We start from the raw sequence: 110,267 nt of genomic DNA, 5'->3' as shown, positions 1-110,267 counted from the left end.
GTCTTAATTTTCATAGACTTGTCGCAAGTAGGAAAAAGTTTAGTTAAAAAACAATAGCTTAATAAAGTGCCTATTTTTTGTGCAGATCAACGAATAGGCAAGGATTCAAGGGAAAACCGCCATGCGTCAAAAGTTATCTGCACAGTTATCCACAGAAATCGTGGATTTGTTTTCTCTTGATCTGAGGGGCACAAGATTGCAGCCATGGTCAGAGAATCATATCTCAGTCCCATGACCGCCAGCACCGAACCAAACTCATCGACACAATCCACCGGATACGCCTGTGTCCAGCGTTATGTAAAAACGCTGGACAATTCGCCCGGCGTATATCGGATGCTGGATGGGGACAGCCGGGTTCTGTATGTGGGCAAGGCACGTAACCTCAAGGCGCGGGTGTCCAACTATGCGCGCCCCGGCCATTCGGGGCGGATCGAACGCATGATCGCCGCAACTGCCTCGATGATGTTCCTGACCACGCGGACCGAAACCGAGGCGTTATTGCTTGAGCAGAACCTGATCAAGCAGCTCAAGCCCAAGTACAATGTTCTGCTGCGTGACGACAAAAGCTTTCCAAACATTCTGGTTGCCAAGGATCATGCCTTTCCGCAGATCAAAAAGCATCGCGGCGCTAAGAAAGAAAAGGGCGCCTATTTCGGCCCATTCGCCAGCGCGGGTGCGGTGAATCGGACGCTGAACCAATTGCAGAAAGCATTCTTGCTGAGGAATTGTTCGGATTCGATGTTCGACGGCCGAACACGGCCCTGTCTGCTCTATCAAATCAAGCGTTGCTCCGGGCCGTGTGTCGGTTTGATTTCCGAGGCGGACTACTGCGAAAGCGTTAAGGATGCCGAACGGTTCCTGTCAGGCCGATCCACCAAGGTGCAGGAAGATCTGGCAGCGCAGATGATGGCCGCGTCTGAGGCGATGGAGTTCGAGCGCGCCGCCGGTCTGCGCGATCGTATCCGGGCGCTGACGCAGGTGCAGACCTCGCAGGGCATCAATCCCCGCAGCGTGGCCGAGGCGGATGTGATCGGTCTTTATATGGATAGTGGGCAGGCCTGCGTGCAGGTGTTCTTCATCCGGGCCAACCAGAACTGGGGGAACAAGGACTTCTTTCCACGGGTGGGGCCTGATGTGTCCCCGGCCGAGGTGATGGAGGCGTTCCTGGGCCAATTCTACGACAACAAGGAACCACCCCGACAATTGATCCTGTCTGATGCGATCGAAAATGCTGATCTGATGCAACAGGCGCTGTCGGAAAAGGCCGGGCGCAAGGTGGAAATCCTGGTGCCCCAGCGTGGGGAAAAGCAGGAACTGATTGCAGGCGCCTTGCGCAATGCACGTGAATCGCTGGCCCGGCGGATGTCAGAAAGCGCCACACAGGCCAAGCTGCTGCGCGGCGTGGCAGAGGCCTTCGATCTGGAGAATCCGCCAACCCGGATCGAGGTCTATGACAATTCACATATTCAGGGCACCAACGCGGTGGGCGGTATGATCGTCGCGGGCCCCGAAGGGTTCATGAAGAATGCTTATCGCAAGTTCAACATCCGGGGAGGCGACCTGACCCCCGGCGATGATTTCGGCATGATGAAAGAGGTCCTGAGCCGCCGCTTTACTCGCTTGCAAAAGGAAGACCCTGATCGTGTTATAGGCCTGTGGCCGGATCTGCTGTTGATCGATGGTGGGGCCGGGCAGGTGAGTGCAGTGCATGAGATCATGCTGGCCCACGGGGTCGAGGATATCCCGATGGTTGGTGTCGCCAAAGGTGTGGATCGCGACCACGGCAAGGAAGAGTTCCACCGCGTCGGCCAGCGCCCCTTCGCGTTAAAACGTAACGACCCGGTGCTGTACTTCATCCAGCGTCTGCGGGATGAAGCGCACCGTTTTGCCATCGGCACCCATCGCGCCAAGCGCGCTAAAGCGGTTGGCGCAACTCCGCTAGATGAAATCCCGGGGGTCGGGGCCGCGCGCAAACGGGCCTTGTTGGCTCATTTTGGCAGCGCCAAGGCCGTGAGCCGCGCCAATCTCGCAGACCTGAAAGCTGTCGAGGGGATTTCAGCCGGGTTGGCGCAGAAGGTCTATGACTTCTTTCACGACAAGAGCTAGGCCATCCGCCCCCGCCAGAGGATATAAAGCCCCGAGGCCACGATCAATGCGCTGCCGATCCACATGGTCTGATCCAGTTGCTCTCCGAACAGGAAAACGCCAAGCCCGATTCCGAACAGCAGTCTGGAATAGCGAAACGGCGTCACTGACGAAACTTCACCCGTCCGCATGGCCTTCATCAGGGAGGTATAAGCCAATGTCCCAAGGACGACAGCAGCGGCGATCAGCATAACGCTCTGGGTGGTCAGCGCCGCCATTGGCGCACCTTCCCATGATCGGTACAATAATCCCGCAACGATGATTGACAGAAAGCCGTAAAACCCAAGCACGTCGCTGCCCAATGTCGCCGGTGCCGCACGGCTGGCCAGATCGCGACCCGCAAATCCCAACATTCCCAGCACGGCCAGAATAGACAGCGCTGAAAAGCTCTGACCCGTAGGGCGAATGATGATGACCACACCGATCAATCCGATCAGAATCGCGCTCCAGCGTCGCCAACCGACAGTTTCGCCAAAGAACAGCGCCGCTCCGGCGACCACGACCAGCGGCGTGGCTTGCAGAATTACAGTCGCTGATGACAGCGGGGTCAGGGCGATCGCAACCAGATAGAACATTCGCCCGAATACTTCGAAAACCACACGGACCTTCATCGGACGGGACAGGACGTCGGGGTGAAACAAGCGCCCGCCGCGCAAGGCTACGACAGAGGCAAAGATCACCGCGCCGCCTGTGCCGAACAAAATCAATACCTGCCAAACGGGCAAAGCGGCAGAGGCGCCTTTCAGCAATGCATCCTCAAGCGCGAACAAGGCCATGGCAGCGATCATCCAACCGCTGCCGACGAGGTTCGACCGGGAATCTGTGTGAATGTTCGTTGTCATGTCTGTGCTGGCGCTTTCTGACTGGGCCGCTCGACAATCTGAAGGCAAAGCCTGCCGGCGCCAAGACGTATCTGGTTGCGGGGTTGCGATTGCGACGCTTTGACCCGAAGCGCACCAAATGCCCGTATCCGGTCAGTTTTTTGCGACCCCGCCTTTTCTGTCCCGGACGGGCGATGTAGGGTCCGGGCCATGAACTGGAACCTGCCGAATATACTGACCGTTCTGCGCCTTGTGGCTGCACCCGGTCTTGCCGTGATGTTTCTGTATTTCACGCGACCCTACGCGGATTGGTTTGCGCTGATCCTGTTTCTGTCTGCGGCCATAACTGATTGGTTCGACGGCTATCTGGCACGGGCTTGGTCGCAAGAAACCAAGATCGGTGCCATGCTGGACCCGATCGCGGACAAGGCGATGGTGGTGATCGCGCTCATGATTCTGGTCGGGTACTCGGCCGAGCACTGGACGCCCTGGCTGGTGCTGCCTGCCACCGTGATCCTGTTTCGCGAAGTTTTTGTGTCGGGCCTGCGGGAATATCTGGGCGATGTGGCCGGCACTTTGAAAGTGACGAAGCTGGCCAAGTGGAAAACCACGGCGCAGATGGTCGCGATCGCGGTCCTGTTCTCGCAGGGGATATTTGAACATTACTTCGTGATGGCTACGTTTGGCATGGATGCCACGACAATTGATCAGGTACTGACGGGTCAGGTGGAAGATCTGAACCACATGCGTTGGCAACTTGAAGGCATGTTCTGGTCGGGCCGTATCGGGCTGTGGCTGCTCTGGATCGCAGCCACACTGACATTGATCACCGGCTATGACTATCTGCGGAAAGCCATGCCTCATTTGAAGGAGAGCTAACGGATGGATGTGCTGTATTTTGCCTGGGTCCGCGAACGCATCGGCCTGCCGAAAGAAAAGGTTGAGACGCAAGCAGCAACCGTCTCTGATCTGGTCGCAGAACTGAGTGCGCGTGAGGATCGCTATGCTGCGGCATTCGCCGATCTGTCCGCCCTGCGCGTCGCGCTGGATCAGGAGCTTTCGGACTTTGACGCTCCGTTGGTGGGGGTGCGCGAGGTTGCGTTTTTTCCGCCCATGACCGGTGGCTAAAATGCGTATCCTGGTGCAGGAGGCTCCGTTCGATCTGGGTGCCGAGGCAAATGCGTTTGCCGCAGGTGATGGTGCAAATGGCGCCATCGTGACCTTCACCGGTGTCGTGCGCGACCTGACAACCGGCGATCTGGACGTCATGGAGATCGAACACTATCCCGGCATGACCGAACGTGCGCTGACCAAGATTGCGCAAGAAGCAATGGATCGCTGGGCGTTGGGGGACGTTCTGGTGATCCACCGCCACGGGCGCCTTGCTGCGGGTGATCGGATCATGATGGTTGCCACCGCTGCACCCCATCGCAAGGACGCGTTTGAGGCGGCGGAGTATCTGATGGACTACCTCAAATCCCGCGCGCCGTTCTGGAAGAAAGAAATCACCAAATCCGGCGAGGAATGGGTCGCGGCCAAGGACGAGGACGAGGACGCGCTGACTCGGTGGTAGGTCAATCAGTCGGCGTTGTTGATCCGACCGCGCAATTCCTCGGCTTCCTGCCGCGCTGCGCGTAATCCATCCATTGCCGCATTCAGTTCAGCCTCGGTCTGCGTTAGCTGATTGGTCAGCTCTGCTTCGCGCTGTTGCAGATAGGTGATCGCCTGATCACGGGTTTCCTCGGCCTCGTGCAACTCCTGACTCATCCGATCCAGATCAGCCACGTCGCTTTGACGGACGCGGGACAGACGATGAGCCAGCCAGTTGGCAAACCAGCCCATGCAGAATGCTGCGAACAGGATGATTGCGGTGGCGATTACGAATTCGATTCTGTTCACTTTACTGGTCCTCTGTGCCCGCATCTGGGGCATCGGCGTTCGGTGTTTCTGTTTCTGCTTCCAAGGCCTCAAGCCCGGTCTCGGTATTGGCCGTTGGTTCAGGCCGGATCAGGTGAAAGTCGATCCTGCGGTTTTCTTCGCGACCTTCCTCGGTTTCATTGTTTGCGATGGGTTGTGTTTCACCGTAGCCGACGGCTGAAAAGCTCGAGGTCGGCACGCGCCGACCGCGCAGCTCGTTCAGAATCGACTGCGCGCGCGCTTGGCTGAGCTGCTGGTTCATCTCCTCGCGGCCCTGACTGTCGGTATGGCCCTGAATCTCTAACCGGATTGGGCCGCATTCACGCAGGATGTCGGCGATCTGGTTCAGCGCCTCGCGCGAATCGGAGGCCACGGTTGCTGATCCAGGCTCGAATGCAATTTTGCCGCTTTTCTGAATTTCGGCGATCCGCTCTTCGCAGACCTCCGGATCAGGGGAGGCATCCTGGGGTGCAGGGGGGTCTACATAGGTGATCGACAGGCTGAATTCCTGCGCATCCCCCAGCTTGTCCGACAGCAGCCCGGCAATCCGTGCCTTTGCTTCAGGGTCATGACTGATGCCCGTCAGCGAAACGTCGTCCGGAGTGACCGTCAATGCACCGTTGTGCAGATGTGCCAAAGCATCCAGCCCGGCCAGAACACGCACCGGCCAATCGGCAGGTAGGTCCTGAACCACCCGAGTGGCGGTGTAGACCTGTGCTGAGCCAAAGGCAGCGCGGGCGAAACTGTCGGTCATATCGCGCAGGGTTTCGTCACTTACCCGGCCACGCAGTTGCACCAGACCCTCGGGGCTGAGCGTGGCGCTGAATTCGACGGGTCCTGCAGCGTCATCCGGTTCCGCTTCGGGCAGAACGGCATGCAGGACAAATACATCGGGAAGAGAGTTCTCTAACTCTCCTACGATGCGATCGAACAGCAATGGGTTTGCATCCTGAGCAGCGACCAAAGTTATGTCGGCATCCGACATGGTGATCGACCCCTGCCCAAGTTCGGACAGCGCGCGGATGCTCAGCTGAGCCGCGTTGGGCCAGCGGGGCGAAGGGACGCCCAGCCCGATCGTGCAGGAATAGGGTCCGGTCAGACCAGCCTCGCGCGCGGATGCAATGATGAGATCGCGGGCCTCTTCGCTCTGGGCCGAACATGCGTCGAACTGGCCGCCATCCTCGTTTATCAGATAGCGCAGGGTAAACGGAGTGATCACCGGGCGGGGCGCCGAGATTGAAAGACCGATTCGCAGGCCCGGCGGTGCGGCGCGGCTCAGGCGCTGCTCCAACCGGTCCTTTTCCTGCTGGCTGTCCGCGATGGCCGTGATGCGCACCAACCCCGGGCTGGCCGAAATCTTGGCGCGCGGCAGGTCAAACAGTGCCTTGATCGCATAGTCGATGGCCTGATCCCAGCCCTTGGGTTTGGGGTAGTCGGCGCTTTCCATCAGGTCCGATACGGGTGAGTCCCGATCAAGCCGTTGCAGTCTGTCCTTCAGGTCTTCACGATCCAGGCTAGCGGGCACCAGCCCGATGATTGAAATGCCGCTGTCATTGCGCAAAATCTCGGCTGAAAAGCGCGGCGGGGTCAGGTCGGCTGTTGGGGCGACCTCCATCTCGTCGATCACGCGCGAGGTGTCGACTTCGGTCCCCGCGGCGGTAAGGGCGTTGAACCGAGTGGCCTCATCGGGTGCGATGCCGGTCAGGACAACGCGCAGCCCGTCGGATTCGACCTCGGCCCAATCGTGCCCTTTCAGATTCAGTGCCCGCCGCACTGCCAATTCTGAGGCATCTTCGATCTTGCTGACGGAAAACCCTGCGGCCACCAGCGACAACACGGCAGAGACTGCAAAAATCAACGCAACGGCGATGGGGTAGGGCAGGCGCATGGGCGGGATCGAGACTCCTCGGGCGGTTGGTTCCGGACTCATACAGAGCCCGGCTCAGAGGTGCAATCAGAGCAACAGGGCGACGCAAAGGAAGATCAGCGGAATCAGGCCGGTGTCCCGGTTGGCGCGGAAAAGCTGCAGCAATTTGGTGTTGTCCTCGGTGTCCAGTCCGCGCAGTTGCCAGGTCATGTGCCAGCCCATTGCCCAGGGTCCGCCAAGGGCAACGACCAAAGCGAGAACTGAAGCTTCGGGCAATGCAGCATCGACAATCGCAAAACCCATCAGACTGACCGTGCCAACCAGAAAATACTTGAGCCACCGGGCCGTATCGGTACCAAACAGCCGGGCAGTGGATTTGATGCCGATCAGTTCGTCATCCTCGGCGTCCTGATGGGCATAGATGGTGTCATAGAACAGCGTCCAGGCAATCCCTGACAGGTAGAGAGTTATCGCAGGCCATCCCACGGTGCCGGTATGGGCTGTCCAGGCCAGCAACGCACCCCAGTTGAAGGCCAACCCAAGAAATGCCTGCGGCCACCATGTGAAACGTTTTGCAAACGGATAGATCGTAACCGGCAACAGCGACAGGACCCCCATTGCGATGGCGGCGCGATTGAATGTCAGGAGAATCACCAATGCCAACAGGCATTGCAGCACCATCCAGAACACGGCCTGACGCACGCTGACCTGACCGGATGGAATCGGGCGCGACCGGGTGCGCTCAACTTTTCCGTCAAACTCACGATCTGTGATGTCGTTCCAGGTACATCCGGCGCCGCGCATCAGGAACGCACCGATGGCGCAGCCAATTGCGATCCAAAGATCCTCCCACCGGGGCGTGCCATCGCTGAGCATAGCCAGTGCCAGGCCCCACCAGCAGGGAATCAGCAGCAGCCATGTGCCAATGGGTCGATCAGCCCGGCTGAGCCGCAGGTAGGGGCGGGCAAAGGCAGGCGCGTAAGTGTCGACCCAGTTGCCGCTTACGGCATCGGCGACTTGACCGTCTGGTGTTGGGGCATTGCCTTGCATATGTAAGGTCTCATGAATGCGAAGATCAGACTGTATGTAGAGCACCCTTTGGGTTCGGGGCAATCGGTTCCTTTGACGCGTGAGCAGGCGCATTATCTGTTTGGTGTCATGCGCCTCTCGGTTGGGGGGCGTATCGCTCTGTTCAATGGCAGCGATGGCGAATGGATTGCCGAGGTGGCTGAGGCAGGCAAGCGGGGCGGTGCTCTGTCCTGCGTTGTGCAATCGAAGCCCTTGCAGCTACCGCCTGATCTGTGGCTGCTTTTTGCTCCGATCAAAAAGGCCCGTACCGATTTCATCGTTGAAAAAGCAGCCGAAATGGGCGCGGCGCGGATCATGCCTGTCCAGACCGAGTTCACGAATTCCGAACGTATCCGGCAGGATCGCCTGCAGGCCCATGCGGTCGAAGCGGCGGAGCAATGCGGCGGCACCTTTGTGCCCGAAGTCACCGATCTGCAGCGTCTGGATCGCGTTCTTGCCGCTTGGCCCGAATATCGCCAGTTAATGTTCTGTGACGAGGCTGAGGTTGGTGCAGCACTGAAGTTGGCCGAGAACGAGAAGGGTCGGCCTTGGGCGATTCTGATTGGCCCGGAAGGCGGGTTTTCCGAGCCGGAGCGCAAGCGTCTGAAAGCCTTACCCTATGCTCATGTGGTCAGTCTCGGGCCGCGTGTACTGCGTGCCGATACGGCTGCGGTTGCCGCGATGACAATGTGGCAGCAGGCGCTGGGGGACTGGTTGTGACGTGGCGACCGGCTACGCAGTCAGACCTGCCGCAGATCGACGCGTTTTTGTTCTGGCACATTCAGACTTCGATGTTTCCATTGGCCAATCTGCGCGACTATGGCTTGTGCGGCAACGATCTGCGGGCGTTGAATGTCTGGGTATTGGGTGACAGGCCGCGCGCTGTCTTTTCCATCACAAACGAGGGCATGGTGTTGCCGCAATGCCCGCAATGTTCCGACGAAGAGCTCAGGGATGCGATTGCGCTCATCCAGGGGCGCGCACTGTTTGGCATTGCCGCCGAGGCCACTCAGGCCCGCCGGATCATGCATCTTGCGGGTTGGGAGGATCGGCCGGCCACCCTGAACAGCGACGAGCCGGGGTTCTCGCTGTCGTTGGACCATCTTCAAGTACCGGATCTACCCGGGGCACAGCTGGTGCCACTTGCCGATGCCGACCGCTCGGTAACCGAAGGGTGGCGGGAAAGTTATCTGATCGAAGCCATGGATTTCGATCCGGCCCGTGCGCAGCATCAGGCGGTAAAAGACGTAACGGCCTATTTTGAGCGTGGGTCACACAGAGCTCTGTTGATAGATGGTGAACCGGTCAGCATGACCGGATTCAACGCGCGCCTGCCTGATGTGGTGCAGATTGGCGGTGTTTATACGCCACCAGAATTGCGCGGGCGGGGCTATGCGCGTTTGGCCGTTGCCCTGCACTTGGCCGAGGCGCGCGCCTCTGGTGTCTCGCGCGCTGTTCTCTTTGCGGCTTCCGATGCTGCGGCACGTGCCTATATATCGATTGGGTTCAGGCCCGCAGGTCGGTATTCGCTGGTCCTGTTCACAAATCCGGAGGACGCAGCATGAGTTTCTTTCGACCCGAAGCAAAACTGGCCCTTTGGCGCTGGCGCGAAGTGATGGTGGCAGGATTTGTCCTGATCCTCGGGCTCAGTTGGATCAGCGGCCCCGGCGGTTTGCTGGGCTGGTTGGGTTGGGTGTTGGTTGCGGTGTCAGCTGCGCTGGCGATCATCGGCATACAGCGCGGGCGGTTTCGTACCGGCGCAGGTGGCCCGGGTGTTGTCACCATAGACGAAGGGCAAATAACATATCTTGGCCCCCTCGATGGCGGAATGATCGCCGCCCGTGAGATTGAGCGCCTAGCGCTCGACCCGACTTCTCGCCCGGCGCTTTGGGTTCTGGACCAGCCGGGGCAGCCGACTCTTCACATTCCGGTGAATGCAGAAGGCGCCGAGGCGCTGTTTGATGTTTTTTCCAGCCTTCCGGGATTGAAAACCGAACAAATGCTCTCGGAACTTAACAGCGGCACGGGTCATCCGGTGGTGATCTGGGAACGAACACCTTCGCGCCCGACGCATCTGCGGCTGCATTGACACTGGCGCGGTTTGCGCTCAGGACTGACCATCTAGACAGACACATCAGGATCGGAGCACGGTTCATGTCCATCCCCCAGTCCGGCGGCGGGCCGATCGAACGCCATGAGCAATTGGCCGAATATCTGGAATCGGGCTGTAAGCCCAAGGAAGATTGGCGCATCGGAACCGAGCATGAAAAGTTTGGCTACTGCAAGGATACGCTGAAACCCCTGCCGTTCGAAGGCACGCGTTCCATTGTGGCCGTGTTGGAGGGCTTGCGCGACCGTCATGGCTGGGCCGAGGTGCGCGAATCCGGGCATCTGATCGGGCTTGAGAAAGACGGGGCCAATGTCAGCCTCGAACCCGGCGGCGCGCTGGAACTTTCCGGTGCTCCGCTGGAGACGATCCATGAGACCTGCGATGAGGTGAACGTGCACCTGCGCGAGGTGAAGGATATCGCCGATGAGATCGGTGTCGGCTTCATCGGTCTGGGCGCCGCTCCGATCTGGACCCATGACGAGATGCCGTTGATGCCAAAAGGCCGCTATCGGCTGATGAACGACTATATGGAAAAGGTCGGCACCATGGGCCGCGCAATGATGCGGCGCACCTGCACGGTTCAGGTCAATATCGACTTTGGGTCCGAGGCCGACATGGTGCAGAAACTGCGCGTCGCTCTGGCTCTGCAACCTGTCGCCACGGCGCTGTTCGCGAATTCCCCGTTCCTCGAGGGCAAGGTCAACGGTCAGAAAAGCTGGCGCAGCTATATCTGGCGGCATCTGGATGATGCGCGCACGGGTATGCTGCCCTTCGTGTTCGATGAAGGCTTCGGGTTCGAAGCATATGTGCAATACGCGCTCGATGTGCCGATGTATTTTGTTTACCGCAACGGTGAGTACATCAACGCGCTGGGCATGTCGTTCCGCGACTTCCTGCAAGGCAAGCTGCCTGCGTTGCCCGGTGAAACACCTACCCTATCCGATTGGGCCGATCACCTGACCACAGCCTTCCCCGAAGCGCGGATCAAGAAATTCATGGAAATGCGCGGTGCCGATGGTGGCCCTTGGCGCCGCCTGTGCGCGCTGCCCGCCTTTTGGGTCGGTCTGACTTATGACCAAACCGCACTGGATGCCGCTTGGGATCTGGTCAAGGGCTGGGATGCCGAGACACGCGAAGCGCTGCGGGTCGAGGCTGCCAAGGATGGCCTGCAAGCGCAGGTTGGCAACCTCAATATGCATGATTTGGCGCGTGAAGTGGTCTCGATTGCCGAGGCCGGTCTAGCGTCCCGCGCACGTCCCGGCGCTGGTGGTCTGGTGCAGGATGAGACGCATTTCCTGAATGCGCTCAAGGACAGTATCGATACGGGCAAGATTCCGGCGGATGAGTTGCTGGATCACTACAATGGTGACTGGAATGGCGACTTGACCCGGATTTATCCCGAATACAGCTATTGATCCCGACCGTCCTGCTTGCATTCGCGGGGCGGGGCCGATAGCAGGTTGGCGACCAAATTCAGAGGGCGTCATGGACGATCTTAAGGCAAAATATCTGGGGCAGATCGCTGAAGCGGGCGACGAAAATGCGCTTGAGGCGATCCGCGTCTCTGCCGTCGGTAAAAAGGGCGAGGTCGCGCTGAAGATGCGCGAGTTGGGCAAGATGACCCCCGAGGAACGTCAAGTCGCGGGCCCCGCGCTGAATGCCCTGAAGGATGAAATCAACTCGGCGCTTTCCGCCAAGAAAGCAGCCCTTGCCGATGTCGCGCTGGATGAGCGTTTGCGCACTGAATGGCTGGACGTCACCCTGCCAACGCGCCCGCGTCGTCAAGGCTCGATCCACCCGGTCAGCCAGGCGACCGAGGAACTGACCGCGATCTTTGCCGAACTGGGATTCTCCGTCGCTGAAGGGCCTCGGATCGAAACCGACTGGCACAACTTTGACGCTCTGAACATTCCCGGCCACCACCCGGCGCGGGCCGAGATGGACACGTTCTATATGCACCGTGCCGAGGGCGACGAGCGCCCGCCGCATGTGCTGCGCACCCATACTTCGCCCGTTCAGATCCGCTCGATGGAGAAACAGGGCGCGCCGATCCGTATCATTTGTCCGGGCGGCGTCTACCGCGCCGATTATGACCAGACCCACACGCCGATGTTCCATCAGGTCGAAGGGCTGGCCATCGACAAGGACATCTCGATGGCGAACCTGAAATGGGTTCTGGAAGAGTTTGTGAAAGCGTTCTTCGAAGTCGACGATGTCGAACTGCGATTCCGCGCCTCGCACTTCCCGTTCACTGAGCCATCGGCCGAGGTCGATATCCGCTGTTCCTGGGATAACGGTCAGCTGAAGATCGGCGAGGGCGACGACTGGATGGAGATTCTGGGCTCGGGCATGGTCCACCCCAAGGTGATCGCCGCCGGTGGGATTGACCCGGATGTCTATCAGGGCTTTGCCTTTGGCATCGGCATCGACCGTCTGGCGATGTTGAAATACGGCATTCCGGATTTGCGGGCGTTCTTTGACAGCGATCTGCGCTGGCTGCGGCACTATGGGTTTGCGGCGTTGGATATGCCGAACCTGCATGGTGGTTTGTCGCGGTGACTATAACCTCTTCGGAAATTTTCGAAGGGGTTAATGCTGTTGCGCAGCTCGGAATGGCTGTGGTGGTGGGGCTTGGAGTCTGGATCGCATATAAGCAGCTCCATTCCTGGAAAGATCAAGTCGCGTATCAAAAGCGTTCGGAAGCTGCGGAGAACCTGTTATCCAAAGCCATCTATGTGTCCGATGAAATTCGGGCCTTGCGATCTCCTTACGACCAGATTCCCATAGATAAGGTGGATGACAAGACGTTCGCATTGGAACGTCGCTATAATCGCTTCGTTGAAAAGAATGATTTATTTGAAAATTTGCGAAAAGCTCAGGTTAAAGCTGAAGCTGTCTTGGGAAACGACGAAGTTGGCAAGAAAATCGACGTTCTGTTCCAAGTCAGAAATGAAGTGTTAACGGCTATTGATATGCTCATTTCTGAAGCTCAATCACCATCAACAGGTCCGCGAGATAGAACATTTGAGCAAGAGTTGCGGTGGACGGTTCACGGTACATACTCAGAAAAATATGATCCGCTCGGTATGAGGCAGTTGGAGACCCTGGGCGAACTAAAACAATTACTGAGAAGTGAGATTTCACCCAACTAAGCGCGGAGCAAAGGCCGATAGGCCGCCGCGCTATCGCAAGACCGCTCGTACGGGCTGGCGATTTGTATCCGTAAGCGCCACGCTTGAACGGCACACGGATTTGGCTGGCATAAAGTGACCAGCACAGACCTTTGATCGCCATCCCTCGGTCTGGCGACAACGCGGCTTGTTGAGTTGATCAGACGGGCGCCGGGTGTAGGGTGGGCTTCAGCCCACCATCCGCCGGGTGCCGGGCTGAAGCCCGGCCTACACCAATAAGTTACGTGACAGTGCGGCGCAGGTCGCTAGGCTCCGGCCTATGATCTATCGACTGCTTTTTCTTCTGATGATTGCGACTCCGGCCCTTGCGATGGGGCCGTGGAAATCTGACTGCCACGGCGATACCGCCTGCGAAATCGGTGACCGCTCGTACCATGTGCTGGAACCGGAGGGTTGGGATGGCGAAACGCCTCTGCCTGTGCTCCTGCATTTCCACGGCTGGGCGCGGCAGGGCGATGTGGTGGTGAACCATGAACGCATCGCCGGGGCGACTAAACTGCGCAATGTGCTGTTGGTGGCCCCGAACGGGTTGGGCAAAAGCTGGAACTTCTGGACCGCTGACACCGCAGACGTGCCGTTCGCTGATCGAGTGCTACAGGACGTGGCCAAACGCTATCCCATTGATCCTGAGCGTATCTATGTCTCGGGCTATTCTTATGGCGGCGCGATGGCGTGGCGCTTTGTTTGCCAGTCGGGCAATGACATCGCGGCGCTGCTGGCTGTTGCGGGATCAATCCGCCAGACCGAGGATTGCCCGGAAGCCCCGCGCGAGGTGCGGCACGTGCATGGGCTGGACGATACGGTGATGGATTTTCCCATCGGCCCGGATGGGGATGCGACTTATCCTGTGGCACTGTGGAAAACCAAGTTCAACTGTAACGGTGCAACCCCGCGCGGAGATTGGAGTGTGAAGCCATTCCTGACGCTCAGCCGTGTGGAATGGACCGATTGTGCGCAGGGGCAGGTTGTGCTGGATACGCATCCGGGCGGCCATTTCATCCCCCATGGCTGGATCGGGCGGCAGTTGGATGAACTTTTGGGCCGCACACCTACCTATCCGTGATGCGCAGAGCTTGCACCTCGGTCCATTCTTTGCCATTGCCTGTGCCGACTGGATGTTTGCCGAAAAAGGCCCGCTGCAATGAAATTCACTCTTTCCTGGCTGAAAGACCACCTCGACACCGACGCTTCGGTTGAGGAAATCGCTGAGACCCTGACCGATCTCGGGCTCGAGGTCGAAGAGATCATCAATCCGGCGGACCGGTTGGCGGATTTTACGTTGGGCCAAGTGAAACACGCGGAAAAGCATCCCGATGCCGACAAGCTGCGTGTCTGTACGGTTGAGACCGACGAGGGCGATCTGCAGATCATCTGTGGTGCTCCTAATGCCCGCGAAGGGATCACCGTGGTGGTCTGCAAGCCGGGTATGTATATCCCGGGTCTGGACCTGACAATCAGCGTCGGCAAGATCCGCGGCGTCGAAAGCTTTGGCATGATGGCATCGGAACGCGAGCTGGAACTGTCTGACGAGCATGACGGCATTATCGAGCTGCCCTCGGGTGAAGTGGGCGACCGGTTCGTGGACTGGCTGGCCGAGAATGAACCCTCAAAGGTTGACCCGATGATCGAGATTGCGATCACGCCGAACCGTCCGGATGCGTTGGGCGTCGCAGGGATTGCGCGCGATCTGGCGGCGCGCGGATTGGGCACATTGAAGGTTCGTGATTATGTACCTGTGCCGGGAGATTTCGAAAGCCCGATTAAGGTGACGATTGACGAGGACACGCTGGACGGTGCGCCGCACTTCACTGGGCGTCTGATCAAAGGCGTCAAGAATGGCCCAAGCCCGCAATGGCTGCAGGATCAGTTGAAGGCGATTGGTCTGCGTCCGATCTCGGCCTTGGTGGATATCACCAACTATATGACCTTCGATCACAACCGCCCGCTGCACGTCTTTGATGCGGACAAGGTGCAGGGTAACCTGCGGGTCCATCGTGCGAAGGGCGGCGAAAAGCTCGTTGCACTGGACGAAAAGGAATACACCCTGCAGCCCGGCATGATGGTGATTTCGGACGACAAAGGGCCAGAATCCATCGCTGGCATAATGGGTGGCGAAGAGACCGGTTGTACCGAAGAGACGGTGAACGTCTTCCTCGAAAGCGCGTTCTGGGATCATGTGCAGATTGCTCTGACCGGGCGTGCTTTGAAAATCAATTCGGACGCGCGGTATCGGTTCGAACGCGGTGTTGATCCGGAATACACTCTGGAAGGATTGGAGCACGCGACGCAGATGATCCTGGATATCTGTGGTGGCGAAGCCTCGAATGTGGTTGAGGCGGGCAAAGCGCCGAACCATTCGCGCGCATACAAGCTGGATGCGGCTCGGGTGCAGTCTCTGGTCGGGATGGATATCCCAGAAAGCGAACAGCGGCAAACCCTGACCCGTCTGGGCTTTCGTCTGGATGGTGAGATGGCGCATGTCCCTAGTTGGCGCCCGGACATCATGGGTGAGGCCGATCTGGTGGAAGAAGTCGCCCGGATCGCATCCCTGACGAAGCTGCAGGGTATCCCTCTGCCGCGCACGACGGCGGGTATCCCCAAGCCAGTCATGACGCCGACACAGCGCCGCCAGTCGATGGCGCGTCGCACCTGTGCAGCGCTGGGATACAATGAATGCGTTTCCTATACCTTCATTGATCAGGCGTCAGCGGCTTTGTTCGGTGGCGGTGACGAAGCCACACAGCTGGAAAACCCGATCTCATCCGAGATGAGCCATATGCGCCCCGATCTGCTGCCCGGTCTACTGCAGGCGGCGGCGCGCAATCAGGCGCGGGGTTATGCTGATTTGGCTTTGTTTGAGGTCGGTCCGGTGTTCAACGATGGCGAGCCGGGGGATCAGCAGACGCAGATCACCGGCCTGTTGGTGGGTCGCAGTGGTCCCAAGGATGTGCATGGCGCATCCCGCCCGGTAGACCTGTTCGACGCGAAGGTCGACGCTGAGGCGGTATTGGCTGCCATCGGTGCGCCCGCCAAGGTTCAGATTCTACGTGGTGGCGATGCCTGGTGGCACCCCGGTCGGCACGGCAAAATTTGCCTGGGTCCCAAAAAGGTTCTGGGTGTCTTTGGCGAATTGCACCCGCGCGTGTTGCAGGCGATTGATATCAAGGGCCCGGCGATGGCATTCACTATCTGGCCTGATCAGGTGCCTTTGCCACGTAAGTCGGGGGCAACCCGTTCGGCACTGGAATTGCGTGACCTGCAAGCGGTTGAACGGGACTTTGCCTTCGTCGTCGATGCCGATGTTGAGGCTCTGACGCTGGTGAATGCAGCGGCGGGTGCTGACAAGGCGCTGATCGAGGATGTACGCGTTTTTGACGAATTCATCGGCGGCACCGTAGGTGAGGGTAAGAAATCGCTGGCCATCACGGTTCGTCTGCAGCCCTCGGATCAGACGCTGAAAGAAAAAGACATCGAGGTTGTGGCTGAAAAGATCATCGCCAAGGTCACCAAAGCGACTGGTGGCACGCTGCGCGGATAGCACCTGTTCACAGGTATCTGAACAACGCGCCTGTGGGCGCGTTGTTCATTTCGACAGAAACGCGGCCAACAGATCAAAAACCAAGCGAATGCGCCGACTGGTATGTAGCTCTCGATGCGTTGTAAGCCAGATCGGGAATGTGATCGGCTCCATTTCGGGTATCACACGTTCGACACCAGGTGTGGCATCCCCAACAACCTGAGACATGGGGGCGATTCCAAAGCCTTGCTTTGCGTATTCCCAGGCGACAATTCCGTTTTGCGAACCAAGACGGAAATTTTCATCAGACAGGTTAATGCATAGCGGTTTCAGGTAGGCGATCATCTGGGCGGTGTCGCCGAAGCTGATGAACTCGTGCTGGGAAAGCTCGCCTTTGCAAGTAGGGCGTCCCGCGCGGTTCAGGTATTCGGTAGTGGCGTAAAAATGCCCTGAAGCTTCCTGTACAAGCTTTGCGATGAGATCGGGCTGGTCCGGGCGCACATGCCGGATTGCGATATCCGCCTCGCGCCGCATCAGATCACGGATGTCGTTCGAGGCGATCACATCGATCCGCAGGCGTGGGGCCTGTGTGCGGATCTCACGCAACAGGTCCGGCAGGATGTAGGCGGCCATCACGTCACTGGCCGTGATGCGAACGCTCCCCTCTATCGATTGTGCCTGTCCTGATGCAGCAAGCGAAATGCGGTTGGCGGCCTCACCCATTGTCCGTGTGTGATCCAGCAATTCGACACCGGCTTGGGTGATTTCCAGTGATCGTCCGACGCGCTCGAACAGCATTACACCCAGATCGGCCTCAAGCGCCGCAATCTGACGGCTGAGGGTGGGTTGCGTTTGTCCCAACTGACGCGCTGCGGCAGACAATGAGCCTGTTTCAGCCGTGGTGAGAAATGCCCTGATATGATTCCAGTCAAAATCACTGAGATAAGTCATGCAAATATGTATAAGAAGATTGCAAAAATTGGCAATTCCTATTCGATCTGCGCATGACTAGGGTTCGCGGCAAAGGAGACCCCTATGACGACCGCAGTAAAATTTTGGGATGGCGTGGCTGCAAAATATGCACGCTCGCCCATCAAGGATATGGCCTCGTATGAGCAGACGCTTGAACGTACCGCGTCTTATCTGAAGAAAACGGATGATGTGCTGGAACTTGGTTGCGGCACCGGGATGACCGCATTGCGCCTGTCAGAGTTCGCCGAGTCAATCACGGCAACTGATGTTTCTCAGGCCATGTTGGAGGTCGGGCGAAAACATGCTGCCCAGCAGGACGTCACGAATGTCACTTTTGTTCAGGCCGCGGCAAATACGCCTCCGACCGGGCCATTTGATGTGGCGTTGGCATTTAATCTGCTGCATCTGCTTGAAGATCTCGAAGGGGGGCTCAGGCAGATAAACTCGGCTCTGAAGCCGGGCGGCCTGTTCATCTCAAAGACCTTTTGTGCCCCGTCGCGCGGTGCAAGCCTGCGATTCCGGGCCATTCGACTTGTGCTTCCGGTCATGCAGTTTCTGGGAAAGGCCCCATATGTGCGTTTCCTGTCCCAACCTGAACTGGACCGCGTAGTTCAACAGGCAGGGTTTGAGCTTGTGGAACAGGACAGATTTCCCGCCAATGATGCCCGCCGGTTTCTGGTTGCACGCAAGATTTGACAAACGCGGCAAATTGCGAATTTTCCGATTGGGCTTTGCTCGATTGGGCCTTAACTTGCCTCTCAGTCAACTACGGAGGGTGCAATGGATCTGAAGGTATATCTCTCAGGTGAAATCCACACTGACTGGCGCGAGCAGATTATCGACGGGGCACAAGGAATGGATGTGACATTCAGTAGCCCGGTCATTGATCACGCGGCTTCGGACGATTGTGGCGTTGCGATTTTGGGCGCCGAGCCAAACAAGTACTGGCACGATCACAAGGGTGCCATGGTCAACGCGATCAGGACGCGTAAGGGGATTTCGGACGCGGATGTCGTGGTCGTGCGCTTTGGTGACAAATACAAACAGTGGAATGCAGCCTTTGATGCCGGCTATGCTGCGGCATTGGGGAAATCAATCATCGTTCTGCATGGACCGGATCATCAACATGCGTTGAAAGAGGTGGATGCTGCAGCCCTTGCCGTGGCGGAAGAGCCCGCTCAGGTGGTTGAGATCTTGCGCTATGTTCTGACCGGTGCATTGTCGTGAAAAACAGACGATCGGTGGCGTTGTGTTTCAACATCGCCACCTGTGGGTGTTGGCCTAGTCCCGTGACGGCGTGTTCAGGCCCTTTTGCACGGCAGGCCGGTCGAGGAACCGGTCGAGATAGCCGGTGACATTGCTGTAGCTGTCCCAACCGATAACATCCTTAACGCCATAATAATCCAGCCCACGCAGCCAAGGCGCGATGGCGATATCGGCGATCGAGTAGTCTCCGGCAATCCAATCCTGCCCGTCCAGCTGCGTGTTCAAAACACTCAACAGCCTTTTCGCCTCCGATGCGTATCGTTCGCGCGGGCGCGGGTCTTCAATCTCGCTGCCCGCGAATTTGTGAAAATACCCCAACTGACCAAACATCGGCCCGATACCCCCCATCTGAAACATGACCCATTGGGTGACCCGATGCTTGTCGGCTTTGCTCTGTCCCAGAAGTTTGCCGCTTTTCTCAGCCAGATACAGCAGGATAGCGCCGCTTTCAAACAAGGCCAGCGGAGCATTGTCAGGCCCATTGGGGTCGATGATCGCCGGAATCTTGTTATTGGGGTTCAGTGAAAGAAACTCGGGGCTTTTGACATCTGCATCCGCCAGGGTCACCCGGTGTGCCTCGTAGGGCAGGCCTGTTTCTTCCAGCATGATCGACGCTTTGACGCCGTTGGGCGTGGGGAAAGAGTACAGCTGAATCCGCTCTGGAAACTGCGGGGACCATTTGTTCATGATTGGGAATTGGGATGTGTCCAGCATGGTGGGCTCCTGTAATCGCATGTGTCGCTGCCAATCTTGCAATTTGTGGCGCTGATGTCAGGTGTTTGACTGTGCGTGATCGGTCAGCGGCTGTTTGCTGGGGAACAGCAGGGGGAAAACTTGGGAATCCCGCACCTAGACCTGAGCGCAAAATTAGCCCAAAGTTTTCGACAACCCCGCGCCAAAGGCGCGGGTTTGCTGTTGGTACAAAGGAGAAACGCGTGGAAGATATCACAACACAGGTGGGCGCATTTGGTCCGCTGATCATGAGCGCGGTCAAAGCGTTGATCGTTCTGGTTCTGGGTTGGATAGTGGCCGGGGCCATCGCGGGTCTGGTACGCCGCCGGATCAATGCAACGCCGCATATCGACCCGACATTGGGGAACTTCGTTGCCAGTCTGGTCAAATGGGTCATCCTGGCGATGGTCGTGGTGGCCATACTGGGGATTTTCGGGATCGAGGCGACCAGTGTTGTTGCGATTCTGGGTGCCGCGTCGCTGGCCATCGGTCTGGCTTTGCAGGGGACACTCAGCGATCTGGCTGCCGGGGTGATGCTGGTTGTTTTCCGGCCGTACAAACTGGGCCAGTATGTCGATATCGGGGGCACGTCCGGCACAGTGAAAGATCTGAATCTGTTCACGACAGAGCTGGTCACACCGGACAATGTTCAGATTATCGTTCCGAACGGTCAGGCTTGGGGCTCGGTTATTACCAACTATTCCGCCCATGACACGCGCCGGGTTGATCTAGTGTTTGGCATTGATTACGGCGACAGCGCGGATGAGGCGATGGGAATCATCCTGGATGTGGCCAAATCCGACAACAGGGTTATGGCTGATCCCGAGCCTTGGGTGCGCGTGACAAATCTGGGTGACAGCTCGGTTGATCTGACGGCGCGCCTATGGTGCGCGGCTGCCGATTATTGGGATGTGAAATTCGAGCTCACCAAGTCGATCAAAGAGGCATTTGACGCCAAGGGTGTATCGATTCCCTATCCGCATTCGGTGGAAATCCACAAAGAGGGCTAGTTCCTCCCGCCCGTCGATCGGGCATTGAAAATGCACTCCTCCGGTTGGGCCAAGCGCCGCGCAGATTGCGCGGCGCCTGTGATTCTTGCAGCGCCGCCATTCAGTGCCACCGCGCCGCGCCTTTGGCGCGGCGCTCGGCCCAACACTGTAAAGCGCACTCGTCAGAATGCGCCTTCAGAGGCGGGAGCAATTACGAGTTTACGATCTCGGTCGGAGAGACAACGTCGATACCCAGTGCAACGCCAACAGCGTCATAGGTCAATTGACCTGCGTGTACGTTGAGACCGGCCAGAAGATGTGGATCATCGGCACATGCCTGTTTCCAGCCTTTGCTGGCCAGCGACAGCATGAACGGCAATGTGGCATTGCCCAACGCGATCGTCGAAGTGCGTGCCACGGCACCGGGCATGTTGGCGACGCAGTAGTGCATGACGCCATCTACTTCGTAGATCGGATCGGCATGGGTGGTTGCTTTCGAGGTCTCGAAACAGCCGCCTTGGTCGATGGCCACGTCCACCAGAACCGCGCCGGGCTTCATGGTTGAGAGTTGCTCACGCGTGATCAGCTTGGGGGCAGCAGCACCGGGAATCAGAACCGCACCGATGACCATGTCAGCATCCTGGATCAGCTCGGCTGTTGCACCTGCTGTCGAGTACTGGCTTTTGAAGGTGCCACCGAACACGTCGTCCAGATAGCGCAGACGCGGCAGCGAACGGTCCAGAACAGTGACATCCGCGCCCATTCCCGCTGCGATCTTGGCCGCATGGGTGCCAACGACGCCACCGCCGATGACGATCACCTTGGCCGGTCCAACACCCGGGACACCGCCCATCAGAACACCGCGGCCACCGTTGGCTTTTTGCAAAGTCCAGGAACCAACCTGCGGCGCCAGACGACCGGCAACCTCTGACATCGGTGCCAGCAGGGGCAGGCCCCCATTCGCATCGGTTACAGTTTCGTAGGCAATCGCGGTACAGCCGGATGCCAACAGGTCATGTGTCTGGTCTGGATCGGGTGCCAGATGCAGGTAGGTGAACAACAGCTGCCCTTCGCGCAGCATCTTGCGTTCAACGGCCTGCGGTTCCTTGACCTTTACGATCATGTCAGCGGTGGCAAAAACTTCTTCTGCGGTATCAACGATGCGCGCACCTGCGGCGACATAGGCGTCATTGTCAAAGCCCGAGCCCATCCCGGCACCGGTTTCGATGATAACCTCGTGACCGCGGGCCACAGCTTCGCCAGCAGCGTTCGGGGTCATCCCGACGCGAAACTCCTGGGGTTTGATTTCCTTGGGGCAGCCGATTTTCATGTGAGACTCCATTTATGAACTGCCTAAATTATGGGCACAATGCGGCGCAATTTTTGTGAAACCCCACTTGCTAATCAGGGAAACTGTGGGAAAAAATTCTAGAAATTAACTCTGATACGCAATAGATGTGCGCATATGACGATTGATGCAACAGATCGGAAGATTCTGGCCGCCCTGCAGCGCAAAGGGCGGATGTCCAATTCGGAACTGTCCGAACAGGCGAACCTGTCGCCTTCGGCCTGTCATCGGCGTGTGCAGCGACTTGAGGCCGAGGGTTATATCAAGGACTACGTTGCGCTGCTGGATGCGCGGAAAATGAATGTTCCGACGACCGTGTTTGTCGAAATCACTTTGCAAGGTCAGGCAGAAGAAGTGCTGGAGGCATTTGAGAAGGCCGTCGCGCGGATACCGGATGTGCTTGAATGCCACCTGATGGCGGGTACGGCGGATTATATTCTGAAGGTCGTCGCAGAAAACACCGAAGATTTTGCCCGCATCCATCGGCAATACCTGTCGCGTCTGCCAGGTGTAGCGCAGATGCAAAGTTCATTCGCTCTGCGTACGGTTTTCAAAACCACCGCTTTGCCGGTTTGATGCGGTCCCGAAAACGACTGGTCTGCTGCTTGTAACTTGTGCGCGTGCGGGTCAAACTCCATGCTCCAGACTTTGTGTGCGACCCCAGCAATACGCGCTGACACCCGATGGTTACACAAGCCCTGTACGGTCCGAACCCGGTGAATGAGAAGGAGCAGACTTTGGCTTACGAAAATGACAGCACCCCCAAAGACTGGCTGGAAGCCGAACTGGAAGACACGCTGGATGAGGATTTCGAAATCGAGTTCAGCGAGCCCATGCTCTCGATGGAGGTGCGCAAGATCTACAAAGATCAGCATCCCGACATGCTGGATCGCAAGGTCTATTTTCGCAATCTGTTGCGCCTGCAGGCCGAGCTTATCAGGGTTCAGGACTGGGTGGTGCATACCGGAGCCAAGGTCTGCATCCTGTTCGAAGGGCGTGACAGCGCTGGCAAGGGTGGGGTGATCAAGCGGATCACGCAGCGCCTGAACCCTCGCGTTGCGCGGGTGGTGGCTCTGCCTGCGCCCAGCCGTCGGGAACAAAGCCAGTGGTACTTTCAGCGCTATGTGCCGCATCTGCCCGCGGCTGGCGAAATCGTGCTGTTCGACCGATCCTGGTACAATCGCGCCGGTGTTGAACGGGTGATGGGGTTTGCCAACGAAGATCAGGTGGAACAGTTCTTTCAGGACGTTCCCGAATTTGAACGGATGCTGGTGCGATCGGGGATCATCCTGCTGAAATACTGGTTCTCGATTACTGACGAAGAACAACAGCTACGATTCCTGATGCGTATTCACGATCCGATGAAGCAGTGGAAGCTGTCGCCGATGGATCTGGAATCCCGCATCCGCTGGGAGGCCTACACCAAGGCCAAGGAGGACATGTTCTTTCGCACCAATATATCTGAGGCACCTTGGTACATCGTCGAGGGCAATGACAAGAAACGTGAACGGCTCAATTGTATCGAGCATCTGCTGACCAGAATCCCTTATGAGGACGTGCCGCAGGAAAAGGTGAACCTGCCGGACCGGCGCTACAATCCCGAATATGAGCGGCGAATTCTGCCCGATGATCTCTACGTGCCCAAAGTGTATTGACCGGGGAATATGGTGCGGGGAAATTACTCCCCCCGCACCGGTATTTTGTAATCAACCGAAGTCGAATGCGCAGTTCATTTCGAAGACAAATGCGTTGCAGAAGTTGTCGCTCACGTCCTCGACGATGTTCTCGGCAGTGTCGACCATGTCGTCTGCTGCATCATTGTCGAACACCAGATCGAAATCATCCATCTCGGGTGCCGAATCGGCACGTTCGACCGGGGCCCACTCGAACTGGTCGAAATGGGCCTGCAGCGCATTGACGAATGCTTCGATGCCGGCAAGGAATGCCTGAACGTCAAAGCAGTCCGCACCCGGTTCACCAGTGTCAACAACAACCTCGGGTGTCTCGTCTGCCGGTTCCTCGGTTTCGGTGACGTCCGTATCCGGTGTTTCGTCTGCCGGTTCCTCGGTTTCGGTAACATCCGTATCCGGTGTTTCGTCTGCCGGTTCCTCGGTTTCGGTAACATCCGTATCCGGTGTTTCGTCTGCCGGTTCCTCGGTTTCATTGACATCCGTATATGGTGTCTCGTCCACTGGTTCCTCAGTTTCGGTGACATCCGTATCCGGGACTTCGGGTTCGGTTGGGTCGGTAACCTCCTCTTCCGGTTCTGCAACCTCATCGACCGGAGGTGTTACCGGCGGAGTGGTGCCGCCGTTATCAAGGATGACCTCACCCTGGGTCGCCGCAAAGTTCTGCGTAACCATAACCGCGTCGAACCCTTGCATGTCGCCGGCCTCAACACCGATACCAATGTATTTGAAATCGGGGTTCAGGATGTTGGCGCGATGACCGGGGCTGTTCATCAGGTTCTGGTGCAACTGGGCGACATCGTCGCTGACACCGGGTGCGCCGCGCTCGGATTGCCAGGCGATGTTTTCACCGGTGCGCCAGCTACCGGACAAGTCAAACCCTGCGGCTTGCATCCGTTGGGTCGCGGATGAGCCGCCCTGACCGGTGTGACTGAACCGGTCGGTGCCCAGCATCCAGGTGCTGTGGTCTTCGGACGAGTCGTTCAGTCGGGTTTCAAGTTGTAGGGGGTCAAGACCGCGGGATGTGCGTTCTTGGTTGATTAGCGCCAGCATTTCGCGCTCGACCGTACTTGCTGTCGACATCAGTGCCTCCGTTTTTGTTGTGTCTGAGTGGACGGCATCACTTACAGACGATCAAAGAAGGCTGAACAGGGGAGCAGCCGCACCGAGCGTTTTTCGGCGGCGGAATGCAACCAACCGGCGATTCGCTGCGCTGTAAAATGCCGACCGGGCTGGTCACATCAAAATCGGCAAGTTGCCGCGTTGGCAAAATCGGGAATGGGCAAGAATACCCGCCCTAAAAAACGACAAACCCCCGGGCGAGGCCTCGGGGGTCGTCAAATAGTGTCATCCAAAGCTGGACAAGACTCAGGCAGCTCTTAGAGCAAACCTTCGCGCTGTGCTTTCTTACGTGCCAGTTTACGGGCACGGCGGATCGCTTCAGCTTTCTCGCGCGCTTTTTTCTCGGACGGTTTCTCGAAATGTTGCTTGAGCTTCATTTCGCGGAACACGCCTTCGCGCTGCAGCTTTTTCTTCAGGGCACGAAGCGCCTGATCGACGTTATTGTCGCGAACACTAACCTGCATGTGGTTGTCACCACCTTTCTAGATAGAGTTGCAAGGAAATTGCAGGAATTGGCCGTATAGCAAAGCGCGCATAACTTGTCTAGTACTGGACACACAGACCGGAGGCACAACATGACCGCCACATATGAAGACACCAAAGAACAGCTTTTGGACGCGATTCTGGGCCATGTGCCCTTTGATGGCTGGTCTGAAACCAGCTTTCTCGCCGCTATTGCCGATTGTGATCTGGATACCGGGTTGGCCCGTGCCATCTGCCCGCGCGGCGCGGTTGATCTGGCGTTGGCCTTTCACGTGCGTGGTGACGAGTCGATGCTGGAACGGATCAAGACCGAGGATCTGAGCGGGCTGAAATTCCGCGACAAGATCGCTGCCGCCGTGCGCTTCCGCCTTCAGGCAGTCGAGGACAAAGAAGCTGTGCGCCGGGGCGTGACCCTGTTTGCTTTGCCGATCCATGCCGCAGATGGCGCCAAGGCAGTTTGGGGTACTTGCAATCTGATCTGGACTGCTTTGGGCGACAGTTCGGAGGATGTGAACTGGTACACCAAACGCGCGACGCTATCTGGGGTGTATTCTTCGACGTTGTTGTACTGGCTGGGCGATGACAGCCCGGACTATCAGGCGACCTGGGAATTCCTCGACCGCCGGATTGATGGTGTGATGCAGTTCGAAAAGCTCAAGGCGCAGGTGAATGGAAATCCGCTGCTTAAACCGTTTCTGGCCGTACCCAATTGGCTGGCCGGTCAGGTGAAAGCTCCGGCAAAGACGTCCGATAATCTGCCCGGTTCACTGTCATCCGGAAAATAGTCGCAGCACTTTAACTTGCTGCTGGGCCTCTGTGTTACTCACTGCTAGGCAGAAGGCAAAGGAGATATGCCCATGACCCAGACGATGCGCGCTGTCGAGATTACCCAGCCGGGCGGCCCGGATGTGTTGCAACTGACTGAACGCCCGATGCCGGAACCCGCCGAGGGTCAGGTGGTTCTGAAGGTGGCCTATGCCGGAGTGAACCGCCCGGATGCATTGCAACGCGCCGGGGCGTATGATCCGCCGCCGGGGGCGAGCGATCTACCGGGGCTTGAAGCCTCGGGTGAAGTTGTCGCCATCGGTTCGGGCGTTGAAGGTCTGGTTGTGGGCGATCAGGTCTGCGCTTTGCTGCCGGGCGGTGGCTATGCCGAATACGTCGCCACACCTGCCGTGCATTGCCTGCCGGTGCCTGCAGGACTGGACATGAAGCAAGCCGCCTGCCTGCCCGAGACCTTCTTTACCGTCTGGTCCAACGTTTTCACCCGTGGCGGTCTGCAAGCGGGGGAACGGTTTCTGGTCCATGGTGGGTCCAGCGGCATCGGGACGACGGCAATCCAATTGGCCAATGCTTTTGGCGCCCGGGTCTTTGCCACCGCAGGGTCGGCCGAGAAATGCGAGGCTTGCATCAAGTTGGGGGCTGAAAAGGCGATCAACTACCGTGATGAGGATTTCGTGGCTGCGATGCGCGCAGAAGGGGGCGCGAACCTGATCCTTGACATGGTGGGGGGCGAATACATTCCCCGCAACGTCAAGGCTCTGGCCGAAGATGGGCGTTTGGTTCAGATCGCCTTTCTTCAAGGCCCGGTGGTCGAACTGAATTTTGCCTTGATGATGGTCAAACGTCTGACACTGACCGGTAGCACCCTGCGGCCACAAAGCGATCTGGCCAAGGCCCGCATCGCGCAAGACCTGCGCGAAGCCGTCTGGCCTCTGATCGCGGGGGGGAAGGTTGCGCCGGTGATGGATTCCGAGTTTGATCTGGCCGATGCGGCCGCCGCCCACGCACGGATGGAGAGCTCGGGCCATATCGGCAAGATCGTTCTCAAGGTCGCCGGTTAAGCTTACGCCGTGCGGTCAGGCAACCGCCCGGCGATACAGATGCCACGTGGCGTGGCCCAGAATGGGCATGACCACAATCAACCCCAGCAGCATCGGGATGGTGCCCAGTACCAGTAGCGTTGCCACGATGGCGCCCCAGGTCAGGATGACACGCGGGTTATGGCGCAGGACCCGAACCGAAGTCACAACGGCCACCGGCACGCCCACCTTGCGATCCAGCAGAAGTGGGAAGCTAACCACACTCAGCGCCAGTGCGATCAGCGCAAATAGGAATCCGGTTGCGGTGCCAATGATGATCATGCTCCAACCTGCTCCGGTGGTGAACATTTCGGTCAAAAATGTCATGGCCGAGGCCGGAGGCTCAGGCCCCAAAGTCTGAGCATAAATCCCCTGCGCCACCATCAGCCAGACCAACAGCAACATGACCAGATAGAAGCCCAACGCCAGAATTGCACCAAAGGAAGGTGAGCGGAACACGCCGAACGCGTCCAGCCAGTGAACCTCTCCGTCCTGTTCCCGCTTGCGGCTGATCTCATAAAGCCCAACGGCTGCGACAGGCCCGATCAGAGCAAAGCCCATGATAAGCGGCGCCAGTAACGGCACCATGTCCATGTTCAACCCGATCCCGAACATTAACAAACCTGCAATCGGGTAGATCAGAACGATAAAAATCGCATCTGCCCGAGTCTCGAGAAAATCCGTGTAGCCTGCCTTCAGGCAGGCGCGCAGATCCTGCATTGTCAGGGTGTGCACTGCCGGCAAGGCGCGGACATCCGCGCTGCCGATCTCGGTCACCGCTTCCGTGACATGATCGCTGGTCGCCCGCAGATTCCGGGTGATCCAGGTGATTGGGTTACCGATTGTCTTGTCCATTTTCATCCCCTTTCTGGCGTGGGTGCGCCGCGGGGTGTATCCGGCATGGGAATTGCCCGTGACCGGATCAGCCGGCAACGTCTGTTTGCATCATAGCATATTCTGCGGAAATTTGCCCGATCACCCTTTCGGGATCGCGATGATTGCCCTGCTGATCAGGCGTGTTAGCTTTGTTTCAACAGGCAACGGAGGCATTCATGCAGCAAACAGCACGCACAGTCGTCATCCATGAAAATGGTGGACCAGAGGTTCTGCGGATCGAGGATCGTCCAATAGGGGATCCCGGGCCGGGTGAGGTACGAATTCGCCACCACGCCTGCGGATTGAACTTTATCGATGTGTATCAGCGCAGCGGGCTCTATCCGATGGACCTGCCTCATGCGCTGGGAATGGAAGCCGCGGGCGTTATTGAGGCTGTGGGCGAAGGGGTCACGCATCTTACCTCTGGCCAACGCGCCGCCTACGCTGCGGGGCCATCAGGTGCATATTCCGAAGCGCGTGTGATGCCGGCGGCACAGGTCTGCCCGCTACCCGAAAGTATTTCGTTCCGCATGGCTGCTGCGATGATGCTTAAGGGGATGACAGTTGAATATCTGTTTAACCGTACAACACCGCTGCGGCGCGGGGATACCGTTCTGTTCCACGCCGCCGCCGGAGGCGTTGGCCTGATTGCCTGCCAATGGGCCAAATCCGAAGGCATCACCCTGATCGGCACCGCCGGAACGGATGAGAAATGCAGCCTGGCGCAGTTCAATGGCGCAACACATTGCATCAACTATCGAACCGAGGATTTCGTTCAGCGTGTGGCTGAGATCACCGGCGGAAAGGGGGTCGATGTAGTTATGGACTCAATTGGTGCGGACACCTTCGAGGGATCACTGAACTGTCTGAAGCCGCTGGGGATGATGATTTCATTCGGCAATGCCTCGGGGCCAGTGCCGCCTGTTGATCTGGGAATGCTGGCGCAACGTGGGTCATTGAAAATCACGCGGCCCACCTTGTTCACCCATATTTCGGATCACGCGGTCTGTCAGGCAATGGCGCGCCGTCTCTTTGGCAAAGTAGAGGGGCGCGAGGTCAAGATTCATGTTGATCAGGAATTCCCATTGGATCAGGTGGCGGATGCCCATCGCGCACTGGAGGCGCGGCAGACAACGGGCAGCACAATTCTGCTGCCGTGACAGGTCCGGCCCGGCAGCTGATGCCGGGCCCACAGCTTTTCGTTAGAACCGATAAGCGACGCGAAGCTGAAGGGTCGTTGCATCAACATCGACGCCAGAAGAGTTGAAGTCATCAAACTCATGATACAGAAGCTCGCCGCCAACACTGATATTGGGGGCCACGATCTGTTCATAGCCAGCACCGATGAACCAGCCGTTGTCGCTGCCTAGATTGTCTGTATCCGCGTCGGCATACCCTGCGGTTCCATACAGCAGCCCTTGCGGGTTCACCTTGTAACCGGCACGGGCCTTGATCCGCCAGACCTTCTCGACCGTGGCGGCGCTGCCCAGGTCAATGTCGCTCCAGTCATAGTCGAATCCGCCACCGACAACCCAATCGCCCAGATCGTAGTCGTAGCCAAGGATGATACCGCCAATCGCGCCATCTCCGTCTACGCCTGACACATTGGAGTCGATATCCGCATACCCAAGCTGTCCACCGCCGTAGAACCCAGTCCAATTGCCCGAAGATTGAGCCATCACGGACCCTGCGGCCATTGTCGCGACAGTGGTGAGCAGTGCCAATTTTCCTGTCATCTTATTGTTTCCTTTCGCTCGAAGTTTACTGCCAGGCCAATCTGCAGGCAGCCATATCCTTGACTCTACGGCCAGGCGCGAAAGCCGGATCAGTGATGCTTTGTCTATTCTGAACCGTCTATTGCGCGGCCAGATACTCTGGCGATGGCCCTATCAAGTTGAGTACTTGTCTTTAAAACCACATAGGTCGCGATACGGCATCTTCAAACGACGATCGGCGGCAGATACGATCTGCCGCCGATCTGGCAGGAATCTTCGGCGAATTACTGCTGCAGTTCAGCCGGATCTTTATCAGCAATGTCTTCCCAGTTTACGGTTGCCTGTTCGACAAAGCCTGGAATGTCGCCTTCCCAACGTTGCTGAATGTCCTGCGACAGGTTCAGGTACAGTTTGTTGTCGACAATTTTCCAGTAGTTCGGATCGCCATCGAATTTGAAGCCCATCGCGGTGCCGAAGGCGCAGTAGCCACCGTATGCGGGCAGATATGCCTCTGGGTTTGCCTCAAACGCCACTTTGTTTTCTTCCGAGGCGAAACGGTACAGCGCATCATTGTGCAGCGTGGTGATTTTGTAGTCACCCTTAGTAGCTTCTCCAACGGTGAAATAGGCCACCGGGTCATAGCCCTGCATCGCCAGACCAGTCGAGCTTGCGTTGATCTCTACGCCAGCGGCCATGGCCGAGCTTGCAATGGCAACGGACAGCGCGACGCCGCTGATGATGGATTTGAACTTGTTCATAACTTCACCTTTCGTGAATAGGCTCGCTTAAGAGCACCGTAATTTTGCCCGGGCGAACCGGATTTGATTGTCGCAACGCCAGTAATTGGTCGTCACAAAATCCCAGTTGGGGAATGGCCCGATCACGTTCAAAGCAATCAATTGTGATTGTGCGATCACAAATATCTGCTGTTCATTCCTGCACGTCAGGTGCAAGCGTCAGAACAAAGGTCACAACCTTTTCAGCGGGCATTTCACAGGGTCGCAGCAATGCACCGCTTTTCCGGGTCATATACAGATTCAAGCTGATATAGTCTGGGCCGCCCAATTGATGTGCCACCAGCTTGTGTGACTTGCCACACGCCATAATCTGGTGCGAAACCACATATTGATTGGTGCCTGCGGTGCCGGTGAATGTGCCGATCGGCAATTCAAACATGGCATCCATGAAGGCGCCGGGCGCGGTCACGATTTGCCGATTTTCGGCTCTGTCCCTGCCTTGATCCGCGCCAAATTGGCGCTGTGCCGCCAGTAGACCAGAAGGGTCAGCGCGATCCCGAGGATGAATGTACTACCATTCGTCAGGACCATGATCCAAGTGGTTGACAAAGCGGCCGCAGCCAGCGCGCCAACGGATGAGATACGCCAGATCAGCGCGGCCACCAGCCAAGTCAGACAGCAGGCCACGCCGACCCGCCAATCCAGCGCCAGCCAGAGGCCAAGGAAAGTCGCTACGCCTTTACCACCCTTAAAGCCCAGCCAGATCGGAAAGCAATGCCCCAGAAAAGCGGTCAGTGCCGCGATCTGGGCGGCATCTTCTCCGGCGAGTACACGTGCAAGCAGGACCGCCACAGCGCCCTTGCCGGCATCAAACAGCAATGTCAGCGCCGCCGCTGGCTTGTTCCCGGTACGCAACACGTTGGTTGCGCCGATATTGCCCGATCCGATCTGCCGCAGATTGCCCAGCCCCATGACCCGCGCGACAATCATGCCGAACGGAATCGACCCGATCAGATATCCCAGTACCGCCCACAGGATGAGCAGGGTCATTGTGCTGTCGATCAGGGGCATCAGGCTCTCCGGTACACTTCTTGTCCAGCGACATAGGTCGCGGTGACCTTACCTTGCATCCGCTGCCCGTCAAACGGAGTATTCTGCGATTTCGATTTCAGGGTGAAACGGTCCAGAACAAAGGGTGCATCGGGGTCGAACAGAACCAGGTCAGCCGGTGCTCCGTGGGACAGGCGACCTGCCTCAAGCCCCAGACGTTTGGCCGGGTTCAGGGCCATCGCCCGGAACAAGTTGGGCAGGTCCAACTGTCCCGCATGATAGAGCCGCAAAGCCGCAGGCAACAGCGTTTCCAGCGCTACTGCGCCCGAGGCCGCTTCTTCAAACGGCAGACGTTTGCTTTCTTCGTCCTGTGGGGTGTGCATTGAACTGATCGTATCGATCAGTCCGGTACGAACGGCCTCGATCACCGCTTGCCGGTCGTCTTCTGAACGCAGCGGCGGCTTGACCTTGAAAAAGGTGCGATAATTAGCGACGTCCAATTCGTTCAGCGTCAGGTGATGGATCGAGGTCCCGGCGGTGATATCCAGCCCGTTCCGCTTGGCCCGTTCCAGTGCGGGCAGGGCACGGGCAGTGGTGATCTGATCGGCGTGATAAGCCGCACCGGTCATTTCCAGCAGCGCGATGTCACGGTCCAGACCCATGCGTTCGGCCATTGGTGACACAGCTGGCAGGCCGCGCAGGGCTGCGAACTTGCCACTGGTTGCGGCCGCCCCACTGCTGAGGCCCGGTTCCTGTGGATGTGCGATGACCAGTGCATCGCAGGATTTTGCATAGGTCAGAGCGCGGGAAAACACTTTGGTATTGGTGATGACATGATCGCAATCGGTGAAGGCCACGGCGCCTGCATCCTGAAGGAATCCGATCTCGGTCATCTCGCGCCCGTCGCGTCCTTTGGTCAGCGCAGCCATTGGCAGTACATTGACCGGAGCATCCGCCTGCGCGCGCCGGGTGGCGAATTCCAGTGTTTCAGGCGTGTCCACAGCAGGCAGCGTATCCGGACGGGTGACGATGGTGGTCACGCCTCCGGCCGCTGCTGCCAGACCGGCAGACTTATAGCTTTCCTTATGTCGCTCGCCCGGTTCGCACACCTTGACGCCAATATCGACGATGCCAGGGGCCAGGCACTGCCCGTTGCAATCAATCGCCTTCGCGTCCGAGTTGGGTGCGTCCCCTTCACCACATGAGGCGATCCGACCATCTGCGATCTGCAGCCATCCCAGTGCGTCCGTACCGTTTTCCGGATCAATCAGGCGGGCGTTTGTGAAGATCAGGTTGCTCATGCCATGGCCCTTTCGATAGCGGCTTTGGTCGCGGCTGGGTCCGCTTGGTATTTGATAAGATGCTTGTCGCCGGATTTTGTAACGATCTGAACAAAACTACCCATGATGTTGACCGCCTCGATCTGATTCAACGAAACATCTCGCCCGCCAGGACCGGACACAGAGGTGTCGGACATTTTCCACGTGGCGGTCAGTTCCTCTGATGCCAGATACCACGCGCGAATACCGACGGCGGCAAGGCCAGCAGGTGCCCCGGTCCAGACGTATGGATTGCCGATGATCCAAAGAACAATCATCGCGCCTGCCATGGCAGCTGCCGCCAGCCATGTGTTCGTGCGCAGATAAGCGCTTTTGTCGGGCTTGAATGTCACAGGATCAGCCACAGCGCGCCTCCGACAACAATCAGGATCAGTATTACAATGAGGGACGAGCCGAAGCGGCGTGGCCTGTCATCTTCTGTTGGGGGCAGCGGGGCCGAGAATGGTTTGGCGCTTTGGGTCTTAATCACGCCACCGGTCCAGTTCGTGGCCTCTTCGGTATAAAGACCAATCAGGCGTAGTCTCGGGTCAGGTGTCAGCTTGGTCGCGCGGCCACCGAACGCTGCGCTGCGCACAACCATTACCCAGCCTTCGATTCTGTCCAGCTTGTCCCTGTCCAATTGATCTTCTGAAACGCCGCAGCCTTCGTTGAGATAGCCGAAAAGTCCAAGCTCTTCGAGGTCGGATACAGGGAATATGTCGATGTGTTTGAGGTCCAACCCGTCAACGCCCAGCACCTGATCGGCAGCACCCGGTTCACGCAGGAACTTTGCCTCTTGCGGGCGCATGTTCAGCGTGAACAGTCGGATCACGCCGTGTTCATGGGGGGCGATGGTTAGATCACTCATGCGGCGTCCCGTGCGTTTCGGGCCAGCAGATCCATCGCGGCCATGCGGATAGCAACGCCCATCTCGACCTGTTCCTGAATGACAGAGCGGTTGATGTCATCGGCCAGGGTGCCGTCAATCTCGACCCCTCGGTTCATGGGGCCGGGATGCATGATGATGGCGTCGGACTTGGCCAGTGCCAGTTTCGCGCCGTCAAGCCCATAGCGGTGATAATATTCGCGTTCCGAGGGGATGAAGCCGCCATCCATTCGCTCTTTTTGCAGGCGTAGCATCATCACGACATCGACGTCTTTCAGACCCTCGTTCATGTCGTCGTAAATCTCGGCTCCGAACTCCGAGAACTGAGAAGGCACCAGCGTCGGCGGGCCGATAAGGCGGATGCGGTTCTCCATCTTGCCCAACAAGATCAGGTTCGAGCGCGCGACACGCGAATGCGCGACGTCCCCGCAGATTGCGATGTTCAGACGGTGCAGGCGGCCTTTGGCGCGACGGATGGTCAGCGCATCCAACAGGGCCTGTGTCGGATGCTCGTGCCGCCCGTCGCCCGCGTTCAGCACCGCGCAGTTTACCTTCTGGGCGAGCAAATCCACAGCGCCGGAATGCGGGTGGCGCACCACCAGCAGATCGGGGTGCATCGCATTCAGTGTCATGGCGGTGTCGATCAGCGTCTCACCCTTTTTGATCGAACTCGCCTGCATCGCCATATTCATCACATCCGCGCCCAGCCGTTTGCCCGCCAGTTCAAAACTGGCCTGCGTGCGGGTGGAATTTTCAAAGAACATGTTGATCTGCGTCAGCCCCGAAAGCACATCGGAATGCTTGGTCGATTGCCGATTCAGATCGACATAGGTCTCGGCCAGATCAAGGATGGCGGTGATATCGGATTGTGACAGATGCTCGATGCCAAGAAGGTGACGGTGGGCGAAACGCATGGGCGGGCTCCTGTCTGACAATCGGGCTGCTTATAAGAAGGCGCGTGGCTTGTGGCAACCTAAGGTTCCGTGCCCTCGGGCAATTTCTCGCACCCGCCTTCGGGCAAACACTGTTCACCCGGTTTGCACCATTTGCCGTAACCGCAATCGATGGCCTTGATGGGCACGCATCCCTGATGCGCCGAGCATTTGAAACCAGGGCGGCATTGAGAATCGGTTTCCTCGCATAAAAACCAACCGGGCCGCGAGCATCCACCGCCCGGCAGGCAGGATGATCCGGGGCCGCAGGTTAGGCCATCGTCGCATGTAATGGCTGGCCCGGGCACGAATTCCGGTGTGTTGCGTTCACATTCCCCGCGTCCGTTGCAGAAGCTGTCACCGGGGCAATCCAAACGCGAGGTGCATTTGTTCAGCCCTGCAGGGGCACAGCGCGTGCCGCCTGCCACGCAGCGTTCAAACGGGCCACAGGTGCGCCCGCCGCCGCAATATGTGTGCCCCAGAGGGATACAGCGCCCATCAAAGCTGCATCGCTGACCAGCAGGGCAGCATCCGCGGCCGCATTGCAATTGACCGGGGCGGCACTGTCCGTTTCGGTCAAGAACGCTCGCCCAAATTGGATCGCTGATGAAGGTCAGCGCCAGTCCGATCAGAAGGATTCGCAGGATCAACAGCATGAATATCGTCATGGTCGACCTGTGAAGGGGCTGTGGCAAGGTCTATTCGCTTTCCCTCGGTCAAAAGCTGGTTAGATTGAGAACTATGGAATCGGGCTTGGACTATCACACCGCGCGGGCGCTGCTGGAATGGCAGATCGAGCTGGGCGCAACAGAGGCGATCGCGGATGCGCCTCTCGACCGCTATGCGCTGCCGGACAAGACGCCGAAGGCGAAGAAGCCCGCTGTCGCAGAGCCGATGAAGAAAGCTGAGCCTGTCGAAGCTGCGGTCGTTGCGCAACAAGTGGCAAAGTCTGCTGGATCACTGACCGATTTGCGGGCCGCGATGGAAACGTTCGACCTTTGCGAACTGAAACGCGGTGCGCGACAACTGGTGTTTGCCGATGGTACGCCCGGAGCGCGGGTGATGATCATCGGCGAAGCACCCGGACGTGATGAAGATCGCGAGGGCAAGCCTTTCGTCGGGCGCGCCGGGCAGTTGCTGGACCGGATGCTGGCAGCGATTGATCTGGATCGGCGCGAGAATGTCTATATCACCAATGTTCTGCCGTGGCGGCCTCCGCAAAACCGCGATCCCAAGCCGGAAGAAATCGGCATGATGAAGCCGTTTTTGGAACGCCACGTGGCGTTGGCCAAGCCCGAGGTACTGGTAATCATGGGCAACATAAGTTGTCAGGCGGTGCTGGGCAAACGCGGCATTACTCGGTTGCGCGGGCGATGGGATCAGGCGCTGGATCTGCCGGTTATACCGATGTTCCACCCCGCCTATCTGTTGCGGCAACCGCAGATGAAGCGGCAAGCTTGGGCCGATCTGCTTGAGCTTAAGGCACGATTGGAGGCTGGGGCATGAAGGTTCTTGCATTCTCGGACCTGCACATGGCACGTAACCGTGCTGCTGATGTGGTTGCTGCCAGCACCGAAGCCGATTTGGTGATCGGAGCCGGAGATTTCTGCAACATGCGGCAGGGCCTGGACGAGGCAATTCAAATGCTTGCAGGTATCGCCGCGCCGCTGGTTCTGGTGCCGGGCAATGCCGAAAGTGTGGGCGAACTGACCGACGCCGCGCCGGATGGTGTGCATGTGTTGCACGGATCAGGAATGACGCTGGATGGCCTCCGCCTTTTTGGGCTGGGTTACGGCGTTCCGCCGACGCCGTTCGGCGCCTGGTCCTGTGATCTGACCGAAGCCGAGGCCGCTGAATTGCTGGATCGATGCGAGGGCGCAGATATTCTGATCACGCATTCACCCCCTAAAGGCTATGGCGATGTGACGTCGCAAGGCGTATCCGTCGGCTCGACAGCCGTCCGGGATGCGGTTGAGCGGATACAACCCGAATTCGTCTTTTGCGGCCATATCCACGACAGTTGGGGTTATCGCGGCTCGATGGGGCGTACGCAGATCGCCAATCTGGGTCCCAAAGTGCATTGGTTCGAGGTGAACACATGATCGATACCGTAACGCTTTTGGCTTTTGTCCCCGCGGCAATGGTGCTGAATTTCACGCCTGGCGCCGATATGATGTTCTGTTTCGGGCAGGGTTTGCGTGCGGGTGCCAGATCTGCCCTTTTGGCCAGCCTCGGCGTCTCGGTCGGGTTGATGGTCCATGTGTTGCTGGCCGGGTTGGGGCTTGGTGCTGTGGTATCGACCATCCCATGGTTGTTCGATGTGATCCGGTGGCTGGGTGTCGTCTACCTGCTTTACTTGGCCTGGGGCGCGATCCGGAATGGGGCGGTCTCGGACGATGCGCCAGTCAAACCTGCACATTTCGCGTTCCGCGAAGGTTTGTTGGTGAATCTGACCAACCCCAAGGTCATTCTCTTTGTGCTGGCCTTTATCCCGCAGTTCGTGAACCCCGCGCAGGGTTCGGTGTTGCTGCAGTTTCTAACGCTCGGGTTGATCATTGCGTCTGGCAGTATTCTGGTGAACGGGATGGTCGGCATCTTCGCAGGTGGAGCAGGGCGTTTTCTGGTCTCGAACCCGCGTGCTTCACGCATCATGGGCTGGATTACCGGCGGTATCTTTACCGCTCTTGCCGTCCGGCTGGCCATCATGGAAAGGGCCTGACACCGTATGTCGCGCATTGACGAAAGCATGGAGTTCATTCCCGTGCGTATTGCCATCCTGACCGTTTCGGACACCAGATCTCTGGATGAAGACCGCTCGGGCCAAACCCTTGCCGAGCGGATCAAGAAAGCCGGGCATTCAGTGGCGGATCGTAAGATCATCAGGGATGAGCGCATCCAGATCTCGGATCAATTGCGTGTTTGGATTGCCGATCCCGAGATTGACGTCGTGATTTCCACTGGCGGCACTGGTCTGACAGGCCGCGATGTGACCGTTGAGGCGCATCGCGATGTCTATGAAAAAGAGATCGAGGCCTTTGGTACCGTCTTCACCATCGTGTCGATGGAAAAAATCGGCACATCAGCCGTGCAATCCCGCGCCACGGGCGGAGTGGCGGGTGGCACCTATCTGTTTGCTTTGCCGGGCAGTCCCGGGGCCTGCAAGGACGCATGGGACGCGATTTTGGAGAAACAGTTCGATTATCGCCACCGGCCCTGCAATTTCGTGGAAATAATGCCTAGATTGGACGAACATCTGCGACGGAAGTAGACTGGCCCTGCGTTTAACGCATCATAACCGCTTTGTGGCTTGGCATTTTTTGCGACCCGGCTACCTTTGCGGAAGGCAGCATGTGCGACCTGAGGTGAATGACTGATGCGATTTCTGCGGCAAAGCCTTGTTGGCGTGTTCCTGGCGTTTCTGACGCTGGGCTTGTTGCTGGTTGCCGTACAGATGATCACGGGCGCCGTGCAGGATGTGCTGACGCGTGACAGCCAGCCACCCGAGGTGCGGGAACGAATCTTTGCGGTGAGCGTTCGAACCGCCAAGCCCGAGACAATTACGCCCTATCTTGAAGCCTTTGGACAGGTGCAAAGCCGGCGCCGGCTGGAACTGCGTGCGGCGTTGGGCGGGCGTGTTATCTTTCTGGCGGAGGATTTTGAGGATGGCGGCACGGTAACAGCAGGTGAATTGCTGGTCGAGCTCGATCCCGCCGACATGCAATCTGCACTGGATCGCGCAAAATCTGATCTATTGGACGCCCAATTCGAGGAGCGTGACGCAGAACGCTCGTTGCTGCTGGCGCAGGATGAGTTGAAATCGGCCGAGGCGCAGGCCGAGCTGCGGGATCGGGCGTTACAACGGCAGCAGGATCTGCAAACCCGCGGTGTTGGCGCGGCTGCCAGCGTGGAAGAAGCCGAGCTGGCAGCAACCTCGTCGCATCAGGCGGTTCTGGCGCGCCGGATCGCGCTGGCTCAGGCAGAATCCCGTGTGGACCAGGCCACTACTCTGTTCGCTCGTGCCCGAATTGCGCTTGAAGGGGCTGAGCGTGATCTTGAAGACATGACGATCCATGCCGCTTTTGACGGAACTTTGACCGGAGTCACGCTGGTCGAAGGACGATTGGTCTCGGCCAACGAAAAGCTGGCTGAGCTGGTCGACCCAAATATGCTTGAAGTGGCCTTTCGTGTTTCAACAGCGCAATACGTGCGTCTGCTCGACGCGCAAGGCGATCTTGTCACTGCACCAGTAACCATCTCGCTTGAAGTGACAGGGGCCGATCTGACGGCCACCGGTATTATCAGCCGCGACAGTGGCTCGGCAGGAGAGGGTCAGACGGGGCGTCTGATCTACGCCCGTCTGGATGATGCACCGGGTTTCAAGCCGGGCGATTTCGTCACCGTTTCAATTGAAGAACAGCCGCTAGAGAATGTGGTGCGGATGCCATCATCGGCGCTGGATGCCTCGGGCAACGTTTTGGTACTGGGCCCCGATGACCGGTTGGAGCCGATACCGGTTCAACTGGTGCGCCGCCAGGGTGACGAGGTTCTGTTACGCGGTGCCGGGCTTGCGGGTCGCGAGGTGGTAATTGGTCGTACACCGCTGCTGGGCTCGGGCGTGCGCGTGCGCCCCTTGCGGATTGAGGCGAGCATCGAAAGCGATCCGGACATGGTAGAGCTATCAGACGCAAAGCGTGCTCAGCTTGTGGCGCAGGTCGAGGCCAGCCAGCGCATGACGCAGGATGTCAAGAATCAGGTTCTTGGACAGCTGCGCGATACGAAAGTGCCTGCGTCATTGCTGCGCCGACTCGATGAAAATCGGGCCGGAGGCTAGGCGCCATGATCCGCGATATTCCCAATGCGGCGGGTGGTATCCTCAGTTACTTTACCCGGCATCGCACGGCAGCAAATCTGTTGCTTCTGGTCATGCTGGTTCTGGGGGCAGCAGCCATTCCCAACATGCGGGCGCAGTTCTTTCCGGATGTGATCCTTGAACGCGTCGATGTCACGGTTGAGTGGGACGGCGCGGGTCCCGAGGATGTCGATGACGGTATCATACAGCTTCTTGAACCGGCGCTACTGGGAGTCGAAGGCGTCGCCAGCACCGAATCCACCTCGCGTGAAGGCTCGGCCCGTGTCCGGCTGGAGTTCGAGCCGAACTGGGATATGGCCCGCGCTGTCGAAGAGGTCAGGACTGCCGTCGATGGTGTAACCAACCTGCCCGATGACGCGGAAGAGCCCACCATCCGCCGTGGCGCCTGGCGGGATCGGGTGACCGATGTGGTCATAACCGGGCCGATTGAGGCGGAACAGCTCGCCAAATTCACGGATGAACTGATCAATCGTCTTTTTGCGGTGGGGGTTACGCGCACGACGATCCGGGGCCTTGCAGCGCCGCGCGTGGTGGTCGAGGTACCCACTGCGCAATTGATCGCCAATGACATTGCAATGTCTGACATCGCGTCGGCGATCGCGGCCGAGGTCACCACGAACCCGGCAGGCGATGTCTCGGGGGCAAATGCGCGTATTCGGACGGGCGTGGAAAAACGCACTCCGGAAGAGATCGAAGGCATCGCCCTGCGTACCTTTGCAGACGGATCAAAGCTGGTTGTGGGAGATGTGGCGCAAATCCGGGTCGAGGGCGTCACGCGCAATCGCAGCTACTATGTTGGCGACAATCCGGCCATGTCGATCCGCGTCGACCGGTCCAATCTGGGCGATGCAATCGGCATCCAGCGTTCGGTCGAAGATGTGGTGCTGAATATGCAGGCCAGTGTGCCCGAGGGCATCACCATCGAGCTGATCCGCACCCGCGCACAGGCCATCACTGACCGTCTCGATATACTTGTGGATAATGGCCTGGTGGGCCTCGGGCTGGTGGTTTGTCTTCTCTTCCTGTTTCTCAACGCTCGTATCGCCTTCTGGGTGGCGGCTGGTATCCCTGTGGCAATGTCGGCGGCGATTGCGCTGATGTATCTGGGCGGTTTGTCAATCAATATGGTGTCGCTGTTCGGCTTGATCATCACGCTGGGTATCGTCGTCGATGATGCCATCGTGGTCGGCGAACACGCTGATTTTCGTGCCCGGCGCCTTGGCGAAGCGCCGATGGTGGCGGCGGAACGCGCTGCGCGCCGCATGGCGATGCCGGTTTTCGCAGCCACCATAACCACGGTCATTGCCTTTTTCGGCCTGACCGCCATCGGTGGCCGGTTCGGGGAGCTGATCCGAGATATTCCGTTCACTGTTATCGCGGTTCTGATCGCCTCGCTGATCGAATGCTTTTTGATCCTACCGAACCACATGGCCCACGCCATCGCACATTCGGCCAAGGAACATTGGTATGATTGGCCCAACCGGGTCGTGAACAGGGGCTTTCGTTGGGTTCGCGACCACCTGTTCCGTCCGTTGGTCGCATGGGTGGTTTGGGCACGCTATGTGGTTGTTGCCCTGATGGTGGTCATTCTGGCCAGTCAACTCGCGCTGTTTATCCGGGGCGACGTAAACTGGCGGTTCTTCAACGCGCCCGAACGCGGTTCGGTCACGGGTAACTTCATCATGGTCGAAGGTGCTACGCGCACCGAGACGCTGGAAATGATGCATATGGTGCAGCAGGCCACTGAAGAGCTGGGTCAGATTTATGAGGAACGCCATGGCCGAAATCCCATTGAATATGTGCTGGCCGAAATTGGCGGCTCGGCAGGGTGGGGGCTGCGTGCGGCAGATGGGAAGGATAGCGATCTGCTGGGCGGCATCTCTATTGAACTGATCGACGCCGATCTGCGCCCCTATTCCAGTTTCGAGTTTGTGGGTGAATTGCAGGATTTCGTTCCGCGCCACCCGAAGGTCGAATTGCTCAGCTTCCGTGGCTGGCGGTCCGGGCCCGGTGGTGATGCGATCGACGTTGAATTTTACGGTGCGGATGTGAACACGCTGAAATCTGCATCCGAAGATCTGCAGGCGGCGCTGTCGAAGTATTCGGAAGTGTCTGCGCTTGAGGATAATCTGGCTTATGACAAGGAAGAGTTCATTCTGGACCTGACCGCGCAGGGTCAGGCGCTGGGCTTTCGCATTGAAGCGCTGGGTCGCGTGCTGCGAAACCGGCTGAATGGGATCGAGGCGGCCACTTTCCCGGACGGCCCGCGCAGCGCGGAAATCCGGGTTGAATTGCCCGAGGGTGAACTGACCGCTGATTTTCTGGAACGCACGCTGATGCGCTCACCGGATGGTGTTTATGTTCCACTGGCCGATATCGTTTCAGTCGAGCGCGAGTCGGGTTTCTCGACCGTCCGACGCGAAAATGGCCTGAGGGTGATTTCGGTGAATGGTGACATCTCCGAGGACGACCCGGCGCAGGCCACCGAAATTGCACGTGCCATGCGCGAAGAGATATTGCCCAACATTGCGGCCGAACGTCAGGTCGAATGGCGCATGGCGGGTCTGAGTGAGCAAGAGGACGAGTTCCTGACCGAAGCCCGCACCGGACTGATCCTGTGTCTGACTGGGATTTATCTGGTTCTGGCCTGGGTCTTTGCCAGCTGGACGCGACCCTTGGTGGTCATGGCGATCATTCCGTTTGGTCTGGTGGGGGCGATCTGGGGGCATTACCTGTGGGGTGTTCCGCTGAGTATGTTCACCGTCGTCGGCCTTCTGGGTATGACCGGGATCATCATCAACGACTCGATCGTGCTGGTGACAACGATTGACGGATACCAACAGGAACGCGGGCTGGTGCCGTCGATTGTCGAAGGTGCCGCCGACCGGCTGCGGCCCGTCATGCTGACCACCCTGACCACGGTTCTGGGTCTCACGCCCCTTATGTACGAAAGCTCGCAGCAGGCGCAGTTTCTCAAGCCGACCGTGATCACTCTGGTCTACGGGCTGGGTTTTGGCATGGTCCTGATCCTACTGCTGGTGCCCGCGTTGCTTGCCATCCTGAACGATGTCTCGCGTCCGATGACCGCGATGCGACGGGCTTTGCGCGCACCGGACAGGGTGGTACGCGCTGCCGTTTGCGTAACGGGCGCAGTGTTGGCGGTCTGGCTCGGGGTGTCGATGATCTGGCCAGCCTTGACGGGTGCGCCGGTGGCTTTGTTGGCCGGGCTTTATCCCGGCGCGGATGGTCTGGGCATTCTGCAATTGGGCTTTGGCGTCTTCGCCGCAGGCGCAGTTCTGATTCTCCTACTGGGCGTGGTCCTGTCGAACCTGCTTTACGCGCGACTGTCGGGCCGGTCCGAGACCTGATCGGCCTGTAGGGCAAAGCGCAACAGGTCGGGGACCCGATCACTCATCGGCAGGTTTCCCTGAGCGATCTGCTCAGTGGCAAACCACCGCGCATCCTTCGCATCATCGGCCGCCAGCGGCGTACCCGAGATATAACGGCAGGCGACGCCGACCAGCAGGTAATGCGCCCTGATTTGCCCGTCAGGGCCAGGCAGCAAAAGATCTAGATTATCGAGATATCTGATCGGTTCAGCGATCACGCCGGTTTCTTCCAACAATTCCCGTGCAGCTGCTTCCAGTACAGTTTCACCCCATTCCACATGCCCGCCGGGAAATCCCCATAGGCCCGCGTCAGGTTGCTTACTGCGCTGAACCAGCAAGACTTGCCCCTTGTGCAGGACAACAGCCAGTGCGCCGATCTTTGGGGTTGGGCTCATGCAGTCAACCTGCGCTGCACCCGACGATATCTACCGCATGGTTTGCGCCAAGCACTGTGATCCGAACTTCGGACCGGTCCAGCGCAAACGGGCCGCCTGAGGCGTTGATGATCTCGGACCGGGCGATCAATGTATTGCCCCGCCGATCCGTATCGGATTGCGACGCCCAGAGCGTTGGATTGCCGGGTTCGATCACGGCCACTTCGGACCCACCTGCTGACGGCATGGTGATATGCGCTTCGATCTGCATTCCGTCCTTAGTGGGCGTCAGTTGACAGGTTGCCTCGGCTACTCCTGCCTCGCGCTCGGAGAACGGGCGCTGGGCCAGAGCTGCGGCAATTGCGGGGTTGCGTCCGGCATTGGCGTCCAGCGTGTGGTCGAAACCCAAACGGCCCGGCACGCAGACATCCTTGCACACACCCAAATCCATCTCACCCCGCAGCCGTACCGGCTTGGCAGGATTTTTGGGGGTGATCTCAACGGGCAGGACCAACTGGTCCTCATACCCGATGGATTGCAGTCCATTCTGATCAAAGACCTTCGGTGCGGGCCACGTGATGGCGATGTCACCGACATTGCGGGATTTGCTCCAGTCGAATTGGGGCGGAATGCCCGCATCGCCCGGCGCGCGCCAATAGGTTTTCCACCCGTCCTTCAATGTCAGGCGCAACGCGCCCTGATAGGTGCCGTTGTCGGATTTGCCACCATCGAGCACATCCAGCTGAACCAGCTGTTCTACGCCTTGCGCAAAGACCGCAGCGACCGAGTAGAGGCTTGCAGACAAGGCAATAGCGACAGATTTACAGAGTGTCTTCATATCGGAAAGATGCGCATTCTGACTGGGAATGCCAAGTCACGTTCCGGTCACCGATGTGAAATACACGGAAATCCCGGCTGATCCCTTGCCAATACCCGGCCCACGGGGTCATTCTAGGGTAAACCTGAGCGCAAGAGATGCCTGCTGATGGACCTTACAGGAAAACTGTTGATTGCGATGCCTGGCATGGGCGATCCGCGATTCGAGCATTCGGTCGTCTATGTCTGCAGCCATGGGGACGATGGCGCGATGGGATTGATCGTGAACAAACCCTCGGACCTGCGGATCAAGACCCTGCTGGAACAGCTCAACATCCCCTGCCGCATCCCGGTGGTGGGGGAACGTCTGGTTCAGTTCGGTGGTCCGGTCGAGATGTCGCGCGGCTTTGTCCTGCACAGCGCGGATTACGAGGCGAATCTGCATTCGATGCAGATTTCCGATGATTTCAGCATGACCGCGACACTGGATGTACTGGAGGATCTGGCCACGGGCAAAGGGCCGCTGAATTCGATGCTGACGTTGGGCTATTCTGGTTGGGGACCGGGTCAGCTTGAGGATGAGATCGCGATGAATGGCTGGTTGACGACCGAGGCGTCCTCGAAACTGGTTTTCGACGTACCTGATGACGAAAAGTGGGAGGCTGCTTTGGCCACGCTGGGGGTTGATCCGTTGACACTCTCTGCCAGTGCGGGCCGAGCTTAATCGCGCGGAGCCGCTGCACGGCGCAGGCGGTCGTTGATGGCGGCGCCTAATCCGTGATCGGGAATCGGCGATACTGCGATCGGACGACCTGTTTCGTTTAGTGTGTGCAGTGCCGCGAACAGGTTGGCAGCCGCTTCGGCAAGGTTGCTGCATTCGGACAGGTTCAAATCACAGGCAACCGGACCAAAACCCAACAGAACTTCGGCGCCTTGTATGGCTTGCGCGTTCAGGCGAACGGGCGCGTCTGGCGCGTAGTGGGATTGCAGCTGCCCCGGTGCGGTCAGCAGATCGCCCGGCTGGTGATGGTGCAACTCGGTCTGCAGAACCTCTTCGATCTGTTCCAGCGCGATACCACCCGGACGTAACAGAGCAGGGGCTTCGGCCAGACCTATAATGGTCGATTCAAGCCCGACACCGCAGGGCCCATCATCCAGAATTGCGGCGATGCGTCCCTCTAGCCCGGCCCGGACATGCGCCGCCGTGGTCGGGCTGATTTGACCCGAAGGGTTGGCCGAGGGGGCCGCCACCGGGCCATCAAACGCTGCCAGCAATGCCCGCGCGGTAGGGTGAGCCGGCACACGGACAGCCAGGGTATCCAAGCCCGCGGTGACAAGTGAGGAAATCCCATGGCCAGCGCGCAGAGGCAGAACCAGTGTCAACGGTCCGGGCCAGAAAGTATGGGTCAGCCGATCGGCCTGATCGTTCCATTCGACGAACCGTTTCGCGGTTTCGGTTGAGGCGACATGGGCGATCAACGGGTTGAAGCTGGGTCGCCCCTTGGCTTCATAGATTGCAGCCACGGCCTCTCCATTGCGTGCATCACCTCCAAGGCCATAGACGGTCTCGGTCGGGAAGGCGACCAGCAGCCCCTGCCGCAACAGGTCGGCGGCTTTTGCGATGCCATCGGCGTCTGCGGAAAGGTCTTGGGTGCCGAGAAAGGTCATAGATCGTGACGCCGCGTTTTGGTTGCTTGCAGTTCAGGTAACGGTAGGTAATCGTGCCAGCCCAGATGAATACCGGCGTGGGGCCGGGATTCCAACCCCACGGAACAAACATGCCAGACTCGGAGGGAAACCATGCCCTATCGCGCCCCGATCTCAGACTATGAATTCCTGTTCCGCAATGTGATCGGTTTTGACCAGATCGCCGCGACCGAGACGTTCTCGGAAGCCAGCGAAGATGTGGTCAGCGCCATTCTGACCGAGGCTGGAAAGATGTGCGAAGAAGTCATGGCCCCGCTTCAACGGCCCGGTGATCTGGAACCCGCCCGGTTGGAGAACGGTGTTTTGCGAACGTCGCCGGGCTATGCGGAAGGGTGGAAAGCAATCGCTGAAGGCGGCTGGATCGGGATGAGCGGTGATCCCGAATTTGGCGGCATGGGTCTGCCCATGACCATGACCACTGCTGTGAATGAGATGATGAGCGCGGCTTGCCTGTCGCTGCAATTGGCCCCGTTGATGACGCAGGGCCAGATCGAGGCACTTGAGCATCACGCGAGCGATGAGTTGAAAGCACTCTACCTGCCTAAGATGATGACGGGTGAATGGTCTGGCACTATGAACCTGACCGAACCACAGGCCGGATCGGATGTAGGTGCGCTGACTTCGAAGGCCGAGGATAATGGCGACGGCACCTATTCAGTGACCGGCCAGAAAATCTATATTTCGTGGGGTGATAACGATTTCGCTGAGAATATCTGCCATCTGGTGCTGGCCCGTCTGCCCGATGGCGTGCCTGGAACCAAAGGGATTTCGCTGTTCTTGGTGCCGAAATACATCCCGGATGAGAATGGCAATCCCGGCGTGGCAAACGATCTGAAAGTCGTGTCGTTGGAACACAAGATGGGCCTGCACGGATCCCCCACCTGCGTGATGCAATATGACGGGGCCAAGGGTTGGCTGATCGGCAATGAACATGGCGGAATGGCCGCGATGTTCACCATGATGAACAACGCGCGCCTTGGCGTAGGTGGACAGGGTGTGGGCGCGGCCGAAGGGGCCTATCAGCACGCGCTGGCCTATGCGTTGGAGCGCAAGCAGGGCAAAACGCCCTCTGGCACGATCATCGACCACGCGGATGTGCGCAGGATGCTGATCTCGATGCGTGCGGATGTGTTTGCCGCCCGCGCGATCATGCTGGCGAATGCCGCTGCGATTGATATGGCGCAGGCCACGGGTGATGCGGACTGGGCTGCACGGGCGGCGCTGCTGACCCCGATCTGCAAGGCGTTTGGCACCGAGACCGGTATGCGCGTGTCTGAGACCGGGGTGCAGGTGCATGGCGGCATGGGGTTTATCGAAGAAACCGGGGCTGCGCAATATTACCGCGATGTCCGCGTGACCGCGATCTATGAAGGCACCAACGGCATTCAGGCCATGGACCTTGTGGCCCGCAAGATGATGGACGGGGGTGAGGCGGCCTCGAACCTTCTGGATGAGATCGAGGATCAGGCCGAGAAGGCCCGGGCCAAAATGCCCGAACTGGCCGGTCCAGTTTGGGAAGCTTCCGAGTCGCTGCGGGAAGCCACCGAGTGGCTTGTTGCGCAGTCGGACATGAATAACCGGTTTGCCGGTGCGTCCGCGTATCTCAAAGCCTTTGCGCGGGTTCTGGGGGGGCACTACCATTTGTCTTCGGCTCTGGCCGATCCCGATGGGCCGCGTGCAAAACTGGCACGTTACTATATCAACGCGCTGCTGCCGGAACATTCCGGCTTGCTGGTGCATGCCCAGAACGGGGCGGATGACATATACGCACTTAGCGTCGAAGAGTTGGCGGTCTGATGGATGGCGAGGCTCCGCAGGTGATGCGATATCCGTGGCCGGAACCGCCTACCCCCGGCGAGTGGGTCGAGGTCGCGGAAGGGGTTTTGTGGATCAGGCTGCCTCTGCCCATGGCGCTGGATCATGTGAATGTCTATGCGTTGGATGACGGCGATGGTTGGACTGTAGTCGACACGGGGCTATCCTCGAACAAGACGCGCCGCATCTGGCAGACTCTGATGGAAGGGCCCTTGGCCGGTAAGCCTGTCCACCGGGTGGTTGTTACACATCACCACCCTGACCACGTTGGCAATGCAGGTTGGTTCCAGTCCGAACACGGTGCCGAACTTGTCACCAGCCGCACGGCTTGGCTGTTTGCCCGCATGCTGACGCTGGACGTGCAAGAGAACTGGCCGAAGGAAACGCTGGATTACTATCGCAGCGCCGGAATGGATGCGGATGTGCTGGCCGGCCGTATGGCCGAGCGTCCGTTCAATTTTGCCGACACTGTGTACCCGATGCCGCTGGGCTTTACCCGGATCAAACAGGGCGATGTGATCTGCATGGGAGGCCGCGACTGGGATGTGCATATGGGCAATGGTCACGCACCTGAACACTGCACATTCTGGAGCCGCGATGACAATCTGGTTCTGACCGGTGATCAGATTCTCAGCTCGATCAGTTCGAATCTGGGTGTCTATGCGACCGAGCCGATGGCTGACCCCGTGGCCGATTGGCTTGAGGCCTGCGAACGTCTGCGACCGCTCGCCCGACCCGATCATCTGGTTTTGGGCGGGCACAAGCTGCCCTTCACCGGACTACCGATCCGCATGCGTCAGTTGATCGACAATCATCACGGCGCGCTCGAACGTCTGTTGAAGGATCTGGATCAGCCCAAAACCGCTGCGGATTGCTTTGCCCCGCTGTTCAAGCGCCCCATCAAGGGTGGGGAATACGGCCTGGCGTTGGTTGAGGCGGTTGCACATGTGAACCATCTCTACCACATTGGAGCGGTCACCCGGACGCGGCGCGCGGACGGGGCGTGGGTTTATCAGCGCAAAGGGTAGAGTAATGGACAAGATTGAAACTTCGGCTGAGGCCGCAGAATCCGCAGCTTTGCCGCGCTGTTACGAGGTTCATGCCAACCCGGAAACGGCCTCGGGCAACAAAGACTTGCCAAAGCCTCTGCAAAAGCCGGTCGAATCCAAAAGCCCGGCGCAATGGGCTTATGAACGGTTGATCCTGTATATACAGAACTTCGAGAAAACGCTGGATGGCGATCACGAGGTCGCGATGGGCTTTACCGGAGGTGACGCGGGTGTGATGCGTATTGAAGGCATGGGTTATTTTGATCCGGACATCATTACCTTTTATGGCTCGGATGGCGGCGGAGCAAAAACTCAGCTTGTCCAGCATGTCAGCCAGTTGAACGTGATGCTGCGTGCTTTGCCGAAAACGATCGAAGATAAACCAGCCAATCGCATCGGATTTCGGCTGGCGGCTGATCTGGAAGACAGCTAACGCGCACTCTTGCAATTCACGCTTTCGCAGCCTTGAATGAGATCATCATTCAGGAGGGTGCCGCGTGACCAATTTCTCAGCCGTTACAAATGCCTATCGCGGTGCGTGGGCCCGGCGGCGGGTCTTTGTGCCGATCTATCTGGCCGTACGGTTGTTGTTGGTCGCGCTGATCGCCCCGGGCGTGGCCATTGCGGTCAATTTGGCCGTTTCGCTATCGGATCAGTCTGCGCTAACGGATCAGGACATTGCGATGTTCCTGCTTTCGCCTGCGGGGTTCATCGCGGCGGTTGCTGTGCTCAGCCTGTTCCTGCTGGCCGAGGTTTTTGTCTTTTCGGTCATGGCCGGTTCACTTCGCATGGGTGAAAGCGACCCGTGGCGGGCAGGCAGTGCCTCGATCCGGTTGATCCTGGGGCGTCTGCCGGCGCTTTTTGGATTCGCCGTACGGTTCATTCTGCGGGTTTTACTGTTGGCGCTGCCCTTTGTTGCGGTCGCCGGAGTGATTGCTTGGTGGACGCTGACGGAATACGACATCAACTATTACCTCACCTTCCATCCACCTTCGTTCTGGGTAGCGGTGGTGCTGATCGGTTTTGTCGTGCTGTGTCTGGCCTGGGCTTTGATCCGCAGGCTTTCGGCCTGGGCGCTGGCGCTGCATCTGGTGCTGTTTGAAGATTGTAAGCCTGCCGAGGCCTTCTTGATCAGCACGAACCGGATGGAGGGCAAACGTGGGCGCCTCAAGATAAGGCTGGGCCTGTGGCTTGCCCTGCGTCTTGCCATCGCTGCGTTGATCGCAGGTGTGGCTGGGGTGCTATTCGACATTGTACCGCTGCAAGAGGGCGCCAACCTGCGCTTTGCGCTGATCTTCAGCTTCATCGTTGCAGGCCTTTGGTCATTGGCAGGGCTTGTGCTGGCTGCCATCGCGCTGGGCGCGCTGGCGGTTCTGCTGGACAGTTTCTTTGATACGCTGGGTCGCGAAGTTCCACATCCGGAACCCGGCAATCTGCGCGCGCCGCTTTACGCAGTAGTCGGCGGTGCGGTCATTGCCTTGTTGATAGGGCTATGGTCTGGACAGGAGCTGCTGGAAAAGGTTCAAGCTCCGGATCATGCCGATGTGATCGGCCACCGGGGTGCGGCAGCGTTGCGGCCAGAAAACACCATGGCGTCGGTGTTGAAAGCCATCGAGGACGAGGCCGATTGGGTTGAGATCGACGTGCAAGAGACCGCGGATGGCGTTGTCATCATTGCCCATGATAGCGATTTCATGAAGCTGGCAGGCGTCCCGATAAAAGTCTGGGACGCAACGATGGAGGATGTGTCCGAGATCGATATAGGCAGTTGGTTCGGTCCGGAATACGCCTCGGAACGTGCGCCCACGCTGCGCGAGGTGCTTGAGGCAGCCAAGGGTAAGTCCAAGGTCATTATCGAGCTGAAGTATTACGGCCATGACGTTGATCTGGAAAACCGCGTCGCCGCGATTGTCGAAGGACTGGATATGCAGGATGACATCGCCACAATGTCGCTGAAATACCCGGCCGTACAGAAGATGAAAACGCTACGCCCCGATTGGCGGGCTGGTGTTCTGGCCGCCACTGCGATCGGTGATCTTTCTGGTCTTGAGGGCGATTTCGTGGCCGTGAACGCGGCGACGGTTTCGCCGGGCCTGATCCGTTCGGTCCACGACGCGGGTAAGGATATCTATGTTTGGACGGTGAATGACCCGCTACAGATGTCGGCCATGGCCTCGATGGGCGTCGACGGGCTGATCACCGACCGTCCTGCGATGGCCCGCGAAGTGCTGCGCATCCGCGCCGAGATGGGGCCGGGCGAACGGCTCATGCTGTGGCTTGCGACGACATTCGGCCTGTCCGTCGACACCACTGAGATGCGCGATGAAAGCCCTTAAATCCGCCTTTCTTCTGGCTTGGTGCGCGTTACCCGCAATCGGACAAGACCTTATGCGCAACGTCGAAATGCCTGCGCACCGGGTGTTGATCGATACCATTGACGGTTCGGAACTGACCCCGTTTGAATCCGACGGATGCTCTGGTGGATTGTCGTCGAGCTGGCGCTTGGTCGCCGAAACCTTTCCCAAGTTCAGCCTGCTCTACGAGGCGCACCCACCCTGGGAATACTGCTGCGTCACCCATGATCGAGCCTATCACAACGCAGGCGGTGCGATGCAGGCCGATGCCAGTTTTGACGCCCGCCTGTCTGCTGATGATGCGCTGCGCGCCTGTGTCAAAGATCACGGCGACACCCAGGCAGACGTATATGCGGAACGCTATGAGATGACGCCGGATCAGATCCGCTCGGTTCATTCGATCACCTCTGAGGCGATGTTCATGGCAGTACGCTTTGGCGGCGGCCCTTGCAGCGGGTTGCCCTGGCGCTGGGGGTTCGGCTTTCCCGGATGTTCGGTTTTTGCCACACCTGCGCGCGAATGACGTCGTGACAGGCCCCGAATTTTACATTATCCAACATTTCAAACACGCGAATTGGGAATCTTTGAAAACATGGCTGATCACAAGCACGGCGAGATGGACATCACCGTTCAAACCAAAACCTTTGACGGGTTTGTCAAATTCACCACTTGGTTTGCGGTGGCATGTATCTTCCTCTGCATCTTCCTAGCGGTTTTTGCCGCCTAATCCGAACCAGAGGCATTTTCCCGTGTTCAGGATACTGATAGCCTGCCTGCTGGCGGTAACGGTCGCTGGCTGCGCTGGTTCGCAGCGCCCGCAAGCCGACCAATCCGAAATCGTTGCCCAGTCCTATCGTGACCCTGGGCCATCGACTCTGACGCTCTATACTATGATCAATACGCGGACGGGATCCGGCGCGCATACTTCGTTGATGATCAGCGGCAGCGAGCGGGTGATCTTCGATCCTGCCGGATCGTTCCGGGCGGATGTGGTGCCGATCAGGAACGATGTGCTGTACGGTATCACACCCAATGTCGAGCGCGCTTATCGCAGCAGCCACGCGCGCGAAACGCATTACGCGCGGGTCCAGACCATCGAAGTGACGCCTCAGCAAGCCGAGATCGCGCTGCAGCTGGCCAAGCAGATGGGGCCAGTGGCGGGGGCGTTCTGCGCAAACTCGACCTCGGAGCTGTTGCAGCAGGTCCCGGGGTTTGAGCAGATCAGCACGACCTTCTATCCAGTGAAACTGTCGGATCAGTTCGGTCAGATACCGGGGGTTTCCACCACTGAATATCGTGAGAGTGACTCGGCTGATTTGCAGCAGGGACTGGCCGCAAACAACGCGCGGCTCAATCAGCTTGAAGCGGCTTCAACCAACTAAATAAAGCAGACCATAGAGCGTGGCGGCCCCGGTAAAGATTGCGGCCAGAATGTTTTTGGTGGCGTATCCCACTGTCAACGCAATTGCAGCAGCGGCCATACGTGGCAGATCCGGTTGTCCGTCCGTGGCCGAAGGCCAGACCACAAGTGGTGCGATCAAGGCTGGGATAATCGCCACGGCGGTATAGCGCAGATGGCGCAGCAACCAGGGTGGCATCGGGCGATCTCCGACCAACCCGATGAAGGTAAACCGCAAAAGATAGCTTCCGATCGCCAGACCGACAATGATGATCCAGATGGTGGTAGTGTCGATCTGCGTCATGATTTGGTCCGTTCCAGCATCAGTTCGGCTTGTGCGCCGGCGATCATACCCGCCGCACCCGCGATCAGAAGGCCAAGGTTGAACGGCACTGCTACGGTGAGCAGCGCCACCACGATCGCAACCAGCGCGGCGACCACATGTGCCAGCGTGCGCATCATTGGCCCAATCATGGCCAGAAAGGTGATCGGCAAAGCGAAATCCAGGGCCCAGCTTTCCGGTATCTGCGTGCCCAGAACGGCGCCCAGATACGTGCCCAAAATCCAAAGTGGCGTGATCGGTGTGACCGATCCGACGAAATAGGTCATGCGTTGTTGCACGGTCATGTCAGGCTCGTTCTCGAACCGCACGATCGAGCAGGCATAAGATTGATCGACGATCAGATAGGCGGCACAGGCGCGTTGCCACAGCGGTGCCGCCCCCAGATAAGGCGTCAGAGAGGCCGAATACATCGCCACCCGCAGGTTGACTGCCAATGCCGAGATCAGGACGATCACAGTGGGCGTATTGTCCTGCAGCAACTGCAGCGCGGTGAATTGCGCGGCTCCGGCAAAAACGGTTGCTGAAAATGCCATGGTCTGGACAACATCCAATCCGGCTTCGGTGGCGAATACGCCGAACAGAAGGCCGAAGGGCACCGCGATGAACACGAATGGCGTGCCGTCGCGAAATCCTTTCCAGAAATATGACTTGGATGTGGCGGAGGCCATGGCTAAATCCTATGGTGATGCGAGCAGCAGTAGCCGTCTTGTGAAAGGGTTGCAATTGGCCACGGAAATCGACCCGTCAGACTATCTTATCGCGCCTGATCCGGGCGCGGCACGGTTGACCCGTGCGGTTGAGGGTGTCGATCAGAACGGTGAGGTCAGCAGGATCTCGGTGGTCGAGGAGCGCCCGCTGACGATCTTTCTCAATTCGCAGGAAATCGTGACGGCGATGACCATCGGCGACTATCCCGAGTATCTGGCGCTGGGGTTTCTGCGCAATCAGGGCATGTTGCTTGCAGATGACGAGATTACGCGGGTCGATTATGACGACGATCTGGAAACCGTGGTCGTGCGCACTGCGCGCGAGACCTCGTACGAGGACAAGCTGAAGAAGAAAACCCGCACAAGCGGTTGCGCCGTGGGCACCGTCTTTGGTGATATGATGGAAGGGCTTGAGGATGTGCGCCTGCCACAGGTCTCGGTGCGTACTTCGTGGCTGTATGATCTGGCCGCCAAAATCAATCGCACCCCGTCGTTGTATCTGGAGGCCGGCGCGATTCATGGCACGGTATTGTGCCGTGAAAACCGCCCACTGGTCTATATGGAGGACGTCGGCCGCCATAACGCCGTAGACAAGATTGCGGGTTGGATGTTGTCCGAGGGTGAGGGCGCAGTGGACAAGATCCTCTACACCACGGGTCGTCTGACCTCGGAAATGGTGATTAAAACGGCGATGATGGGCATTCCGGTTCTGGCCTCACGGTCGGGCTTTACCGCTTGGGGTGTCGAGATCGCGCGCGAGGTTGGTCTGACCTTGATCGGGCGGATGCGCGGACAGCGGTATGTGTGTTTGTCCGGAGAGGATCGTCTGGTGCGTGACGTTGATCCGGCGACGGTAGCCATTGAAGACAAGAAACACCGCAGAAAGAGTGCAGAGCATTGATTGACCCTTGGTGGATCGTGATCGCAGTTTCGGGGTGGATTGGTTTGGGCATCTTTATGTTGACGGTGCTTTGGAAGACTTGGACAGGGCTAAGCAGGTGCTTGGGGCTTATGTATGCCAACCATTTGATGGTGCTGCGAAAGTTCGGGTTTCCCGCCCAAAACCCCATGTCCAATACATTGAGCTTGTCAAAAGGCTACGGGCGGACCCGTATTTTTCTTAAGCTTCTGATTTGGGGCGCGCCCCAAATTTCTGAAACGCCAAGAGAGGCGTACATGGCGATCAGGTCAGCCCGAATTTGGTCAGCTCTTGGCGTGACTTTCTGGGTTTTGGCTTTCACCGGGCTGAGTTTTCTGGCGATCGAGTTTCTATGGCTATTCATTGCAGGTAACGTGATCTATCTGATGATTCTGAGGCCTGCCCCATGGAGATGATATGCCTTCAACCAAACCTCTCGGAGTGATCCTAGCAGGCGGTCTCGCCACTCGGATGGGAGGGGGCGACAAAGGGATGTTGCAGATCGGCGGGGTTAGCTTGCTGGATCGCGTGATAGAAAGGCTGCGCCCTCAGGTGGACGGTCTGTCGTTAAATGCGAACGGGGACGCATCGCGATTCTCTGAGTTGGGCTTGCCCGTAATTGCAGACTCGATCGAGGGCTTTGCTGGGCCGCTTGCCGGTGTTCTCGCAGGTCTCGATTGGGCGGCAGAACAGGGTGCACAATCAATCGTGACGGTTGCAGCGGATACGCCGTTCTTTCCACGAGATCTGGTGAATCAACTGGTACTTGCTTCCGCAGGGCAGAAACACCCACTCGTTCTTGCCACCACGCTGCGTACCGGTGATGAGGCGTTGAAATCTGGCGGCTCTAAGCGGGTTAATCGACACCCGACATTTGGCCTGTGGCCTGTGGCCCTGCGTGATGATCTGCGAACGGCGCTTGAGGGTGGTTTGCGTAAGGTTGTTATTTGGACAGACCAGCATGAGGGTCGCGAGGCATTGTTTTCCACCGACCCGTTCGATCCGTTCTTCAACGTCAACACGCCCGAGGATCTGGGCCGCGCGCAAGCTATGCTGGAGCAGGTATGAGGGTCTTCGGTGTCACCGGTTGGAAAAACGCAGGCAAAACCGGGTTGATGGAACGGCTGGTGGCCGAGATCACCAGCCGGAGCTTCACCGTTTCGACCGTCAAACATGCGCATCACAGCGTTGATGTCGACCAGCCCGGAACCGATAGCCATCGGCATCGTATGGCAGGCGCAGCCGAAGTGCTGCTTGCATCGGGCCAGCGCATCGCTCTGATGCACGAGTTGCGCGGCGCGCCAGAACCCGCGCTGGATGTGTTGCTGGACCGCCTGTCGCCGGTCGATCTGGTGTTGATAGAAGGGTTCAAGAGCGCACGCCATCCCAAGATTGAGGCCTTTCGTGCCGAACCAGGCAACCCCCTGATCGCCCTCGATGACAACACGATCCGCGCTATCGCCAGTGACACGCCGTTGGATCTGGATCTGCCGATCTTCGATCTGGACGATACGGCGGCCATCGCAGATTTCATCCTCGGGGAGGTCGGGCTATGAGCAAACCGGATATCGCGCCTCCGCCCTTGCGCAATGATTGCTTTGCCCTGCCCGCAGGAGTGAACTGGACACCCGTTGACGAAGCTCTGGCGCTGTTGCGGGACAGGTTGACTGTGGTGACCGGGGTCGAAACCGCGCCACTGAGGCAGGCAGCAGGTCGTATTCTGGCCGGGGATGTGTTGGCTCAGCGCTCGAACCCGCCGCAGCCCAACACGGCGGTCGATGGGTACGGATTTGCCGGGGCAGTGCCTGAAGGTCCCTGCGTTTTGCCTGTGCTTCAGGGCCGGGCTGCAGCGGGGTTTCCATTCGCGGGCGAGGTTCCGCAGGGATACGCGCTGCGGGTTCTGACCGGGGCTGCCCTGCCGAAGGGTGTCGAAACCGTCATACTGGAAGAGGACGTGACCCTTGAGCTTGGCCACATTGCCTTCCGCGGCCCATTGAAACAGGGCGCAAACACGCGAAAAGCAGGTGAAGATGTGGTTGAAGGCGCGTTGGCGCTGCCCGCCGGGCGGCGGCTGACTCCGGCAGATATGGCGCTGCTGTCTGCGGTGGGCTTGGCTGAGGTTTCCGTGCGCAAGGCGCTGCGCGTCGGTGTGTTGTCGACCGGGGATGAACTGGTCGAACCCGGCGATGCCGCTGGTCCAGGTCAGATTTACGATGCCAACCGTCCGATGCTGCTGTCTTTGGTTGAACGGATCGGGTTTGAAGCCGTCGATCTGGGGCGCGCCGAGGATGACCGCGCGGCCCTGAGCCGGCATTTGGATTGCGCAGCGCAGCGGGTGGACGTGATCGTGACCAGCGGAGGTGCTTCTGCCGGGGATGAAGATCATGTCTCGGCCTTGTTGCGCGAGGCCGGGGCGATGCATGAATGGCGCATCGCCTTGAAACCCGGACGGCCTTTGGCACTGGGGATGTGGGATCAAACACCAGTGTTCGGACTGCCGGGCAATCCGGTGGCAGCAATGGTTTGCACGTTGATCTTTGCTCGCCCTGCGCTGAGCTTGATGGCAGGTGAAGGCTGGCAAGAGCCGCAAGGGTTCGAGGTGCCCGCCGCGTTCGCAAAGCGTAAGAAACCGGGTCGCCGCGAATATCTGCGCGCCCGCATCCGCGGAGGACAAGCCGAGGCGTTCCATTCGGAAGGGTCGGGCCGGATCAGCGGGTTAAGCTGGGCCGACGGGCTGGTTGAAATTGGCGACGGCGCCCGTGAGATCAAGCCAGGTGATCTAGTACGGTTCATACCCTACGGGAGTTTTGGACTTTAATCGAATGTTCCCGCCACGCGTCCCAGCAGCATGAAGGCCCGTGCCGTGCGCGTCTCGCTCAGGGCGGTCAGTTCGGCATCGCTGGCTTCGGGTTCGAATTCGACGATCATGTGGTCAAATCGGCGCAGGAAATGGTGGGCTGCATCGCGAAAGATCGGGTCCTGCTTCATCCGTGCCGCCGTCAGCGCCAACGACGACCGGTCCCGAATACCGCCCAATGCTGCCACTGACCGACCGCGCGCACCTTGGGCAAACTGACGCCAGATCTCTGGCCGGGCCATGTCGGGGCGCAGATCGTCCATATAGATGCCTTCCTGGCTGAGCAGCGTCAAAACATCCTGCGAGGCCTGCACAAGTTGCGATGTTTTGCGATCTTTCAATGCAAGGCGCAGAGCATCGAAACCCTTTTCGTCGCTCTGAGTTTCTGGAAAATTCAGAGCACGGATAAAGATGTCCGTGGGCAAAGGGGGCGTAATCTCTTCTGCCGATGTGCCCAGCTCCAGCGAGGTCTGATTGCCGGGTTCGATCAAGCGCCTGCTGGCACGTGTGGGCTCGGCACGATTGGTCGAAAACGTTGCCAGTGCACTTTCGGTCTTTTTGGCGCTTTCGGCAATTTCATCCAGTTTCTTGCCGACCGTTGGTTCATAGGTGCTGGCGGCGCGCTGCTGCTGGACCACATAGCTGTTGCGGATCGCGTCGATGGCGGTTTGCAGACGCGCACTTTCTTCACGCATGACACGGCTGGCGCGCATCGCCAGAGCGGCAACCCAGATCATTGCCACCGGCATGAAGACCGCAAGAAAAGTGACGATGAAACCGCCTTGCTGCGCGCCGGGCAGCACCAGAAACACCACCGACACCACCAGCCAAATCACGCTGAGTGCTGCCGCCGCGATCTCGATCTCTGTGACCGAAGGACGCTCGGGGCGGTCGTAGATGCCCAGCGATGTTGGTTTCTCGATTTCCTGCTCGGGTTCGGACCCTGACATAACAAACGCTCCGGTCAGGCGTATTCGATACTCAGAACTTCGTAAGACCGCTCGCCGCCGGGGGTGCGGACCTCGACGCTGTCGCCTTCTTCTTTGCCGATCAGGGCGCGGGCGATAGGGGATTTGATGTTCAGAAGGCCCTTTTCGATATTGGCCTCATATTCACCCACGATCTGCCAGGTTTTTTCTTCGTCGGTATCTTCATCAACCAGCGTCACCTTGGCGCCAAACTTGATCGCACCCGACAGCTTGGACGGATCAATGACATCAGCCAGTGACAGGATGCCCTCAAGCTCTTTGATGCGGCCCTCGATGAACCCCTGCTTTTCGCGCGCTGAGTGATATTCGGCATTCTCTTTCAGGTCACCGAGTTCGCGTGCAGTAGCAATTGCTTCGATGATGGCCGGGCGCTCGACGGATTTCAGGTTTTTCAGTTCCGCCCCGAGCGCGGCATTGCCCGTAGGCGTCATGGGAATCTTTTCCATAGTCTTGTCGTCCACGCAGAAATTGTTACGCCCCGCCGCATGGGTCAGCGTCGGGGCGAAGGATGGGTTGGCAATTACCTGACCCAAATGAGGCGTGAATTGCAAGAGGGGAGGCGCGCGTTGTTAGTAAACTTGCGAGTTAGCGCCGCCTTTGAGGGGATTGGGTGCGCCTATGGCGCTGCCCCAACAGTTCCCCGCGTCGCCAGCGACTGGCCTCGTGTCCAAGCCACAGCATCTCAATCATATTGAACCACTTCGAACTCAATGCCGTTGTCGTCGCGGAAATAGAAGCGTCGCCCGGGCTCATAATCAGCGTGGTTGTGCGGCTCGAATCCCGCTTTACGAACCTCTTCCTCGGTTGCATCAATATCTTCGACCAGCACACCTACATGGTTCAACCCGCCGAGGACGTCGTAGCTGCTTTCGCCCGATGATTTGGGGTCGTTGGGGGCATAAAGCGCCAGATAGGTGTGTGTACTGCCCACGTGCACAGTATAGCCGCCAGCAATTGCCGGGCCTTCCCAGCGGGTTTTCCAATCGAAGACTTTCTGCATCCATGCTGCAGATGCCTTTGGGTCACGGACAGTGAAATTGGTGTGCTCTAGCGTAGCCATCATGGGTTCTCCTTCCAAATTTAGCGCTTGTCTCAACTCACCGTAATTTCTAAACCTAACTTTAGGTCAAGATATTTTTTGGAGCGAATGTAATGGCTGTTTCCGAGGGGCTGGCGATTGGTGCTTTGGCACGGCGCACAGGGTTGGCTGTGTCCGCGATCCGGTACTACGAGGCACAAGGTTTGATATCTCCGTGGCGAAACGCAGGCGGGCAGCGACGGTATCAGCGCGCTGATATCCGGCGACTAAGCTTTGTGATGATCGCTCAGCAGTTCGGTCTGACGCTGCCGGAAATCCGAGAGGTGCTTTTAGAACTGCCGGGAAATCGCACACCGACGCCGCAAGACTGGAAAAACATCAGCGCAGGATTGCGTGCCCATCTGGATCAGCGAATCGATACGCTGATGCGACTGCGCGACAATCTGGATGGATGTATCGGATGCGGCTGCCTCAGCCTGCCGAAATGCAAGCTTTATAACCCCGATGACAGGGCAAAATCCCATGGTAGTGGTCCCAGATACCTTATGGGTGATGCACCAGAGGCGTGATGTGTCGAATAGCGGCATTGTTACGCCGTGTTTCGATTGACCAAGGTCTTTCCGACCATGTAATCAGCCGTGAAACAATATTGCGCCGACCACGCAGTGAAAGCGCCAATTCGGAAAGTTAGCTAAGGAGCCCGCGATGGCCGAGATTGAACGCGAAGCGATGGAATACGATGTAGTTATCGTGGGCGCAGGTCCTGCGGGCCTGTCGGCGGCCATCCGTCTGAAACAGCTGGATGGTGACCTGAACGTCGTGGTTCTGGAGAAGGGCTCGGAAGTAGGTGCGCATATCCTGTCGGGCGCGGTACTTGATCCCTGCGGGCTGGACGCGCTGATCCCGGACTGGAAGGAAAAGGGCGCGCCGCTGAACACGCCGGTCAACGAAGACAAGTTTTACATGCTGGGTGAAGCGGGCCAGATCCGTATCCCCAACTTTCCGATGCCGCCCCTGATGCACAACCACGGCAATTACATCGTCTCGATGGGGAATGTCTGCCGCTGGATGGCTGAGCAGGCTGAGGAACTGGGCGTAGAGATTTTCCCGGGCATGGCGTGTTCCGAGATGGTGTATGGAGATAACGGCGAGGTTAAAGGTGTTGTGGCCGGTGTATTCGGCCTTGAAGCGGACGGCTCTTACGGGCCGAACACTGAACCGGGGATGGAACTGCACGGCAAATATGTCTTCCTGTCGGAAGGCGTGCGTGGCTCACTGTCTAAGGAAGTCATCGCCAAATACGATCTGTCTGCTGGTAAAGAAGTGCAGAAATACGGCGTTGGCATGAAAGAGATCTGGGAGGTCGACCCGGCCAAGCACAAGGAAGGCAGCGTCACGCACACCATGGGCTGGCCTCTGGGCAGCAACGCGGGCGGCGGATCGTTCATCTATCACCTTGAAAACAATCAGGTCTATGTCGGTTTCGTGGTTCACCTGAACTACAAGAACCCGCATCTGTACCCTTACATGGAATTCCAGCGCTTCAAGCATCATCCGATGGTTGCCGAGCTGCTGAAAGGCGGCAAGCGGGTGGCCTACGGTGCCCGTGCGATCACCGAGGGCGGGTATCAGTCGATGCCAAAACTGGTCGCACCGGGCGTGGCGCTGCTGGGCTGTTCGGCGGGCATGGTCAACGTGCCGCGCATCAAGGGTAACCACAACGCCATGCTGTCGGGCAAGGCCGCAGCTGAGGCCGCTTTCGATGCGATCAAAGCGGAACGTTCAGGTGACGAGTTGACCGCGTATGAAGCGGATGTACATGAAGGTGCGATCGGCAAAGACCTGAAGAAGGTTCGCAACGTCAAGCCGATGTGGTCGAAATGGGGTTTGATGCCCTCGCTGGCGCTGGGCGGTCTGGACATGTGGACCAACACGTTGGGCTTTTCGCTGTTCGGGACGCTGGGTCATGGCAAGAACGATGCGGAATCGACCGAGGATGCCAGCAAGCATCAGCCGATCGACTATCCAAAACCCGACGGCACGCTGTCCTTTGATCGTCTGACGAATGTTTCGTTTGCGGCGACCAATCACGAGGAAAGCCAACCTTGCCACCTTCGGCTTGCCGATCCTGAAATTCCGGTCAAGGTCAACCTGCCCAGGTTCGATGAACCGGCGCAGCGCTATTGTCCGGCGGGCGTCTATGAGATGGTCGAGGATGAAGATGGCCCGCGATTCGTCATCAACTTCCAGAACTGCGTCCATTGCAAAACCTGCGACATCAAGGATCCCAGCCAGAATATCACCTGGACCACGCCGCAGGGTGGTGACGGGCCGAACTATCCGAACATGTAGGCAAGAACAGGGGCACTGGCAGGGTCGTGAAGGCTCTGCCATTGCCTCTCGCGCACCAAAGCCCTAGCTTGTCGTTCAGTCAACGACAGCAAGGCAGATTATCAGTGGTTTCCCTGGTTCGACGCGCGGCTCTGGCCGTGATTCTCAGCTCTTCAATTGCGCTTCCTGCGGTTTCGGATACCGGGTCGGGGTCGTATCTTGCCGGGCGTCAGGCTATTTATCAGAGCGACTATCCTGCGGCCGAACGCTATTATGCCAGGGCGCTGCAGGCTGATCCGGAAAATCCCAAGCTGCTGGAAAATGTTGTCGTCGCCCGGCTTGCCTTGGGTGAAATCGAACGGGCGCTGACCGTTGCCGACGTCATTGAGAAAAAGGAGCTGCCCAGCCAGGCCGCCCGGATGGTGATTTCAGCCAATCTGGTGGCCGATGGAAAGATGGATGAGTTTCTGGCGCGTGATCCCGAAACGCAGGGCGTTGGTCCGCTGGTTGATGGTTTGATGATCGCCTGGGCCTATATCGGGCAGGGCGCAATGACCAAGGCGATGGAACAATTTGACGATGTTGCCACTCAGGAGGGCCTGAGAGAATTCGCGCAGTATCACAAGGCCATGGCTTTGGCTTCCGTCGGGGATTTTGAAAGTGCCGAGGCGATCTTTGCGGCTGACGATGACCTGGTTGGTCGTTTCTCGCGTCGGGCCGTGCTGGCGCGGGCCGAAGTGCTGTCGCAACTGGATCGCAACGATGACGCGTTACAATTCCTTAATAATGTGTTTGCCGCAGGCAGCGATCCCACCATCGAAGGCTACACAGACCGTCTGTCTGACGGCGAAACGCTACCTTTCACCCATGTCCGTTCAGCCCGGGACGGAATGGCCGAAGTGTTCTTTTCGGTCGGCGCTGCGCTTAGCACCGAGGCAGCGCAGGACTATGTTCTGCTCTACGCCCGGATTGCGACCTTCCTGCGCCCCGATCATATCGATGCAATCCTGCTGAGCGCCGAGTTGCTGGACGGGCTTGAGCAATATGACCTGGCCGTTGACGTCTATCGCCAGGTGCCTCCGGGCAGCAGCGATTATCACGCCGCCGAGCTGGGGCGCGCCGAAGTGCTTAGCCGCTCGGATCGAAAAGACGCCGCAGCCGAGGTGTTGCAAAACCTCGCCGCCCAGAGCCCGGATTTGCCCGGAGTGCATGTGGCACTGGCAGATTTGCGGCGCCAGCAAGAGGATTATGCCGCGGCAGTCACGTCATATGACAAGGCCATCGACCTGACCGAAGCGGGCGCAGGTAGCAATTGGTTTTTGCATTACGCCCGGGGGATTTCCCATGAACGTCTCAAGAACTGGGACCAGGCCGAGGCCGATTTCCGCCGTGCGCTTGAATTGAACCCAGACCAGCCGCAGGTGCTGAACTATCTTGGTTATTCTCTGGTAGAACGTCAGGAAAAGCTGGATGAGGCGCTGAACATGATCGAACGTGCGGCCTCGGCGCGCCCTGACAGCGGTTATATCGTCGACAGTCTGGGGTGGGTTCTGTTCCGGCTTGGGCGGTACGACGAAGCCGTCGAACACATGGAGCGTGCGGTTGAACTGATGCCCGTGGATCCGGTGGTGAATGACCATTTGGGTGACGTCTACTGGGCCGTGGGCCGCGCCCGCGAAGCCGAGTTCCAGTGGAAACGCGCCCTGTCTTTCATCGATCCCGAAGATGTCGATGGAGAGGCCGACCCGGACCGCATCCGCCGCAAGATTGAGATCGGTCTGGACGTGGTTCTGCAGGAGGAAGGTGCTGAACCCCTGAAGGTCGCCAATGACGGCTGAGGCCTTTGCCCCCGCCAAGATCAACCTGACTTTACATGTGACCGGCCAGCGCGCGGATGGCTATCATCTGTTGGATTCGCTGGTTGCCTTTGCGGAAGTCGGCGATCGGCTATGTCTCACGCCGGGTCCGGACCTGTCCCTTTCTATCACTGGCGAGTTTTCGGATGGCGTGCCCAGCGATCACTGCAATCTTGTCTGGCAAGCCGCTGAGGCCGCAGGATGGACTGGCCGCATTCATCTGGAAAAGCAACTGCCGCATGGAGGTGGGGTCGGAGGAGGCTCTTCGGATGCCGCAGCAATCCTGCGTCTGCTGATGCAGCAAGGAATCGGCATTCCACCCCATGTACCCTTGTCGCTGGGGGCCGATGTGCCGGTTTGTGTGCGGCCTGCCTCGGCCCGGATGCGGGGCATTGGTGAGCAAATTGAGGCTATCGCTCTGCCCAAACTTCCGGCCCTGTTGGTTAATCCGGGTATTGCGGTGCCGACTGGGGCGGTGTTTGCGGCGCTGAAGACTCGGGAACACCCACCAATGCCTGACCGTATTCCTGAATTCAAAACACCCAAAACCTGTGCCGGTTGGTTGCGGGATCAACGCAATGATCTGGAAGATCCCGCCTGTAGCGTTGCAGGCGCAATTGCTGGTGTACTCGATGAACTGTCTGAAACCCGGGATGTATTGTTGGCCCGAATGTCGGGTTCGGGATCAACGTGCTTTGCGCTTTATCCTACGGCAAAGGCGGCGCATTTCGCGGCTTACGAGATCGGGGCCGCGCATCCCGAATGGTGGTGCCGCGCCACGCTGCTCAGTTGAGGCGCGACACAACGTAATCGGCCAGATCGCTCAGCAATGACCGGATTTCGTGATTGGGGAGAGGCTCCAGCGCCGACTTCGCATTTGCCGCCCAGCCAATCGCATCAGAGCGGGTGGCCTCAAGCGTTTTGTACTTGTTCATCAGCGCCAATGCATGGTCCAGATCGCCCTCTTCCTGACGCCCCCGGCCAATCGTGCGCTCCCAAAATATATGTTCTTCGGGTGATGCCTGAGCTACGGCTTTGATCACTGGCAAAGTCAGCTTCCGTTCACGGAAATCATCGCCCACGTTCTTGCCGGTTGCTGCGCTGTCGCCCTGATAATCAAGCAGGTCGTCGGCGATCTGAAACGCAACACCCAACGCATCGCCATATTCGAACAGGGCCTTGACCTGTTCCTCGGACGCACCCGCGATGACGCCCCCAACTTCGGTCGCGGCCGAGAACAGCGCCGCGGTTTTGCCGCGTACGACCTGCAGGTAAACACGTTCATCCGTGCCCAGATCGGTGGCGGCGGTCATTTGCAGCACTTCGCCTTCGGCAATAGTGGCCGAAGCGTTGGCCAGAATGTCCAGAACCCGCAACGATCCGGTCTCGACCATCAGTTGGAAGCTGCGGGAAAACAGATAATCCCCCACCAGAACGCTGGATTTGTTGTCCCAAAGCAGGTTCGCCGTCGGACGTCCGCGCCGCTGGCCGCTTTCATCAACGACGTCGTCATGCAGCAAGGTGGCGGTATGAATAAATTCGACAGTTGCGGCCAGCCGAACGTGATGGTCACCGGAATAGCCAAGTAATCGCGCTGCGGCCAAGGTCAGCATCGGACGCAGGCGCTTGCCACCCGCTTCAACCAGATGTGCGGTCACTTCGGGAATGCGCGGTGCGTGTTCCGACGCCATGCGCGTTCGAATCAGCGTGTTGACCGCTTCCATTTCATCGACCAGCATCTCTGCCAGACGCTCATGCGGTTTCGAGATCGTGCTGACTGTCATCACACTCCTGATACAAGGCTCGACTTCCGGCGCACCTTGCCCTTACATCCATCCCCATGAAAGAACTATTGCGCAGCACCGACCCCACCATTCTGGCTTTTGCAACCGCTCTCCTTGAGGGCGAGGATATAGACTGCTTTCAGATGGACGTAAATATGAGCATCCTTGAAGGCGGTATCGGAATATTCCCCCGGCGCCTGATGGTGCGCACTGATGACTTGATCCGGGCCGAACGCGTGATGCGTGATAACGAGATCCCGCTGGGGCGATGAGCACTTTTTCCGACAGTGAGCTGACGTGCAATGATTTTCTGGGCGGCCGCGTGCGACTTTGGCAACCCAGGGCGGGTTATCGCGCGGGTGTTGATCCCGTTTTGCTGGCGGCCTCGGTCCCGGCCAGCGAAGGTCAGTCGGTGCTGGAGCTGGGTTGCGGTGCCGGAGCTGCGGTTCTGTGCCTGATGGCGCGTGTGGCGCAGTTGCGGGCGACAGGGATTGAATTGCAGCCTGCCTACGCAGAGCTGGCGCGTCGAAATGCCGCCCAGAACCACGTCAGCTTGTCCGTGATCGAGGCTAATCTGAGCGCATTGCCCGAGGAGCTACGGCATGCCCAGTTTGATCATGTCATTGCCAATCCCCCATATTACCGGCCCGGCGCGCACAGCCCCGCAACCGATCAGGGGCGGCGGGTCGCGTTGGGCGAGGATACACCTCTGGTGGAATGGATCGACGTTGCCGCACGGCGGCTGACGCCTCGTGGGTACCTGCATATGATCCAGAAAGCGGATCGCCTGCCAGATATGCTGTCGGCTTGCGCTACTCGTTTGGGATCAGTGGAAATCCTGCCTCTGTCACCACGTGTGGGCCGATCTGCTGAGTTGATGATTCTGCGCGCACGCAAAGGCGGTCGGGCCGCTTTTCGCCTGCACGCGCCGCTTGTGATGCACGAGGGAGACCGCCACCTGTGCGATGGGGAAAGCTACTGTGCTGATGTCTCGGCGATACTGCGAGACGGGGCCGCTTTGACAGGGTTCGCGTCAGATCGGCGATGACCAGCCGAATTTGTCGGATTTGTTACAGATTCTGTGCGCCTGCAGCGTGACAGGGTGGAAATGATGTGATCAACTTCATACGTTACACCTACCAAACCAGAGAAGGAGGACCGCCATGAGCGTGAGCGCGCATCTGACGGAGTTGAAGAAGAAACACGAAGTTCTCGGTCTTGAAGTAGAAGAAGCTCAACGCTCACCTGGTATCGACGATCTCCATATCGCACAGCTTAAAAAGCAGAAGCTGAAGCTGAAAGAAGAGATCGAACGCCTGTCGGCTTAAGCCTTCAGGCTGGCGCGAGCCGCAATGACCGCGCCACCGGTGACAAGCAAGGCCGCGATCGCCAGACCCCAGGATGGGGCGGCGATCCCGGCCAATACCAACACAAGCGTGGATAACAAAGGTGCCGCATATGAGGCGGTGCCAAGGATTTGAATGTCTCCGCGTTTGACCCCGATATCCCAAACATAAAAAGCCAGACCTACCGGCCCCAGCCCTAGCGCAAGGGTTGAGGTCCAACCGCGCGCGCCCACTGGCCAGGTGGTCTCTTCAACCGCGAAATGCAGTGTCCAGGACGCAATTGCCGTAATTACACAAAACACCGCGACCGAGCTTGTGGGCACATCCCCCAAACGCCGCGACAGAACCGAGTACCCGGACCAGGTTAGCGCACACAGCAAGGCCAGCCCGTAGCCGGGCAGGTGCTGCACTTGAAACCCCGCACTTCCGCCTCCGGTGATGATGACGGCGGCCCCTGCAAACCCAAGGCAGGCTCCGATCAGATGACCCAGTTTCAGGTGCTCTCCGGGCAGCAGACCTGACAGCAGGACAATCAGCAAGGGCCAGAGATAGGCAATCAACCCAGCCTCGGCTGCTGGGGCTATGCGCAGGGCTGAAAAATACAGCGCGTGATATCCGAAAAGTCCAATTGATCCAAAAAGATAGGTTGTCCATGCGATTTGGCGTAACTGCCCCAATCCACCGCTTGCCATAGCCCAGATCAGGCCCAGAGTGCCCCCGATCGTAAAACAGATCGCATTCAGAAGCAGAGGCGGCGTTGGTGCCGAGCCGACCGTGAACAAGGCCAGCAAGGACCACAGCAGCACAGCGACAAAGCCGATTGCGGTCGCGCTCATTTTACTCATTCAGCGGTTACCTTCTCTACCGGGATGATTTCGAATTCATCGGATATATGCGCGGTCTTTTCAATCTCGGCGATGAACCAGTCGCGGAAGGCCGCGATCTGGGGTCGTTTCTCTGCGCCCTGCAGACATAAGAACCGAAACCGCCCGGCAGTTTCCAACGCCACCTTGAACGGTGCGACCAGCCTCCCCTCGGTCAAGTCTTTCAGGATCATCGCACGACGACCCAACACAACCCCGACACCGGCCACAGCGGCGTCGATGGCGTGATCTGCGTTGGAGAAGTGCGCCCCGTGTGTCGGCGTGAAATCCAACCCCACAGCGCGAAACCAGGTCGGCCAGTCGCAACTCGGTTTGAGAAAGTTGATCGAGTCGTCATGGATCAGCGGGGCCTCGCGCAATGAGGCAGGTGTCGGATACTGTTCGGCCAGTTCCGGTGTCATGACAGGTGTCAGCCATTCCTTTCGGACAGGGACGGAATACAAGCCGTCATCCGGCCCGTATCCAAACCGAATCGCCACGTCCACGTCATCGCGCTCAAGGTCCATGATGCGCAATGACGCCGAGAATTTCAGGTCGATTCCCGGATTGGCGCGTGCGAACTCATACAGACGCGGGGCCAGCCATTTCGCCGTAAGGGCTGGACCGGCAGTGACCGTCAGGCTGGTTTCATCCTGCAGCCGCCGCGTCGCCTGCCATGCGGCTTGCAGCGCGGCAAAACCCTCGGCGGCTCCGGGGGCTAGTGTGCGCCCGGCCTCGGTCAATTCGACAGCACGGTTGAGGCGGCGAAACAGGGGGTGCCCCAGATGTTCTTCCAGCGATTTAATCTGAAAGGATAGGGCAGCCGGAGTCACGTTCAGTTCATCTGCAGCCTTCGCAAATGACATGTGCCGCGCTGCTGCATCGAAGGCGCGCAATGCAGTCAGCGGCGGTAGGCGATCAGTCATTTCGGTTAAGTTTTTCTGAATTGAAGTGGCTAAAACTCTCGTTTGTACAGTTTAAAAGGGAAGGTCATGTTGAGTGCAAGGTAAATTCACCTTGATAGAGAGGGATGCAACATGATCGAGATGTCGGCAAACCCGATGATCCAGGGCGCCATTCAACGCGCCCATAAAGAACGCAGCAAGGCGGTTGTTCGGATTTGGGGCTGGTTGTTCAGTTTCCGTTGACTGCAGCGCGCGCGGTCTTACGGGATAAAAGAAGGGCCGGTCCTTGTTGGACCGGCCCGATTTTGTTCTCTGATACGGGGTTCAGACGAAGAACTGCGCACCGTTTGCCGAGATGGTCGAACCGTTGATGAATTGCGAATCGTCTGAGGCCAGGAAGGCCACACAACGCGCGATTTCTTCCGGCTCACCCAGGCGGCCCGCCGGAATTTGGCCGATGATTGAATCGCGCACCTTCTCTGGCACTGCCATCACCATTTCAGTGGCGATATAGCCGGGGCAGATCGCGTTGGCCGTGATCCCCGCCCGCGCGCCTTCCTGCGCCAGCGATTTTACAATACCCAAATCACCCGCTTTGGTCGCCGCATAGTTGACCTGCGCGAATTGACCCTTCTGACCATTGATCGAGCTGATTACGATGATGCGGCCAAATTTCCGCTCGCGCATACCCGGCCATACCGGATGCACTGTGTTGAACACGCCGGTCAGGTTGGTGTCGATCACCTGATTCCATTGCTCCGGTGTCATCTTGTGGAAAGGTGCATCGCGGGTGATGCCCGCGTTTGCGACGACGACATCGATCGGACCGACTTCGGCTTCGACCTTTTCGATGCCTGCTTTGGATTCATCATAATCGGCTACATTCCACTTGTAGGTGGAGATGCCTGTTTCTTCAGTAAACTTAGCCGCGGCCTCGTCGTTGCCGGCATAGGTGGCTGCAACATTGTAACCTTCGGCTTTAAGCGCCTTGGAAATTGCTGCGCCGATGCCGCGGGAACCGCCGGTTACGAGTGCTGTACGTGCCATTAAGGAATCCTCCAAATTTAGTCTTCTTGGTAATTCTGTTACTCTGAGAGAGCGGGTTGCGCAATATCGTTTCGCCCCTGTTCTTGTCTTTCTGCCCGGCGATATTGTCGCATCCAACGGGTATGGGATGATTGTAACAAAAAAGGGCGCCGCTTGGCGCCCTTTTCATATAATTGTCAAAGTACTTAGTCGCGCTCCACGCAGAGGGCGACGCCCATGCCGCCACCGATGCAGAGGGTTGCAAGACCTTTCTTCGCGTCCCGGCGTTTCATTTCGAACAGCAATGTGTTCAGGACCCGGCAGCCAGAGGCACCGATCGGGTGGCCGATGGCAATTGCGCCTCCGTTGACGTTCACGATCGACGGGTCCCAGCCCATGTCTTTGTTCACGGCACAGGCTTGTGCGGCGAAGGCTTCGTTGGCCTCGACCAGATCCAGATCGTCGACCGACCAGCCTGCTTTCTCCAGGGCCTTGCGCGAAGCGTAAATTGGACCGACACCCATGATCGATGGGTCCAGACCGGCGGTCGCGTACGAAGCGATGCGGGCCAGAGGTTCAATTCCGCGCTTTTCGGCATTCTCAGCCGACATCAGAAGAGTGGCCGCAGCGCCGTCATTCAGGCCCGAGGCGTTGGCTGCTGTGACCGAACCGTCTTTGGCGAAGGCCGGGCGCAGTTTGGCCATGGCTTCCATGGTCGCGCCGTGGCGGATGTATTCGTCCTTGTCCATCACGATGTCGCCCTTGCGGGTCTTGATGGTGAAGGGCACGATCTCGTCGGCGAACTTGCCCGCGTTCTGAGCTGCTTCGGCCTTGTTCTGGCTGGCTACGGCGAATTGGTCCTGCATGTCGCGGCTGATCTGCCATTTCCCGGCGACGTTCTCGGCGGTCTGGCCCATGTGGTAGCCGTTGAACGCATCCCAAAGACCGTCGCGGATCATGGTGTCGATGTATTTCATGTCACCCATCTTCTGACCGGCGCGCAGGGCTGCGGCATGGGGCGACAGGGTCATGTTTTCCTGCCCGCCCGCGGCCACGATCTCAGCATCGCCCAGTTGGATGTGTTGCGCACCCAGCGCAACTGCGCGCAGGCCTGAACCACATACCTGGTTGATGCCCCAGGCGGCGCTTTCCTGCGGCAAGCCCGCATTGATATGCGCCTGGCGAGCGGGGTTTTGCCCCTGGGCCGCGGTCAGGACCTGGCCCATGATGGTTTCGCCTACCTCGCCCTTGTCGATCCCAGCGCGTTCGACAACTGCTTCGAGGACGGCAGCGCCCAGATCATGCGCAGGGGTGTTTGCGAACGAGCCGCCAAAGCTACCGACGCCTGTGCGTGCGGCGGATGCGATTACTACGTTGGTCATACAGTCAATCCTTTACCGTCATGGTCCTGTGGGAAATCTGACGGCGCAGGTCATGGAGAAGCTCTCTCCGGGTGCAAGAGCGCCTCGTGATCCCCCGCTTCAGCATCTCCTGCAATAGCGCAATGCTGCATCTGCAGCAACGGACAGCTTGTCTCAGAATGTATTGTGGTGGTTGTTCTGTGCGGTTTGTAGCGATCAACTGCCTGTTTTTGCGTTATTTTCTTGTTTCCATGGCGGTGTGACCGACGGCGCGCCATACAAGAAGCCCTGAAGGCAATCGACGCCATTGGCGATCAGAAAGCTGGCATCTTCGGGGCTTTCGACTGATTCGGCGGTGACCAGAATCTCAAATTCCCGGGCGACTGCGATCAGCGCGCGTACCAGCGACTGATTATCGGGGGTGCTGCTGATGCCACGTATGAACTGCCCGTCGATCTTTGCGGCATCGAACAGAAACTCGCGAAAATGACGAAAGCTGAAGTTGCTGGCGCCAAAGTCATCCAGCGCGAAGGCGATGCCACGTTCCTGTTGGCGGTCCATGAAATCCACGACCAATTCAGGCACTTGCATGGCTGAGCGTTCCGAGATTTCCAGTATCAGCCTCTCACCCAGGCTGGCGTCTTTTTTGAGGAACCTGCCCAACACGCGCGACCAGCGATCATAGCCGATCGAGCGGGCCGACATGTTAATCGACAAACGAATGCCCGGGTTTCGGATCAGGGTGCGCAACCCCATCTCGAGCGCGACGCAATCCAGATCCCGTCCGATCGGGGTGTTTTCAACCTGCGGCATGAAATCACGCGCCGGAATGACGCGACCGGTTTCATCCAGTACGCGGATGAACCCTTCGTAGAAGGCGACCTCCTGTGGGGGGTGGGCCTGCATGACGGGTTGAAAGGCCAATCTGCATTGTTTGTGCTTCACCGCCTCGGTCGCCATCTGGACAATCGAATGATCTCGTGAGGTGACGGCAGCGCTTATAGGATTGTCCGACCCCTCAGGCAGGTCCGCGCGTTTCCTGTTCCGCATGTTATTCCGCCTCCCTGATCCCGACGAAAATTGAGCCGGGGTCCAGTTTCAGGGGAGACAGGTAAAACCTGAGTTAACGCGCTAATATTTTTTACTGGAGATTGTCAGAATTCAGTGCGTTGACTGCCAGACATGTCGCAGAGAAGCCGCAGCGCCGACAAGCGCACCGAAGAGTCCAAGTGCGGCCATGACGAAGCCAAGACCCAATATTGTTGGCAACGCCCCGCTAAGTGCTGCGGTCATGGTGATGACAAGGCCCAACAATCCGGTAGCAGTAGATATTCTTAGTAGTTTTGACATGACGATGCTCCGGAAATGTGTACTTAAATCACTTCCCGGATATGGAGTGCTTGTGCCAAAAATCAAGCGCGGAAATGGTCTTTTTAAGACTTAGCTCTGCTTTGCAACTGAGGCGGACAGTTCTGCGTCACACTGCTCGAATCCCGGTGTCCCGCGATCTTTTGGATGACGCGCCAGATGTTTGGCCTTGATCTGCGCAGAGCTGTCGCGGCTGCCATCATGGCTGTATCCCGGCGGTGCGAAGCAATACGCCAACCGCTGACCCGTTGTCAGCCCCGGTTGGGTGGCGTCTTTCCAAATGCCAACCCATTCATGAAATGCCACGCGAAGCGGGTTGAAGGTGCCGATATTATGGACCAGCCCATAATCAACCTTGTCGTCTTCTTGCTCGGGGACGAACGTGCCGAATATCTTGTCCCAGATGATGAAGACACCGGCATAGTTGCAATCCAGATAGCGAGCGTTGCGCCCGTGATGGGCACGGTGATGGCTGGGCGTGTTCATCACCGCCTCGAACCAGCGGGGCATTTTACCGATGGCTTCGGTGTGAATCCAGAACTGATAGATCAAGTTCAATCCACCGACGAATAGCACCATCGCTGGGTGAAAACCCAACAGAATCAAAGGCGCACGCACCACCATCATGAAGGTGAATGTGTAGGTCCAGGTTTGCCGCAGCGCCGTCGTCAGGTTGTAATGCTGGGAGCTGTGGTGGTTCACGTGGCTGGCCCAGACCCAGCGGATGCGATGGCCGAACCGGTGCACCCAATAATAGCGCAGATCATCCAGCACGAAACACAGGATAATGATGGGAATCGAGGTTCCCAGATCCAAGGGTGTAATCTGCCAAAGCCACATGAAAAACGCGTAGGCGATGAAGCCCAGCAGAAAACCGGACGCAATGTTGCCTGCCCCCATGATCAAAGAGGTCACGGCATCGCGCGTCTCATATCGGCCACCCCGGCCTTTGATCGCAATCCAGAGGAACTCGGCCAGAATGGCGGCAATGAAGACAGGTACTGCCCATTGCACCGCGTCGGGAAAGGTAATCTGGTCGGTCATGCGGGCTCCATCAGATGTTGCCAGTGGCGGCGTTCGGTTTCGTCCAGATGGATGACCACGCGCGGGGTGCTGAAATCGTGGAACTGGACCTCAAACCCCTGGGGATGGTCGATCCGGTCGAAATCGAGCAGATGTCGCGCGACGGTATCAGCTCCAAAGGACCACAGCAGCCCTGCTCCGGTCTCGATCCGCACAAGGGCGGCGTGGCCGTCAGTGGCCACGGTAACGTCGATGATGGAGTCATTGGGAAAGTGACGCAGCCACTGATCCTGTGCTGTCTTAGGCGTCAGCTCGTGCAAACGGGACCGACCCGTCAAATGCAGCAATAGCGTGACGCCGGCAATGCCGCCGACGACCAGCACCAAAAGAATTTCCAGTGGCATTCCATCCTCCTGCAGACAACCTGCAAGGGTGCGGATTGTCTGTCAAAGGTGGCGTGGCGTCAGGTGAACCCAAGGCTTTGACCCAAAAGACTGCGTCAGCAGTCAGTTTTGCAGAAACTCAATTTGTGATCGTATACGTCCCGCCCGAGTCGCCTTTGCCTTTGTTGCGGATGAAAGTCACCTGATCGCCATCAAGCGAAACGGTCTGGCAATCTTGCGGCAGTGCTTTGCCTCCAACCACCAGGTTGCGGCACCAGAAGCGTTTGCTCCATACCCAGGCCCCGGCAACCTTTCGACCGTCCTTCAGTTTTCCAGTCAGTTTCCCGTCGGCTGATATGACAAGGATCGCCTCGTTCCCGCTCAGCGTTTTGCCCGCAACCGCGTCCAAAAACTGATTTTCTTTTTTGATGTCTTTGGCCTCTGCGGCCATCGCCGTGCCGAGGGCAACACACGTGACAGCGGTTAGTTTGACAAAACTCTTCATAAAAACTCTCCTGGTTAAAGCGACCGGGAGAGCACCATGATTCTAAGCCTCTAGGATTGAAAATCTCAGCTTTCACCGTTGACTAGAGCCGAGATAATTGACTTTGCACTGTCCGAGTTCCATTCGGCATCACCGATCAGGCGCGCAATTTCATTGCCGTCCGGATCTATGATCAACGTGATCGGCAAGCCGATTACGCCCATTTCACGCGCGACGGCTTGTTTCGGATCCTGATGGCGTGGCAGGTTATCGATGCCATTTTCATCAAAGAACTTTTTGATCCCGGCAGGTGTGTTGCGCCCGGTTGCCAGTGTCAGAACCTCGAATCTGTCACCGCCGAATTCCGCCTGCAGCTCAGATATCTGAGGCATTTCCTTGCGACAGGGCGCACACCATGTCGCCCAGAAGTTCAGCAACACGTACTTGCCCTTGTAGTCGGCCAGTGATCCGGTGCCGCCATCATCTTCCAGTTCAAACTCGACCACTTTGACCGGCCTGGGCTCACTATGCAGGATCAGCCGCTTCAGGCTGCCATCCCGCAACGGGCCGAGCGTCTCGGCATCGGTGGCCAAAGCGGCGTTTGCACCCAGCGCGAGGGCCATATAAAGGGGGATCAGACGAATTAGGCGCATATCAACTCCGGGTTTTCTTACATGACCGATCAATCTTCGAACCAGATGTGGGGCGGCCGCTTTGCCGCCGGTCCAGACGCGATCATGGAGGCAATCAATGCCTCGATCGGGTTCGATCAGCGGATGGCAGCCCAGGACATCGCAGGCTCGCGCGCCCATGCCGCCATGTTGGCTGCCACAGGCGTTATAACTGATAGTGATGCGCAGGCCATTCGGGAAGGGCTGCTCACCGTTTTGTCAGAAATCCAGAACGGAGAGTTTCAGTTTTCGACCGCGCTGGAAGACATTCACATGAATGTCGAGGCACGGCTGAAAGAGGTGATCGGAGAGCCCGCAGGCCGTTTGCACACAGGCCGCAGCCGGAATGATCAGGTGGCAACCGATTTCAAACTCTGGGTCCGCGATCAGCTGGACGCGGCGGAATCCGGCCTTCTGGCCCTGATCCGTGCGCTTTTGGCGCAGGCCGAGGCCGGGGCCGATTGGGTGATGCCCGGTTTCACCCACCTGCAAACCGCGCAGCCGGTCACATGGGGCCATCACATGATGGCTTATGTCGAGATGTTCGGTCGCGACCTGAGCCGCGTTCGTGACGCCCGCGCCCGTATGAACGAATCCCCCTTGGGCGCTGCTGCGCTGGCAGGAACATCGTTCCCCATCGACCGCCAGATGACCGCCGAAGCGCTGGGCTTTGACCGCCCCGCCGCGAACTCGCTCGATGCGGTCAGTGATCGGGATTTCGCGCTGGAATTCCTGTCGACAGCCTCGATCTGCGCAATGCACTTATCGCGCTTTGCCGAGGAACTGGTGATCTGGTCCTCGGCCCAGTTCCGGTTTGTCACGCTTTCTGACCGGTTCTCGACCGGCTCATCAATCATGCCTCAGAAGAAGAACCCCGATGCGGCCGAGCTGATCCGCGCCAAAGTAGGCCGCATCTACGGTGCCAACACGGCGCTGATGATGGTGATGAAGGGTCTGCCACTGGCCTATTCAAAGGACATGCAGGAAGACAAGGAACAGGTCTTTGATGCTGCTGACAACTGGATGCTGGCACTGGCCGCGATGGAGGGCATGGTCAAGGACATGACCGCCAACCGCGACAGCCTGGCTGCTGCTGCCGGTTCTGGTTTCTCGACTGCGACTGATCTGGCCGACTGGCTGGTGCGCGTGTTGGGTTTGCCTTTCCGTGATGCTCACCATGTTACCGGATCGCTTGTGGCGATGGCTGAAACCAAAGGCTGTGATCTGCCCGATCTAACCCTTGAAGACATGCAATCAGTCCACGCGGATATCACCGACGACATCTATTCTGTTCTCACAGTCGAAAACTCGGTAAACTCGCGCCAGTCTTATGGTGGCACGGCGCCGGATCAGGTGCGGGCCCAGATCAAGCGATGGAAGGCGCTGGTGTGATGCGGATACTACGCGTGGTCTTGTTGATTGTGGCCGGAGCGGCGCTGACAGGGTGCGGTGCGGATGGCGAACCCATCCAGCCGACGATGGCTGCCAGTGTCGGCGTTGGCAGCAGCGGAACTTATGGCGGTGTTGGCGTTGGTGTCAGGCGAGGCGGACTTGGGGTCTATCTGGGGCTGTAGGCACCCCAACTGAAATTTTGGTTTCCATGGTAAAGGCGTGACGGTTTGACCGCCACGCCCCACAATGTCCTATCAGCCGGCAACAGGCTGCCCGCGCTGCCGCAGACATTCAAGAAGAATGTCTTTCCGGCTATAGCGTGTTTCCAACGCGCCCGAGGCAGCGCCTGCTGCGCCACCGACAACAGCGCCGGCGCCCAGGTCGCCTTCCAAGGCGCCGACCACCGCGCCGCCCGCTGCACCCAGCAACGCCTGCGTCCGGGTTTCCGCATTCCAGACCTTTTCAGATTTGGCGAGGTTTCGGCAGTGTTGCAGGTCCTGCTCGTAACCCGGGTTGGGGGCCGCTGCGAGTTTTGGCTCATAGGATGCGCCTGTTCCTTCACAGGCGGCAAGGAAAACGGCAGGGATCAGAAGGGCTGAATAACGTTGCATTGGATACTCCTAGTTGTTGCGAATTGGTGTCAGCCATCTAGGGACCTAAAAAGCACAATGCCTGCCAAATCCTGTTCGGACATTGGCATTTTCGTGCCCCGACACGCGTTCAGCAGCTGTGATTGGCGCAGGATTCAAGTGAAAAAGCTTGTAGATGTCCTGTGAAGTGCTCATTTGGAGAGCAATCGAATCAAGCACGAGCATGAGGGTGAAATGATCAAACGCGTTCTTGGCCTGTTAGTGACGCTGTCCGTCCTGGCGGCTTGCGATCCAAGCCGTCCGGCCAGTCCCGAAACGGCATCAGAACCAAAGCAATCGGGCGTGTCGATTTCCGGATATGGCCGGGTTGGCGTATCGACCAATCTCTAACAACGGAATCCATTGATCCGCAGGGTGCTTTTGGTCTAAGCGCGCTGTTATGGATCACTTTCTCTACCGCGACGGCGCGCTTTTCGCCGAGGATGTCCCAATCTCCGAAATCGCAGCTGCGGTCGGAACCCCGTTCTATGTTTATTCAACCGCGACCCTGCTGCGGCATTTCAAGTTGTTCGATGATGCACTTGAGGGCACCGATCATCTTGTCTGTTATGCGATGAAAGCGGCCAGCAATCAGGCGATCCTGAAAACGCTGGCACAGGCGGGTGCGGGGATGGATGTGGTCTCGGGGGGGGAATATCTGCGTGCCAAGGCCGCAGGTGTACCGGGCGAGCGAATCGTCTTCTCGGGTGTTGGCAAGACAGCGGATGAGATTCGTACCGCTCTGACTGGAGGCATTCGCCAGTTCAACGTCGAATCCGAGCCCGAGATGCAGGTGATCAACGCGGTTGCGCTGGAATTGGGCATGATTGCGCCGGTCACCATTCGGGTGAACCCGGACGTAGATGCCAAGACACATGCCAAGATCGCCACTGGCAAATCCGAGAACAAGTTCGGCATCCCGATCTCGCGCGCGTCCGAGGTTTATGCGCTGGCTGCCAGCTTGCCGGGACTCGAAGTGATCGGGATCGATGTCCATATTGGCTCGCAATTGACCGAATTGGAGCCGTTCGAACTGGCCTACAACAAAGTTGCGGAACTGACTGAACGACTGCGCTCGGAAGGGCACAATATCCGCCGTCTTGATCTGGGTGGTGGCTTGGGCATTCCCTATACCCGTTCAAATGACGCGCCGCCGTTGCCTGTGGAATATGGCGCGATGATCAAGAAAACACTGGGCCATCTGGGCTGTGAGATCGAGATCGAGCCCGGCCGCCTGATAGCAGGCAATGCGGGCCTGATGGTATCCAAGGTCATCTATGTCAAATCGGGTGAAGACCGCGATTTCCTGATCCTTGATGGTGCAATGAACGACCTGATCCGCCCTGCGATGTATGAGGCGCACCATGATATCGTGGCGGTTGAAGAACCTGCTGCTGGTGTTGAACAAAGACCCTATGATATCGTCGGCCCGGTCTGCGAATCCGGCGACACTTTCGCCAAGCAGCGCAACATGCCACCGCTGAGTTCTGGTGATCTGATCGCCTTCCGCAGTGCCGGCGCATATGGCGCGGTGATGTCCAGCGAATACAACACCCGCCCCCTGATCCCCGAAGTTCTGGTGAATGGGGATCAATTTGCCGTAATTCGTGAACGGCCAAGCTTTGACGAAATCATAAACCGCGATACCATACCAGAATGGCTCTGACGCGATAGGCGCGCGGGGCCGATCAGGAGGCCCGCCTTGCGCGACAACCAAGCCCTGCCAATTCCAAGATTGTCCCTGTGGCTGACACATGCAGGGATGCTGGCCGAGCAGGTTTTGCGTGCCTTCTGGCCATTCATTTCGATTCTTATGGCGCTGCTGGCGTCCCTTATGCTGGGCCTACAGGATCTTGTGCGTATCGAAACCGTCTGGATTTCTGCGGTGATCGGCCTGATCGCGCTGCTCACAACGGTAATTCTCGGTTTGCGTCAGTTTCATCTGCCGACACGTGCCGAGGCGCTGGTTCGGCTGGATGAAACCCTTCCCGGGCGTCCGATACAGGCGCTGATGGACGATCAGGCCATCGGAGCCTTGGATGCGGATTCGATCGCTTTGTGGCAAGCGCATCAGAGCCGTATGGCAGAACGTGCATCCAAGGCCGATCCAGTTAAACCGGACCTGCGGCTGGCGTCTCGCGATCCATATGCTCTGCGGTATGCCGCGCTGCTGGCTTTGATCATAGCCGTGCTGTTCGGGTCGTTCTGGCGGGTCGGTTCGGTGGCAGACATGACGCCGGGGACTGCGCAGGCCGGGCAGGGCCCAACATGGGAAGGCTGGGTCGAACCGCCGCGTTATACGGGTTTGCCTACGCTTTATCTTGCTGATCAGACCGATCCAACGCTGACGGTGCCCAAGGGCAGCCGCATCACGCTGCGGTTCTACGGTGAGATCGGCGCTCACAGCCTGACCGAGACAACAACACCGCTTGGAACCGAAGCTTCAACTGAGCCAGAACAGGACTTTGTTGCCGAACGCTCGGGCCAGTTGCTGATCGATGGCCCAGCAGGCCGCGATTGGACGCTGTATATCCTCGCGGATACCAAACCACTGATCGAAGTGGCGGGCGCTGCAGAAGCCGAAGCAGGTGGCCAGATGAAACTGCCCTTCGCGGCTTCCGACGACTATGGCATTATATCGGGCACGGCTCGGATCGAGTTAAATCTGCCCGCTGTGAACCGCGAATTTGGACTGGCGACCAAACCGGAGCCGCGCGAGATCATCACGGTTGAGCTGCCGATGCCGATCACCGGCGACCGAACGGAATTCACCGAAGACCTGATCGAAGATTTTTCACAGCACCCCTGGGCGCATCTACCAGTGAAAATCACGCTCATGGCCGTTGATGCGGCGGATCAGGAAACGGTTGCTGAACCCTATCTGGCTAACCTCCCTGCCCGGCGTTTCTTTGACCCGTTGGCGGCAGCGGTGATCGAACAGCGGCGTGATCTGCTTTGGTCGCGTGAGAACGCGCTGCGCGTGGCACAATTACTGCGCGCCGTCTCGCACTTGCCCGAAGATCTGTTCCGTTCAGATACGGCGTATCTGCGTTTACGCGTGATCTTGCGCAGGTTGGAAACGTTTGACCGGTACGGTGTGTTGAATCTCAAGCAGCAGGAAGAGATTGCTCAGGCCCTTTGGGATTTGGCCGTTCTGATAGAGGACGGAACACTGGCTGACGCGCTGGAACGGATGCGGCGCGCACAGGAACGTCTGACCGAAGCGATGCAAAACGGCGCCAGCGATGAGGAAATCGCCGAGTTGATGCAAGAGCTTCGCGAGGCAACGCAGGACTACATGCGGCAACTGCAGCGGCTGGCGCAGGAAAACGGCGAAGACGGTCAAAACCAGCAAGGCCAAAACGGCGAAACGCTGCAGATGACGCAAGATGATCTGCAGCGGATGATGGACCGCATTCAGGAACTGATGGAACAGGGCCGCATGGCCGAGGCGCAGCAGGCGCTGGAGGAGTTCCAGCAGATGATGGAAAACATGCGCGTCACGCAAGGGCAGGGCGAAGGTAGCCAGTCCGAGGGACAACAGGCCATGGAAGGATTGGCCGAGACTTTGCGCGAACAGCAGGGGCTCAGCGATCAGGCGTTCCGTGATTTGCAGGAACAGTTCAACCCGGGTGCTCAGTCTGGCGAAAGTCAGGGCAATGAGGGCCGTAGCGGTGGTCTTGGCCGCGGTCAGAGCCATGAAGGTCAAGGCGGACAGGGCCAGGGCCAGGATCAGGGTGGTGAAGGTCAACAGGGACAGGGATCATTAGCAGATCGTCAGCAGGCGTTGCGCGATGAACTGAGGCGGCAAGAACAAGGTTTGCCCGGCGGTGGTACGCCCGAAGGTGATGCTGCACGCGAAGCGTTGGGCCGCGCGGGCCGTGCCATGAACGATGCCGAAGATGCCTTGCGCAGCGATGATCTGGCCGAGGCGATTGACCGCCAATCCGAGGCGATGGAAGCCCTGCGCGAGGGGATGCGGTCACTGGGTGAGGCCATGGCGCAAAACCAGCAGAATCAGCCCGGGCAAGGTACGGAAGCGGGCGATATGCAAGCTAACACCCGCGACCCGCTGGGTCGTGCGCCGGGTACTGCGGGGTCGATCTCGACCGATGACAACCTGTTGCAGGGCGAAGATATCTATCGCCGTGCGCGCGAATTGCTTGATGAAATCCGCCGCCGGACCGGCGAGCAGGACAGGCCCCAGATTGAGCTTGAGTATCTCAAGCGTCTTCTGGAACGGTTCTGACGGGTCTAGTTTCCTGTCTGCGCTTCAAGCCAAAGACGTGCCTGATCGACCATTGAGACGTAAGGTTTCAGCACCGCATCGGCCTGTGGAACCGCCTCGCTAATCTGATTGGCGTTGCCGTAGATCAGAAACAGAATAACACCGATGATAATGATCAGGGCAAAGCCCCGAAGGAACCCCCCGGATTTACGGGTTGGTGCGGTCGTCTCGGTTTCATCCGACGTCAATTCGCTGCGCAGACCCGAGTTAATCGCTTCGACATCCGGCAACTCATCTTTTTGCCCCGCATCGGCGGCGGTTTCCGAAGCAGAAGGCCGCTTGGGTTCGATCTGGGGCTCTTCGGGCGGGTCCAATGCAAGGTCGGGTTGGCTTTCCAGATTGCTGCCTTCGCGATCACGCAGTTCGGCCTCGCGGGCGGCTTCTTCCTTTAGGATACTGGAAACCGCTGGGTCGACATTACCGACGACCTGTTCTTCTGAAGGCTCGGTTTCCTTATCGGTCACCTCGGGCTCTGGCGTATCTTCGGCGCTTGCCTCTTTAGGTTCGACAGGGGCCTCAGCAGGCTTTGTTTCGGGCTCTGCTTCGACGGTGACTGGAGTTTTGGTCTGAAACCATGTTTTTTCGCAATTTGAACATTGAACTTCGCGCCCGTCTTCGGGGATCACCTCGTCTGGGACTTCGTATTGGGCGCTACAATTCGGGCACGTTAGACGCATTCTGCCTCCTGGCCTACAAAACTGGCCTGATAATAGTTTTTTAAGGGATGATATTCCGTTAAGACCCAACAGCAAAGCGTGTTTTCGGTTTCGCGGACTAAGTGTCGCCAATTGGCCCCGCCCGAGGCATTGAATCCACCGCTGCGCTCGGGCAAGAGGTGAGCATAAAAATGGGGACAGGCGTGATCGAGCTGGACAATATCAGCTATAACTACGGCGGCGGTGAATTGCTGAGCGATGTTTCGCTGCAATTGCAGCCGGGGTCGTTCCATTTCCTGACCGGCCCGTCCGGTGCAGGCAAGACCACATTGTTGAAACTCTGCTATGGCGCGTTGCTGCCGACCTCAGGCAGGTTGATGGCCTTTGGCGAGGATATTGCCACCACGGATCGCGATCAGATGGCCCTGCTGCGCCGTCGGATCGGCGTGGTGCATCAGGATTGCCGGTTTCTTGATCACATGACGTTGGCTGAAAATGTCGCCCTTCCATTGATGGTGTCCGGACGTGGCGAGAATGGCACGCAGGAGAATCTGACCGAACTTTTGGGGTGGGTTGGGCTTGGCGGTCGGCTTGAGGCGCACCCGCCCGAGCTTTCGGGTGGGGAACGTCAGCGCGCCGCGCTGGCCCGTGCTGTTATTCTGTCACCTGACGTGGTGCTTGCCGATGAACCCACCGGCAACGTGGATTGGGAGATGTCGCAACGCTTGCTGCACCTGTTGGTCGAATTGAACCGGATGGGCAAAACCGTGCTGATCGCCACCCATGACCTGAGCCTGATCCGGGCCGCCAAAAGTCAGGTGCAGGCTCGTGTCCTGCGTATCGCGCAGCGTCGGGTGCAGCTTGCGGGGGCGGATTTATGAGTAAGGGTACGATCCGAAATTTGCTGCGCCGAGACACCCGCGCAGACCGGGTGGTGCCGCCCACGGGTTTCACCGCGCAATTGACCCTATTTGTGTCGGGCGCAATGGCGTTTCTGGCGGTGTTTGCGCTGGCTCTATCGCTGGCCTCGGGCCGTTTGGCGGACAGATGGGCCTCGGAACTGGCCGGTGCTGCGACCTTGCGGATCAATGCGCCTACCGATCAGCGCGCAGCGCAGACCGAGGCGGCTTTGAACGTATTGCGGCAAACGCCGGGCGTCGCATCGGCCCGTGCTTTGACGGACGAAGAACAAGCATCGCTGCTGTCGCCTTGGTTTGGGTCGGACTTGCCTCTGGACGCTCTGCCAATTCCGCAGCTGATTGAGATTATCGAAGGTGAACCTGGCCTGGATGCAGCAGGTCTGCGCCTGCGACTGGGGGCCGAGGTGCCGGGTGCAGTGCTGGATGACCATACCCGCTGGCGTGAACCACTGGTCGATGCGGCTCAGTCCCTGCGGCGGCTGGGCTGGATTTCGGTCCTGCTGATCGGTGGGGCGACGGCGGCTATGATCACCCTCGCCGCCAACGCGTCCCTTGCCGCCAACGCGCAGATTATCGAGGTTTTGCGCCAAGTCGGTGCACGCGACCGGTTCATCGCCGGAGCCTTTGTGCGCCGCTTTACATTCCGCGCGCTTTTTGGAGCAGCCGTTGGAACCTTGTTAGGTATGTCGGGTGTCTTGCTGCTGCCCGAAGCTTCGGACGCGGGTGGGTTTCTCACTGGGCTCGGGTTTCAGGGGATCGGATGGCTATTTCCCGCGCTGATCCCGCTATTGGGCGCAGCTGTTGCGTTTCTGGCCACCTGGTCCGCCGCGCAGCGCAAGTTGAAGGAGCTTTCGTGATGTTCATGGCCATTCAATGGGTCCGGTCTTTGGTGTTCATGATCGTTATCTATGCATGGATGTTGGTTCTGGGGATCGTCTTTGCGCCCTATGCGCTGTTTGCCAAGCGAGGCGCCCTGCAGGCTTGCAAAACCTATGCGCGCACAACGATGTGGCTGGCCCGCTGGATGGTCGGCATTCGTTGCGAAATCCGCGGGGAGGTGCCTCATGGTGAGGTTGTGATTGGCGCCAAGCACCAGTCCTTTCTCGACATCATCATGATTTTCAACGCAATCCCGCACGGCAAGTTCATCATGAAACGAGAGCTTCTGTGGACGCCGATCATCGGGATGTATGCGCGGCGCCTGGGCTGTATTCCGGTTAATCGTGGTAAGCGGGGCGCGGCCGTGGCCAAAATGGTCAAAGACGTCGCCCGCGAATTCAGCGAACCCGGTCAACTTGTGATCTACCCACAAGGCACGCGTGTCGCGCCGGGGGTTCATAAGCCCTATAAAGTCGGAACCGCGGTTTTATACGAAGGGCTAGGGTTCCCATGTGTGCCCGTCGCGACCAATGCGGGTGTCTTCTGGCCTAGAACGGGTGTGTTACGCAAACCCGGCACGGCGATTGTCGATTTTCTTGATCCGATCGAACCGGGTGTCGCGCGGAACGACTTTCTTGAACGGTTGGAACACGCGATCGAGACACGCTCGAACACATTGATGAGGGAAGTGGGGTTTGATCCGGATGAAGTTCGTTAAGGATATCACCGAGCTTGAGGCGTTGTACGGCACGCCAGGAGCGGCCGCCACACGCAAGGTGGCGCGGCAACTGACACCGCTTTATCGTAAATGGATCATGGCATCGCGGCTCTGTATCCTCAGCACAGTGGGTCCCGAGGGCGTCGATGGCAGTCCACGCGGGGACGACGGACCCGTTGTAACAGAGCTTGACCCCGGATCTCTGGCCTTGCCGGATTGGCGTGGAAACAACCGATTGGATTCATTGCGCAACATTGTGCGAGACCCGCGTGTCTCGCTGATGTTTATGGTTCCAGGATCGAACAATGTGGTGCGGGTGAACGGGGCTGCTCAGTTGACTGCCGACGATGACCTGTGCGCCCGTTTTGAGAAACACGGTAAACGCCCCGCGACCGTCATCGTGATTGAGATTTCTGAAATCTACACCCAATGCGCTCGCGCATTGATGCGGGCGGCAACCTGGAACGGTCGTGATGAAACAGATGATCTGCCCAGCGTTGGTGAGATCCTGTCTGAGATGACAGCAGGCGAAGAAGGTGGCGCGCAATATGATCAGGAATGGGGTGCCCGCGCCACCAGTACCATGTGGTAGGACACCCCCGGTTTCTAAGCTTCTGCGGGTTTTGCGTACATCGACTGGAACAGGGCTTTGACCTCTGCGCCGCTGATTTTCAGACCGTGCGCAAGCTTTTGAACAAAGTCCGTTTCGCGCTTGTCCAGATCACCATCCGACCCGATGATCATCAGTACCGCCTGCAGCACCATCCGCTTTTGATCGGGTGACAGCCCGCTGCCAAAACTTGCGAATTGATGCTCGGTCGGCTTGGCCTCGGCAAGATCATACATCCGCCGAATCCGCGCCTCGTCAAAGGGTTCACCGGTCATCTGTTTGGCAATATCCGACATGAGTGCGATTTCGCTGTCATCCAGCCGGCCATCGGCTTTTGCCGCGTGGCACATGGCGTCGATGGCTTTGACTGCTGCAGGGGCTGCACCTTTCATCTCGGCCTTTCGTTTGCTGGTGCGCGCACTGCGTCCTGCCCATTTGATCCCGGCAACACCCAATAGCAGCGCAAAGACGCCCAGACCCCAGAACCCTGAGATCATGTCACTGACCGACAACTTTGGCTGGTCTGGCAAGTCTTCGGGTAGCTCTCCCAGCACTTTGCCCAAGGTCAGTTTCTCAGCATCTACCGGATAATAGCTTTCAGCATCGCATTTATTGATCGCCATCGCATATCCCAGCGAGCTGCGCCATACTGGCAGGAACAAGACGTGCCTGTTCTCGGTCAGGTGACACAGTGACAACAGCTGCCCCTGATCATTGGTGAGCTGTGTTTCGGTGATCAGGCTCAGCTGCTCGGCTGTACCTGAAGCGCCGCCACCGCGCCGGGCTTCGGCCTGTTCCCCGATGCAGAGTGAAAAGATAAGTGCGGTCGCGCATAAAGTCAGAAATCGCATAAATGCCTCAAGTGTTTATCTGTAATCCGGGCAACGCTGAATACAATCCAGGGTCGCCATGATGTCGAAAATTCAATCTCAGGCTGAGCGAAACTAAGACCGAATGGAGGCAAGAAAAAGGCGGGTCAAAATGGCCCGCCTTCTCTGACTATCTATGCTAATAATCAGCTATGGATTGGCCCGTCACCGCAGGCAAGTGCGGCCTCACGTACCGCTTCGGAATAGGTTGGATGGGCGTGGCAGGTCAGGGCCAAATCCTCGGCTGAGGCGCCGAATTCCATGGCAACACAGACCTCGTGGATCAGGTCTCCGGCTGCTGGACCAATAATGTGGCACCCCAGTATGCGGTCGGTTTCCTTGTCTGCCAATATTTTCACAAAGCCATCCGACATCATGTTGGCCTTAGCGCGACCATTACCCATGAACATGAACTTGCCAACCTTGTAGGCGCGGCCTTGTTCCTTCAGCGTTGTTTCGGTCTCGCCCACGTTGGCGACTTCGGGCCAAGTGTAGATGACGCCCGGAATGACGCCATAGTTCACATGTCCATGCTTGCCCGCGACCTGCTCGGCTGCGGCCATACCTTCATCCTCAGCCTTGTGTGCCAGCATCGGGCCTTCGGTCACATCGCCGATTGCGTAGATGCCGGGAACATTGGTCTGCCAGTCAGCGCCAACTTTGATCTGGCCGCGCGGGGTCATCTCGACGCCCAGAGCGTTCAGCCCCAGACCATCCGAGTAAGGCTTGCGCCCAGTGGCCACCAGCACGGTATCGGCATCGACAACATACTCGCTGTCATCCTTGAGCAGCTTGTAGGTCACTTTGGCTTTGGTCTTGGTTGCTTCGGTCTTTTGGACCGCAGCCCCCATGACGAATTTCATGCCCTGTTTCTTGAGGATACGCTGAAAGGTTTTCTGCACCTCAGGGTCCATGCCCGGCGTGATTTCCTTGAGGAATTCGATCACCGTCACCTCGGCGCCCAAACGGCTGTAGACCGAGCCCAGTTCAAGCCCGATCACACCAGCACCGATCACCACCATCTTCTTTGGTATTTTGCCCAGCGACAGCGCTCCGGTCGAAGTCACAACGACCTTCTCATCCACTTCAACACCCGGCAGCGCCGACGGCTCAGAGCCCGATGCGATGATGATATTCTTGGCCTCATGGGTTTCGTCACCAACCTTGACCTTGCCAGCAGCAGGGATCGACCCCCACCCCTTCAGCCAATCAATCTTGTTCTTCTTGAACAGAAACTCGATACCCTTGGTGTTGCCGTCGATGACTTCATCTTTGTAGGCCTGCATCTGCTTCCAGTCGACCGAAGGCGATTTGCCCTTCAGGCCCATCTTGGCAAAGTTATGTTCGGCCTCGTGCAATTGGTGGCTGGCGTGCAACAGCGCTTTGGATGGGATACAGCCCACGTTCAAACAGGTGCCGCCTAGCGTCTCGCGCCCTTCAACCACAGCGGTTTTCAGACCCAGTTGGGCGCAACGGATGGCGCAGACATAGCCGCCAGGCCCGGCGCCGATTACGATGACGTCATAGTTAGCCATTACATTCTCCTAAATCGACCGGATATTCCGGCACCTTCCCTGCCCGGCTTGTGGGTCAGGGCATGTATTCGTCAAACGGGTTCCAGCAACTTGATCGTGATATGCGCAATTCCGCCCCGCTCGTGATGCATCGCCAGTTCCTCAGACCCAAAGAAGGCTTTGGCCTTATCAAGATCTGTCACTTCGAACATTGCAATGGCGTGATCGCGCTGATCCGGATCGCGCCAGACATGCAGGTCGCGGATGCCCGCGGCCTTGCGCATCGGCTTATCTTCGCGAAACACTTTCAGCCAGGCGTCGAAATCGGCCACATCGGCCTGCCAGAGTACATGCGTTGCCATAATTACAGATCCATCAATAGCCGGCGCGGGTCTTCCAGCGCCTCTTTCACGCGGACCAAGAAGGTCACCGCACCTTTGCCATCGACGATCCGGTGATCATAAGACAGGGCCAGATACATCATCGGGCGGATCTTGATCTCACCATTGATGGCCATCGGGCGGTCCTGAATCTTGTGCATGCCCAGGATGCCTGATTGCGGGGGGTTCAAGATCGGCGAAGACATCAGCGAGCCATAAACGCCACCATTTGAGATGGTGAAGGTGCCACCCTGCATCTCAGCCATGCTCAACTTGCCGTCACGGGCGCGTTTGCCCTTCTCGGCTATGGCTTTCTCGATCGCGGCAAAAGACATCGCGTCAGCGTCGCAGATGACCGGTACAACCAGACCTTGCGGCGTCCCGGCGGCCACGCCCATATGAACGAAGTTCTTGTAGACGATATCCGTGCCATCGATCTCGGCGTTGACTTCGGGAACCTCTCTCAACGCATGGCAGCAGGCTTTGGTGAAAAAGGACATGAAGCCCAGTTTCACACCGTGTTTCTTCAGGAATAGCTCTTTGTATTCGTTGCGCAGGGCCATCACCTCGGTCATGTCCACCTCGTTAAAGGTGGTCAGGATGGCGGCCGTGTTCTGCGCATCCTTCAGGCGCTTGGCGATGGTCTGGCGCAGACGGGTCATGCGCACGCGCTCTTCGCGCGCGGCGTCACCGGCGGCCACTGGCGCGCGCGGAGCTTGGGCAGCGGGGGCGGGCGCAGCCGCCGCAGGCGCTGAGGCCGTAGCCGTTGCAACTGCTTTTGCCACATCCTCTTTCATGACACGGCCATCGCGACCGGTACCGGTGACCTGATCGGCAGACAGCCCGGCCTCGGCCATGGCTTTTTCGGCTGATGGTGCGTTGGACACGTCTTTGCCCGTGCTGGCTGTGACCGGAGCGGCAGCGGCCGTTGCCGGGGCTGGCGCAGCGCCTGCGGCCGCGCCCGAAATCACCGCCAGTTTGGCAGCCGCATCCACGGTCGCGCCCTCAGGTGCAACGATTTCAGCCAAAACGCCTGCCGCCGGGGCCGGAACCTCGACCGAAACCTTATCGGTTTCCAACTCGCACAGCATCTCGTCCTGCGCAACGCTGTCACCAACTTGTTTGAACCATGTCGAAACGGTTGCCTCTGTCACTGATTCGCCCAGCGTTGGAACCATCACATCCACGCTGCCACCCGCCGCAGCCGGAGCTGCTGCCGCTGGGGCCGGGACTGCCTTAGCCGGAGCAGGCGCCGCCCCTTCGCCGGCCGTGATAGTGGCCAGCAGGGCATCGACCCCCACCGTTTCACCTTCGGCAGTGACGATCTCACCCATTACACCAGCGGCAGGAGAAGGAACTTCGACTGTAACTTTGTCAGTCTCCAATTCGCACAGCATTTCATCTACAGCGACTGCATCGCCAGGTTTTTTAAACCAGGTTGCAACCGTGGCTTCGGTGACTGACTCGCCAAGCGTGGGAACACGAACTTCAATCGTCATCGTTTACTTTCCTTCAATGCTCAGCGCTTCGTTCACCAGCGCTTCTTGTTGGGCTTTATGTTGGCTGGCCAGACCCGTCGCGGGCGAGGCCGACGTGGCGCGACCGGCATATGCCGGGCGGGTATGCTTGGCGCCGATGCGGGTCAGGACCCATTCGATATTGGGTTCGATAAAGGTCCAGGCACCCTGGTTCTTGGGCTCTTCCTGACACCAGACCACTTCGGCGCCTTTAAAGCGCTCAAGCTCATTGATCAGCGAATGCGCCGGGAATGGATAATATTGTTCGATCCGCATCAGATAGACATCATCGATCCCACGGGCATCGCGTTCCTCCAGCAGGTCGAAATAAACTTTGCCCGAACACATGACGACGCGTTTGATCTTGTCATCCGCCACCAGCTTGGTGTCAGAGTTACCCTTCTGCGCGTCGTCCCACAGCACTCGGTGGAAGCTGGAGCCAGTGACAAAGTCCTCGGTCGTACTGACGGCCAGCTTGTGACGCAGCAGCGATTTAGGTGTCACCAGGATCAGCGGTTTGCGGAAGGTCCGGTGCAACTGACGGCGCAGGATGTGGAAATAGTTCGCAGGCGTCGTGCAATTCGCCACGATCCAGTTGTCCTGACCGCACATCTGCAGGAACCGTTCCAGACGCGCCGATGAGTGTTCCGGGCCTTGCCCCTCGAACCCGTGCGGCAGCAGCGTGACCAGACCGGACATCCGCAGCCATTTGCTTTCACCCGAGCTGATGAACTGGTCGAACATGATCTGCGCCCCGTTGGCGAAATCACCAAACTGCGCTTCCCACAGCACCAGAGCGTTAGGTTCAGCCAGCGAATAACCGTATTCGAAGCCCAGAACCGCATACTCGCTGAGCATCGAGTCAATCACGTCATAATGCGACTGTCCCTTGCGGATGTTGTTCAACGGATAAAACCGTTCCTCGTTTTCCTGATTGACGAAGCCCGAATGGCGCTGGCTGAACGTCCCGCGAGTGGCGTCCTGACCTGACAAACGCACTGGATACCCCTCGGTCAACAGTGAGCCGAACGCCAGCGCCTCACCAGTTGCCCAGTCAAAGCCCGTGCCGGACTCGAACATCTGCTTTTTGTGCTCCAATAACCGGCCAACGGTCTTGTGCATTGCAAAACCTTCGGGTGCGTTCGTCAAGGCGGTCCCGATCTCGGCCAGCGTTTCCGGTGGGATCGCAGTGTCACCGCGCACATATTCCTCTTTGTTCTTATCCAGATGCGACCAGCGCCCATCCAGCCAATCAGCCTTGTTGGGCTTGTAATCCTTGCCGGACTCGAACTCATTGTTCAGATAGGCCTGAAATGCGGCCTTCATGTCCTCGATCTCGCCCTCGGGGATCAGGCCATCCTTGACCAGTCGTTCCGTGTACAGCGACAGCGTGGTCTTATGAGTCTTGATCTTCTTGTACATGATCGGGTTGGTGAACATGGGCTCATCGCCCTCGTTGTGCCCAAACCGGCGATAACAGAAGATATCCAGAACCACGTCCTTGTGGAACTTCTGACGGAACTCGGTCGCCACTTTGGCGGCGTGAACTACCGCCTCGGGGTCGTCGCCATTCACGTGGAAGATTGGCGCTTCGACCATCAGTGCGATATCGGTGGGATAGGGGCTCGAGCGACTAAAATGCGGTGCGGTTGTGAAACCGATCTGGTTGTTCACCACGATATGCATGGTGCCACCTGTTTTGTGCCCTTTCAGACCCGACAAACCAAACCCTTCGGCCACCACACCCTGACCGGCAAAGGCGGCGTCGCCGTGCAGCAGAATGCCCATCACTTTGGTGCGATCCTCATCACCAAGCTGATCCTGCTTGGCGCGCACCTTGCCCAGAACCACCGGGTTCACCGCCTCAAGGTGTGAGGGGTTGGCGGTCAAAGACAGGTGCACCGAGTTGCCGTCAAATTCCCGGTCGCTGGACGCGCCGAGGTGGTATTTCACGTCACCCGAGCCATCCACGTCTTCTGGTTTGAAGCTGCCACCCTGGAATTCGTTGAAGATGGCGCGGTATGGCTTGGCCATCACGTTGGCCAGAATGTTCAGACGTCCCCGGTGCGGCATCCCGATCACAATGTCCTGCAATCCCAGCGCGCCGCCACGCTTGATGATCTGCTCCATCGCGGGGATCAGGCTTTCGCCACCGTCCAGACCGAACCGCTTGGTGCCCATGTACTTGACATGCAGGAATTTCTCAAAACCCTCGGCCTCGACCATCTTGTTCAGGATCGCCTTGCGGCCTTCCTTGGTGAACGCGATTTCTTTGCCGTAGCCTTCGATCCGCTCCTTCAGCCACGCGGCCTCTTCTGGGTTCGAGATATGCATGTATTGCAGCGCGAACGTGCCGCAATAAGTCCGCTTCACGATCTCGACGATCTGGCGCATGCTGGCCATCTGCAGGCCCAACACGTTGTCGATAAAGATGGGGCGATCCATATCGGCATCAGTGAACCCATAAGTCTTCGGGTCCAACTCAGGATGATTGCTGGCGGCGCGCATGCCCAGCGGATCCAGATCAGCAGCCAGATGGCCCCGGATACGATAGGCCCGGATCAGCATCAGCGCACGCAGGCTGTCCAGCACCGCGCGTTTGATCTGTTCGTCGCTGACCTCAACACCCTTGGCCGCCGCCTTGTCCTTGATCTTGTCGCCCGCTGCCTTGGCGTCAATCTCGGCCCATTCGCCCGTCAGCGCGCCGGTAAGGTCGTCAGCGGGCATAGGAGGCCAATCGGATCGTGCCCACGAAGGCCCCTCGGCCTCGCGCTGCACATCCGGCGTGGCATCGCCCATCGCCTTGAAGAACTCGGCCCAGGCGGCATCCACCGCACCGGGGTTCTTGGTGTACTGGGCATAGAGTTGCTCCAGATATTCCGCGTTATGCCCCTGCATAAAGCTTGAGGCATGAAACTGGTCGTTGGGCGAGTGCTCGGTCATCGGGCTACCTCATGTGGGTTGGGACCGTATTGGTTGGTGCCTGGTTGACTGGGGCGGGCCAGCCACCACAGCACCAGAAGGGGTGACACAAACAGAACGAGAAGTGTCGGAAGGACAATCAACAGCGTGGCGCGGGTGAACAGGATATCAAGATTGCCACCATGCTGGAAATGAGAGGCAAGGCCGATACCAAAGATCAGCACCGCAAAGGCGCCGAGGATCAGTAGGATCGGCAGCAGGGCATAAAGTCCGCTGCGCCCGGTATCATGCATCCGCCGCCATGCGACGGCCAGATGCGGGAAGAAGACGATGAGGCCGACGATGCTCTGTACCGGCCCCGAGGACGTGGCCGCGACGGATTTCGACGTCTCGGTTTCGGTCACGGCGACCTGCGTGAAGAACTGCAAATCGATGATCCCGGCAATGATGCTCCAAATCACGATGAACAAGAAAAAGAACCAGTATTCGGGCCGCGAGGCACGCCCTGAGAAGGTGAAGAACTTGGAGAAACAGGTGCGGATGGCGTCAGAGAAGGTCATTCCGATCTCTCCGCTCGCACTGAAAGAAATGTTGTGTAAACCGACGAAACGTCAATTTCGCTGTCTGATACGGCGGAAATACGCTCTATATTCAAGATTGCGCCATTCAGGCTCCGCTTGACGCCATGACTTTCAGATATCTGGGGCTGGAGGTGGTAGACTGGCGGGAGTTCCTGTGGATCAGGCCCAGACCCTTCGACCAACCGCTGAAAAGTGATCGGAGAGTCTTCCTCTTTAAACGCGATTACACAATTCATTTGGAAATAAACATCATTCTTAAAACTGTTGACGCGCAAAACGCTTCCGGTTTTTTCCCAAACAAACCAAAGGTCTTTCTGTTGAGAGCCTTCGATTTTCTTAAGGTTACGTGCTCCGCCCGCATTTTTGAGGGATTGCTCCCAAGTACTCGAGATTCTAGGGTCTGGAACCTCGCCAAAACCAAATTGGTTAGACAGAATCGTTGCCGCATATGATCGAATTGCTCGGTCATCAAGATCGGCAGGAACGCTGAGGGTCCAGCCAACTTCCAGTAAGAAATCGGTCAGGTTTGCCAAAGCAGGTGTAGCTTGGCAGGCCCTAACAGTTTTTGATGCGAAGTCCGGGTTATTGGAACCAGCAAGGACGGTTGTGGCCGCCAAGATGGCAGCCACAAAGCCAAACAGGAGTTTACCGCACCGGTTCACAGCTTACCCAATCGCTTCCAGCACAGCCTCGCCCAGCTGCGCCGGGCTTTCGGCCACGACGATACCGGCCGCGCGCATGGCTTCGATCTTGTCCTCGGCACCGCCCTTGCCACCGGCGACAATCGCGCCCGCGTGGCCCATGCGGCGGCCCGGAGGGGCCGTGCGGCCTGCGATGAAACCAGCGGTCGGCTTCTTACGGCCCTTCTTGGCCTCATCCGCCAGGAACTGCGCGGCTTCTTCCTCGGCCGAGCCGCCGATCTCACCAATCATGATGATCGATTCGGTTTCGTCATCGGCCAGGAACCATTCCAGCACGTCGATATGCTCGGTACCTTTGATCGGGTCGCCGCCAATGCCCACGCAAGTGGACTGGCCCAGACCCACATCGGTGGTCTGCTTGACGGCCTCATAAGTCAGGGTGCCCGAACGCGATACAACGCCGACCGAGCCGCGCTTGTGGATGTGGCCGGGCATGATGCCGATCTTGCAGGCGTCGGGTGTGATGACACCAGGGCAGTTCGGACCGATCAGGCGCGAGTTTGAGCCTTCCAGCGCGCGCTTCACCTTCATCATGTCCAGAACCGGGATGCCTTCGGTGATGCAGACGATCACTTCCATCTCGGCATCAATCGCTTCGAGGATCGAGTCCGCCGCGAAAGGGGGCGGCACATAGATCACGCTGGCATTGGCGTCGGTCACATGTTTGGCCTCGTGGACCGAGTTGAACACGGGCAGGTCAAGATGCGTCATCCCGCCTTTGCCGGGGGTCACACCGCCGACCATCTTGGTGCCATAGGCGATGGCCTGTTCAGAGTGGAATGTGCCCTGCGAGCCGGTAAAGCCCTGACAGATCACTTTGGTATTTTCGTCGATGAGGACTGCCATTTCGTGGAGTCTCCTGTTTTGATACTATTGACTGCACTTATCACCGTTAGTTGTAGATAAGCGGAGGAATTTGTTCGGCGGAGATGGGCGCAGACAGGAAAATTTGGCTTCTGCTAGCATCGCCTTTCTTCCTGATGTTCTGTGTTATCAGGCTTCCATTGGGCAGTTGGACTGCGTATTCGTAAAATGAAGACGGATAACTCTTCCCCTGCCCTCTACCAACTGCCTTGCGAGCGCTTGCCAATAGAGCTGATCCGACAGCTTTAGGGTCGTCATTGCTATCTACAGTGAAATTGCAAATAACTCCGCTGGGCGAATCCACTAAACCCACAATGACCCGTTTGTTTGGCAATTGATGAGGGTTTTTTAACGGTGCAAGCCCACCGATCTTTTGGAGCCCTGCGGCGCTTGCCTTTTCCGAGAAGTCAGCAAAATTTGGCAATGAAGCCAAGCACGTTCTCTCGAAAACGCTTACAGCTTCCTGAGTAGTCGCCACTTCCGCGGGTGTTGAAGAACCACTTGGCGCGCATGCAGACAAAACCGTCAAAGCCAAAGTGGCTAGCAAACCGGTTGCTTTCTTAGCTATTACCATTACCCCTTAACCGCCTTCACGATCTTTTCGGCACCGTCTTTCAGGTTGTCCGCCGCGATCACATCGAGGCCCGAGGTGTTGATGATCTCTTTGCCTTTCTCGACATTCGTGCCTTCCAGACGCACGACCAGCGGAACCTGCAGGCCGACCTCTTTCACCGCGGCGACAACGCCCTCAGCGATCACATCACAGCGCATGATGCCACCGAAGATGTTGACCAGAATGCCTTTGACCTGCGGGTCCGAGGTGATGATTTTGAACGCCTCGGTCACTTTCTCTTTGGTGGCACCACCACCCACGTCGAGGAAGTTGGCAGGCTCGGCACCGTAAAGCTTGATGATATCCATCGTCGCCATCGCCAGACCGGCGCCATTGACCATACATCCGATCTCACCATCCAGTGCGATATAGTTCAGGTCGTATTTCGAGGCTTCCAGTTCCTTGGAATCTTCTTCGGTCGTGTCGCGCAGTTCTGAAATATCCGGGTGGCGGTACATTGCGTTGCCGTCAAAACTGACCTTGGCGTCCAGCACCTTTAGGTCACCCTTGTCCGAAACGATCAGCGGGTTGATTTCCAGCATCTCCATGTCCTTCTCGACGAAGGCGGCATACAGCTGGCTCATCAGTTTGACGCATTGCTTGACCTGCGCGCCTTGCAGACCCAGCGAAAACGCGATGCGGCGGCCGTGATAGGCCTGATAGCCTGTCGCAGGATCAACCGAGAAGGATAGGATTTTCTCGGGCGTCGCGGCGGCCACTTCTTCGATGTCCATGCCGCCTTCGGTCGAGCACACGAACGAGATACGGCTGGTCTGGCGGTCCACCAACAGGGCCAGGTACAGTTCGGTCTCAATGCCGGAGCCGGCCTCGATATAGATGCGGTTAACTTGCTTGCCTGCTGGGCCGGTTTGATGAGTGACCAGTGTGCGGCCCAGCATCTTCTTGGCTTCCTCGGCCGCCTCTTCGACCGACTTGGTCAGACGGACACCGCCTTTTTCACCAGCGTCGGTTTCTTTGAAGCTGCCTTTGCCGCGTCCACCTGCGTGAATTTGCGCTTTGACAACCCACAAGGGGCCATCCAGTTCACCAGCTGCTGTTTTGGCTTCCTCGGCGCGCAGAACCGCGCGACCTTCGGAGACCGGGGCGCCATAGCTGCGAAGAAGCGCTTTGGCCTGATATTCGTGAATATTCATCGAAATTGTCCCGTCTGACTACGATTTACCCGATATAGCCGTGCCTAACTGCCATTTATAAAGGGTTTTTTGACGTGGGGCAGGAATTTCGCGAAGATTTTCAGTATTTGTGATCACAGCTTTTTAGGGTGTGATCACAAAATCGAACCTGTTTTGGAATTGATTCGATCTCTTGCCAAGAACGGAGGAAATCACATTCAAAAACTACATTAGCTACAGATCGGGTAGCGATGAAAAATGGAAGGTGAACGAAAAACTGTTCCGAAAAAGAAAACCGGCCCGCAAGCGAGCCGGTTTTGGCGTTCCAATAAAGATGGATTACGACAGCGAGCTGTCGATGCCCTTACACGCCTCGATCAGGCCTTTTACGGCATTGACCGAATTGTCGAATCCAGCCTGTTCTTCTTCGTTGAGTTTGATATCGACGATGCGCTCGATCCCGCCCGCACCGATCACGGTTGGTACGCCGACATACATGCCGGTCACACCCAGTTCGCCATTGCAATAGGCGGCACAGGGCAGAACGCGCTTCTGGTCTTTCAGATAGGCCTCGGCCATTTCGATCGCCGAAGTGGCAGGTGCATAATAGGCCGATCCGGTTTTCAGCAAGCCAACGATCTCGGCGCCACCGTCACGGGTGCGCTGGACGATGGCGTCCAGTTTTTCCTGCGAAGTCCAGCCCATTTCGACCAGATCGGGCAGTGGGATACCAGCAACGGTCGAATAGCGCACGGATGGCACCATGGTGTCGCCGTGCCCGCCCAGAACAAACGCGGTCACGTCGCGCATGGATACATTGAACTCTTCCGAAAGGAAGTGCGCGAAGCGGGCTGAGTCCAGTACGCCAGCCATGCCACAAACCTTGTTGTGTGGCAGGCCCGAGAATTCGCGCAGGGCCCAGACCATCGCGTCCAGCGGGTTGGTGATGCAGATGACAAATGCATCGGGTGCATGGGCGGCGATGCCTTCGCCAACCGATTTCATGACTTTCAGGTTGATACCCAAGAGGTCATCGCGGCTCATCCCCGGTTTGCGGGCGACACCTGCTGTGACGATGCATACATCCGCACCGGCGATGTCGGAATAGTCGCTGGTGCCCGACATGGCGGCGTCGAACCCTTCGGATGGGCCGGATTCGGCGATGTCGAGCGCCTTGCCTTGCGGCAGTCCGTCGGCGATATCAAACAGGACAACATCGCCCAGTTCCTTGATGGCAGCGAGATGAGCAAGCGTGCCGCCGATGTTCCCAGCGCCGATCAGCGCGATCTTGGGTCTGGCCATTTGGAAAGTCTCCGGTCGGTAATGAAATCGCGGTTGTGCTAGTCCTTAAAACGCCAACGCGCAAGGCCCGTGCGACGCGGCATGCGACCGCATACCGTTTGTGTCTATCTAATGAAGTGCGCTAAATGGCCCGAAAACAGGCCGTTTTGAGGCATCTGATGTTCGAATTGAATTTTTTGTTTTTTGCCGTTGCGATCCCTGCGGTGATCTTTGCGGGTATCTCTAAGGGCGGGTTCGGCTCGGGCGTGGCCTTTGCGTCATCTTCGATTCTGGCACTAATTCTGGATCCCGGCCAGGCGCTGGCACTGATGCTGCCGATCCTGATGGTGATCGATGTTGCTACGCTCGGTCCCTATTGGAAGCGTTGGAACTGGCCGGATTCACGATTGTTAATATTGGGCGCAATTCCCGGCGTGGCACTGGGCGCATGGCTCTACAAAGCGACCGACGCAGATCTGTTGCGGCTGTTGATCGGGGGGATATCCATTGGTTTTGTGGTCTGGCACCTCGGCCAAACACGGGGTTGGTTGCGCGGGTTTGTCAACCGATTGCCACCACCCGCTGGCCTGTTCGCAGGGCTGATTGCGGGGTTCACCAGCTTTGTCAGCCATGCGGGCGGTCCACCTGCTGCCGTCTACCTGCTGTCCCAACGCCTGTCGAAAACCGAGTTTCAAGCCAGCACCGTTCTGGTGTTCTGGGTCATCAACGTCACCAAGTTCGTGCCTTATGCCTATCTGGGCATGTTCACCTGGCACACTGCGTTGGCGGATTTACTGTTAACACCATTCGCAATTTTGGGTGCTTGGCTGGGCGTTCAGGCCCATTGGATGATGTCCGAGCGCCTGTTCTTTGGTATCGCGTATGTGCTGCTGACTATAACTGGCAGCAAGTTGATCTGGGATGCGTTGGTCTGAGGTTCAGGCGTTGGGCGGCAGTGCGTCGGCAAGTGCTTCGAATGCCTGACCCGAGGCGACAAGGCAGGTCATACCGTCTGGCAGGGTGATCGTGATCGTCCAGCTGCCCGTATTGGCCGAGGCAAACAGCTCCATCACTGCCCCCTGACGGGCGATGCCTATGCCCCGGCGGGTTTCGCCATAGCGTTCCTCCAATTGCTGGATCAGGTCGTCGCGGGGGGCACATTGGCGGGGTTGTGCATAAAGCTGCTGTGCCGCCAGTACCATCAGGCCCAGCCCGGTGGCCATCTTAATCAGTGTCGATTTCATCGTGTTTCCCTCTTCCTGCGAGTGGATGTCAGCATGACTAGGCAAAGGAGAAATCACCTTAAAGCAACGCGCGTTGCGTCTTTTGGAGGACAAATGCTGCACCGCGGCGTTTTTGCGCTTGAACTTTCCGTCAAAAAATGCCCCATTCCGCGCAACATTATTACAAAGGGAGAGGCCAGTGGATTCCCGTCAGTGCCCCTATCGTTCTGTTCTCTATATCCCCGGTTCGCGTGACCGGGCACTGGACAAGGCCCGCAGCCTGCCGGTCGATGCGATTATCTTCGATCTCGAAGATGCAGTTTCTGCCGATGAAAAGCCCAACGCCCGCGAAACGCTCAAGGCTGCTCTGGCGACCGGTGGTTACGGCACGCGGGTGAAGATCGTACGCATCAACGGGCTGGACACCGAATGGGGTCGTGCCGATGCTGCGGCAGTGCGCGAGATGGATGCCGATGCGGTACTGCTGCCCAAGGTGAACTCGGCCGCCGACGTTGATGCGTTGGCCGCGCTTACGGGTGACCTGCCGATCTGGGCGATGATGGAAACCCCGCGCGGTATGCTGAATGCGGCTGAAATCGCAGCGCACCCGCTGATGGCGGGGTTTGTGATGGGGACCAATGATCTGGCCAAGGAATTGCAGACCCGTTTTCGACCTGATCGCCTGCCGATGATGACCTCGTTTGGCCTGTGCCTGCTGGCCGCCAAGGCTGAAGGGCTGATTATTGTCGACGGCGTTTATAATGCGTTTAAGGATACCGAAGGTCTTGAGGCCGAATGCACCCAAGGCCGTGATATGGGTTTTGATGGCAAGACTCTAATCCACCCCGCTCAGGTCGATGTCGCCAATGCAGCCTTTGCACCCTCGGAGGATGAGATCGATCTGGCCCGCCGCCAGATTGCCGCCTTCGAAGAATCCGAGGCGCAGGGGCAGGGCGTTGCCGTCGTGGATGGCAAGATTGTCGAGAACCTACACGTTGTAACTGCCCGTGAAATTCTGGCAAAAGCAGAAGCGATAGTAGCTTTGCAAGCGGGGTAAGCCAGCATGGGCTTTGTTCTTCTGATTTTGGGTGTGGGGCTGTGGTGGGCTGCACATTTGTTCAAACGCGTGATGCCCGAACAGCGGGCTTCGATGGGAAATGCGGGCAAAGGTGTTGTCGCGCTGGCGATTGCGGCTTCGGTCCTGCTGATGATCTTCGGCTATCGCATGACCGATTTCATCTATGTCTGGGCGCCGCCCAGCTTCATGGTTCACATCAACAATCTGTTGGTCTTGATTGCGATCTTCATGATGAGCCCCGCCGGACAGAAAGGGCGCCTTCTGAACAAGATGCGCCATCCGATGCTGGGCGGAATGAAGATGTGGGCCTTTGCGCACCTGCTGGTGAATGGTGATTTGGCCTCGATCATCCTGTTCGGTGGTTTGCTGGCCTGGGCGGTTGTCGAAGTGATCGTGATCAACCGGTCCGAGCCTGGCTGGGCGCCGAGCGAGCCGGGCACCTACGGCAAAGACGCGATGTTCTTTGTCGCCTCAATCGTTCTGCTCGGCATCATCGGCTACATCCACGGGCTTGTCGGCCCGTCCCCATTCGGTTCGTAAAGGTCAGATGTAATGCCAAAACTCTACCGTTTATTGACCGAAGAAGACACATCAGCCTTTTGCCACAAGGTCTCGGACGCAATGGCGAAGGGTTGGGAGCTCTATGGCGACCCTTGCTACGCCTTTGATGCCGCCAACAACATGATGCGTTGTGCACAGGCGGTCACCAAAGAGGTCGAGTCCGATTATTCACCTGATATGAAACTGGGACAGCAATAATGGCAAAAACAAACCCGGGCCGCTTTTTCGAAGATTATTCTGTCGGGCAGGTGCTGCATCACGCGGTGCCGCGCACTATAACGGATGGCGAACGAGCGCTGTATCATGCGCTCTATCCGGCGCGTCACGCGCTTTATTCTTCGGATGAATTTGCCCGGAATTGTGGTCTGCCGCAAAGTCCGATCGACGATCTGGCGGCCTTTCATGTGGTATTCGGAAAAACGGTGCCCGATATCTCGCTGAATGCGGTTGCCAATCTGGGCTATGCCGAAGGGCGCTGGCTGCAGCCAGTCTATCCGGGCGATACTTTACGTTCGGAATCCGAGGTGATCGGGCTGAAACAGAATTCGAACGGCAAGACCGGGGTGGTTTGGGTTCGCACTCGCGGCCTGAATCAGCGCGATGAGGTGGTCATCGAATATGTACGCTGGGTGATGGTGCGGAAATCGGACTTCGACGCGCCGGCGCCTGAAACGTTGGTGCCAGAGCTGAAAAAGTCGCTGGATGTTGGCGATCTGCTGGTTCCTCAGGGGCTCGATTTCTCAAACTACGATTTTGTACAATCCGGTGAAGCCCACCGCTGGGATGCGTACAACACCGGAGAAATGATCGATCACGTCGATGGCGTGACCGTTGAAGAGGCCGAGCACATGCTGGCCACCCGATTGTGGCAAAACACGGCCAAGGTGCATTTCGACCTGACCTTCCGCCCTGAGGGTCGGCTGATTTATGGTGGTCATGTGATCTCGATGGCGCGTGCCTTGTCGTTCAACGGCTTGGCAAACGCGCAGATGATCGTTGGACTGAATGGCGGCGCTCATGCAAATCCCTATTTTGCGGGCGACACCATCAAGGTCTGGTCAGAGGTGTTGGATAAGGCCGAAACTGGCGTGTCCGGAGTTGGTGCGCTGCGGTTGCGGCTGGTCGCGACCAAGGGTGGAGAGCCCTTTGAGCTGCGCAATGAAGACGGAAAATACCTGCCCAACGTTCTGCTGGATCTGGATTACTGGGCCCTGATGCCCATCTAACATTTGTCGCCTGACCGCTGACATTGAAGTGATCACGGTGGGCGAAATCCATGCTACGCTTGGGTCATGGTGTTGTTGCGCTCGTTTCTGGCCTGCCTGTGCCTGACCCCGCAGGCTTATGCCTGCGATCTGGCTTTGGCATTGGCCGTGGATGTCTCGGGCTCGGTCGATTCCGATGAATACCGAATTCAGATGGACGGGCTTGCCGCCGGATTACGTGATCCCATCGTGTCCGAGGCATTGGTGCGCGGGCAGGCGCGATTGATGCTGGTGCAATGGACCGGCAGTTCACGCCAACGGATCACCATTCCATGGACCCGGATCGACAGTTTCACCACGCTGGACCAGTTCGCAGATCATGTCGCGGCCGATCCGCGGGTCTGGCGAAACTTCTCTACTGCGATTGGTGAAGCGCTTGAAATGACCACTGCCAGTTTTGGCGAGGTGTCCGAATGCAAAAGGCATCTGATCGATCTTTCGGGTGATGGGATTTCGAATGAAGGCATCGAGCCGGCGACGCTTCATGCCAAGCTCCGTGATCGCGGTGTCACCGTAAACGCGATTGCGATTGAAGAGAGCGAACCTGACTTGACGGCCTATTTCTTTGAGAACGTCATTGTAGGTGAGGGTGCCTTCGTCGTCTCGGCTGCCGGTTTTGCCGACTATCCCGAACGTATCCGCAAGAAGCTTTTGCGAGAGGTTACACAGCAGACTGCAGTGTTGAAGCCAGCCCTTCGATAGATTCGTGATCACATTGCTTTTGCGTTGAAAACGCTAACATAGAAGACGATGCATGTTTTTTGTGATCACGAGATTATTTTGTGTGATCACAAATGTGTCTTATCAACGATTTTGAAGTAAATTTACTGGATTTTGCACCTGCAGCGCGTGACAGAGTCGCAAAAACCATTAAAACGTTCGGTAGCCAACCGAAAAGGAGCCAGCATGGCCGATGTAAATCGGGGCAACCGCCCTCTTTCACCGCATCTGTCGATCTACCGACCACAGATGACGTCGATATCCTCGATCTTGGTCCGTATCACCGGCATTGCATCGTTGTTGGTCGCCTTTTTTGTTGTCTGGTGGCTTCTGGCGGCCGCAACATCAGAAAGCGCATTTGTTTTCATTGATAGTCTTATGCGCAGTTGGCTGGGTGACCTGGTTATGTTCGCCGCGACCTGGGCGATCTTTTATCACATGCTGGGACGGCTGCGGCACGTGATCTGGGATCTGGGCTATTGCGTGAATGTCGAAGTGTCCGAGAAACTGGCGATCGGCATGTTCGTGCTTGCTACGATCCTCACCTTTATCACGGCACTTGCGGTTTAAGGAGCTTCGCGATGCATTACCTCACCGACCGCAAACGCGCGCAGGGCATGGGTGCAGGCCGTCAGGGCACGCACCATCACTGGCAGATGATGGCCAGCTCCACTGCGCTGGTATTTCTTGTTCCACTTTTCGTCTTCACCTTTGCCTACGGTCTTGGTGGTACGTTTGAAGAGGTTCTTGCCTATTACAGTAAGCCGTTCCCAGCCATTGTTACCGCTCTGACGCTGGTCGTCGTTGTCATTCACCTCGTGCGGGAAGCGCAGGTGGCAATCGAAGATTACGTTCACGGCGTTGCGGAAAAGCTGAGCCTGATGGCGGTGGCGGCATTCGGTTACACACTGATTGCTGCCGGGCTTTTTGCCCTTGTAAAGCTCGCCCTTTAAGAATGCGCGGTAAGGATCACCTAAGATGACAGCAACATATGAATACGAAACCCACGAATATGACGTGGTGGTTGTCGGCGCCGGTGGCGCGGGTTTGCGTGCAACTTTGGGCATGGCCGAACAGGGTTTGCGCACCGCCTGCGTGACCAAGGTTTTCCCGACCCGTTCGCATACGGTCGCGGCACAGGGCGGCATTGCCGCGTCCCTGTCGAACATGGGGCCGGACCACTGGCAATGGCACATGTACGACACTGTGAAAGGTTCGGACTGGCTGGGTGATACCGACGCGATGGAATACCTCGCGCGCGAGGCGCCCAAGGCTGTTTACGAGCTGGAGCATTACGGTGTGCCCTTCAGCCGGACCGAAGAAGGCAAGATCTATCAGCGCCCATTCGGTGGCCATACGACTGAATTTGGCGAAGGCCCTGCCGTGCAGCGGACTTGCGCTGCCGCCGACCGGACCGGCCACGCGATCTTGCACACGCTGTACGGTCAGTCGCTGAAGAATAATGCAGAGTTCTACATCGAATATTTTGCCATCGACCTGATCATGTCCGATGACGGGCAATGTCAGGGCGTCGTCTGCTGGAAGCTGGACGATGGCACGATGCATGTCTTCAATGCCAAGATGGTGGTGCTGGCGACCGGCGGATATGGCCGCGCCTATTTCAGTGCGACCTCGGCCCATACCTGTACCGGCGACGGTGGCGGCATGGTGGCGCGCGCAGGACTGGCGCTGCAGGATATGGAATTCGTGCAATTCCACCCAACCGGCATCTACGGATCGGGTTGCCTGATCACCGAAGGTGCGCGTGGTGAGGGCGGTTACCTGACCAACTCCGAAGGTGAGCGGTTCATGGAGCGTTATGCGCCCCAGTATAAGGATCTCGCGCCGCGCGATTATGTTTCACGCTCGATGACAATGGAAATCCGCGAAGGTCGCGGCCATGGCGACGGCGGTGACCACATCCACCTGAACCTCAGCCACCTGCCTTCCGAGGCGTTGGCAGAGCGCTTGCCGGGTATTTCTGAATCTGCACGGGTGTTTGCCGGTGTAGACGTGACCAAGGAACCAATCCCGGTTCTGCCAACGGTTCACTACAATATGGGCGGTATCCCGACGAACTATTGGGGTGAGGTTCTGAACCCGACCGCTGAAAACCCGACAGCTGTTGTGCCGGGTCTGATGGCTGTGGGTGAGGCGGGTTGCGCTTCGGTTCACGGCGCGAACCGTCTTGGATCAAACTCGCTGATTGACCTTGTGGTATTTGGCCGTGCCGCTGCGATCAAGGCAGGCAAGGTTGTGGATGCCGAGGCACCGAACCCGGTGTTGAACCAAGCGTCGGTGGACAAGGCATTTGATCGGTTTGATGAAGTTCGTAACGCAAGCGGTGCAGTTCCGACAGCCGATTTGCGGCTTGAGATGCAGCGCACTATGCAAGAAGACGCGGCCGTGTTCCGTACCGCTAAGACGATGGCGGAAGGGGTCGAAAAGATGACGGCGATTGCGGCCAAGATGAATGACCTGAAAGTTTCGGACCGTAGTCTCGTCTGGAACAGTGATCTGATGGAATCGCTGGAATTGACCAATCTTATGCCGAGCGCGCTTGCCACCATCGTAGGGGCTGAGGCGCGTAAGGAATCGCGCGGCGCCCATGCCCACGAGGACTTTGCCGAGCGGGATGATGAGAACTGGCGCGTACACACCATCAGCCGCGTCGATGGCAATAAGGTCGATCTCAGCTATCGCCCGGTGATTGTCGATCCACTTAGCACTGAAGCCGAAGGCGGCATCAGTCTGAAGAAAATCGCGCCCAAAGCGCGTACGTTCTAAGGAGAGGAACTAATGGTACAACTGACCCTCCCCAAGAATTCCCGGATCACCACCGGCAAGACCTGGCCCAAACCCGAGGGCACAACCAATGTGCGCAAGTTCCAAATCTATCGCTGGAATCCGGAAGATGGCCAGAACCCGCGTGTCGATACCTATTTCGTGGACATGGATACCTGCGGTCCGATGGTTCTGGACGCGCTGATCAAGATCAAGAATGAGATCGACCCGACCCTGACCTTCCGCCGGTCATGCCGTGAAGGCATCTGCGGATCGTGCGCGATGAACATCGACGGGATCAACACACTGGCCTGCATCTATGGCATGGATGAGATCAAGGGAGATGTGAAAATCTACCCGCTGCCGCATATGCCGGTGGTCAAGGACCTGATCCCTGATCTGACGCATTTCTATGCCCAGCACGCCTCGATCATGCCGTGGCTGGAGACCAAGACAAATCGTCCGGCGAAGGAATGGAAGCAATCCATCGAAGACCGCAGGAAACTGGATGGTCTTTATGAATGCGTGATGTGCGCCAGCTGCTCGACCTCGTGCCCCAGCTACTGGTGGAACGGTGACCGTTATCTCGGCCCGGCCGCGTTGTTGCATGCCTATCGCTGGATCATCGACAGCCGGGATGAGGCGACGGGTGAACGGTTGGATGAGCTGGAAGATCCATTCAAGCTGTATCGCTGCCACACCATCATGAACTGTGCCAAGACCTGCCCCAAGGGTCTGAACCCGGCCAAGGCAATAGCCGAAATCAAAAAGATGATGGTTGATCGCGCGGTCTAATTGCGCACTACATCAAAGCACTTGCCGGGTTGCGGCAAGTGCATGTCGCCTCTGCAAAACTATACGATGCGCTCGTACGAGTGTGGTTCTAAAATTCGTATAGGGAGGAGTGATGAATTCGAAATGAGGTCACTCCGATGAGCATTCAAAACCAAAAATGCGACGCTGACAAAGCGTTGGAACTGCTGGAACAGGCCTGGGCCTATTATACACCCGAACCTAAAGTTCCGGCCAAAGACGAAACACCTGAACTGTTTGAATACGCCAACGCTGCCTGATCGCCCCGGTTGGGCTTGAAAATTTTTGCGCAATCGGCAAAGCAGAGATATGCCTGTTCTGTTGCTTCTTCTTGCTGCTGGTGTCTTTGCCTACTTCATATGGCGATCCCGCACGTCTTCTCTGACGCGCGACTGCCGGTGGCGACTACATCGAAGCGAAGGCCAGTGGCGGTGTGCCTTCTGCGGTGCAGTTTCGCAATCCGATACCGAACCCTCACAATGTCTGAAGGGGCAATTGCCGCAGTAAGGGGTTTCGTGTCCGACCGAACTGCGTCAGTCTCTGCCCATGACAGATTCTCGGAACTCTTCCCGCCCACCCGCAGATGCAGAGGCGCGCCGTGCCATTGCACCTGTTATCTGCTACCCGAATGACGGTCTGCCGAAACCTGATCTCGAACTCTATCAAGCGGCGCGTGAGGGCGCACAGAAGACGGGCGAGGTGCTGGTTCCCGCGCGGGACGCGCGGTGCTTTGAGGTGCCTGCCGGACACTTTTTTCGTATCACCTCGGTCGAGGGTCCGCAGGTCGGCGATCTGAACCTGTGGAATCTCAATGCCTTGTCCGAACGGTTCTATTCCGGCAAGACCCGCGCTTTGCATGGAACACACATCACGACAGGTGAGCGTATGTGGTCCAGCTTTCCTCATGTGCGCCCCATGGCAACAATCACTGCCGACACTTTGGGGTGGTACGGAATCGATGAGTTCGGCGGGTCGGTGCATGATGTGATCGGCACGCGGTGCGATCCCTATACTGGCAATCTGTTGTCCGGGTCCCAATACCATCACTGTTGCCATTCGAACCTGACACGTGCACTGGCAGATCATCTGGGGATTTCATTAGCCGAGGCTGAGCCTGCGGTACATGATGTGTTGAATGTGTTCATGTGCACGGGTTTCACACGCGATACGGGGCAGTACTTCATGAAAGCATCGCCGGTACGTCCGGGCGACCATATTGAATTTTTTGCCGAGATTGATCTGCTGGGAAATCTAAGTGCGTGCCCCGGCGGCGATTGCTCGTCGGAACACTCATCGGATACGGCGGCGTGTTATCCGCTGTTGGTCGAAACCTTTTCCCCGGCTGAAGGCGAGTTGGCAGGATGGAGCAGCCCTGCGCGCAACGGATATGATCGCACGCATGGGCGCTAAGCTTTGTGATGTTTAGGTCGGAAAGGCCGCCTGAAGCGCGATTTCAACCATGTCGCCAAAGCTGCTCTCTCGATCAGAGGAAGGCAGGGCTTCGCCGGTCAGAAGATGGTCGGATACTGTCAGAACCGCCAACGCCCGGCATTTGTGGCGTGCGGCGAGGATGTAGAGTTCGGCGGCCTCCATTTCGACCCCCAAAATACCGTGGCGAACCATTTGTTCGTTCAGGTCCGGGCGTTCGTCATAGAAGACATCGGATGAATAGATGCCGCCCACATGGGTCGGTGTGCCTTTGGCTTGCGCTGCCTGGGCCGCGGCCTGCAGCAAGTTCCAATCGGCGCAGGGGGCAAAATTCATCTCTTTCATGATTCCGCGCGAAGGCGTGCTGAGTGTGGTCGAAGTCATCGCCAGAATGACATCGCGCACGTTCACGCTGTTCTGCATCCCGCCACATGAACCAATCCGGATCAGGGTTTTGGCACCGTAATCACGGATCAGTTCGTTCACGTAGATCGAAAGCGACGGCATTCCCATTCCGCTGCCTTGAATTGTGACTTTATTCCCGTTCCAGGTGCCGGTGAATCCCAGCATACCGCGCACTTCATTGACCAGCTTAACATCGTCCAGAAATGTCTCGGCCGCCCATTTCGCACGATACGGGTCGCCGGGCAAAAGAACGGTTTCAGCTATTTCGCCTTTTTCGGCCCCAATATGAATTGTCATTTTGACAAAACCCCCCGATCAGATTTCGAGATCGGTTATATCGGCACCGGCCTTCAGCGCATCATGAATCCATTGCGGCTTACGGCCCCGACCGGTCCAGGTTTGGGACGGATCGTTCGGATTGTGATATTTCGGCTTGGTTTTAGCCCCCTTTGACGGTTTTATCCCATCCAACGGCAATTCGGAAAGTGAAAATCCGAATTCAGCCGCCGCTTTTTCGGCTGCTTTCAAAGCTTCCTTCCGCTCCCGGGTCTCAGCGCTTTTGAGCGCTTTTTCGACCTGATTGCGCAATTCGAGAAGTTCTTTGCGCGACATTTTTTCAAGATCGATTGCCATTTTTTCTCCATTCCGGTTATTGCCGGGCAGGTTGCCCAGGGAATTCGCATATTCCGGTCCTGTCTATTCCTTTTTTATTGGAAATAGAATTGGAGATTTTGGCGAAAATCTTTTTCTACTCTGCAGCGATTTCCTTTGGGTCTACCAAAGTCACGATATCGCCCATGATCGCGTTCAGCTCAAAGTTCTTTGGAGTATAGATTTTAGCCACCCCCATTGCGCGCAGGGCATCGGCATCCTCATCGGGAATGATCCCACCAACGATGACCGGGATGTCGGTCAGGCCCGCCTCGGTCAGGCGCGCCATCACGTCTTTCACCAGCGGCAGGTGACTGCCAGAGAGGATAGAGAGGCCGATGACATGTGCACCGTTTTCCTGGGCGGCGGACACGATTTCCTCGGGGGTCAGGCGGATACCCTCATAGCTGATGTCCATTCCGCAGTCGCGTGCACGAAACGCGATCTGCTCTGCCCCGTTCGAATGCCCGTCCAAACCGGGTTTGCCGACAAGAAACTTCAGCCTGCGTCCCAGCCGATCGCTCACCGCATCGACCGCGGCGCGCAAATTTTCCAGCCCCTCGGTTTTGTTCGAAACCGACCCCGAAACGCCTGTCGGTCCGCGATAGGTGCCGTAAGCTTTGCGCATTTCTTCAGCCCATTCTCCGGTTGTAACACCCGCTCTGGCTGCTGCAATTGAGGGGGCCATCACATTGGCACCGGATCGGGCTGCTTCGCGCAAGGCCTGCAACGCCGCAGTCACGGCGGCGTCATCCCGGTTCGCGCGCCAGTCGTTCAATCGCCCGATCTGTTCCAGCTCGACCGCTGGATCGACGACCATAATGCCGCCATCGTCGGTTTGCAGGGGCGAGGTTTCGCCCTCGGTCCATTTATTGACGCCAACGACTACGGTCTCGTTGCGTTCAATCCGGTTCAGGCGCTCCGCGTTGGATTCAACCAACCGGGATTTCATGTATTCGATCGAAGCGACCGCGCCGCCCATCGATTCGAGGTTCGAAAGTTCGGCCCGCGCCCCATTCTTGAGTTCTTCCACTTTGGCATCGACAACCGGGTTGCCGTCAAACAGGTCGCCATACTCCAGAAGGTCGGTTTCATATGCGAGGATCTGTTGCATCCGCATCGACCATTGCTGGTCCCAGGGGCGTGGCAGACCAAGGGCTTCGTTCCAAGCGGGTAGTTGAACAGCCCGGGCGCGGGCCCGTTTTGACAGGGTGACGGCCAGCATCTCGATCAGGATGCGGTAGACATTGTTTTCTGGTTGCTGTTCGGTCAATCCCAATGAATTCACCTGAACGCCATAGCGGAACCGGCGGAATTTGGGGTCGTCGATGCCATAGCGCTGCTGCAGAATCTCATCCCAAAGATCTACGAACGCGCGCATTTTACACATTTCAGTGACAAACCGGATGCCCGCATTCACAAAAAACGAAATCCGTCCACACAGCGCTGGGAAATCCTCGGCGGGAACGCGCGGGCGCAGTTCGTCCAACACGGCAATGGCGGTTGCCAGCGCATAGGCCAGCTCTTGCTCAGGCGTCGCACCAGCCTCTTGCAGGTGGTACGAACACACATTCATTGGGTTCCATTTGGGCACATTGTCATAACAATACTCGGCCACGTCCGCGATCATCTTCAGCGAAGGCTTGGGCGGGCACACATAGGTACCGCGGCTCAGATATTCCTTGATCAGATCGTTCTGTACGGTGCCCTGTAATTTCGCGACATCCGCGCCCTGTTCCTCGGCGACCGCAATGTAGAGTGCCAAAAGCCAAGGAGCAGTCGCATTGATCGTCATCGAGGTGTTCATCTGTTCCAGCGGAATCTGATCGAACAGGCCCCGCATATCCCCCAGATGGCAGATTGGCACACCGACTTTGCCTACCTCGCCGCGCGCCAGAATGTGGTCGCTGTCATACCCGGTCTGGGTGGGCAGGTCGAATGCCACCGACAACCCGGTCTGACCTTTGGCCAGATTAGAGCGGTACAGCGCATTTGACGCTTTGGCCGTGGAGTGACCGGCATAGGTTCGGATGAGCCAGGGGCGATCTTTCTGCGTCTGCGTCATTGGTCGGGCCTCGTGGGTCGATGGGTAACAAAATTACGTTCCTTGGTGATAAATCGCAATTTTCGACATATGTCAATTCGCTGCGTTGCGGCATCGTCCGGTTTCTGCAGATTGTGAGCGGTCGCAATTGATGGCACTGTGCCCAAATGATGCACACTGTGGAAAT

General features: G+C 58.0%; 123 protein-coding genes (1 of these 123 running past the window's edge). 68 read left to right on the top strand and 55 right to left on the bottom strand.

Annotated elements, in window-relative coordinates; all coding sequences use genetic code 11:
- Window positions 1-231: 231 nt before the first annotated feature.
- Window positions 232-2,106 carry an excinuclease ABC subunit UvrC gene (gene uvrC / locus BLU89_RS11780; RefSeq protein WP_074737034.1) on the top strand — a complete coding sequence of 625 codons (1,875 nt, stop codon included), beginning with the start codon at window positions 232-234 and terminating at the stop codon, window positions 2,104-2,106.
- Here uvrC and BLU89_RS11775 read toward each other — a convergent pair.
- Window positions 2,103-2,987 carry a DMT family transporter gene (locus BLU89_RS11775; protein ID WP_074737033.1) on the bottom strand — a complete coding sequence of 295 codons (885 nt, stop codon included), beginning with the start codon at window positions 2,985-2,987 and terminating at the stop codon, window positions 2,103-2,105. The genes uvrC and BLU89_RS11775 overlap by 4 nt on opposite strands.
- Before the next feature lie 189 nt (window positions 2,988-3,176).
- Here BLU89_RS11775 and pgsA point away from each other — a divergent pair, with 189 nt between their 5' ends.
- From pgsA to BLU89_RS11755, 3 genes are read left to right on the top strand one after another with little or no spacing between them, the layout of a single operon-like run.
- Window positions 3,177-3,845, top strand: a complete 669-nt coding sequence (gene pgsA / locus BLU89_RS11765; RefSeq protein ID WP_074737031.1) for a CDP-diacylglycerol--glycerol-3-phosphate 3-phosphatidyltransferase — start codon at window positions 3,177-3,179, stop codon at window positions 3,843-3,845.
- A 3-nt stretch (window positions 3,846-3,848) separates the two neighbouring features.
- Window positions 3,849-4,094 (top strand): molybdopterin converting factor subunit 1, encoded by a 246-nt coding sequence (gene moaD, locus BLU89_RS11760; RefSeq protein WP_074737030.1) that lies wholly within the window; start codon window positions 3,849-3,851, stop codon window positions 4,092-4,094.
- A gap of 1 nt (window position 4,095) precedes the next feature.
- Window positions 4,096-4,539 (top strand): molybdenum cofactor biosynthesis protein MoaE, encoded by a 444-nt coding sequence (locus BLU89_RS11755; RefSeq protein WP_074737029.1) that lies wholly within the window; start codon window positions 4,096-4,098, stop codon window positions 4,537-4,539.
- A gap of 5 nt (window positions 4,540-4,544) precedes the next feature.
- Here BLU89_RS11755 and BLU89_RS11750 read toward each other — a convergent pair whose 3' ends face one another.
- The 3 genes from BLU89_RS11750 to ubiA all read right to left on the bottom strand — a co-directional run bounded on the left by BLU89_RS11750 (window position 4,545) and on the right by ubiA (window position 7,800).
- A complete protein-coding gene (locus BLU89_RS11750; protein ID WP_074737028.1) occupies window positions 4,545-4,865 on the bottom strand; it encodes a hypothetical protein in 321 nt (106 codons plus the stop codon).
- Window position 4,866: 1 nt separating this feature from the next.
- A complete protein-coding gene (locus BLU89_RS11745) occupies window positions 4,867-6,771 on the bottom strand; it encodes an OmpA family protein (RefSeq protein ID WP_074737027.1) in 1,905 nt (634 codons plus the stop codon).
- A 66-nt stretch (window positions 6,772-6,837) separates the two neighbouring features.
- Window positions 6,838-7,800, bottom strand: a complete 963-nt coding sequence (gene ubiA, locus BLU89_RS11740) for a 4-hydroxybenzoate octaprenyltransferase (RefSeq protein WP_074737026.1) — start codon at window positions 7,798-7,800, stop codon at window positions 6,838-6,840.
- Window positions 7,801-7,812: 12 nt separating this feature from the next.
- Between ubiA and BLU89_RS11735 the strand changes: the two genes are divergently transcribed.
- From BLU89_RS11735 to pheT, 8 genes are all read left to right on the top strand, one after another.
- Window positions 7,813-8,538, top strand: a complete 726-nt coding sequence (locus BLU89_RS11735) for a 16S rRNA (uracil(1498)-N(3))-methyltransferase (RefSeq protein ID WP_074737025.1) — start codon at window positions 7,813-7,815, stop codon at window positions 8,536-8,538.
- Entirely contained in the window at window positions 8,535-9,383 is an 849-nt protein-coding gene (locus tag BLU89_RS11730; protein WP_074737024.1) for a GNAT family N-acetyltransferase, read from the top strand. Before BLU89_RS11735 ends, BLU89_RS11730 begins: the two co-directional genes overlap by 4 nt.
- Complete coding sequence (locus BLU89_RS11725) at window positions 9,380-9,907, top strand: hypothetical protein (protein WP_074737023.1); 528 nt, start codon at window positions 9,380-9,382, stop codon at window positions 9,905-9,907. The genes BLU89_RS11730 and BLU89_RS11725 overlap by 4 nt, the downstream gene beginning before the upstream one ends.
- 65 nt (window positions 9,908-9,972) lie before the next feature.
- Complete coding sequence (locus BLU89_RS11720) at window positions 9,973-11,343, top strand: glutamate--cysteine ligase (protein WP_074737022.1); 1,371 nt, start codon at window positions 9,973-9,975, stop codon at window positions 11,341-11,343.
- A gap of 70 nt (window positions 11,344-11,413) precedes the next feature.
- On the top strand, window positions 11,414-12,487 hold the full coding sequence (gene pheS, locus BLU89_RS11715; protein WP_074737021.1) for a phenylalanine--tRNA ligase subunit alpha: 1,074 nt from the start codon (window positions 11,414-11,416) through the stop codon (window positions 12,485-12,487).
- A gap of 53 nt (window positions 12,488-12,540) precedes the next feature.
- Window positions 12,541-13,080, top strand: a complete 540-nt coding sequence (locus BLU89_RS11710) for a hypothetical protein (protein ID WP_143030566.1) — start codon at window positions 12,541-12,543, stop codon at window positions 13,078-13,080.
- Between the two features lie 298 nt (window positions 13,081-13,378).
- Window positions 13,379-14,182 (top strand): CE1 family esterase, encoded by an 804-nt coding sequence (locus BLU89_RS11705; RefSeq protein ID WP_143030565.1) that lies wholly within the window; start codon window positions 13,379-13,381, stop codon window positions 14,180-14,182.
- A 78-nt stretch (window positions 14,183-14,260) separates the two neighbouring features.
- Window positions 14,261-16,657, top strand: a complete 2,397-nt coding sequence (pheT, locus tag BLU89_RS11700) for a phenylalanine--tRNA ligase subunit beta (protein WP_074737019.1) — start codon at window positions 14,261-14,263, stop codon at window positions 16,655-16,657.
- 45 nt (window positions 16,658-16,702) lie between these two features.
- On the opposite strand, the gene BLU89_RS11695 is transcribed toward pheT, so the two are convergent.
- Entirely contained in the window at window positions 16,703-17,587 is an 885-nt protein-coding gene (locus BLU89_RS11695; RefSeq protein ID WP_074737018.1) for a LysR family transcriptional regulator, read from the bottom strand.
- A gap of 84 nt (window positions 17,588-17,671) precedes the next feature.
- Between BLU89_RS11695 and BLU89_RS11690 the strand changes: the two genes are divergently transcribed.
- Both BLU89_RS11690 and BLU89_RS11685 read left to right on the top strand, forming a co-directional pair.
- On the top strand, window positions 17,672-18,304 hold the full coding sequence (locus tag BLU89_RS11690; protein ID WP_074737017.1) for a class I SAM-dependent methyltransferase: 633 nt from the start codon (window positions 17,672-17,674) through the stop codon (window positions 18,302-18,304).
- Between the two features lie 84 nt (window positions 18,305-18,388).
- A complete protein-coding gene (locus BLU89_RS11685; protein ID WP_074737016.1) occupies window positions 18,389-18,835 on the top strand; it encodes a YtoQ family protein in 447 nt (148 codons plus the stop codon).
- Window positions 18,836-18,889: 54 nt separating this feature from the next.
- Here BLU89_RS11685 and BLU89_RS11680 read toward each other — a convergent pair whose 3' ends face one another.
- Window positions 18,890-19,588: a glutathione S-transferase family protein gene (locus tag BLU89_RS11680; protein ID WP_074737015.1), complete on the bottom strand. Its 699-nt coding sequence runs from the start codon at window positions 19,586-19,588 to the stop codon at window positions 18,890-18,892.
- Between the two features lie 221 nt (window positions 19,589-19,809).
- Between BLU89_RS11680 and BLU89_RS11675 the strand changes: the two genes are divergently transcribed.
- Window positions 19,810-20,616 (top strand): mechanosensitive ion channel family protein, encoded by an 807-nt coding sequence (locus tag BLU89_RS11675; protein ID WP_074737014.1) that lies wholly within the window; start codon window positions 19,810-19,812, stop codon window positions 20,614-20,616.
- Window positions 20,617-20,806: 190 nt separating this feature from the next.
- On the opposite strand, the gene ald is transcribed toward BLU89_RS11675, so the two are convergent.
- Window positions 20,807-21,925, bottom strand: a complete 1,119-nt coding sequence (gene ald / locus BLU89_RS11670; protein WP_074737013.1) for an alanine dehydrogenase — start codon at window positions 21,923-21,925, stop codon at window positions 20,807-20,809.
- Window positions 21,926-22,060: 135 nt separating this feature from the next.
- On the opposite strand from ald, the gene BLU89_RS11665 reads away from it, so the two are divergent.
- A complete protein-coding gene (locus BLU89_RS11665; protein WP_039540625.1) occupies window positions 22,061-22,519 on the top strand; it encodes an Lrp/AsnC family transcriptional regulator in 459 nt (152 codons plus the stop codon).
- A gap of 107 nt (window positions 22,520-22,626) precedes the next feature.
- Complete coding sequence (ppk2, locus tag BLU89_RS11660; RefSeq protein WP_425441410.1) at window positions 22,627-23,598, top strand: polyphosphate kinase 2; 972 nt, start codon at window positions 22,627-22,629, stop codon at window positions 23,596-23,598.
- Window positions 23,599-23,649: 51 nt separating this feature from the next.
- Here the strand turns inward: ppk2 and BLU89_RS11655 are convergent, their stop codons facing one another.
- Entirely contained in the window at window positions 23,650-24,714 is a 1,065-nt protein-coding gene (locus tag BLU89_RS11655) for a CAP domain-containing protein (protein WP_074737012.1), read from the bottom strand.
- 296 nt (window positions 24,715-25,010) lie between these two features.
- A complete protein-coding gene (rpsU, locus tag BLU89_RS11650) occupies window positions 25,011-25,217 on the bottom strand; it encodes a 30S ribosomal protein S21 (protein WP_005614280.1) in 207 nt (68 codons plus the stop codon).
- A 111-nt stretch (window positions 25,218-25,328) separates the two neighbouring features.
- On the opposite strand from rpsU, the gene BLU89_RS11645 reads away from it, so the two are divergent.
- Window positions 25,329-26,021 carry a COQ9 family protein gene (locus BLU89_RS11645; protein ID WP_074737011.1) on the top strand — a complete coding sequence of 231 codons (693 nt, stop codon included), beginning with the start codon at window positions 25,329-25,331 and terminating at the stop codon, window positions 26,019-26,021.
- A 72-nt stretch (window positions 26,022-26,093) separates the two neighbouring features.
- Entirely contained in the window at window positions 26,094-27,080 is a 987-nt protein-coding gene (locus BLU89_RS11640; protein WP_074737010.1) for an NAD(P)H-quinone oxidoreductase, read from the top strand.
- Window positions 27,081-27,095: 15 nt separating this feature from the next.
- On the opposite strand, the gene BLU89_RS11635 is transcribed toward BLU89_RS11640, so the two are convergent.
- The gene (locus BLU89_RS11635; protein ID WP_074737122.1) at window positions 27,096-27,953 is read right to left on the bottom strand and encodes a DUF2189 domain-containing protein; all 858 of its coding nucleotides are present in this window, start codon (window positions 27,951-27,953) and stop codon (window positions 27,096-27,098) included.
- Window positions 27,954-28,150: 197 nt separating this feature from the next.
- Here BLU89_RS11635 and BLU89_RS11630 point away from each other — a divergent pair, with 197 nt between their 5' ends.
- A complete protein-coding gene (locus tag BLU89_RS11630; protein ID WP_074737009.1) occupies window positions 28,151-29,134 on the top strand; it encodes a quinone oxidoreductase family protein in 984 nt (327 codons plus the stop codon).
- 42 nt (window positions 29,135-29,176) lie between these two features.
- Here BLU89_RS11630 and BLU89_RS11625 read toward each other — a convergent pair whose 3' ends face one another.
- The 9 genes from BLU89_RS11625 to BLU89_RS21560 all read right to left on the bottom strand — a co-directional run bounded on the left by BLU89_RS11625 (window position 29,177) and on the right by BLU89_RS21560 (window position 35,193).
- Window positions 29,177-29,710: an outer membrane protein gene (locus BLU89_RS11625; RefSeq protein ID WP_074737008.1), complete on the bottom strand. Its 534-nt coding sequence runs from the start codon at window positions 29,708-29,710 to the stop codon at window positions 29,177-29,179.
- Window positions 29,711-29,973: 263 nt separating this feature from the next.
- Window positions 29,974-30,447 carry a YHS domain-containing (seleno)protein gene (locus BLU89_RS11620; RefSeq protein ID WP_074737007.1) on the bottom strand — a complete coding sequence of 158 codons (474 nt, stop codon included), beginning with the start codon at window positions 30,445-30,447 and terminating at the stop codon, window positions 29,974-29,976.
- Window positions 30,448-30,619: 172 nt separating this feature from the next.
- A complete protein-coding gene (locus tag BLU89_RS11615) occupies window positions 30,620-30,895 on the bottom strand; it encodes a hypothetical protein (RefSeq protein WP_083347738.1) in 276 nt (91 codons plus the stop codon).
- Window positions 30,892-31,497, bottom strand: a complete 606-nt coding sequence (plsY, locus tag BLU89_RS11610; protein ID WP_074737006.1) for a glycerol-3-phosphate 1-O-acyltransferase PlsY — start codon at window positions 31,495-31,497, stop codon at window positions 30,892-30,894. The genes BLU89_RS11615 and plsY overlap by 4 nt, the downstream gene beginning before the upstream one ends.
- Window positions 31,497-32,777 carry a dihydroorotase gene (pyrC, locus tag BLU89_RS11605; protein WP_074737005.1) on the bottom strand — a complete coding sequence of 427 codons (1,281 nt, stop codon included), beginning with the start codon at window positions 32,775-32,777 and terminating at the stop codon, window positions 31,497-31,499. The genes plsY and pyrC overlap by 1 nt, the downstream gene beginning before the upstream one ends.
- Window positions 32,774-33,160, bottom strand: coding sequence for a hypothetical protein (locus tag BLU89_RS11600; protein WP_074737004.1), 387 nt, complete (start codon window positions 33,158-33,160; stop codon window positions 32,774-32,776). The genes pyrC and BLU89_RS11600 overlap by 4 nt, the downstream gene beginning before the upstream one ends.
- Complete coding sequence (locus BLU89_RS11595) at window positions 33,145-33,663, bottom strand: hypothetical protein (protein WP_074737003.1); 519 nt, start codon at window positions 33,661-33,663, stop codon at window positions 33,145-33,147. Before BLU89_RS11595 ends, BLU89_RS11600 begins: the two co-directional genes overlap by 16 nt.
- Window positions 33,660-34,595 carry an aspartate carbamoyltransferase catalytic subunit gene (locus BLU89_RS11590; RefSeq protein WP_074737002.1) on the bottom strand — a complete coding sequence of 312 codons (936 nt, stop codon included), beginning with the start codon at window positions 34,593-34,595 and terminating at the stop codon, window positions 33,660-33,662. The genes BLU89_RS11595 and BLU89_RS11590 overlap by 4 nt, the downstream gene beginning before the upstream one ends.
- A 409-nt stretch (window positions 34,596-35,004) precedes the next feature.
- Window positions 35,005-35,193 carry a hypothetical protein gene (locus BLU89_RS21560; RefSeq protein WP_176797699.1) on the bottom strand — a complete coding sequence of 63 codons (189 nt, stop codon included), beginning with the start codon at window positions 35,191-35,193 and terminating at the stop codon, window positions 35,005-35,007.
- 161 nt (window positions 35,194-35,354) lie between these two features.
- Here BLU89_RS21560 and BLU89_RS11580 point away from each other — a divergent pair, with 161 nt between their 5' ends.
- The 6 genes from BLU89_RS11580 to BLU89_RS11555 all read left to right on the top strand — a co-directional run bounded on the left by BLU89_RS11580 (window position 35,355) and on the right by BLU89_RS11555 (window position 42,851).
- Window positions 35,355-36,119, top strand: a complete 765-nt coding sequence (locus BLU89_RS11580) for a uracil-DNA glycosylase (RefSeq protein ID WP_074737000.1) — start codon at window positions 35,355-35,357, stop codon at window positions 36,117-36,119.
- A complete protein-coding gene (locus tag BLU89_RS11575; RefSeq protein ID WP_074736999.1) occupies window positions 36,116-36,715 on the top strand; it encodes a metallophosphoesterase family protein in 600 nt (199 codons plus the stop codon). The genes BLU89_RS11580 and BLU89_RS11575 overlap by 4 nt, the downstream gene beginning before the upstream one ends.
- Window positions 36,712-37,332 carry a LysE family translocator gene (locus BLU89_RS11570; protein ID WP_074736998.1) on the top strand — a complete coding sequence of 207 codons (621 nt, stop codon included), beginning with the start codon at window positions 36,712-36,714 and terminating at the stop codon, window positions 37,330-37,332. The genes BLU89_RS11575 and BLU89_RS11570 overlap by 4 nt, the downstream gene beginning before the upstream one ends.
- A gap of 6 nt (window positions 37,333-37,338) precedes the next feature.
- Window positions 37,339-37,881, top strand: a complete 543-nt coding sequence (gene moaB, locus BLU89_RS11565; RefSeq protein WP_074736997.1) for a molybdenum cofactor biosynthesis protein B — start codon at window positions 37,339-37,341, stop codon at window positions 37,879-37,881.
- Between the two features lie 105 nt (window positions 37,882-37,986).
- A complete protein-coding gene (locus BLU89_RS11560) occupies window positions 37,987-39,444 on the top strand; it encodes an efflux RND transporter periplasmic adaptor subunit (RefSeq protein ID WP_074736996.1) in 1,458 nt (485 codons plus the stop codon).
- 5 nt (window positions 39,445-39,449) lie between these two features.
- The gene (locus BLU89_RS11555; RefSeq protein ID WP_074736995.1) at window positions 39,450-42,851 is read left to right on the top strand and encodes an efflux RND transporter permease subunit; all 3,402 of its coding nucleotides are present in this window, start codon (window positions 39,450-39,452) and stop codon (window positions 42,849-42,851) included.
- Here BLU89_RS11555 and BLU89_RS11550 read toward each other — a convergent pair.
- Window positions 42,818-43,267: an NUDIX hydrolase gene (locus BLU89_RS11550; protein ID WP_074736994.1), complete on the bottom strand. Its 450-nt coding sequence runs from the start codon at window positions 43,265-43,267 to the stop codon at window positions 42,818-42,820. The two genes, BLU89_RS11555 and BLU89_RS11550, sit on opposite strands and share 34 nt — an antisense overlap.
- Window positions 43,268-43,271: 4 nt before the next feature.
- Window positions 43,272-44,084, bottom strand: coding sequence for a protein-disulfide reductase DsbD domain-containing protein (locus tag BLU89_RS11545; RefSeq protein WP_074736993.1), 813 nt, complete (start codon window positions 44,082-44,084; stop codon window positions 43,272-43,274).
- Between the two features lie 147 nt (window positions 44,085-44,231).
- On the opposite strand from BLU89_RS11545, the gene BLU89_RS11540 reads away from it, so the two are divergent.
- On the top strand, window positions 44,232-44,786 hold the full coding sequence (locus tag BLU89_RS11540) for a YqgE/AlgH family protein (protein WP_074736992.1): 555 nt from the start codon (window positions 44,232-44,234) through the stop codon (window positions 44,784-44,786).
- On the opposite strand, the gene BLU89_RS11535 is transcribed toward BLU89_RS11540, so the two are convergent.
- On the bottom strand, window positions 44,783-45,730 hold the full coding sequence (locus BLU89_RS11535) for an L-threonylcarbamoyladenylate synthase (protein WP_074736991.1): 948 nt from the start codon (window positions 45,728-45,730) through the stop codon (window positions 44,783-44,785). The two genes, BLU89_RS11540 and BLU89_RS11535, sit on opposite strands and share 4 nt — an antisense overlap.
- Before the next feature lie 132 nt (window positions 45,731-45,862).
- Between BLU89_RS11535 and BLU89_RS11530 the strand changes: the two genes are divergently transcribed.
- From BLU89_RS11530 to BLU89_RS11500, 7 genes are all read left to right on the top strand, one after another.
- Entirely contained in the window at window positions 45,863-47,566 is a 1,704-nt protein-coding gene (locus BLU89_RS11530; protein WP_074736990.1) for an acyl-CoA dehydrogenase family protein, read from the top strand.
- Window positions 47,566-48,612, top strand: a complete 1,047-nt coding sequence (locus BLU89_RS11525) for an MBL fold metallo-hydrolase (RefSeq protein WP_074736989.1) — start codon at window positions 47,566-47,568, stop codon at window positions 48,610-48,612. Before BLU89_RS11530 ends, BLU89_RS11525 begins: the two co-directional genes overlap by 1 nt.
- 4 nt (window positions 48,613-48,616) lie before the next feature.
- On the top strand, window positions 48,617-49,066 hold the full coding sequence (locus tag BLU89_RS11520; protein ID WP_074736988.1) for a DUF6173 family protein: 450 nt from the start codon (window positions 48,617-48,619) through the stop codon (window positions 49,064-49,066).
- A 64-nt stretch (window positions 49,067-49,130) separates the two neighbouring features.
- Entirely contained in the window at window positions 49,131-50,969 is a 1,839-nt protein-coding gene (locus BLU89_RS11515; protein ID WP_074736987.1) for a glycerophosphodiester phosphodiesterase, read from the top strand.
- A complete protein-coding gene (locus tag BLU89_RS11510) occupies window positions 50,956-51,510 on the top strand; it encodes a hypothetical protein (RefSeq protein ID WP_074736986.1) in 555 nt (184 codons plus the stop codon). Before BLU89_RS11515 ends, BLU89_RS11510 begins: the two co-directional genes overlap by 14 nt.
- 69 nt (window positions 51,511-51,579) lie before the next feature.
- Entirely contained in the window at window positions 51,580-51,714 is a 135-nt protein-coding gene (locus BLU89_RS11505; protein WP_074736985.1) for an aa3-type cytochrome c oxidase subunit IV, read from the top strand.
- A 22-nt stretch (window positions 51,715-51,736) separates the two neighbouring features.
- Window positions 51,737-52,369, top strand: a complete 633-nt coding sequence (locus tag BLU89_RS11500; RefSeq protein ID WP_074736984.1) for a hypothetical protein — start codon at window positions 51,737-51,739, stop codon at window positions 52,367-52,369.
- Here BLU89_RS11500 and BLU89_RS11495 read toward each other — a convergent pair.
- Both BLU89_RS11495 and BLU89_RS11490 read right to left on the bottom strand, forming a co-directional pair.
- The gene (locus BLU89_RS11495; protein WP_074736983.1) at window positions 52,358-52,690 is read right to left on the bottom strand and encodes an AzlD domain-containing protein; all 333 of its coding nucleotides are present in this window, start codon (window positions 52,688-52,690) and stop codon (window positions 52,358-52,360) included. The two genes, BLU89_RS11500 and BLU89_RS11495, sit on opposite strands and share 12 nt — an antisense overlap.
- Window positions 52,687-53,397: an AzlC family ABC transporter permease gene (locus tag BLU89_RS11490; RefSeq protein ID WP_074736982.1), complete on the bottom strand. Its 711-nt coding sequence runs from the start codon at window positions 53,395-53,397 to the stop codon at window positions 52,687-52,689. The genes BLU89_RS11495 and BLU89_RS11490 overlap by 4 nt, the downstream gene beginning before the upstream one ends.
- A 49-nt stretch (window positions 53,398-53,446) precedes the next feature.
- On the opposite strand from BLU89_RS11490, the gene BLU89_RS11485 reads away from it, so the two are divergent.
- From BLU89_RS11485 to BLU89_RS11465, 5 genes are all read left to right on the top strand, one after another.
- Window positions 53,447-54,337 carry a formate dehydrogenase accessory sulfurtransferase FdhD gene (locus tag BLU89_RS11485; RefSeq protein WP_074737120.1) on the top strand — a complete coding sequence of 297 codons (891 nt, stop codon included), beginning with the start codon at window positions 53,447-53,449 and terminating at the stop codon, window positions 54,335-54,337.
- A gap of 275 nt (window positions 54,338-54,612) precedes the next feature.
- On the top strand, window positions 54,613-54,771 hold the full coding sequence (locus BLU89_RS21555; protein ID WP_176797698.1) for a hypothetical protein: 159 nt from the start codon (window positions 54,613-54,615) through the stop codon (window positions 54,769-54,771).
- A 1-nt stretch (window position 54,772) separates the two neighbouring features.
- Window positions 54,773-55,423, top strand: coding sequence for a molybdenum cofactor guanylyltransferase MobA (gene mobA / locus BLU89_RS11475; RefSeq protein WP_074736980.1), 651 nt, complete (start codon window positions 54,773-54,775; stop codon window positions 55,421-55,423).
- A complete protein-coding gene (gene mobB / locus BLU89_RS11470) occupies window positions 55,420-55,911 on the top strand; it encodes a molybdopterin-guanine dinucleotide biosynthesis protein B (protein WP_074736979.1) in 492 nt (163 codons plus the stop codon). The genes mobA and mobB overlap by 4 nt, the downstream gene beginning before the upstream one ends.
- Window positions 55,908-57,173 (top strand): molybdopterin-binding protein, encoded by a 1,266-nt coding sequence (locus tag BLU89_RS11465; RefSeq protein ID WP_074736978.1) that lies wholly within the window; start codon window positions 55,908-55,910, stop codon window positions 57,171-57,173. The genes mobB and BLU89_RS11465 overlap by 4 nt, the downstream gene beginning before the upstream one ends.
- Here BLU89_RS11465 and BLU89_RS11460 read toward each other — a convergent pair.
- The 3 genes from BLU89_RS11460 to BLU89_RS11450 all read right to left on the bottom strand — a co-directional run bounded on the left by BLU89_RS11460 (window position 57,170) and on the right by BLU89_RS11450 (window position 59,264).
- Window positions 57,170-58,162 (bottom strand): hypothetical protein, encoded by a 993-nt coding sequence (locus tag BLU89_RS11460; protein WP_074736977.1) that lies wholly within the window; start codon window positions 58,160-58,162, stop codon window positions 57,170-57,172. The two genes, BLU89_RS11465 and BLU89_RS11460, sit on opposite strands and share 4 nt — an antisense overlap.
- Window positions 58,163-58,176: 14 nt before the next feature.
- Window positions 58,177-58,647, bottom strand: a complete 471-nt coding sequence (gene greA / locus BLU89_RS11455) for a transcription elongation factor GreA (RefSeq protein WP_074736976.1) — start codon at window positions 58,645-58,647, stop codon at window positions 58,177-58,179.
- 236 nt (window positions 58,648-58,883) lie between these two features.
- Window positions 58,884-59,264: a VOC family protein gene (locus BLU89_RS11450; RefSeq protein WP_074736975.1), complete on the bottom strand. Its 381-nt coding sequence runs from the start codon at window positions 59,262-59,264 to the stop codon at window positions 58,884-58,886.
- An 89-nt stretch (window positions 59,265-59,353) separates the two neighbouring features.
- On the opposite strand from BLU89_RS11450, the gene soxR reads away from it, so the two are divergent.
- From soxR to BLU89_RS11430, 4 genes are all read left to right on the top strand, one after another.
- Complete coding sequence (gene soxR / locus BLU89_RS11445) at window positions 59,354-59,809, top strand: redox-sensitive transcriptional activator SoxR (RefSeq protein WP_074736974.1); 456 nt, start codon at window positions 59,354-59,356, stop codon at window positions 59,807-59,809.
- Window positions 59,810-59,945: 136 nt separating this feature from the next.
- Window positions 59,946-61,592 (top strand): electron transfer flavoprotein-ubiquinone oxidoreductase, encoded by a 1,647-nt coding sequence (locus BLU89_RS11440; RefSeq protein ID WP_074736973.1) that lies wholly within the window; start codon window positions 59,946-59,948, stop codon window positions 61,590-61,592.
- A 104-nt stretch (window positions 61,593-61,696) separates the two neighbouring features.
- The gene (locus BLU89_RS11435) at window positions 61,697-63,409 is read left to right on the top strand and encodes a tetratricopeptide repeat protein (RefSeq protein ID WP_074736972.1); all 1,713 of its coding nucleotides are present in this window, start codon (window positions 61,697-61,699) and stop codon (window positions 63,407-63,409) included.
- On the top strand, window positions 63,399-64,220 hold the full coding sequence (locus BLU89_RS11430) for a 4-(cytidine 5'-diphospho)-2-C-methyl-D-erythritol kinase (RefSeq protein ID WP_074736971.1): 822 nt from the start codon (window positions 63,399-63,401) through the stop codon (window positions 64,218-64,220). Before BLU89_RS11435 ends, BLU89_RS11430 begins: the two co-directional genes overlap by 11 nt.
- On the opposite strand, the gene BLU89_RS11425 is transcribed toward BLU89_RS11430, so the two are convergent.
- Window positions 64,213-65,211, bottom strand: a complete 999-nt coding sequence (locus BLU89_RS11425; RefSeq protein ID WP_074736970.1) for a polyprenyl synthetase family protein — start codon at window positions 65,209-65,211, stop codon at window positions 64,213-64,215. The genes BLU89_RS11430 and BLU89_RS11425 overlap by 8 nt on opposite strands.
- Before the next feature lie 56 nt (window positions 65,212-65,267).
- Here BLU89_RS11425 and BLU89_RS11420 point away from each other — a divergent pair, with 56 nt between their 5' ends.
- The 3 genes from BLU89_RS11420 to BLU89_RS11410 all read left to right on the top strand — a co-directional run bounded on the left by BLU89_RS11420 (window position 65,268) and on the right by BLU89_RS11410 (window position 66,539).
- Window positions 65,268-65,483, top strand: a complete 216-nt coding sequence (locus BLU89_RS11420; protein ID WP_074736969.1) for a putative signal transducing protein — start codon at window positions 65,268-65,270, stop codon at window positions 65,481-65,483.
- Window positions 65,480-66,259 (top strand): tRNA1(Val) (adenine(37)-N6)-methyltransferase, encoded by a 780-nt coding sequence (locus BLU89_RS11415; protein WP_074736968.1) that lies wholly within the window; start codon window positions 65,480-65,482, stop codon window positions 66,257-66,259. The genes BLU89_RS11420 and BLU89_RS11415 overlap by 4 nt, the downstream gene beginning before the upstream one ends.
- 115 nt (window positions 66,260-66,374) lie before the next feature.
- A complete protein-coding gene (locus tag BLU89_RS11410) occupies window positions 66,375-66,539 on the top strand; it encodes a YdcH family protein (protein WP_074736967.1) in 165 nt (54 codons plus the stop codon).
- On the opposite strand, the gene yddG is transcribed toward BLU89_RS11410, so the two are convergent.
- The 10 genes from yddG to BLU89_RS11360 all read right to left on the bottom strand — a co-directional run bounded on the left by yddG (window position 66,536) and on the right by BLU89_RS11360 (window position 74,623).
- Window positions 66,536-67,402 carry an aromatic amino acid exporter YddG gene (gene yddG / locus BLU89_RS11405; RefSeq protein ID WP_074736966.1) on the bottom strand — a complete coding sequence of 289 codons (867 nt, stop codon included), beginning with the start codon at window positions 67,400-67,402 and terminating at the stop codon, window positions 66,536-66,538. The two genes, BLU89_RS11410 and yddG, sit on opposite strands and share 4 nt — an antisense overlap.
- Window positions 67,399-68,346: a transcriptional regulator GcvA gene (locus BLU89_RS11400; protein WP_074736965.1), complete on the bottom strand. Its 948-nt coding sequence runs from the start codon at window positions 68,344-68,346 to the stop codon at window positions 67,399-67,401. The genes yddG and BLU89_RS11400 overlap by 4 nt, the downstream gene beginning before the upstream one ends.
- A gap of 303 nt (window positions 68,347-68,649) precedes the next feature.
- The gene (gene phbB, locus BLU89_RS11395) at window positions 68,650-69,372 is read right to left on the bottom strand and encodes an acetoacetyl-CoA reductase (protein ID WP_074736964.1); all 723 of its coding nucleotides are present in this window, start codon (window positions 69,370-69,372) and stop codon (window positions 68,650-68,652) included.
- A 185-nt stretch (window positions 69,373-69,557) separates the two neighbouring features.
- Entirely contained in the window at window positions 69,558-70,733 is a 1,176-nt protein-coding gene (locus tag BLU89_RS11390) for an acetyl-CoA C-acetyltransferase (RefSeq protein ID WP_074736963.1), read from the bottom strand.
- Between the two features lie 195 nt (window positions 70,734-70,928).
- Complete coding sequence (locus BLU89_RS11385) at window positions 70,929-71,762, bottom strand: EAL domain-containing protein (RefSeq protein WP_074736962.1); 834 nt, start codon at window positions 71,760-71,762, stop codon at window positions 70,929-70,931.
- A 111-nt stretch (window positions 71,763-71,873) separates the two neighbouring features.
- Window positions 71,874-72,062: a hypothetical protein gene (locus BLU89_RS11380; protein WP_074736961.1), complete on the bottom strand. Its 189-nt coding sequence runs from the start codon at window positions 72,060-72,062 to the stop codon at window positions 71,874-71,876.
- Between the two features lie 90 nt (window positions 72,063-72,152).
- Window positions 72,153-73,124: a sterol desaturase family protein gene (locus BLU89_RS11375; RefSeq protein ID WP_074736960.1), complete on the bottom strand. Its 972-nt coding sequence runs from the start codon at window positions 73,122-73,124 to the stop codon at window positions 72,153-72,155.
- Window positions 73,121-73,507 carry a hypothetical protein gene (locus BLU89_RS11370; protein ID WP_074736959.1) on the bottom strand — a complete coding sequence of 129 codons (387 nt, stop codon included), beginning with the start codon at window positions 73,505-73,507 and terminating at the stop codon, window positions 73,121-73,123. Before BLU89_RS11370 ends, BLU89_RS11375 begins: the two co-directional genes overlap by 4 nt.
- Window positions 73,508-73,625: 118 nt before the next feature.
- The gene (locus tag BLU89_RS11365) at window positions 73,626-73,991 is read right to left on the bottom strand and encodes a hypothetical protein (protein WP_074736958.1); all 366 of its coding nucleotides are present in this window, start codon (window positions 73,989-73,991) and stop codon (window positions 73,626-73,628) included.
- A gap of 65 nt (window positions 73,992-74,056) precedes the next feature.
- Window positions 74,057-74,623 carry a TlpA disulfide reductase family protein gene (locus BLU89_RS11360; RefSeq protein ID WP_074736957.1) on the bottom strand — a complete coding sequence of 189 codons (567 nt, stop codon included), beginning with the start codon at window positions 74,621-74,623 and terminating at the stop codon, window positions 74,057-74,059.
- A gap of 21 nt (window positions 74,624-74,644) precedes the next feature.
- On the opposite strand from BLU89_RS11360, the gene argH reads away from it, so the two are divergent.
- Together argH and BLU89_RS11350 are read left to right on the top strand one after the other, a co-directional pair.
- Window positions 74,645-76,033: an argininosuccinate lyase gene (argH, locus tag BLU89_RS11355; protein WP_074736956.1), complete on the top strand. Its 1,389-nt coding sequence runs from the start codon at window positions 74,645-74,647 to the stop codon at window positions 76,031-76,033.
- On the top strand, window positions 76,033-76,215 hold the full coding sequence (locus BLU89_RS11350; protein WP_083347749.1) for an argininosuccinate lyase: 183 nt from the start codon (window positions 76,033-76,035) through the stop codon (window positions 76,213-76,215). The genes argH and BLU89_RS11350 overlap by 1 nt, the downstream gene beginning before the upstream one ends.
- 72 nt (window positions 76,216-76,287) lie before the next feature.
- Here BLU89_RS11350 and BLU89_RS11345 read toward each other — a convergent pair whose 3' ends face one another.
- Window positions 76,288-76,644 (bottom strand): YMGG-like glycine zipper-containing protein, encoded by a 357-nt coding sequence (locus tag BLU89_RS11345; RefSeq protein ID WP_074736955.1) that lies wholly within the window; start codon window positions 76,642-76,644, stop codon window positions 76,288-76,290.
- 213 nt (window positions 76,645-76,857) lie between these two features.
- Here BLU89_RS11345 and BLU89_RS21550 point away from each other — a divergent pair, with 213 nt between their 5' ends.
- The 3 genes from BLU89_RS21550 to BLU89_RS11335 all read left to right on the top strand — a co-directional run bounded on the left by BLU89_RS21550 (window position 76,858) and on the right by BLU89_RS11335 (window position 80,911).
- Window positions 76,858-77,013 (top strand): hypothetical protein, encoded by a 156-nt coding sequence (locus BLU89_RS21550; protein ID WP_176797697.1) that lies wholly within the window; start codon window positions 76,858-76,860, stop codon window positions 77,011-77,013.
- A gap of 49 nt (window positions 77,014-77,062) precedes the next feature.
- Window positions 77,063-78,328: a diaminopimelate decarboxylase gene (gene lysA / locus BLU89_RS11340; protein WP_074736954.1), complete on the top strand. Its 1,266-nt coding sequence runs from the start codon at window positions 77,063-77,065 to the stop codon at window positions 78,326-78,328.
- Window positions 78,329-78,424: 96 nt separating this feature from the next.
- Window positions 78,425-80,911 carry a TIGR02302 family protein gene (locus BLU89_RS11335; protein WP_245709753.1) on the top strand — a complete coding sequence of 829 codons (2,487 nt, stop codon included), beginning with the start codon at window positions 78,425-78,427 and terminating at the stop codon, window positions 80,909-80,911.
- 5 nt (window positions 80,912-80,916) lie between these two features.
- Here BLU89_RS11335 and BLU89_RS11330 read toward each other — a convergent pair whose 3' ends face one another.
- A complete protein-coding gene (locus BLU89_RS11330) occupies window positions 80,917-81,627 on the bottom strand; it encodes a zinc-ribbon domain-containing protein (protein WP_074736952.1) in 711 nt (236 codons plus the stop codon).
- A 182-nt stretch (window positions 81,628-81,809) separates the two neighbouring features.
- Here BLU89_RS11330 and BLU89_RS11325 point away from each other — a divergent pair, with 182 nt between their 5' ends.
- Genes BLU89_RS11325 through BLU89_RS11310 form a run of 4 tightly spaced genes read left to right on the top strand, consistent with a single transcriptional unit; the run spans window position 81,810 to window position 84,715 of the window.
- Window positions 81,810-82,487, top strand: a complete 678-nt coding sequence (locus BLU89_RS11325) for a cell division ATP-binding protein FtsE (protein ID WP_074737118.1) — start codon at window positions 81,810-81,812, stop codon at window positions 82,485-82,487.
- Window positions 82,484-83,383, top strand: a complete 900-nt coding sequence (locus tag BLU89_RS11320; RefSeq protein WP_074736951.1) for a cell division protein FtsX — start codon at window positions 82,484-82,486, stop codon at window positions 83,381-83,383. The genes BLU89_RS11325 and BLU89_RS11320 overlap by 4 nt, the downstream gene beginning before the upstream one ends.
- Entirely contained in the window at window positions 83,383-84,123 is a 741-nt protein-coding gene (locus BLU89_RS11315; RefSeq protein WP_074736950.1) for a lysophospholipid acyltransferase family protein, read from the top strand. The genes BLU89_RS11320 and BLU89_RS11315 overlap by 1 nt, the downstream gene beginning before the upstream one ends.
- Complete coding sequence (locus BLU89_RS11310; protein ID WP_074736949.1) at window positions 84,110-84,715, top strand: pyridoxamine 5'-phosphate oxidase family protein; 606 nt, start codon at window positions 84,110-84,112, stop codon at window positions 84,713-84,715. Before BLU89_RS11315 ends, BLU89_RS11310 begins: the two co-directional genes overlap by 14 nt.
- 14 nt (window positions 84,716-84,729) lie before the next feature.
- Here the strand turns inward: BLU89_RS11310 and BLU89_RS11305 are convergent, their stop codons facing one another.
- The 11 genes from BLU89_RS11305 to mdh all read right to left on the bottom strand — a co-directional run bounded on the left by BLU89_RS11305 (window position 84,730) and on the right by mdh (window position 97,129).
- On the bottom strand, window positions 84,730-85,584 hold the full coding sequence (locus BLU89_RS11305; RefSeq protein ID WP_074736948.1) for a TerB family tellurite resistance protein: 855 nt from the start codon (window positions 85,582-85,584) through the stop codon (window positions 84,730-84,732).
- Between the two features lie 164 nt (window positions 85,585-85,748).
- The gene (gene lpdA / locus BLU89_RS11300; RefSeq protein ID WP_074736947.1) at window positions 85,749-87,137 is read right to left on the bottom strand and encodes a dihydrolipoyl dehydrogenase; all 1,389 of its coding nucleotides are present in this window, start codon (window positions 87,135-87,137) and stop codon (window positions 85,749-85,751) included.
- Between the two features lie 71 nt (window positions 87,138-87,208).
- Window positions 87,209-87,478: a hypothetical protein gene (locus BLU89_RS11295; protein WP_074736946.1), complete on the bottom strand. Its 270-nt coding sequence runs from the start codon at window positions 87,476-87,478 to the stop codon at window positions 87,209-87,211.
- Between the two features lie 2 nt (window positions 87,479-87,480).
- A complete protein-coding gene (odhB, locus tag BLU89_RS11290) occupies window positions 87,481-88,995 on the bottom strand; it encodes a 2-oxoglutarate dehydrogenase complex dihydrolipoyllysine-residue succinyltransferase (protein ID WP_074736945.1) in 1,515 nt (504 codons plus the stop codon).
- 3 nt (window positions 88,996-88,998) lie between these two features.
- Window positions 88,999-91,956 carry a 2-oxoglutarate dehydrogenase E1 component gene (locus tag BLU89_RS11285; protein ID WP_074736944.1) on the bottom strand — a complete coding sequence of 986 codons (2,958 nt, stop codon included), beginning with the start codon at window positions 91,954-91,956 and terminating at the stop codon, window positions 88,999-89,001.
- Window positions 91,953-92,495, bottom strand: coding sequence for a DUF805 domain-containing protein (locus BLU89_RS11280; protein WP_074736943.1), 543 nt, complete (start codon window positions 92,493-92,495; stop codon window positions 91,953-91,955). Before BLU89_RS11280 ends, BLU89_RS11285 begins: the two co-directional genes overlap by 4 nt.
- Window positions 92,492-93,133, bottom strand: a complete 642-nt coding sequence (locus BLU89_RS11275; protein WP_143030564.1) for a hypothetical protein — start codon at window positions 93,131-93,133, stop codon at window positions 92,492-92,494. The genes BLU89_RS11280 and BLU89_RS11275 overlap by 4 nt, the downstream gene beginning before the upstream one ends.
- A 48-nt stretch (window positions 93,134-93,181) precedes the next feature.
- Window positions 93,182-94,063, bottom strand: a complete 882-nt coding sequence (gene sucD / locus BLU89_RS11270) for a succinate--CoA ligase subunit alpha (RefSeq protein ID WP_074736941.1) — start codon at window positions 94,061-94,063, stop codon at window positions 93,182-93,184.
- Between the two features lie 46 nt (window positions 94,064-94,109).
- Window positions 94,110-94,655, bottom strand: a complete 546-nt coding sequence (locus tag BLU89_RS11265; protein WP_074736940.1) for a hypothetical protein — start codon at window positions 94,653-94,655, stop codon at window positions 94,110-94,112.
- Window positions 94,655-95,848 (bottom strand): ADP-forming succinate--CoA ligase subunit beta, encoded by a 1,194-nt coding sequence (gene sucC, locus BLU89_RS11260; RefSeq protein WP_074736939.1) that lies wholly within the window; start codon window positions 95,846-95,848, stop codon window positions 94,655-94,657. Before sucC ends, BLU89_RS11265 begins: the two co-directional genes overlap by 1 nt.
- Window positions 95,849-96,166: 318 nt before the next feature.
- Window positions 96,167-97,129, bottom strand: coding sequence for a malate dehydrogenase (gene mdh / locus BLU89_RS11255; RefSeq protein WP_074736938.1), 963 nt, complete (start codon window positions 97,127-97,129; stop codon window positions 96,167-96,169).
- A gap of 158 nt (window positions 97,130-97,287) precedes the next feature.
- Here mdh and BLU89_RS11250 point away from each other — a divergent pair, with 158 nt between their 5' ends.
- On the top strand, window positions 97,288-98,043 hold the full coding sequence (locus BLU89_RS11250; RefSeq protein WP_074737117.1) for a sulfite exporter TauE/SafE family protein: 756 nt from the start codon (window positions 97,288-97,290) through the stop codon (window positions 98,041-98,043).
- A 3-nt stretch (window positions 98,044-98,046) separates the two neighbouring features.
- Here BLU89_RS11250 and BLU89_RS11245 read toward each other — a convergent pair whose 3' ends face one another.
- Entirely contained in the window at window positions 98,047-98,352 is a 306-nt protein-coding gene (locus tag BLU89_RS11245) for a hypothetical protein (RefSeq protein ID WP_074736937.1), read from the bottom strand.
- 178 nt (window positions 98,353-98,530) lie between these two features.
- On the opposite strand from BLU89_RS11245, the gene BLU89_RS11240 reads away from it, so the two are divergent.
- The 11 genes from BLU89_RS11240 (at window position 98,531) to BLU89_RS11190 (ending at window position 106,962) form a co-directional block, all read left to right on the top strand.
- On the top strand, window positions 98,531-99,388 hold the full coding sequence (locus BLU89_RS11240; RefSeq protein WP_074736936.1) for an HpcH/HpaI aldolase/citrate lyase family protein: 858 nt from the start codon (window positions 98,531-98,533) through the stop codon (window positions 99,386-99,388).
- Window positions 99,389-99,394: 6 nt separating this feature from the next.
- On the top strand, window positions 99,395-99,949 hold the full coding sequence (locus tag BLU89_RS11235) for an NnrU family protein (RefSeq protein ID WP_074736935.1): 555 nt from the start codon (window positions 99,395-99,397) through the stop codon (window positions 99,947-99,949).
- Between the two features lie 12 nt (window positions 99,950-99,961).
- A complete protein-coding gene (locus BLU89_RS11230) occupies window positions 99,962-100,168 on the top strand; it encodes a DUF1737 domain-containing protein (protein WP_074736934.1) in 207 nt (68 codons plus the stop codon).
- Window positions 100,168-101,196, top strand: coding sequence for a MaoC family dehydratase (locus tag BLU89_RS11225; protein WP_074736933.1), 1,029 nt, complete (start codon window positions 100,168-100,170; stop codon window positions 101,194-101,196). The genes BLU89_RS11230 and BLU89_RS11225 overlap by 1 nt, the downstream gene beginning before the upstream one ends.
- Window positions 101,197-101,262: 66 nt before the next feature.
- Entirely contained in the window at window positions 101,263-101,937 is a 675-nt protein-coding gene (locus BLU89_RS11220) for a DUF1194 domain-containing protein (protein ID WP_074736932.1), read from the top strand.
- 204 nt (window positions 101,938-102,141) lie between these two features.
- Complete coding sequence (gene sdhC, locus BLU89_RS11215; RefSeq protein ID WP_074736931.1) at window positions 102,142-102,525, top strand: succinate dehydrogenase, cytochrome b556 subunit; 384 nt, start codon at window positions 102,142-102,144, stop codon at window positions 102,523-102,525.
- Between the two features lie 11 nt (window positions 102,526-102,536).
- Entirely contained in the window at window positions 102,537-102,908 is a 372-nt protein-coding gene (sdhD, locus tag BLU89_RS11210) for a succinate dehydrogenase, hydrophobic membrane anchor protein (protein ID WP_074736930.1), read from the top strand.
- 25 nt (window positions 102,909-102,933) lie between these two features.
- Window positions 102,934-104,742, top strand: coding sequence for a succinate dehydrogenase flavoprotein subunit (gene sdhA / locus BLU89_RS11205; protein ID WP_074736929.1), 1,809 nt, complete (start codon window positions 102,934-102,936; stop codon window positions 104,740-104,742).
- Window positions 104,743-104,754: 12 nt separating this feature from the next.
- Window positions 104,755-105,534 carry a succinate dehydrogenase iron-sulfur subunit gene (locus tag BLU89_RS11200; RefSeq protein WP_074736928.1) on the top strand — a complete coding sequence of 260 codons (780 nt, stop codon included), beginning with the start codon at window positions 104,755-104,757 and terminating at the stop codon, window positions 105,532-105,534.
- 137 nt (window positions 105,535-105,671) lie between these two features.
- Entirely contained in the window at window positions 105,672-105,812 is a 141-nt protein-coding gene (locus BLU89_RS21545; protein ID WP_176797696.1) for a hypothetical protein, read from the top strand.
- A 286-nt stretch (window positions 105,813-106,098) separates the two neighbouring features.
- Window positions 106,099-106,962 carry an urea carboxylase-associated family protein gene (locus BLU89_RS11190; protein WP_074736926.1) on the top strand — a complete coding sequence of 288 codons (864 nt, stop codon included), beginning with the start codon at window positions 106,099-106,101 and terminating at the stop codon, window positions 106,960-106,962.
- A 12-nt stretch (window positions 106,963-106,974) separates the two neighbouring features.
- Here BLU89_RS11190 and deoD read toward each other — a convergent pair whose 3' ends face one another.
- The 3 genes from deoD to BLU89_RS11175 form a co-directional block, all read right to left on the bottom strand.
- Window positions 106,975-107,682 (bottom strand): purine-nucleoside phosphorylase, encoded by a 708-nt coding sequence (deoD, locus tag BLU89_RS11185; RefSeq protein WP_074736925.1) that lies wholly within the window; start codon window positions 107,680-107,682, stop codon window positions 106,975-106,977.
- A gap of 18 nt (window positions 107,683-107,700) precedes the next feature.
- Window positions 107,701-108,018 carry an H-NS histone family protein gene (locus BLU89_RS11180; protein WP_074736924.1) on the bottom strand — a complete coding sequence of 106 codons (318 nt, stop codon included), beginning with the start codon at window positions 108,016-108,018 and terminating at the stop codon, window positions 107,701-107,703.
- Between the two features lie 115 nt (window positions 108,019-108,133).
- Window positions 108,134-110,101, bottom strand: a complete 1,968-nt coding sequence (locus tag BLU89_RS11175) for a protein meaA (protein WP_074736923.1) — start codon at window positions 110,099-110,101, stop codon at window positions 108,134-108,136.
- 146 nt (window positions 110,102-110,247) lie between these two features.
- Between BLU89_RS11175 and BLU89_RS11170 the strand changes: the two genes are divergently transcribed.
- Window positions 110,248-110,267: the start of a 1-acyl-sn-glycerol-3-phosphate acyltransferase gene (locus BLU89_RS11170; RefSeq protein WP_074736922.1), read on the top strand. Its footprint extends 1,363 nt past the window's final position; the window shows 20 of its 1,383 coding nt (coding positions 1-20); its start codon is at window positions 110,248-110,250; the stop codon falls past the right edge of the window.

Source organism: Ruegeria halocynthiae, assembly GCF_900106805.1.
Lineage (GTDB): Bacteria > Pseudomonadota > Alphaproteobacteria > Rhodobacterales > Rhodobacteraceae > Ruegeria > Ruegeria halocynthiae.
This window is presented reverse-complemented; position numbering and strand designations above follow the sequence as displayed.

Bases quoted from the DNA above. Each gene is read 5' to 3' on its own strand.
- uvrC (WP_074737034.1), top strand. From the start codon at position 232: ATGACCGCCAGCACCGAACCAAACTCATCGACACAATCCACCGGATAC.
- BLU89_RS11775 (WP_074737033.1), bottom strand. From the start codon at position 2,987: ATGACAACGAACATTCACACAGATTCCCGGTCGAACCTCGTCGGCAGC.
- pgsA (WP_074737031.1), top strand. From the start codon at position 3,177: ATGAACTGGAACCTGCCGAATATACTGACCGTTCTGCGCCTTGTGGCT.
- moaD (WP_074737030.1), top strand. From the start codon at position 3,849: ATGGATGTGCTGTATTTTGCCTGGGTCCGCGAACGCATCGGCCTGCCG.
- BLU89_RS11755 (WP_074737029.1), top strand. From the start codon at position 4,096: ATGCGTATCCTGGTGCAGGAGGCTCCGTTCGATCTGGGTGCCGAGGCA.
- BLU89_RS11745 (WP_074737027.1), bottom strand. From the start codon at position 6,771: ATGCGCCTGCCCTACCCCATCGCCGTTGCGTTGATTTTTGCAGTCTCT.
- ubiA (WP_074737026.1), bottom strand. From the start codon at position 7,800: ATGCAAGGCAATGCCCCAACACCAGACGGTCAAGTCGCCGATGCCGTA.
- BLU89_RS11735 (WP_074737025.1), top strand. From the start codon at position 7,813: ATGAATGCGAAGATCAGACTGTATGTAGAGCACCCTTTGGGTTCGGGG.
- BLU89_RS11725 (WP_074737023.1), top strand. From the start codon at position 9,380: ATGAGTTTCTTTCGACCCGAAGCAAAACTGGCCCTTTGGCGCTGGCGC.
- BLU89_RS11720 (WP_074737022.1), top strand. From the start codon at position 9,973: ATGTCCATCCCCCAGTCCGGCGGCGGGCCGATCGAACGCCATGAGCAA.
- pheS (WP_074737021.1), top strand. From the start codon at position 11,414: ATGGACGATCTTAAGGCAAAATATCTGGGGCAGATCGCTGAAGCGGGC.
- BLU89_RS11710 (WP_143030566.1), top strand. From the start codon at position 12,541: ATGGCTGTGGTGGTGGGGCTTGGAGTCTGGATCGCATATAAGCAGCTC.
- BLU89_RS11705 (WP_143030565.1), top strand. From the start codon at position 13,379: ATGATCTATCGACTGCTTTTTCTTCTGATGATTGCGACTCCGGCCCTT.
- pheT (WP_074737019.1), top strand. From the start codon at position 14,261: ATGAAATTCACTCTTTCCTGGCTGAAAGACCACCTCGACACCGACGCT.
- BLU89_RS11695 (WP_074737018.1), bottom strand. From the start codon at position 17,587: ATGACTTATCTCAGTGATTTTGACTGGAATCATATCAGGGCATTTCTC.
- BLU89_RS11690 (WP_074737017.1), top strand. From the start codon at position 17,672: ATGACGACCGCAGTAAAATTTTGGGATGGCGTGGCTGCAAAATATGCA.
- BLU89_RS11685 (WP_074737016.1), top strand. From the start codon at position 18,389: ATGGATCTGAAGGTATATCTCTCAGGTGAAATCCACACTGACTGGCGC.
- BLU89_RS11680 (WP_074737015.1), bottom strand. From the start codon at position 19,588: ATGCTGGACACATCCCAATTCCCAATCATGAACAAATGGTCCCCGCAG.
- ald (WP_074737013.1), bottom strand. From the start codon at position 21,925: ATGAAAATCGGCTGCCCCAAGGAAATCAAACCCCAGGAGTTTCGCGTC.
- BLU89_RS11665 (WP_039540625.1), top strand. From the start codon at position 22,061: ATGACGATTGATGCAACAGATCGGAAGATTCTGGCCGCCCTGCAGCGC.
- ppk2 (WP_425441410.1), top strand. From the start codon at position 22,627: ATGGTTACACAAGCCCTGTACGGTCCGAACCCGGTGAATGAGAAGGAG.
- BLU89_RS11655 (WP_074737012.1), bottom strand. From the start codon at position 24,714: ATGTCGACAGCAAGTACGGTCGAGCGCGAAATGCTGGCGCTAATCAAC.
- rpsU (WP_005614280.1), bottom strand. From the start codon at position 25,217: ATGCAGGTTAGTGTTCGCGACAATAACGTCGATCAGGCGCTTCGTGCC.
- BLU89_RS11645 (WP_074737011.1), top strand. From the start codon at position 25,329: ATGACCGCCACATATGAAGACACCAAAGAACAGCTTTTGGACGCGATT.
- BLU89_RS11640 (WP_074737010.1), top strand. From the start codon at position 26,094: ATGACCCAGACGATGCGCGCTGTCGAGATTACCCAGCCGGGCGGCCCG.
- BLU89_RS11635 (WP_074737122.1), bottom strand. From the start codon at position 27,953: ATGGACAAGACAATCGGTAACCCAATCACCTGGATCACCCGGAATCTG.
- BLU89_RS11630 (WP_074737009.1), top strand. From the start codon at position 28,151: ATGCAGCAAACAGCACGCACAGTCGTCATCCATGAAAATGGTGGACCA.
- BLU89_RS11625 (WP_074737008.1), bottom strand. From the start codon at position 29,710: ATGACAGGAAAATTGGCACTGCTCACCACTGTCGCGACAATGGCCGCA.
- BLU89_RS11620 (WP_074737007.1), bottom strand. From the start codon at position 30,447: ATGAACAAGTTCAAATCCATCATCAGCGGCGTCGCGCTGTCCGTTGCC.
- plsY (WP_074737006.1), bottom strand. From the start codon at position 31,497: ATGCCCCTGATCGACAGCACAATGACCCTGCTCATCCTGTGGGCGGTA.
- pyrC (WP_074737005.1), bottom strand. From the start codon at position 32,777: ATGAGCAACCTGATCTTCACAAACGCCCGCCTGATTGATCCGGAAAAC.
- BLU89_RS11595 (WP_074737003.1), bottom strand. From the start codon at position 33,663: ATGAGTGATCTAACCATCGCCCCCCATGAACACGGCGTGATCCGACTG.
- BLU89_RS11590 (WP_074737002.1), bottom strand. From the start codon at position 34,595: ATGCGTTTCGCCCACCGTCACCTTCTTGGCATCGAGCATCTGTCACAA.
- BLU89_RS11580 (WP_074737000.1), top strand. From the start codon at position 35,355: ATGGAATCGGGCTTGGACTATCACACCGCGCGGGCGCTGCTGGAATGG.
- BLU89_RS11575 (WP_074736999.1), top strand. From the start codon at position 36,116: ATGAAGGTTCTTGCATTCTCGGACCTGCACATGGCACGTAACCGTGCT.
- BLU89_RS11570 (WP_074736998.1), top strand. From the start codon at position 36,712: ATGATCGATACCGTAACGCTTTTGGCTTTTGTCCCCGCGGCAATGGTG.
- moaB (WP_074736997.1), top strand. From the start codon at position 37,339: ATGTCGCGCATTGACGAAAGCATGGAGTTCATTCCCGTGCGTATTGCC.
- BLU89_RS11560 (WP_074736996.1), top strand. From the start codon at position 37,987: ATGCGATTTCTGCGGCAAAGCCTTGTTGGCGTGTTCCTGGCGTTTCTG.
- BLU89_RS11555 (WP_074736995.1), top strand. From the start codon at position 39,450: ATGATCCGCGATATTCCCAATGCGGCGGGTGGTATCCTCAGTTACTTT.
- BLU89_RS11550 (WP_074736994.1), bottom strand. From the start codon at position 43,267: ATGAGCCCAACCCCAAAGATCGGCGCACTGGCTGTTGTCCTGCACAAG.
- BLU89_RS11545 (WP_074736993.1), bottom strand. From the start codon at position 44,084: ATGAAGACACTCTGTAAATCTGTCGCTATTGCCTTGTCTGCAAGCCTC.
- BLU89_RS11540 (WP_074736992.1), top strand. From the start codon at position 44,232: ATGGACCTTACAGGAAAACTGTTGATTGCGATGCCTGGCATGGGCGAT.
- BLU89_RS11535 (WP_074736991.1), bottom strand. From the start codon at position 45,730: ATGACCTTTCTCGGCACCCAAGACCTTTCCGCAGACGCCGATGGCATC.
- BLU89_RS11530 (WP_074736990.1), top strand. From the start codon at position 45,863: ATGCCCTATCGCGCCCCGATCTCAGACTATGAATTCCTGTTCCGCAAT.
- BLU89_RS11525 (WP_074736989.1), top strand. From the start codon at position 47,566: ATGGATGGCGAGGCTCCGCAGGTGATGCGATATCCGTGGCCGGAACCG.
- BLU89_RS11520 (WP_074736988.1), top strand. From the start codon at position 48,617: ATGGACAAGATTGAAACTTCGGCTGAGGCCGCAGAATCCGCAGCTTTG.
- BLU89_RS11510 (WP_074736986.1), top strand. From the start codon at position 50,956: ATGAAAGCCCTTAAATCCGCCTTTCTTCTGGCTTGGTGCGCGTTACCC.
- BLU89_RS11505 (WP_074736985.1), top strand. From the start codon at position 51,580: ATGGCTGATCACAAGCACGGCGAGATGGACATCACCGTTCAAACCAAA.
- BLU89_RS11495 (WP_074736983.1), bottom strand. From the start codon at position 52,690: ATGACGCAGATCGACACTACCACCATCTGGATCATCATTGTCGGTCTG.
- BLU89_RS11490 (WP_074736982.1), bottom strand. From the start codon at position 53,397: ATGGCCTCCGCCACATCCAAGTCATATTTCTGGAAAGGATTTCGCGAC.
- BLU89_RS21555 (WP_176797698.1), top strand. From the start codon at position 54,613: ATGGCGATCAGGTCAGCCCGAATTTGGTCAGCTCTTGGCGTGACTTTC.
- mobA (WP_074736980.1), top strand. From the start codon at position 54,773: ATGCCTTCAACCAAACCTCTCGGAGTGATCCTAGCAGGCGGTCTCGCC.
- mobB (WP_074736979.1), top strand. From the start codon at position 55,420: ATGAGGGTCTTCGGTGTCACCGGTTGGAAAAACGCAGGCAAAACCGGG.
- BLU89_RS11465 (WP_074736978.1), top strand. From the start codon at position 55,908: ATGAGCAAACCGGATATCGCGCCTCCGCCCTTGCGCAATGATTGCTTT.
- BLU89_RS11460 (WP_074736977.1), bottom strand. From the start codon at position 58,162: ATGTCAGGGTCCGAACCCGAGCAGGAAATCGAGAAACCAACATCGCTG.
- greA (WP_074736976.1), bottom strand. From the start codon at position 58,647: ATGGAAAAGATTCCCATGACGCCTACGGGCAATGCCGCGCTCGGGGCG.
- BLU89_RS11450 (WP_074736975.1), bottom strand. From the start codon at position 59,264: ATGATGGCTACGCTAGAGCACACCAATTTCACTGTCCGTGACCCAAAG.
- soxR (WP_074736974.1), top strand. From the start codon at position 59,354: ATGGCTGTTTCCGAGGGGCTGGCGATTGGTGCTTTGGCACGGCGCACA.
- BLU89_RS11440 (WP_074736973.1), top strand. From the start codon at position 59,946: ATGGCCGAGATTGAACGCGAAGCGATGGAATACGATGTAGTTATCGTG.
- BLU89_RS11430 (WP_074736971.1), top strand. From the start codon at position 63,399: ATGACGGCTGAGGCCTTTGCCCCCGCCAAGATCAACCTGACTTTACAT.
- BLU89_RS11425 (WP_074736970.1), bottom strand. From the start codon at position 65,211: ATGACAGTCAGCACGATCTCGAAACCGCATGAGCGTCTGGCAGAGATG.
- BLU89_RS11420 (WP_074736969.1), top strand. From the start codon at position 65,268: ATGAAAGAACTATTGCGCAGCACCGACCCCACCATTCTGGCTTTTGCA.
- BLU89_RS11415 (WP_074736968.1), top strand. From the start codon at position 65,480: ATGAGCACTTTTTCCGACAGTGAGCTGACGTGCAATGATTTTCTGGGC.
- BLU89_RS11410 (WP_074736967.1), top strand. From the start codon at position 66,375: ATGAGCGTGAGCGCGCATCTGACGGAGTTGAAGAAGAAACACGAAGTT.
- yddG (WP_074736966.1), bottom strand. From the start codon at position 67,402: ATGAGTAAAATGAGCGCGACCGCAATCGGCTTTGTCGCTGTGCTGCTG.
- BLU89_RS11400 (WP_074736965.1), bottom strand. From the start codon at position 68,346: ATGACTGATCGCCTACCGCCGCTGACTGCATTGCGCGCCTTCGATGCA.
- phbB (WP_074736964.1), bottom strand. From the start codon at position 69,372: ATGGCACGTACAGCACTCGTAACCGGCGGTTCCCGCGGCATCGGCGCA.
- BLU89_RS11390 (WP_074736963.1), bottom strand. From the start codon at position 70,733: ATGACCAACGTAGTAATCGCATCCGCCGCACGCACAGGCGTCGGTAGC.
- BLU89_RS11385 (WP_074736962.1), bottom strand. From the start codon at position 71,762: ATGCGGAACAGGAAACGCGCGGACCTGCCTGAGGGGTCGGACAATCCT.
- BLU89_RS11380 (WP_074736961.1), bottom strand. From the start codon at position 72,062: ATGTCAAAACTACTAAGAATATCTACTGCTACCGGATTGTTGGGCCTT.
- BLU89_RS11375 (WP_074736960.1), bottom strand. From the start codon at position 73,124: ATGACCGACCAGATTACCTTTCCCGACGCGGTGCAATGGGCAGTACCT.
- BLU89_RS11370 (WP_074736959.1), bottom strand. From the start codon at position 73,507: ATGCCACTGGAAATTCTTTTGGTGCTGGTCGTCGGCGGCATTGCCGGC.
- BLU89_RS11365 (WP_074736958.1), bottom strand. From the start codon at position 73,991: ATGAAGAGTTTTGTCAAACTAACCGCTGTCACGTGTGTTGCCCTCGGC.
- BLU89_RS11360 (WP_074736957.1), bottom strand. From the start codon at position 74,623: ATGCGCCTAATTCGTCTGATCCCCCTTTATATGGCCCTCGCGCTGGGT.
- argH (WP_074736956.1), top strand. From the start codon at position 74,645: ATGACCGATCAATCTTCGAACCAGATGTGGGGCGGCCGCTTTGCCGCC.
- BLU89_RS11350 (WP_083347749.1), top strand. From the start codon at position 76,033: ATGCGGATACTACGCGTGGTCTTGTTGATTGTGGCCGGAGCGGCGCTG.
- BLU89_RS11345 (WP_074736955.1), bottom strand. From the start codon at position 76,644: ATGCAACGTTATTCAGCCCTTCTGATCCCTGCCGTTTTCCTTGCCGCC.
- BLU89_RS21550 (WP_176797697.1), top strand. From the start codon at position 76,858: ATGATCAAACGCGTTCTTGGCCTGTTAGTGACGCTGTCCGTCCTGGCG.
- lysA (WP_074736954.1), top strand. From the start codon at position 77,063: ATGGATCACTTTCTCTACCGCGACGGCGCGCTTTTCGCCGAGGATGTC.
- BLU89_RS11335 (WP_245709753.1), top strand. From the start codon at position 78,425: ATGCTGGCCGAGCAGGTTTTGCGTGCCTTCTGGCCATTCATTTCGATT.
- BLU89_RS11330 (WP_074736952.1), bottom strand. From the start codon at position 81,627: ATGCGTCTAACGTGCCCGAATTGTAGCGCCCAATACGAAGTCCCAGAC.
- BLU89_RS11320 (WP_074736951.1), top strand. From the start codon at position 82,484: ATGAGTAAGGGTACGATCCGAAATTTGCTGCGCCGAGACACCCGCGCA.
- BLU89_RS11315 (WP_074736950.1), top strand. From the start codon at position 83,383: ATGTTCATGGCCATTCAATGGGTCCGGTCTTTGGTGTTCATGATCGTT.
- BLU89_RS11310 (WP_074736949.1), top strand. From the start codon at position 84,110: ATGAAGTTCGTTAAGGATATCACCGAGCTTGAGGCGTTGTACGGCACG.
- BLU89_RS11305 (WP_074736948.1), bottom strand. From the start codon at position 85,584: ATGCGATTTCTGACTTTATGCGCGACCGCACTTATCTTTTCACTCTGC.
- lpdA (WP_074736947.1), bottom strand. From the start codon at position 87,137: ATGGCTAACTATGACGTCATCGTAATCGGCGCCGGGCCTGGCGGCTAT.
- BLU89_RS11295 (WP_074736946.1), bottom strand. From the start codon at position 87,478: ATGGCAACGCATGTACTCTGGCAGGCCGATGTGGCCGATTTCGACGCC.
- odhB (WP_074736945.1), bottom strand. From the start codon at position 88,995: ATGACGATTGAAGTTCGTGTTCCCACGCTTGGCGAGTCAGTCACCGAA.
- BLU89_RS11285 (WP_074736944.1), bottom strand. From the start codon at position 91,956: ATGACCGAGCACTCGCCCAACGACCAGTTTCATGCCTCAAGCTTTATG.
- BLU89_RS11280 (WP_074736943.1), bottom strand. From the start codon at position 92,495: ATGACCTTCTCTGACGCCATCCGCACCTGTTTCTCCAAGTTCTTCACC.
- sucD (WP_074736941.1), bottom strand. From the start codon at position 94,063: ATGGCAGTCCTCATCGACGAAAATACCAAAGTGATCTGTCAGGGCTTT.
- BLU89_RS11265 (WP_074736940.1), bottom strand. From the start codon at position 94,655: ATGGTAATAGCTAAGAAAGCAACCGGTTTGCTAGCCACTTTGGCTTTG.
- sucC (WP_074736939.1), bottom strand. From the start codon at position 95,848: ATGAATATTCACGAATATCAGGCCAAAGCGCTTCTTCGCAGCTATGGC.
- mdh (WP_074736938.1), bottom strand. From the start codon at position 97,129: ATGGCCAGACCCAAGATCGCGCTGATCGGCGCTGGGAACATCGGCGGC.
- BLU89_RS11250 (WP_074737117.1), top strand. From the start codon at position 97,288: ATGTTCGAATTGAATTTTTTGTTTTTTGCCGTTGCGATCCCTGCGGTG.
- BLU89_RS11245 (WP_074736937.1), bottom strand. From the start codon at position 98,352: ATGAAATCGACACTGATTAAGATGGCCACCGGGCTGGGCCTGATGGTA.
- BLU89_RS11235 (WP_074736935.1), top strand. From the start codon at position 99,395: ATGGGCTTTGTTCTTCTGATTTTGGGTGTGGGGCTGTGGTGGGCTGCA.
- BLU89_RS11230 (WP_074736934.1), top strand. From the start codon at position 99,962: ATGCCAAAACTCTACCGTTTATTGACCGAAGAAGACACATCAGCCTTT.
- BLU89_RS11225 (WP_074736933.1), top strand. From the start codon at position 100,168: ATGGCAAAAACAAACCCGGGCCGCTTTTTCGAAGATTATTCTGTCGGG.
- BLU89_RS11220 (WP_074736932.1), top strand. From the start codon at position 101,263: ATGGTGTTGTTGCGCTCGTTTCTGGCCTGCCTGTGCCTGACCCCGCAG.
- sdhC (WP_074736931.1), top strand. From the start codon at position 102,142: ATGGCCGATGTAAATCGGGGCAACCGCCCTCTTTCACCGCATCTGTCG.
- sdhD (WP_074736930.1), top strand. From the start codon at position 102,537: ATGCATTACCTCACCGACCGCAAACGCGCGCAGGGCATGGGTGCAGGC.
- sdhA (WP_074736929.1), top strand. From the start codon at position 102,934: ATGACAGCAACATATGAATACGAAACCCACGAATATGACGTGGTGGTT.
- BLU89_RS11200 (WP_074736928.1), top strand. From the start codon at position 104,755: ATGGTACAACTGACCCTCCCCAAGAATTCCCGGATCACCACCGGCAAG.
- BLU89_RS21545 (WP_176797696.1), top strand. From the start codon at position 105,672: ATGAGCATTCAAAACCAAAAATGCGACGCTGACAAAGCGTTGGAACTG.
- BLU89_RS11190 (WP_074736926.1), top strand. From the start codon at position 106,099: ATGACAGATTCTCGGAACTCTTCCCGCCCACCCGCAGATGCAGAGGCG.
- deoD (WP_074736925.1), bottom strand. From the start codon at position 107,682: ATGACAATTCATATTGGGGCCGAAAAAGGCGAAATAGCTGAAACCGTT.
- BLU89_RS11180 (WP_074736924.1), bottom strand. From the start codon at position 108,018: ATGGCAATCGATCTTGAAAAAATGTCGCGCAAAGAACTTCTCGAATTG.
- BLU89_RS11175 (WP_074736923.1), bottom strand. From the start codon at position 110,101: ATGACGCAGACGCAGAAAGATCGCCCCTGGCTCATCCGAACCTATGCC.